This is a genomic window from Bradyrhizobium sp. 18BD, assembly GCF_054185225.1.
Map to the genome: position 1 here is coordinate 57,350 of NZ_JAVAYL010000007.1, position 111,342 is coordinate 168,691.

Below are 111,342 nucleotides of genomic sequence, written 5' to 3' on the forward strand. Positions count from 1 at the left end.
TCCGGCCTGATCTCCGGCATCACCGCGTCCTTGCGCGAGGCGAAGCGCGCCGGCACGCGGTAATAGGGATCGGTGAAATCGACCCGGGCGCGGAGCTGCGGGCTCACCGCCATCGAGGCGATGATGGCATCGCCCCGGTTCGAGGTGAGCGCGTCCACCAGCGTCTCGAAGCGGCGCATCTGCACCGTGCAGGTCACCTTGATCTCCTCGCACAAGCTGCGTGCGAGATCGACGTTGAAGCCGGCCGGGTTGCCGTCGGCGCCGGTGTAGTTGAACGGCGGATAGTCGGTCTCGGTCAGGAAACGGATCACGGTCAGGCGCGACAGGTCCGGCCGCTCCGGCCGGCGCCGCGGGTCCCAGAAGCCGGGCACGGCCTGCGGAGCCGCCACCTGGGGCACGGTTTGCGGCGTGGCTGTCGGCGTCCCGTTTTGCGTCTCTTGGGGAGCCGCCGGGGGCTGCTTGGCCGGGGCCTGGGCCTCGGCGGCGGGCAGAGCCGCGAGCAGGCAGACGCCGACGGCCAGCGCCGTCAGCAAGCCACGGGCTGATTTGGACGATTTCGCCTGTTGCGATGGAGCCATCGGCCGGAAATGAACGAATTTCATTGGGATCGGAGGGCCTTATAGACCATCCGGCCGGGAACGCGAGCGCCGATTGCAGCCAGGGTGAAGGTGCGCCCCCTCCCCCAAGCGGGAGAGGCGCCCCTAGAGATACCGCTTCAAATCCGCCGCGGCCTCTTCCGGGGTCCGCTTCAAATTGAACGGCGAGACGAAGCGGCCGTCGCGGTCCATCAGATAGATCAGCGCGGTGTGGTCCATGGTGTAGTCGCCATCCTTGGCCGGGACCTTCTTGGCGTAGACCCGGTAAGAGGTGATCACCTTGGTGGTCTCGGCGGGATCGCCGCTGAGGCCTTCGAGATGGGGGTCGAAGCTCGACAGATAGTCCTTCATCGTCGCCGGCGTGTCGCGCTCCGGATCGACCGAGATGAAGACGGCATTGACCTTGTCGGCGTCCCTGCCCATCGCGCGCAGCACTTCCGAGATCTCGAACAGCGAGGTCGGGCAGACGTCGGGACAGTGGGTGTAGCCGAAGAAGATCAGGGTCGGCTTGCCCTTCAGGTTCTTGTCAGTGACAGCCTTGCCGTTCTGGTCGGTGAGCTGGAACGGCCCGCCGATCGCGGCCGGCTGCGCCACCTTGCTGACGCCGCCCATGGCCCAGAACAGGATCAGCAGCCCGACAGCGAGGCTTGCGGCGAAGGCGGTCGCGATCACCAGCGGACGGGTGGTGGAGCTCATGAGCGGAAAACTTCCTGTCGCGGATCAGAAGCAGGCGGAAAAACCGGTCCTGATCATTTCGAAGAACACTTGGGTGCCGTAGTGGAACCACAGTGCGAACGCGGCCATCACGACGAGCCCGCCAGCACCCGCGCCTGCCAACACCAGCATGGACGAGATCCGGCCGGCAGTGGACGAATTGTCCGATACAGGACTTGCGGGGTGCAGCGGTTGAGCCATGACAACGATCGGGGCGAAGGCCCGGCTTCCTTGCTGGTTTCCTTGCTATTCAAATAGGCACTGGTCCGCGCCCGGGCAAGCGCCGCGGCGAGCCAAGGAACACCTTCCCGGGAACCGGGCGCGTCGATGATATCAGTGCAGCAGCTGCCCCCGGGCGGACTCCAGCTCTTCCGCTTGCGGGAGAGGCCGGCGCGGCGGTCGGCTGGCCGAGGCCTGCGCGTCCAGGTAGCAGGGCTTGTACATCGCCTGGAGCTGCTTGCCCTTCAGGAACAGCATGTGCGGCGTGAGGCCGCCGCGCTGGTTGATCCAGCGCTTCACCTGCGAGGGATACATCGCATAGAGCATCTGGGTCGCTTCGGGATTGGTGACGGCGCGGCCGTTCGAGCCGAAATCCCAGGCGGCGTGGAAACCCAGCGTCGCATGCGAGGTCACGCAGATGCGGTCGCGCGGGATGGCGCCGAGGACGATGGTGCAGGCCGAGGCGCAGAGCCCATCGATGATGACGGTATCACCGGACTGGCGCAGGTCCTGGTACCTGTCGACGTAGGTTCCGATCCGGCCGCCGCGGTCATCCGCGATCCGAACCACTGCGTGAGAAGCCCCCATACCCGCGAGCAAGAGCACCAACGCGAGCAACCCCGTCAGAACCTTCATGTCCCCCGCCCCAGTCGAATTCGAATCCGTTTGTCAGGTGATGCAAGTCGAATGCTAGCGTCCGTCGACTCTGTGGTTTTGTCTAGGCGCACCGACCCGCTCAAAACAAATTCAAAGTTAGTGTTGCCGGCGCGCTGCACCCGGTCCCGAAGTGGAACAAGTTAACGGACTCTTACGCATGCCCTTGATCTCATCTGCAACCGCCGGCTTCAATCCGGGCAACTACAGGGGGGAACTTTATGGCTGAGCAAGCGGACGTTATCGTCGTCGGTGCCGGGTTGTCAGGGTTGGTGGCTGCAACCGAGATTGCGGATGCCGGCAAGCGTGTGATCGTGGTCGACCAGGAGGGCGAGCAGTCGATCGGCGGCCAGGCGTTCTGGTCGTTCGGCGGATTGTTCCTGGTCGATTCGCCGGAGCAGCGCCGGCTCGGCATCAAGGATTCCTTCGACCTCGCCATGCAGGACTGGCTCGGCACCGCCGGCTTCGACCGCGATGAGGATTTCTGGCCGCGCCAATGGGCCGAGGCCTATGTGGCATTCGCCGCCGGCGAGAAGCGCGACTGGCTGCGTGCGATGGGCCATCGCATCTTCCCGGTGGTCGGCTGGGCCGAGCGCGGCGGCTATGATGCGATGGGTCACGGCAATTCGGTGCCGCGCTTCCACGTCACCTGGGGAACCGGGCCCGGCATCGTCGAGCCGTTCGAGCGCCGCGCGCGCGAGGCGATGAAGAGCGGGCGGCTGACCTTCAAGTTCCGCCACCGCGTCGATGCGCTCTCCATCACCAACGGCACGGTGGACGGCATCAGCGGCGCCGTGCTCGCGCCCGACAACGTCGAGCGCGGCAAGAGCTCGTCGCGCAACGTGGTCGGCGAGTTCGCGCTGAAGGCGCAGGCCGTGATCGTGGCGTCCGGCGGCATCGGCGGCAATCACGAACTGGTGCGGCAGAATTGGCCGCAGCGGCTCGGCACACCGCCGAAGTTCATGATTTCCGGCGTGCCCGAGCATGTCGACGGCCGCATGATCGGCATCACCGAGACATCAGGCGCGCGGCTGATCAACCGCGACCGCATGTGGCATTACGTCGAGGGCATCCAGAACTGGTCGCCGATCTGGCCGCGCCACGGCATCCGCATCCTGCCCGGCCCGTCCTCGATGTGGTTCGACGCAACAGGCACGCGGCTGCCGGCGCCGCTCTTCCCCGGCTCCGACACGCTCGGCCAGCTCAAATACATCATGTCGACCGGCTACGATTATTCCTGGTTCGTCCTGACGCAGAGCATCATCAAGAAGGAATTCGCGCTGTCGGGCTCGGAGCAGAACCCCGACCTCACCGGCAAGAGCTGGCGCATGACCTTGCGCCGGGCCACCAACAAGGGCGCGCCGGCGCCGGTGGAGGCGTTCAAAAGCCATGGTGTCGACTTCATCGTCCGGGACAAGCTCGAGGATCTCGTCGCCGCCATGAACAAGCTCGCCGGCAGCGACCTCCTCAAGCTCGAGCACATCAGGATGCAGATCGAGGCGCGCGATCGCGAGATCGCCAACCCCTACGTCAAGGATGCGCAGGTGATGAACATCCACAATGCGCGGCGTTACATCGGCGACAAGCTGATCCGCACCGCCTCGCCGCACCGCATCCTCGATCCAGCGCAGGGGCCGCTGATCGCGGTCAAGCTCAACATCCTCACGCGCAAGACGCTCGGCGGCTTCGAGACCGATCTCGACTCGCGCGTGTTCGGTCAGGAGGGCAGCGTCATCCCCGGCCTCTATGCGGTCGGCGAAGCCGCCGGCTTCGGCGGCGGCGGCGTGCACGGCTATCGTTCGCTGGAAGGCACCTTCCTCGGCGGCTGCCTGTTCTCGGGCCGCAATGCAGGCCGCGCCGCGGCGAAGGCGGTAGGCTAGATCATGCGGCGGTGGATGCAGATCGGCGCGTGTCTTGCCGCATTGTCCGTAGTCTCGGCCGCATCCGCCGACACGATCGACGTCAACGGTGTGAAACGATCCTACACCGCGCAACTCCCGGCGAAGAAGCCGGTGCCGCTCGTGGTCGTGCTGCACGGCAAGACCCAGCGCGGCGCCGACATGGTCGCGCGGACCGCGTGGCCGCAGGTCGCCAAGCGCGAGGGCTTTGCCGTGGTGTTTCCCGACGGTCTCAACCACGCCTGGGCCGATGCGCGCACCAAGGCGGGCCCCGCACTCCGCGGCCCGCTGGAAGGCACCGACGACATCGGCTTCATCGCCAAGCTCGTCGAGAAGCTGGTCGCGAACGGCACGGCTGACCCGCACCGCGTCTATGTCGCCGGCATCTCCAATGGCGGCGCGATGGCGATGACGCTCGTCTGCGCCCGCGCCGATCTGTTCGCGGCGAGCGCGAGCGTGATCATGAATCTCACGGACGAAGCCGCGGTGACGTGCCATCCATCGCGGCCGCTGCCGATCCTGCTGATGAACGGCACAGCCGACCCGCTTGTCCCTTACGAAGGCGGACGCGGATCGAGCTATTTTGCCGCAGACGGATTCTGGTCCACCGAGGAGACGCTGGCCTTCTGGCGCAAGCTCAACGGCTGCGACATTGACGATGGCAGCGTGACTGAACTGCCCGACAAGGCACCCGCAGACCAGTCCACGGTGACGCGGATTTCCTCGCGCTGCCCTAAAGGGCGCGACGTTCTGCTCTATCGCATCAATCATGGCGGCCACCGCATGCCCGGCTTCGCTCCGGATGCCCGCTTCCCCAGGGTCGCGACTGGCCTGCTGGGGCCGCAGAACGGCGACATCGACGGCGCCGAAACGATCTGGTCGTTCTTCAGTCAGTTTCCCTAGACGACGCATGCATCGGCGGCCACGCATGCGTGCCTGGGGTGGCACAGCGCAGAGCGCTGGGCTAGACAGGGCCGCCATTCCAGCAGGAGATCCCCCAATGAGCATTCAGCGTTTTGAAACCGGCCCGCGCATGAGCCAGGTCGTCGTGCACGGCAACACCGTCTATCTCGCCGGCGTCGTCGCCAGCAAGGCGGCCGGCGAAAGCGTCACCAAGCAGACCCAGGACATCCTGGCGACCATCGACGGCCACCTCGCCAAGGCCGGCACCGACAAGTCGAAGCTGCTCTCGGCCACGATCTACATCACCGATATGAAGACCTTCGGCGAGATGAACGCGGTGTGGGACGCCTGGGTCTCGCCCGGCAACACGCCCGCGCGTGCCACCGTCGAAGCCAAGCTCGCGGCGCCGCAATACACCGTCGAGATCATGGTCACGGCTGCGAAATAACTTTCGCACACGACCAATAGCGAGCATCTGAAGCGCGATGAGATCATCATCGCGCTTCATTTTTTTGCGGACGCATGACGTCCGAGGTAATCGATCAGCGTCCGCAATCCTTCGATAGTCGCCACAGCCGAACACGGCGCCATCGCAGGAGAGCCCCATGACCGACCATGTCACCATCGCCCGCCGCTACATCGATCTCTGGAACGAGCGCACCAGCAGCCGCCGGCGTGAGCTGCTGCGCGAGAACTGGACGGCGGATGCAAGCTATGTCGATCCGCTGATGAAGGGCGACGGCCCTGACGGCATCGACGCGCTGATATCAGGCGTGCAGCAGCGCTTTCCGGATTTCAAATTCACGCTGATCGGCGAGCCCAACGGCTACGGCGACCATCTCCGTTTCTCCTGGGGCCTCGGCCCCGACGGCGTCGACAGCCCGATCAGGGGGACCGATTTCGCCGTGCTGAAGGACGGGCGGATCAAGAGCATCGCGGGATTTCTGGATCAGGTGCCCGCGGGGGTGTGAGACAACGTGCGCTACTTTCTTCCCTTCTCCCCTTGTGGGAGAAGGTGGCGCGAAGCGCCGGATGAGGGGTTGCTTCAGCGAACTCACATGTGACTCGCGGAGAGAGACCCCTCACCCGTCTCGCCGCTTCGCGTCGAGTCACCCTCTCCCAAAAGGGGAGAGGGGAAGAGCGAACCGCGACCGCGATTAGGCCAGCCGATACGCGGCCTTCGCATTCCCCCCAAACGCCTTCTCGCGAACATTCGCACCTAACTTCGCCAGACACGCTTCCAGCGCGCTCTTGATCTCGCCATAGCTGCCCGCGAGCAGACACACCGGCCAGTCCGAGCCGAAGATCAAACGGTCCTCGCCAAAACAATTCGCGGCATGCGCGACGAACGGAAACAGCCGTTCCGCATCCCAGTCATTCCACACCGCTTCCGTCGCGAGGCCCGAGATCTTGCACCAGACGTTCCCGCACGTTGCGAGCGCCTTGATACGGTCGGACCATTCGGCGCTGCCGCCATCGGCGATCGGCGGCTTGGCGGCATGGTCGAGCACGAAACGCGCTTGCGGAAACGCCTGCGCGGTTGCGATCGCGGCGGGCAGTTCGCGGGTGCGGACGAGCAAATCATAAGCGAGCTCGTGTGCGAAGACTGCTGTGAGGCCGCGCTGGACGTCCTCGCGCAGCAGCCAGTCGGGATCGGCCTCGTCGTGGACCTGGTGGCGGATGCCGACGAGCTTGTTGCCGCCGGGCGAAGCGCGCAGCCCGTCAAGCGTGTCGCCGAGCGCCGCTTCGGTCAGATCGGCCCAGCCGACAACACCGATGACCGATGGCGTCGCGTGCGCGATGCGCAAAAATTCCTCGGTCTCCTCCAGCGCGGAGCGGCACTGCACCACGATGCTTGCGTCAATGCCGTTCGCTTTCAGCAGTGGCGCGAGATCCGCGGGGCCGAAGGCGCGGCGGATCGGCGCGAGCTCGGGCGCATCCATCCAGGGATAGTCGGCGCGTGCGGGATCCCAAAAGTGCTGATGACCGTCGATCACCATGGCTTACGCTCCGCCCGGCAGCGGCGCCCGCACGTCCACGAAGTTTCGCGCGCGCAGCTCCTGCCAAAAGGCTTGCGGCACCTTGCTCTCCGACATCGCGATGTTGTCGGCGACCTCGCCGGCGTTGCGTGCGCCCATCACCGCGACCGTCACAGCCGGATGGGCCATGCAGAACTGGAGCGCGGCGGCCTTCAGCTCGGTGCCGTGCTTGCGGCACAACGCATCAAGCTCCAGCCCGCGCGCGACCAGCGCCACATCGGCATCCTCATAGTTGAACTTCGCGCCGGCGCGCGGATTGGCCAGAATGCCGCTGTTGTAGATGCCACCGAGCAGGATGCCGATGCCCTTGGCCTGACAGAGCGGAAACAGCGCATCCAGCGCGCCCTGGTCGAGCAGCGTGTAGCGGCCGGCGAGCAGGAAGCAGTCGACCGGCACCGCCTCCGCAAAACGAACCGGCATCTCCGACTGGTTCATGCCGGCGCCGATCGCCTTGACCGTGCCTTCACTACGCAGGCGCTGGAGCGCGCGGAAGGCACCCGTGACGGCCTCGTCATAGTGATCGTCGGGATCGTGCACCAGCAGGACATCGACGCGATCGAGCCCGAGGCGGCCAAGGCTCTCCTCGACCGAGCGCATCACACCATCGTAGCTGAAATCGAACACCGGCCGCTCGCGCTGCCCGCTCTTGTAATAGTCGTCCTCAGCCGCCGCACCATCGGGCGCGCGCAGCAGGCGGCCGACCTTGGTCGAGATGACATAGGAGTCGCGCGGATGCTGCCGCAGGAATGCGCCCAGCCGCCGCTCGGCGAGACCAAAGCCGTAGAGCGGCGCTGTATCGTAGAAGCGGATGCCGGCCGACCACCCGCGTTCGAGCGTGGCGGACGCATCGGCATCGCTGACGGGGCTGAACAGGCCGCCGAGCGGGGCGGAACCAAGCCCGATTGAAGTGACGTCGAGAGATCCGAGCCGCGATCGTTTCATTCCAATTCCTTCCAACAGTCCAAATCATCTCTCCCGCTTGCGCAAGCGGGAGAGATACGCAGGAGCACGGGGCTGGCGGCGCTCCTACTTCAACATCTGCGCGACATTGTCCTTGGTGACGAGGTCGAGGCCGGTATAGACGATCTCCGGCACCTTCTCGCCCTTCTTGATGGCGAGCAGCGTGTCCATCGCCTTCTCGCCCATCTCGAACGGACGCTGGCCGACCAGCGCATTGGCATAGCCGTCGCGCAGCAGCTCGAGCTGCATCTTGAGCGTATCGGCAACGACCAGCGTGAACTTGCCGGAATCGATGTCCTTCTTGTTCCGGGAGGCGAAGGCCTTGAAACCTTCAGGCGCGAACATCGGCCAGCCGCCGATCGGAACGATCGCGGCAAGATCGGGCGTTGCGGTGCGCATGTCGGTCATCTGCTGGACCGCCAGCGCCGGATCGTCATTGCAGAAGGTCGGCGAGCCCGCGACCTCGGTCCATTTCGAGCCCTTCAGCGCCTCGCGCACGCCGTCGACGCGCTCGGCGAGGTTCTTTGCGCCGGGGCCGCCCGAGACCATGGCGTATTTGCCGCCATCGGGCCGCATCTTCAGGAGCTGCTTGCCGAGCGCAACGCCGAACTCCTTGTTGTTGGTGCCGATATAGGCGATGCGCTTGGAGCCGGGTGCATCGGCATCAAAAGTAATGACGGGGATGCCGGCCGCGGTCGCCGCCTCGATCGACTTGGTCATGGCCGCGACGTCCGCGACCGAGATGGCGAGACCGTCGACCTTCTGGGTGACGAAGTCCTGGATGATCTGCGCCTGCGTCGCCGGCTCATGCTCCACCGGGCCCTTGTAGATGCACTCGATGTTGCCGAGCTCCTTGGCCCGCTTCTGGCAGCCGTCGCGCGCGAAGTCGAAGAACGGATTGTTCATCGCCTTGGGCACGATCACGAAGCGGTAGTTCGCGGCGAACGCCGGCGTCGCCATCATCGCAACCGCGATGCCGGCAAGAAGAAGTTTCCTCATTGTCTCCTCCACCCTTCTCTGGCGCCCATCCGTTCGAAAGCGTCCGGGAAGCGGACAGGCGGCGTTTTCGTTGCCTTCCCGAAGCGACGTCAATTCAGGTCATCCCCGAGCGGACGCGGTCGACCAGCACGGCCAGGATGATGATCACGCCCACCAGCGTCTGCTGCCAGTAGGAGGAAACTTGCGCCAGCACGAGACCGTTGCGGATCACCTCGAGCAGCACGCAGCCGACGATGGCCCCGAGCGGACCGCCGATACCGCCGGCGAGGTTGGCGCCGCCGATCACGGCTGCCGCGATCACGTTGAGCTCGTAGGAGGTCGCCATGTTGGCGGGCGCCGATCCGAGCCAGCCGGAGATGATGATGCCCTGGAGGCCGGCCGCGAGCGCGCAGATCACGTAGACCTCGATCTTCACCCGCACCACCGGAATGCCGGTGAGCTCCGCCGCCTTCTCGTTGCCGCCGAGCGCGAAGACATGGCGGCCGAACGCGGTGTGGTGCAGGACGACGGCCATCGCCAGCGCCAGGATCACGAGGTAAATGAAGGGCACGGGCACGCCGAGCACGTCGCCCGAGGTCAGCGCGTAGAAATAGTCGGCGTCCGGCCCACCGGGGAAACTGCCGCGGCCGTTGGAGACGACGTAACCGAGCCCACGCACGATCGAGAGCATGCCGAGCGTGGTGACGAAGGGCGACAGGCCGAGCACGGCGATGCAGAAGCCGTTGACGAGGCCCGCGACCAGCGCGACGCCGAGGCCGGCGAGGATCGAAACCAGCAGGATCAGGCCGGGGACGTTGGCGAGCACGGTCTTGCCGTCGGCCGCCAGATGCACGAACGGCGAGCCGGGGGCCGACAGCTCGGTCATCACCATCGAGGTGATCATGGCCGAGAAGCACATCATCGAGCCGACCGAGAGGTCGATGCCGCCGGTGATGATCACGAACGTGACGCCGAGGGTGGCGATGGCGATGAACGAAAAATTCTTCGCCACGTTCTGCATGTTGCCTTCGGTGAAGAAGTACGGGCTGGCGAAATGCATGATGACCAGCAGCACCGCCAAGGCGAGCAGGACGTAACCGGTCTGCGAGGCGAAGATGCCGCGCTGCCACCATTTGATCTTGCCGACATTCGAGAAGGTGATCGGGGATTCCATGGGCATGGCCATCACGCCGCCTCCTTCGCGCCGGTGATGAGGGCGGTGACTTCCTCAGGCGAAGTCTCGTAGATCGGCTTGTCGGCCCGCTTCTCGCCGCGGCGCATGACGACGACGCGATCGCACACCGCGAACACGTCGGGCATGCGGTGCGAGATCAGCATCACGGCGACGCCCTGCTCCTTCAGCCGGTGGATCAGGCCGAGCACCTGCTCGACCTGGCGCACCGAAATCGCGGCGGTCGGTTCGTCCATCATGACGAGCCTGGCATTGGACAGCCGCGTCCGCGCGATCGCGACTGCCTGGCGCTGGCCGCCCGACATCTGCTTGACGAGATCATCCGGGCGCGTCTCCGAGCGCAGCTCGCCGAACAGCTCCAGCGCGCGCGCCGCCATCGCCTTGTGGTCGAGCAGCGCGAGCGGACCGAATTTGCGCTTCAGCTCGCGGCCGAGGAACACGTTGGCCGCCGCGGTGAGATTGTCGGCGAGCGCGAGATCCTGATAGACGACCTCGATCCCGACCGTCCGGGCATCGACGGGCCGGGTGAAATGGACCGCGCTGCCGGCGAAGCGGATCTCGCCATGGGTGGGGCGGAAATTGCCGGCGATGATCTTGACCAGCGTCGATTTGCCGGCGCCGTTGTCGCCCATCAGGCCGACCACCTCGCCCGGAAGCACCTGCATATCGACGTCATGCAGCGCGCGGATGGCGCCGAACTCCTTGCCGATGCCGGAGAGCTCGAGGACCGGTGTTGCGTCAGCACTTGCCATCAGCGACCTCGCTCAGACATAGCGGTTGACCAGGGATTCCAGATATTCCTGCCGGCCCGAACGCGGCTGCGGGTCGAAACCAGCGCCGAGCGCACGATCGGCGAGATCGGCGAGCGACCGCTGGCCGCCGAGAATGGCGCGGCCCTCGGGCCCGGCCCATCCCTCGTAACGCGACGCCAGCGGCGCCGTGAGGGCACCGGCATCGAGCATGTCGGCGGCGGCGAGGAACGCCCGCGCACAGGCATCCATCGAGCCGACATGGGCGTGGATGAGATCGTCGGGGTCGATCGACTGGCGGCGGATCTTGGCGTCGAAATTGAGCCCGCCCGAGGTGAAGCCGCCGTGGTTCAGGATCTCGTGGAACACCAGCGCCAGCTCGCCGACGTTCATCGCGAACTGGTCGGTGTCCCAGCCGAGCAGATCGTCACCGCGGTTGATGTCGAGCGAGCCGAACACGCCGAGCGCCTCGGCCAGCGCGACCTCGTGATGGAAGGAATGGCCGGCAAGGATAGCGTGGTTCTGTTCGATGTTGAGCTTGACGTCCTTGAGCAGGTCGTAGCGCTCGAGGAAGCCGTAGCAGGTGGCGACGTCAAAATCATATTGATGCTTGGTCGGCTCCTTCGGCTTCGGCTCGATCAGGATCGGGCCCTTGAAGCCGATCCTGTGCTTGTGCTCGACCACGAGCGAGACGAAGCGGCCGAGTTGGTCGAGCTCGCGCTTGAGATCGGTGTTGAGCAGCGTCTCATAGCCCTCGCGGCCGCCCCACAGCACATAGTTCTGGCCGCCGAGCCGGTGCGTGACCTCCAGCGCGGCGCGGACCTGGCCGGCGGCGTAGGTGAATATCTCGGGGTCCGGATTGGTCGCGGCGCCCGCCATGTAGCGGCGATGCGTGAACAGATTTGCAGTGCCCCAGAGCAGGCGCACCTTGCTCGATGCCATCTTCTCTTCGAACAGGTCGGCAATCGCGTTGAGATTGGCGACCGATTCCTTGAGCGAATTGCCTTCCGGCGCGGCATCGACGTCATGGAAGGTGAAGAAGGGCACGTCGAGCAGGCGGAACAGCTCGAAGGCAATGTCGGCCTTGGCCCGCGCCATTGCCATCGGTTCGGAGCCGTGATGCCAGGGCCTCAGGAACGTCTCGCCGCCGAAGGGGTCACCGCCCGGCCAGCACAGCGAATGCCAGTAGCAGACCGCAAAGCGCAGATGATCTTCCAGCCTGCGGCCGCGAACCATGCGGTCCTTGTCGTACCAGCGGAAGGCGAGCGTGTTTCCCGCATCCGGGCCGGCAAAGGCAACAGGCGTGCTTGCATCAAAGAATTTTGCTGACACGTTCACTTAAGTCGTCTCCTTCAATGCGGGATAAAGCGCGCGCCAGCGGCGATAGGCTTCGTCATAGGCGTTGGTCGCGGAAGCACGGGGCGTAAAGCTCGCGAGCCGCCGCGGGCGGGTGCAAACTTCAGTGGCATCTTCGCCGGTGGCCGCGAGTCGGCCGAGCCGCGCGGCGCCGAGCGCCGCGCCGACCTCGCCTTCCTCGACGCGGTGGACGGGAATGCCGAGCACGTCGGCGCAGATCTGCGCCCACAGCGGCGAGCGCGAGCCGCCGCCGACGAGATCGAGTTCTGCAACGGGCCCGCTCGCCGCGCTCAGCGCCGCCAGATTGTCGCGCGCGGCGAAGGCGACGCCTTCGAGTACGGCCTGCACGATCTGGTTGCTGCCGGTCGCACCGCGCAGGCCGACCAAGGCACCGCTGGCGGCAGCGTCGTTGTGCGGCGTGCGTTCACCGTCGAGATAGGGCAGGAATTTGATCGGGCTCGGTCCATCGACACGCTCGCCGAGCAGCGCGAGCAGCGCCGCGGCTGATGTCTCCATCACGCCGGCGAGCCAGGCCAGCGAGGCCGCCGCCGACAGCATCACGCCCATCTGGTGCCAGAGACCCGGCAGCGCGTGGCAGAACGCATGCACCGCCGTTTCAGGCGCCGGCGCGAAGCGATCGGTGACGCGGAACGCCACGCCGGAGGTGCCAAGCGACAGGAACGCATCGCCGGGCGCGACCGCGCCGAGCCCGATCGCGCTCGCGGCATTGTCGCCGGCACCGCCGGCCACCACGACATCCTTCGCCATGCCCCAGCGCCGCGCGAAGTCTGGCGCGAGCACCGCGCTCACCTCGCTGCCTTCGACGAGGCGCGGCATGTGATGCAGATCGAGTCCGGTGGCCTTGAGCAGCTCCGTCGACCAGGAGCGCCGGCCGACATCAAGCCACAGCGTGCCGGCGGCGTCCGACATGTCTTCGACCATCTCGCCGGCGAGGCGATAGCGGACATAGGCCTTCGGCAGCAGAACTTTTGCAACGCGGGCGAATATCTCGGGCTCGTGCCACGCCACCCAAAGCAGCTTTGGCGCCGTGAAGCCGGGCATCGCCAGATTGCCCGCGATGGTATGCAGCGAAGGACAGCGCCGTTCCAGCTCGCCGCATTCGACCTGCGAACGGCCATCGTTCCAGAGGATCGCAGGCCGCAGCGGCCGCCCATCCTCGCCAAGCAGCGTCGCACCATGCATCTGGCCGGACAGCCCGATGCCGCGTACCCGCGCGACCTCGCGTGGATGGTGGCGCGCGAGGTCGTCGACCGCGACGGTCGCCGCGCTGACCCAGGCATCGGGATCCTGCTCTGACCACAGCGGCGCCGGATGCGACAGCGCGAGCTCCCGCGCCGCCGTCGCGACGATCGCGCCGGCTTCGCTCACGAGCACCGCCTTCACACCGGACGTGCCGATGTCCAGTCCGAGATACACGCCATCCTCCCTTTCGTCCGATGCGTTGGGCGAGCTCGACGTCGCCTTCGCCGCAACGGGCCTTCTCGAATTGCTGCCGCTAGGGCAGATTGTCCCGCATCACGATGTCGATCCTGATCTTCTCCTGCTCGCGCAGGATCGGCTCGCCGCGCGCAAGCGCGAGCAGCACGCGCACGGCGGCGCGCGCCTCATGTCCCGGATTCTGCGAGATCGCGGCATCCATCACGCCTTGGAGCAGCAGCCGGCGCGTCAGCGCGGTGACGTCGTGCCCGACAAACACGACCTTGTCGCGGCCGGCCTCGCTCAACGCCTTGGCGACACCTTGTGTGCCCGCACCCACATTATAAAGACCGACAATGTCAGCATGCCTGCCGAACAGCCGCGTCAGCAGCTGCTCGGAACGGTCGTCCTCGTCGCGCCCTTCCAGCACCGGCAACAGGCTCAGCTCGGGAAATTCCGAGGCCATCACCTGGGTGAAGCCAAAAATGCGCTCGGCATGGTCGCGCAGACCTTGCGATCCCGCGACGATCGCGACCTTGCCGGATTTTTGGCCGGCCAGCCGCCCGACCAGCGCGCCGGCGGTGCGCCCGGCGGCGATGTTGTCGATGCCGACATAATGGTGGCGGCGCGAGGACGGCACGTCCGAGACCAGCGTCACGACCTTGGTGCCGGCATCTACGAGATCGTCGATCGCGGCGCGGACGCCGGGATGATCCAGCGCCACCACCGCGACGCCGTCATAATCGCCCGACAGCGCCTCCAGCGAGGCCGCGAGCACGGACGGATCGAATACGTCGGTCGCAATCATCTCGACCTTGAGGCGACGCGCCGAAAGCCAGGCCGACATCTCGCCGAGATAAGCCTCGATCTGCTGCATGAACGGGTTCGGCCCCGACGGCATCACGAAGGCCAAGCGGCGGGCCCGGCCGCGCGCGAGCTCCGCAGCCGCCACATGCGGCTGGAAGGCATTGCGCTCGATCGCCTCCCGGACGCGCCGGACCGTATCCGGCCGCACGCCAGGGCGGTTGTGCAGCACGCGGTCCACGGTCGCCAGGCTAACCCCGGCCTCGCGGGCGATGTCCTTCAGCGTCAGTGCGGCGAAAACGGACTCTTCAACCATGCCTGAAGGCTAGCAGAGGCGTTTTGAGGTACGCAACTCATTTTGAGGGACAAGACGATATTTTCGAGCCCCGGTTGCGCCGGGCCGCGACTTAGCCGCTGCTTAGATCAAGTGTCAGGAACAGGCTGTTGGGGTCCTCGGCATAGCCCTCGAACGGGGCGCAGAGCACGAAGCCGTGGGCCTGGTACAGCGCATGCGCGGGCTTGAAATAGTCCCACGAGCCGGTCTCGAGGCTCAGCCGCTTGATGTCGCGCCTGCGGGCCTCGGCAATGATGTGGCGGAGCATCAGGCCGCCAAAGCCGCGCCGCCGCGTAGTCTGCAGCGTGTGCATCGACTTCACCTCGCCATGGTCGGCCGAGAGCGCCTTCAGCGCGCCGGTGGCAACCAGCGTCTCGCCGTCCCAACCGGTCCAGAATGCGACGTCGCTGGCGCGCAGGCCGGCGAGATCGAGCGCATGCGCGCTGCCCGGAGCGGTCTGCGCCCGCGCCGCCGCGACGTGGTGGTCGAGCAATGCGACCACGCGTGGATCAAAGGTATCGCCGGTGCGGATCTGCATCGTCACGGCCTCACGTCACTTGCAAGCTGCTTCTGCATGAAGACGAGATCGAGCCAGCGGCCGAACTTGCAGCCGACCTCCGGCATGCGCGCGACCTCGGTGAAGCCGAGCGAGGCGTGCAGGCGGATCGAGCCGGCATTGAGGGCCTCGATCCCGGCGATCATGGCGTGCTTGTTGAGCTCCGTGGCGCGCTCGATCAGCGTGGCCATCAGGCTGCGGCCGATGCCTGCGCGATGATGCCGCTCGTCGACATAGACGGAATTCTCCACGGTGTGGCGGTAGCCGGGAAAGGGACGGAAATCGCCGAACGAGGCGAAGCCGACCACGTCCCTGCCCTTCATCGCGACCAGCACGGGATAGCCGGCCTCCTGCCGCGCGCGGATCCACTCGCGGCGCGAGGCGAGGTCGGCCGGGCCGTCGGTCCAGACCGCCGTGGTGTTGATGGCCGCGAAATTGTAGATGGCGAGGATATCCCCGGCATCCTCAAGCGTTGCATCCCGTACGATCAGCGACATCACATTTTCCCGTAAGAGGTGCCGCGCCGCGTGATGATGACGTAGCGGGCGTCCTGCTTGGTTTCGTTCTCGAAGGTCACCGCGCGCATCACGTCGAAATCGAGACAGTCGCCGTCACGCAGGCGCACCGTCTTGGCGTCGATATGCACGCAGACCGCCCCCTCCAGCATCAGGAGCTGCTGGGTGAAGGCGTTGCGGCCCCAGGGGCTGTAGGAAACGCGCGCGCCGCCCGGCAGGTCGACGACGATGATCTCGATGCCACTTGCCGCATCCGGCGGCGAGGCGTGACGCCGGCGGTAGCCGCTGTCGGGATCGCGCCAATGCGGCTGGTCGGCAAGCCGCATCAAGCGCTCCGGCGGCTTCTCCGACAGCGCAACGACGTCGCTGAGGGTGACGTCGAGCGCCGCGCAGAGCTTGTTGAGCAGCGCCGCCGTCGCACTGCTCTGCGCCCGCTCCACCCGCCCGATCATGGCCCGGCTGACGCCGGAGCGCGCTGCAAGTTCGTTCAACGTCATGCCGGCCTGCGTCCTCAAGGTCTTCAAGCGGCGACCGATCGCACGGTCGAGTTTTTGCTGGTCCATGGCCTCTATCCGAACATCGCCCGACACATGGACCGCATCCGCCGGGCGAGAGGAGCTTAGGCCGGAGGAGCGGCGCGTGCCGGGACCAAGGGGCTAATATATTGGAATCTTTGCGCGCCGGGCAGCAACGTCTAGGATGCGCCAAACGACAATGCACCGGGAGGCGATGATATGAGCGAGCCGACGCAGCGGACGATCAAGGCCAACGGCATCAGCCTCAACATCGCCGAGCAGGGCAACGGCCCGATGGTGCTGCTCTGCCACGGCTTTCCGGAAGGCTGGTACTCCTGGCGCCACCAGCTCGAGGCGCTGGCCGCGGCCGGTTATCACGCCGTCGCGCCCGACATGCGCGGCTACGGCAAGAGCGACAAGCCCGAGGCGATCGACCAGTACACGATCTTCCACATGGTCGGCGATCTCGTCGGCGTGCTCGATGCCTTCGAGGCGAAGGACGCGGTCATTGTCGGCCACGATTGGGGGGCGACAATCGCCTGGCACACGGCGCGCCTGCGGCCCGATCGCTTTCGCGCCGCCGCCATTCTCAGCGTCCCCTATCGCCCACGGAGCGAGGCGCGGCCGACCAGTGTCATGCCGCAGACGGCGGATGCGCAGTTCTATCAGTTGTATTTCCAGGAGCCGGGCGCAGCCGAAGCCGAGTTCGAACGCGATCCGCGTGCGACGTTGGCTGCCATGCTCTACGGCGGTTCCGGCGAAGGGGCCGCGGCGATCCGCGCCAATGCCGAGCGCGCCGGCAGGACCGTCGGCGTCGGCATGGTCTCGCGCAAGGACGGCATGCTGCCGAAGGTGCAGGTGCCGCTGCCGTCATGGCTCAACGCCGCCGATCTCGATTATTACGGCGCCGAATTTGCCCGCAGCGGCTTCCGCGGGCCGCTCAACTACTACCGCAACATCGATCGCAACTGGGAGCTGATGGGGGCCTTCGAGGGCGTGAAGGTGATCGTGCCCTCGCTCTACATCGCCGGCGACCACGACATGGTCATCGCCTTCCCCGGCGCCGCCGAGCAGATCGCCAACATGCAGCAATGGGTGCCGCAGCTCCGCGAGATCAAAATGCTGCCGGGCTGCGGACACTGGACGCAGCAGGAGCGACCGGCCGAGGTGAACGCGGCGATCGTGGAGTTTCTGCGAAGCCTGTCGAAATAGCGATTGGAGCGGGCGAAGGGAATCGAACCCTCGTATGCAGCTTGGGAAGCCAAGCTAAGCTGTTGATCTAACTCGACCGCGTTCCCCGCGCTATTGAGCGGAGAACGACGTGACTAAGCCCGGCGGCTGGAAGCACAGCCAGGAAACTTGCACCAAAATAGCCGCGACCAGGCGCGAGCAGCTCAGAGATCCTGCAGAGCGAGCCAGGATCGCCGAGGCGACCAAGTCGCGCATGGCAGATCCGGTCGTGCGGCAGCGCATCCGTGACGGAATGCTGAGGGCTAGCGGCTCGGCCGACGAGCTGCGGACGCTACGTGCTGTGTGGCGCGCTACTCGCCCGACTGTTCGCGCGCGCTTCTTGGCTGAATTGCTCGAGCCGATCTGTCGCTCGGGACGCGAGGACGATCCCTCATGAGCTGGCAGGCCACTGCATGGGCTGCAAAGCAGGTGACCGGCTCAGCTTCAAACAAGATAACCCTGTACGCCTTGGCGAACTACGCCGGCCCTGACGGCGTTTGCTGGCCCACCCAGGAGACCCTCGCCAGGGATACTGAGCAAAGCGTCGACACCGTCCAGCGGCGCCTTAAGTCGCTCGTTAAGCTCGGCCTGGTCCGAGTCGAGACTCGGCCCGGCGGCCGCGGCCAGTGGGACGGCAGGAAATACTACCTGGCGATGGGTGTTGCAGAAATGTCCGAGCCGCAATCTGCGGCACGGTCGGAGCCTACAAACGAGCCTGCGACGAAGCCTCGCCATGCCGCACCAGGCCCGGCGACCGTACCGCACCAGGCCCGGTCACCGTACCGCACAGCTGTGCGGCATAAACCTTCAATAGAACATCCAATAGAACCTCCAGCGCGGAAAACTGCGAGTTGCGCCGACGAGCGTCTGCGGGCTTTCCAGGGGAAGTGCGAGGCGACGGAGGTCATCCAGAACCGCATAGCTCAGCGGCTGGGATCTGAAGGTTGGCTAATCCTAGGCGAGCTGAGTGATGCGCAGCGCGCCAGGCTAACCACGCTACAGCGTCGCGGTGAGCTCGACGATGCCGCTCTTGCTAGCTTCGCCGCGTCAGTGCGCCTGGCAAGGCCGCCGCCTTGACCGCGCGGCAAGCCAGCGACGGAAACCGCTGACAAATCGTCAGCAGTTTCGAGCCTCGATCGCCCTAGGGGGAGGGTGGATCAAAAGTCGCCAGAGTCCTGGCGCTGAGACCGGCTGCTCACTCATTCGCAGGTTTTTTTCCTGCCTGGACTGATTTTTCCGACCTCCAACAGATCATCACCGTGACCTATCAAAAAAATCCTGAGTCAAATCAGAGCCTTGCAGGCGACGATCCGATGTCGACCGCGATCGAAGCCCTCGATCGAACGAATATTTTCCCGCAGCTCTCGCTGCCGCTTTCCCAGCTATCGCCGTGCGACGTCTGTGGGAAGCCGTTCGAAGTTGTCCGCCGGCGCGGACGGCCGCAGCGGTTTTGCAGTGACCCGTGCCGCGACGCACAGGCGAAAGCGCAAAGATCGGATTGGTCGCGACTGAATTGGGCATCGCGTAGCGCGGCAAAACGAAACCCCTTACCCCCCACCGGAGAAAATCCCGATGTCGAAGTCTGAAAACACGAATCGCACCGTTGCCAGCATGCTTGCAACCAATCCTACCACCGTTGAGCAGAACCTTGCTCGCGTCTGGCATCGCCATGTCGACGACCTGGTCGCTGTTGGCGTGCCGGCCGAAATGGCAGAGCAATCCATGCTCGCCGCCGCTCTGGTGCGTGCTGCTCGATCGGAGGGCGGCGCGGCCGTAGTTTATCGCCTACGCGATGCTGCCGACGCGTTCGAGCGCGAGCTGCTAACAGACGACGCGCAGCGCCGTCAAAATTTCAATTGACAGCGTTTAGAAAAATAATCGAGCTTGCTCGCGCCTCAGCCGTCGCACTTTCGAGTCGACGGCTAAAGCCCGACACGCGCGACGCTGTCGAAGCCCATGCCAGGCGCTGGGACCGGGTAAACCGGACGTTTCTCCAAACCAACATCACCTCGCCCGAGGTCGGCGCAAGCTTGTCTCAGCGCGAGATCATCAAACCGCTCGAAAGGAGCGCATCATGACTACCATTCGCGTGAACTCGCGGCGTGCGATGCCGCACGTTGCCATTGCCGCACTCGCGGTCAACCAGCCGCGGGCGATCGTCGGCTTTCCGAGGAACGAAGCCGATCCCGTTCAGCGCGTCCTCAACCAGGTCTCTGACGAGCTGAGCCGCATCACAGGCGAAATGCGCAACCAGGTCAGCGAGACTCAGAGGCGCGTCGCGGAGCTCGAGACCCGAAACCGCGATGTCGAACAGCTCCTGGCCGACGCCGGTCGCGGCGGTCGCTTCGGTGGCGGTGCGAGCGAGTCGCCGGGCGAGATTTTTGTTCGCTCCGAGGCCTTCAAGAATTTCGGCGGCTCGGCCGGCCGCGGGAATATCTCTGCGGTTGTGCAGGCTATCACCTCCGCCAGCACGTCAGCCGGCGGGATGATCGCGCCCGATCGGCGCAGCGAGATCGTCGGATTGCCAAAGCGCCGGCTGACGATTCGCGGACTGATCGCGCCAGGTACGACGAGCAGCAACAGCGTCAACTACGTGCGGCAGAGCACGCGCACGAACAATGCTGCTGTCGTGACCGAGGGCGCGCAGAAACCCGAATCGGTGCTTGCCTGGATCGAAGCTGACGCGCCGGTGCGCACGATCGCGCATTGGGTGCCCGTGTCTCGCCAGGCGATGGATGACGCGCCGATGTTGCAGTCGACGATCGACGGCGAGCTGCGCTACGGCCTCAGCGTCAAGGAGGAGGAAGAGCTGTTGCTCGGAAGCGGGGCCGGCCAGCACATCTTCGGCATTATCCCCCAGGCGACAGCTTACGAAACCAGTCGCAATGGCACGGGTGACACGGCGTTTGATACGCTTGCGCATGCGATCGCGCAGAGCGAGGTAGCGCTGCTGCCGGCCACCGGCATCGTGATGAACAACAACGACCTCGAGTCGCTGAAGATCATTAAGGACGGCGAGGATCGTTACATCGGCGGCGGGCCGTTCGGACCGCCGATCACGACGATTTGGGGCCGACCGGTTGTCGGAACGCCGGCGATGGCCGCGGGCGAATTCCTGGTCGGCGCCTTCCTCGACGGCGCGCAGATCTTCGATCGACTGGACGCCGAGGTGCTCGTCAGCTCGGAAGACCGCGACAACTTCATCAAGAACATGCTCACGGTTCGCGCCGAGGAGCGGCTCGCGATGGCGGTGAAGCGGCCGGCCGCGTTTGTCCACGGCGCATTTGCTGCCGGCGCCGGCCTTTAGCTTGTAATTCGGGGCTAGCATTGACGCTGCCGCAGCCCGGCGAACAACGAAAAGAATCCTGCCCGCCCCGATGAGGATGCAGGTTCAAGGATTCAAGGCTGGCCTAAGTGGGGCGACCTTTTCTCGGAACAAAGGTCGCCCCCTTATTCCCAGACATGCGCGGGTGGCTAGCATCGCCGATCAGCGACTATTCAGCTCCTCGCGAACAGAGAGTGCCTCCATCAGGCCCTCCTCGGATCCAAAAAGAGTATATGCATTCAGATTATAGTCCTGCAATTCGGCGAGAATTTTGTCGCGCTCGGTTCGAGGCAAGACAAACTTGTAGATGATATCCTGTTGAAACTTTTTGTTGGGATCAAAGGGTCGGCAGACGGCTGAGTGATCGTAAAAATACGCTTGGTTTCGCTCAGACTCCCATATGTTGCAGACGGTATATTGTGAGCGCTGCAGAAAGTGTCGTCGAGGTCCGGCGACATAGGGACCGAGGACGGTGATTGCAGGCTCATGGCCTCCGCCAATTTTCATCCCGCTGGCGTCACGCTCACGATACGCAAAGATGGCCGCATTCTCGGCGTCGGCGTCATTATCGCGAAACGCGAAGAATGCCGCGACGTACGGTGATGTGCTCCAATCCAACAACGGCGAAGGGAAGCCGTGATGACGAAGATAGGCCAGGTACGGGTAGTGAGGAAGATTCCCGAACGTCATGGCCCTGGAAAACGATTCATAATTAGAAAACAGCTGCGTGACCTCGCCGAGATCCGGAGCGCTATCCCATCTAAGCGCAGTGAAAGCCTCAACCTCCGATTTTACGCGCAACGCGAGGTTATAGTATCCCAGCAAACTGCTGCTATGCGAGCTTCTATCTAGCGTTGTCTGGAGGGACCAATTGCTCGATGCGTGGCCTCGGAACAGTATCTTCGCGCCGTCATCGCGAGCGTCTATCATCAGCAGACTGGCTTGTTTCTTGAATTCTTCCCACTTGATGGCTACTTCCAAATTCACCTCCTCAATATCTGCGCCATTGTCAGTTGCGCCGGCGCTTCGGTGGAATCACCCTCATTATGATCCCGCGATCTAACCGAATGGCAAAATTGCCGGCAATGTCTGGTGCCGGCGTCAAACTGCGCGCCTCGTCTGTTATCCGCCGCATAAACCGCGAGACGTCGTCGATAGTGAAAACGTGGTGACGCCTGGTGCGGCCGAGCCCTTTCAGCCGGCCGACTAGGTTGCCGGCAGCAATGTGCCGCGCGATCGTTTCTCGATGCATCGGTAGCAGGGCGGCCAGTTCTGGTACGCCGATCGTGACGCGGCCAGCAAAGGCGACCTCAAGGGCGGTGAGCTCGGCTGGCGAGGTCGCTAGGGCGGCGCGATTGGCAGGCGTTTTCATTGGTCAATAAGACTTGGTGCTCTCTGAGAGCCCCTTTTCATCAATGTATCTCAGGAATTCTTGGCCGAGGTCGGTGATCGCGATTTCGTCGCCCGTCGATGTGACTAGGCCAGCGCTGATCGGATACCGAATCCATTCATCAAACGTGTTCTTCTCGTAAAACTGAGGAAATTCGGATTTCACCTGATCGAAGTATTTGGCCGACTCAGCGCGGGACGTTTTACCTCCCTCACTGTGCAGCGCCCTAATAGCGCGTATCTGGCTGCCGAAAAGAGTGCGGTATATTTGCTCGAAAACCCAAGCGAGGCGAGCGACTGCAAGGTGCCGGATCAATATGTCGATGCGCTTATCCGGGTCCATCAATTCGAGTTCGGCGTGCAGGCTCGTCTCAACCTTTGCAATCGCGGGCGAGCGCTCGGGAAAGCCCGGCAGATCCTTCAACTCTTTCGATGGTGCTGCGAGCACCTGGCGAGCGGGATCAAATTCGAGGCCAGTCGGACCGGCTTTTTTTAGCCTTGGGAAGAGCTCGCGAACATCAGATCTGAACATAAACCCCAGCGCGAAGACAGCGATAGGCCAGGCCACTGCTTTTGCTAGGTCGACCAGGAGCTTCAGGTATTCCATGTGACAAGCTCTCAAAAAACGGTCTTGCTAATCTTCCGAACGCCCTGAACTAGCTCACTGACTTCATCCTTTGTCGGCTCTTTGCCTTTGTGATCGCACTTGTTGCGAATATCCCCCAAGTGCTGAATGAACCGCCAGGTAACGGTGTCAATCACGTCGGCCTTTTTGAGTGCGTCGTTCAAGGGGGATATAGTTGCGCTCTTTGCGGAAGTGATCTTGTGGGCATCGCAGACCGCGCTGAGATGTGCTTCGAGCACGACACCAGCAACCGCTCCCGCCCCGCGATGAAATCCTTTTTTGTTGAGCTCTTCCGCCGCGCTAAGCTCATCATCCAGTACATCAGCATGGACCAGAGTCTTTATGTCGAAGAGGGTTGACTCAAAGCGCTTTTCCAAGCCCTCGATTATGTTCAACTGCTGGTAGAACGCCGAGACCGCGGCGTGAACCGGAACTTTGTAAGTGTGATCGGGACGCAAAACAGTCCGGCCAAAGAGGTAGTCGTGCATAGTGTAGTTTCCGCTCTGAAGGCTTTTTCTTTCCCTCAAAGGCTTGTAGTAGCTCACGAAGTCCTCGACACGATCTGGCACAAGCTGTTTGACGCAGGCGAGCGCCTCGGAATACCAAGCCTGATAGGTCTGCCTCACATCAGGAAGCTGTTTTTTTTCCTCACCTTGAAGCTTCTCCGCATTGTGCTCGTTTTGCAACGCGCGAAGCATTAGGTTGCCATCGCGTTTCAGCTTCGAAAAATCCTCTTTATACTTTGCGGCTCTATCCAACTTATTTCCCCCAGCACTGCCTGCTGATTCGCCTGAGCCGGAATAGTGACACGCACAGCGCGAGCTGCGGGGAAGCTACGTGCTTATCCCGCCTATTCACAGGGGAGGAGACGCGCGAAAGCCGCCCCGGAGGGGCTTGGCAATCGGCTGCAAATCAGTGAGGCTGTCCGTTGGGCCTAGAAACCCGGACCGAGATATAGCCGCCCCATGCCTGGTCAGCATGCCGTCCGATTGGCGTCGGATGGATCGCGACTGAACGCAACGGCGCATTGGCGTGCGCCTCGACCTGGCCATTATGGCCGGGAGGGCCGCGCCATGTCCAGAGGGGCAACCCTTAAAAGCGCCGCCGCCAGTCTCTCGGCTGGTTTCTAGCTCCCGGCTGCCGGTCCGCCACCGGCAACGGCCCTAGAAAGCCGCTATTTCCGAGAGTGACCAATCATGACGCTTGAACGACCGATGTTTCCGCCTCCGACCGCTCAAAAGAATTGTGCTCAAAGCGCACAATTCTTTCCCGTACAGAGTGCTGGCGAAAACCGTTCCCTGTGCGAACAGTTTTCCGCCCACCCGGCAACGCTGGTGAAAACCTGTTCCCGGCGCGAACAGGTTTCTGCCTGTTCGGAGCCGGCACAGGTAGCGCCCCCTGCGTCGGCCGACGGGAAACAGCCCTTAGTCAATCGGAGAAGCGTTATGTCTGCGTTGAGTTCAACTGCTGCCCTGCCCCTCATTGCCACGCCGTCGATCGCGGCAACGTCCAGCAATGGCATCCCTTATGACCTGGCCGCGAGGTTCGCTGATTTCTACGGTCGCTGGCGCGAGCAGAGGCGTCTCGACGAGCTCGAGGCCGTCGATGATCCCGAGCTGGCCGGATGGGATGCGCTGAATACAGAGCTGTTCGATCTGCAGGCTCGGATCATGAGCTGCCAGCCGCGAACGATTGACGACATCGTCCTGCAGGCTAGGCTTTGCGCGCTGGCCAACACTGAACTGTGGACGGATGCCGCGGCGGTGGAGGCGGCCGATGCTGGCGCGCGCTCGCATCGCCGGTTGCTCGAGAATATTGCCGCATCCAGCGGCGTCGAGCTGCTGCCCGGTATCGAGACGATTTCACTGGTGTAGTAGAACACAAGGAGTGTTGCCGCCGCCGGGGACCGCTCCCCGGCGGTGCTTGTAATTTGGTTAGGATCGTCGTACCAAGTGCGAAGCGCTTCACTACTGATTCCATCGTCGACGTAGTGAAATCGAGAGGATCGGGGCGGCCAAGGTCGTCAGGGCTCTCGAACGCAAGCCGCACAAGGCTTCGGCGCATCCCTCTCGGAATAGACCGAGTCAAGGGTAGGCGCGAAGCGTTTCCAAATTCAAGCACTGGACGTTCAGCATGTTTGACGCACCGCTGGTGCCGACTTCGGTCGGCGCCGAGATCGCTAATGTGAACCTCTTCACTGCACAGTCCTGGGTAAAGAAGCGATGGCTTCTGCTCAACAGGAGGGACAAGGATCGGCCTGCGAGCGGACGAGGAGCGACGGCGCTGCTCTCTGCACGGCGCGTTCTGCAAATGGCGATCGCAGCGAGACTCGTTGAGTTGGGCATGAGTCCTAAAGCTGCTTGCAATGCAGCTTGGACTTTTTCGGATCGCTCGAATTCTCTCGAGGCACCAGGCTACGAACGCGGACCAGGTGAGCTCTACGGCGCCGGCGCCCTAACGGCGCTTTGTGTCTACGGTGACGGCACCGCTGCCGTCGTGCGTGTCGATCGAAAAACGCCTCTCGAGCAAGTGTTCTTTCCGAACGGATCGGCCAGCGTAGCCGGCTCAGCACGTAAGGAAGGCGCGATCGTTCTATTGCTCGACTTCATCGTCAAGGGAGTTGCCGAGCAGTTCGCCATGCTGGTTGAGCGCGGAGAGGTCTGAAATGGCCCGTGTCCGCGGTGGACTCTTCCCGTGCGAAGCCGAAATCGCACGGCGCCTCAGCCAGGATCCAAAAGCTTGGGCGGCGAAAGCCATCATTCTCGAGCGCGATGGCCTGCCGCGAATTGATCCGGTCATGGGCGGCCGATACTGGCCGGCCGTTCTAGCGTGGTGGAACAGGCGCTACGGGTTGTCTATCCTCGAGGTCTCTCAACCTGATGGAGGAGAAGATCTCGATGCCCTCAAGTAAACATGGCCTCAATGCGCCTGGTCTAAAGCCGCGAGGCAAGAAAGCCGAGCGGCTTTATTGGGTCGCTCGCGCCGACATTGCCAAAGCGGGTTACGCCCCTCGCCTGGTCCGTCTGCATTACGACCTTCACGACCCCGCTGATCATCGATCGATCGAAGCTGCGTGTCAGCGCCTAGACGCTGAAATGAAGGCGTGGGCTAGCGGGCACAAGCGCGCCTTTCCTCACTTCGATGGGACCATTCTCGCTCTCAGCCGTCGCTATCAGACGGATCCGGCCAGTCCCTTCCTCGAGCACAAATGGAATTGGCGTGATCGTGAGACCCGCATTCTGAAGACGATCGAGAGCGCGTTCGGAGCGCGCTCGCTCGCCTCGCTCGGTAATACCGATTTCAAGCGGTGGTACGAGGCCGCGAAGCAACCCAAAAAGCCTGGCGGAAAAGAGCGTATCGATCGCGCCGTAAAGATCATCAAGCTGCTGCGGCAGATGGTGACGTTCGGCGCCGCGGCCGAGTTACCGCATTGCGAGCGGCTGCATGGGATTTTGTCCAAGATGCGTTTCAAAGGCGGCGCTCGATCTCGATTGAAGCTCGAGCTGCATCACGTCGAGGCGTTCATTCCTGCAGCGATCGAGGCTGGCAGGATTTCGCTAGCGCTGGGCACAGCGCTGCAGTTCGAAACGATGATGCGCCAGAAGGATGTTATCGGCGAATGGGAGCCCATCACAGATGGGCCGCGTGACGCTGGAATCGTGCTCAATGGCAATCGGTGGGTGAACGGTCTGACGTGGACCGACATTCCTGCCTCAATGGTGATCAAGAAAGACACCACCAAGACCGGCGCAACGGTCGTAGCGGATCTGAAACTCTGCCCTCTCGTGCTGCAGGTGTTGCCGCTGTTTCCAGCCGACAGGCGGGTTGGTCCCCTGATCATCGACGAGAACAGCGGCCGGCCCTATGCGGAAGACGCCTATGCCAGGGAATGGCGCGTGATCGCACGATCCGCTGGAATTCCCGACGAGGTGAAGAACATGCATGCGCGAGCTGGCGCAATTTCGGAAGCGGATGACGCGTTGGCGCCGATCGAGGAAATCCAGTCGTCGGCCGGACACACTCAGCAGTCGACAACACGCCGCTACGTTCGCGGCACGACTGGAAAATCACGACACGTTGCAGAGCTTCGTCTGCTGCACCGTGACCGCAAACAGGACGAGAACGGAAACTAGGGAACGCGTTGGGGAACGTGGGAACGGAGAGATCAATAGTAGAGCGGCAATTCGATGAAATCGCTTGCGAATTTTGGAGCGGGCGAAGGGAATCGAACCCTCGTATGCAGCTTGGGAAGCTGCCGTTCTACCATTGAACTACGCCCGCGGATGCGCTGGTCGCGCCCGTTCTGATTAGCCGAGACGGCGCGTCCCGCCAAGCGGTTTGGCGCCCCCGGCCGAACGCTTCTTAACACTTCAGTAAGATTCCAGGTGCGCCGGATTGTGGCAGTGTTATGATCATTTGTCGGGGGAGAACGTGCACTGAGTGGGGCGTGTGCATGGTGGGGCGTGGCTATACGATATTCGACACGGCGATAGGGCGCTGCGGCATTATCTGGAGCAGTACCGGCGTCGTGGCTGTGCAATTGCCGGAGGCGCGGGAGATCGACACCCGCCGCCGGATTTTCCAGGCCCATCCCGAGGCGCGCGAGCAGCGCCCTATCGCGAACGCCGAACTGGCGATCGAGGGCATCGTCGGCCTGTTGCAGGGCAATGATCCCGATTTTTCCGAGGTCAGCCTGGATGCCGGCGGCGTGCTGGCCTTCAACCGGCGGGTCTACGAATACACCTGCTCGATCCCGCGCGGGGAGACGCGCACCTATCACGAGATCGCCCGGGCGCTGGGCGCTTCCGGCGCCACACATTCGGTGGCGCAGGCGATCGCGAAGAATCCCTACATGCTGATCGTGCCCTGCCACCGGGTGCTAGAGGCCGGCAATTACGCCGACCGGATCTCGCCCTATGGCGGAGTGATCTCCAAGCGGCGATTGTTGTCGCTGGAGGGCGCCCAGCCGGTTGCCAGCAAGACGTTGTTCGAGGTGCTGCTGCCCGTTGCCCCGCCAAGGCCCTCCACCTAGATAAGGTGGCATGGATGCAACCACGCTGCTGACGACCCGCTCGATGACCGTCTCCGAGTTTCGCTGCGATGCGGGACCGGACGACAAGCCGTTTGCGGAGTGCCGCAGCGGCCATTCCATCGCCTATGTCCGTTCCGGCAGTTTCGGCTGCCATTGCCGCGCCGGCTTCTTCGAACTGGTGGCGGGCTCGATGCTGGTTGGCGCGCCCGGCGACGAATACACCTGCACGCATGAGCATGTCTCGGGCGATGTCTGCCTCGGCTTCTTCTTCAGCGAGAACCTGGTCGACGCCCTCGGCGGACCGCGCGGGATCTGGCAGGTCGGCGCGACACCGCCGCTGCCCGAGCTGATGGTGCTGGGCGAGCTGGCCCAGACGGCAGCAGATGGCAACAGCGACTTGGGTCTCGACGAGATCGGCCAAATTCTTGCGGGCCGTTTTATCGACGTCGTCTCCGGCAAGGCGCGCAAGCCGGCCACGCCGACCGCGCGAGACCGCCGCCGCGCCGTCGAAGCCGCGCTGTGGATCGACGACAATTCGCATGCCGAGGTCGACCTCGAACAGGCCGCGAAGCAGGCGGGCCTCAGCCCGTTCCATTTCCTGCGGCTGTTCTCGAGTGTGCTCGGCGTCACCCCGCATCAATATCTGGTGCGCTCGCGGCTGCGCCACGCCGCGCGCCTCCTCACAGAGGACGACATCGCGGTCACCGACGTCGCCTACGACGTCGGCTTCGGCGACCTCTCCAACTTCGTCCGCACCTTCCACCGCGCCGCCGGCGTGTCGCCGACCAAATTCCGGCAGGCCTCGAAGGGCGAGCGCGGGATTTTCGGCGAACGGCTGGCCCTCAACTGACGCGGCAGCGATCCGCTAAGCAATCGTTGACCAGACGCGGCGGAACAGATCGAAGCCCCCCGCGCACTGCGCTAACGTCCAGTCAGAGCGCGTGGCTAGACGTAACGTGGAATGGGTCCTCCTCATCATCGGCTTCTGTGCCTTCGCCTACTTCCGCATGAGGCGTGCGCATGAGAAGGCTGCCGAATATGCCGCGGCCGGCCTCGCGCGATCACCGCTGTACTGGTCGACCGCGGCCCTCACCATGACACTGCTCGGCCTCTCCCTGTACATGGCTCACCTTGGGCACGAGGGGCCGATCCCATGGCCCTATTGGCCCATTGTGGTCGCCCTGTTCATCGTGATCCTGCTGCTCCGCCGTGCTCTGAAATGGCGTTATCCGATCTAGCCTGATCCGGGACTCAACCTTCACCGGGATGTCGGAGCGATGCGCAAGATTCTCCAAGAGCGGATTGCCCTCGACTGACTAGGGTCGTCTCCGGCGCGCGGCACTTGCGGCGCGCTTTGGAAATGGAGACGACCATGTATGACCACATCGGACTGCGCGTTGCCGATCTCGACGCCGCCACGCGCTTCTACACCGCCGTGCTGGCGCCGCTCGGCTATGTCCTGTGCTCCAGCGGCGACGGCTATGCCGGTTTCGGGCCGAAGGGCGAGCCGGCGCTGTGGCTGCATCTGAACAAGGGACGCAAGGCCGACGGCGCGCATATCGCGTTTCGCGCCAAGGACCACGACGCGGTCAAGGCATTCCACAGCGCAGGGCTGACGAGCGGCGGCCACGACAATGGCGGCGCCGGCCCGCGCAAGGATTACAGCCCGACCTACTACGCGGCGTTTTTGATCGATCCCGATGGCAACAATGTCGAGGCGGTTTGCGTGTGAGCCGTAACGGCTGACTTCGTCATTGCGAGGAGCCCGCGACAAAATTGCAGAGCAATTTTGCGCTGGCGACGAAGCAATCCAGACTGTCTCTGCGAAAACATTCGTGGATTGCTTCGCGGAGCCTGTCATCGGGGCCGCGCTTAGCGCGGACCCGTTGGCTCGCAATGACGGTGTTTGTGACATTGACCGAACACAATCAAGGACACCTTCATGGCTTCCATCCACAACGACATTCCTCTCCCCGTCCCGGCCCGCGACGTCTGGGACGCGGTGCGCGATTTCGGCGCGCTGCATCTGCGGCTGGTGCCGGGCTTCGTCACCGCCTGCACGCTCGACGGCGATGCGCGCATCGTCACCTTCGCCAACGGTTCGGTGGCGCGCGAGGTGTTGATCGATAGCGACGACGCGCGGCAACGCCTCGTCTATGCGATCAACAACGAGCGGCTGAAGCACTACAGCGCCTCGGTGCAGGTGATCGCCGAGGGCGAGGCAAGGTGCCGTCTGGTCTGGATCATCGACATGCTGCCGAACGACCTCGCCCCTTACGTCCAGGGGCAAACCGGGGACGCCGTGGCTGCCATACACAGGGCTTTTCCGCCTGCTGCGGCCTGATCGGTCTCTGTGATTTTTCTCACAGAGCCCTCGCCTCCCCCGCCGTAACCATGGCCGCGTGCGTCCGGTTGGCTCCGCTCCCCCGGCGAAGCCACGCACGCGAGGAGCATGCCATGAGAGGTGCGGACAAGGTGATCTGCCAGGCGGCCGCCGTGCTGCTGCTGTTTTCGGTCGCGAGCACGCCGGCTCGGGCGCAGTTCGCAGGCTTCGGCGGTGGTGGTGCCGGTGGCGAAGACATGATGACCCAGATGGCGCCGATGCTGGAGATGATGAAGGCGAAGATGGGCAAGCGCCGCTTCGCGATGCTGATGCAAACCATGGGCCCGATGATGAGCCGCATGATGGAGAATGGCGGCGGCGGATTTGGCGGCATGATGGGCGGCGGAGGCCTTGGTGGCCTCGGCGGCGGCAATTTTGGCGGGGGTTTCGGGGCGCCGAACTACGGCGGCTACACGCCGATGGGCGGAGGCACCATGCCGGCAGGATTCGGCGGCATGGGCGGCGGCGATATCATGGGCATGCTGGGTGGCGCCGGTGGCGGCGACATGATGGCGATGATCCCGCAACTGATGCGGCTCGCCAATGTCGGCGGCGGCCATCGCCGCCACAAGCATCGTTAGATCGCGCGCGCAAATTGCCAGGCACCTCCGGCAACGCAGCAACCACCCTTCGGGGGCGCGAAGGATAGTTGCACCGGGTCAGGGGTGTGATGCGGGGCTATCAGACCCGGTCGTTGAGAAGGACGCCGGACACCGAAGCGTTTGCAGTCGCAGCGTCGGTCGATCCCGCGTCGTAGGTGTGGTCGGCGAACGAGTCTTTCAGCGATTGGAGAAATTGTTGCAGCAGCTCCGTCGCCGACGTGGTGCTTTTCGAGCTATCCGTGCTGCTCCCGGTCGTCGTGTCGCTTGATCCCGTCGTGCCGGACGAGGTCGAATCGGTGGACGAGCTCGTCAGCGACTGCAGGAATTGCTGCAGCAGATCCACCACCGGATTGCCGCTCGATGAACTGTCCGTGCCACTGGCCGAAGCGCCATCAGACGGCGGCGGCCCGCCTGCGCCGCCCGGCCCACCCGGACCATGGGAGAACGCCGCCTTGAACACGCCCTGCAGCTCGGTGGCCTGCTGGTCGGTCAGCTTGCCGTTCGACACTTCCTGCTGGATGAGATCGTCGATCTTGGAGGAGAACTCGTCGGGCGACAGCCGGGTGCCGCTCGACTGATCGTTCGTCTTGCCGGATTGCAGGGCGGAATCGATGTCGCTGAGCGCGGACGACAACGCCGACTGATCGGTCGAGCTGATCGCGCCGGAGCTGACTTCCGCCTGCAGTTCGTCTTGCAGTCTTTGCAATGGTGACGTGTGGTGATGGGTGGAGAGCGCCGAAATCGAGGTCATGTAACCTTCCGTGCTTCTGGTGGACTCGCGGCGAGAATTGTCCCCAGGAGCTGGCGCGGAGCATTCGGTAGAGAGCAACCCGGTTACTCGGTGTTGCCAATCAGCGAACGGAAATATTCAGAAACAAAATAGTGCGCGCGCCTAGTCCGCTGCCGACAGAGCCGGTCTCATCGCGGCCTTGCTCTCGCGCGGCCCCCAGCGCGTCAGCACCACGCTGGAGCAGGAGAGCAGGCCGAGCACGACCATCGAGCTTGCGGCGAGCCAGAAGAAGCTCTGCGCCGTCGCCTCATGCGTCGACAGCCACCAGCCGATCGCCGCGATGTAGATCAGACGCGCGGTCTGCGCCAGTACCGGGCCGATCACCTTGGCCGCGCCTTGCGAGGAGAAATACATCGTCGAGGCGAGGCCGATGAAGGCGTAGAACGGCGCAACGGTCGACAGATATTGGTGGCTGGTCGCGCGTACCGTCGCGCTGTCGGTGAAGATGTTGACCCAGAGGTCGGGGAACATCGCGACAAGGCAGGCCGGCGCGCCGACCGCGATGAAGGCGCTCGCTCCTGCGGTCCAGGCAATGCGCCGCGCACGCGCGATGCGGCCGGCGCCGACCGCCATCCCGATCATCGGCACCGAGGCGATGCCGAACGAGAATGCGATCGATGTCAGCAGGAATTCCAGCCGCGCGCCGATGCCATAGCCGGCGAGGATCGCGGTGCCGAACTTCGCCAGCATGTGCGTGAAGATCGAGATCGTCAGCACCGATTGCAGCGGCGAGAAGCAGGCGATGGCACCGACCTTGAGGATGTCGAAGAACATCACCCATTGGATGCGCAGGCCGCGCAGCTTCGGCACCACACGGGCACGGCCGGAGAACAGGTACCAGCCCATCACGCAGATGTTCATGGAGTAAGCAATCAGCGCGCCGGCGGCGACGCCGCGCATGCCGAGCTGCGGCACCGGCCCGAGCCCGAGGCCGAGCGTGCCGCCGAGCAGGACCTGCCAGACCGCGGAGTTGAGGATCAGCAGCGACGGCAGCTTCATGTTGCCGGTGCCGCGCAGCACGCCCGCCATGGTGTTGAGCAGCCAGGGCAGCACGGCGCCGCCGAAGAACACCTGCGTGTAGGCGATCGCATGGGTCAGCACGTTGCCGCGGCCGCCGAGCATCTCGAGTACCTTGGGCCCGAAGATCAGCATGCCCAGCATGAAGACGAGGCCGAAGGTTATGCCGATCAGCAGCGCATGCGCGGCGAGCGTGCCGGCGCGCTCGCGATCGCCGGCGCCGAGCGCGCGTGCGATGGCGGAGGCCACCGCGCCGCCCATGGCGCCGCCCGACATCGTCATGGTCAGGATCACTGTCGGAAACACCAGCGCCATCGCGGCCAGCGCCTCGACACCGAGCCGGCCGATATAGGAAGTCTCCGCGATCACCACACAGGTGCCGGCGGACAGCGCGACCACGTTGGGCCAGGCGAGCCCGAGCAGCGTCCGCAGGATCGGCCCGTCCGTCAGCGCGCTCCGCACGGGGCGCGGAGGCGGTGGCAGCGGACGCTCTTGTTCATCGACCGGGATTTCGGCGATGTCGGACATTTCCTCTCCCGGGCACGGGCGCCATTCGCGGCGCGGCAATGATGAGGTGTGCCAATCAATTTGTTCGCGCGCAGGGCGCAGCAGGGGCTTGTTAGCACGGCGCGCGGCGATTCCTCCTGCAATGGCTGCAGGCGTGCCCTGCGGCAGCGCATTTCAGCCCGTGGAATTGCGGTTCTCTCGGCCGTCTATCCGATTGTCCAGACCAGCGGCGGGCGGCCGGCCGTCGTCGGGCGCAGATGTACGCCGATATGCCGGCCGCATCCGGCAGCGAGTCCTTCGAACAAGCCTTCCAACACCCTGACGCAGGCGCGGTGATAGTCGGAAACATCGTCCATCAGCTTCCAGCTCTGCTGGCGGATTTCAAAACTGCCTTCGGACTTCGTGGTCTCGGCCGCATCATCCTGCGCGGCGAACAGCGCGTTCAGGAACGATGCGAATTCATTCGCGCCGCCGCGGCTCATCGCGAGCGCTGCTGCGACCTCATCGAAATACTGCATGCCGATCAGCTTGCCGGTGAGGTGCAGGAGGTAGCCGGCATCTTCCGGACCGAACAGCTGCACCATCACAGGTGCGGCGGTGCGGACATATTCCATCGCGTAGTTGCGATAGGCTTTTTCGAGCCGCGGTTTTGGCCAGCTCGCGACGGGCAGCGCCGGCGCTGTCCTCGCATCGAACAGCGGCGCCTCCAGATGCCGCGCGAACACCAGCCGCTGATCCAGCTCGAGCGGATGGTCGTATTGATGATAATAGCCTTCGAGCCCGTCCTGGCCGTCGACGCTCTGCTTGGTGCAGATGAAGGCCAGGCGGAGATCGCCGAGCGCGACACCGTTGTTGGCGTGCCAGCCGCGCAGCATCGCGCGCGAGACCTCGCCCGGCACGCCGCAGATCGCGGTGCCCTTCCAGATCCAGCGCGGTGGCGGATAGCGGATCCAGGCCTTGGTGTCGCTCTCATACATGTATTCGACATGCACGCCGCCGATCCAGTTGGAGAGGTAGTGATATTGCGCAGCCGCCACCGCCGGCGGCAGATGATCGATCCCGAGCTTCCTCAGCCCGGGCAGGAAGCGCTCCTGCTGCTGCCTGCGAAACACGCGGAATACGAACTCGGCGGCATCCGCCGTGCCGCGCCGCGTGACGACGGTGAGGATGAGGCCGGTGAAATAGGCGTGGTAGAGGTCGGCAACCGCGCGCCAGCGCTTCCATTGCGCTTCCTGCGCGGGGTCTGATGCGGCGGTCATGTTCGCTCCCGATCGTTGTTTTGATCGAGTGTGTCACTGCTCCAGGGAGCAGGCAACATGACGCGCATGCAGGGAGCCCTGCACAGCGGCCCGCCAATTCCGCATCACGAATTTTGTGCAGCTTTCGCGGCGCGCTCGCGCTCGACGCGCTCAGTGACATCGCGCGCCATCGCAACCGATCCGAGCACGTTACCGCCAGCATCACGCACCAGCGCGAAGGTCATCTCGATGTAGAGCTTGCGCCCGCTCTTGTGCAGCGCGCGGGTCAGCGTCGGCCGTCCCGCGAGCTTCATCGTTCCGCTCGCAAGTGCGGCCTCAAAGCCTTTCCAGTGCGCGGCGCGCAGATGTTCGGGAATGATCAGGTCGAGATTCTGACCGAGCGCCTCGTCCGCGTCAAAGCCGAACAGGTTGGTCGATGCGCGATTCCAGCGCGTGATCGTGCCGGAGCAATCCGAATAGATCAGCGCGTCCGCGACGTGGTTGAGGATGTTTGCGTCGAGCTGGGATTGATCGGTCATGACACCACCTCGTAGCCCGGATGGAGCGCAGCGTAATCCGGGATCGTGCCACAAGTGAAAGTGTCCCGGATTTCGCTTCGCTCCATCCGGGCTACAAGACCGTGCTACACCCGAAAGTGCTTGCTCAGCTTCAGGCCCTGCGCCTGGTAGTTCGAGCCGATGCGCTGGCCGTACATCGCATCGGGGCGCGCCAGCATTTTTTCGTAGACGAGGCGGCCGACGATCTGGCCGTGCTCGAGAATGAACGGCACTTCGCGCGAGCGCACTTCGAGCACCGCGCGCGATCCTAGCCCGCCCGCGCCGGCATAGCCGAAGCCGGGGTCGAAGAAGCCGGCATAATGCACGCGGAATTCGCCGACCAGCGGATCGAACGGCACCATCTCCGCGGCGTAATCGGGCGGCACCTGCACGGCCTCTTTCGAGGCGAGGATGTAGAACTCGCCGGGATCGAGGATCAGGCTGCCGTCGGGACGGGCCGAGATCGGCTCCCAAAAATCTTCCACCGCATAGCCGGAGCGGCGATCGACGTCGACGACGCCGGTGTGGCGCTTGGCGCGATAGCCGACGAAGCCGTTGGCTTTCTCGCCCGACAGGTCGACCGACACGGCAACGCCGCCGGAGAGATCGGCATCGTCGACGTCGACGAGGCGCTCGGTGCCATGCAGCGTATCGAGTTCATCGGCAGTGAGGATGGCATCGCCGGTGCGGAAGCGCACCTGCGACAGGCGCGAGCCCTCGCGCACCAGCACCGGAAACGTCTTCGGGCTGATCTCGGCGTAGAGCGGACCGTGATAGCCAGCGCCGATCATGTCGAAGCGGCGGGTGCCGTCGGCGATCACGCGGGTGAAAACGTCGAGACGTCCGGTCGAGCTTTTCGGATTGGCGGCCGCGACGATCTCCGGCGGCAGCGCCAGGCTCTCGAGCAGCGGCACGATGTAGACGCAGTTGGTCTCCAGCACCGCACCGTCGGCAAGGCTGAACTCATGCAGCTTCAACTCGTCGATGCGCTCGGCAACGGTGGCGCCGGGCCCCGGCAGGAAGCTCGCGCGGACGCGATAGGCGATGTCGCCCAGGCGCAAATCGAGGCTGGCCGGCTGGATCTGGCTTTCGACGAAATCGTATGCGGGCAGGATGAGACCCGCCTCCGCCATCGCCGCGATCATGCGGTCGGGCAGGATACCATTGGCGTCGGGCGCGACCGTGAACGTCAACCGGGGGTCCTCATCAGGGCTCAAATACATCCGGACATGCGGGAAATACTAGCCTTTTACGGCTATCCGATGGACGCCTTGACGGAAAGGGCATTGCGGAATATGAGCATCACTTATCCCGTGGTGATTTGAGCCGGCCGGCTTGCAGCCACGTTAAATAAGTCGCTAAACAGGCCGGGGACCTCTGTGATCCCGGCCCGTGGATATATCCAGGCCGGTTTTTTTGTGACCGTTTTCGCTCGACGGTCATATCGGAGGGTCCTATGTCGAAGTCGCCTGCCACCTACCGTCCCGAAACCCGCCTGGTCCATTCCGGCACCCTGCGCTCGCAATATGGCGAGACGTCGGAGGCGCTGTTCCTGACCCAGGGCTACGTCTACAACAGCGCCGAGGAGTGCGAGGCGCGGTTCAAGGGCGAGGATCCCGGCTTCATCTATTCGCGCTACTCCAACCCGACCATCGCGATGTTCGAGCGCCGCATGATCGAGCTCGAAGGCGCCGAAGCGGCGCGTTCGGCCGCGACCGGCATGGCGGCGGTCACCACCGCGATCCTGGCGCCGCTGAAAGCCGGCGATCACGTCGTCGCCTCCCGCGCGCTGTTCGGCTCGTGTCTCTACGTCATCCAGGACCTGCTGCCGCGCTACGGCATCGAGACCACGCTGGTCGATGGTGCCAATCTCGATGAATGGCAGCGCGCGGTGAAGCCCAACACCAAGACGTTCTTCCTGGAGAGCCCGACCAATCCGACGCTCGACGTGCTCGACATTCCCGGCATCGCCGAGATCGCGCACAAAGGCGGCGCGCGGCTCGTCGTCGACAACGTGTTTGCGACGCCGATCTGGCAGAGCCCGCTCGCGTTAGGGGCCGACGTCGTCGTGTACTCCGCGACCAAGCACATCGACGGCCAGGGCCGCTGTCTCGGCGGCATCATCCTGTCGTCGGAAGCCTTCATCGCCGAGCACATTCATAACTTCATGCGCCAGACCGGCCCGTCGATCTCGCCGTTCAACGCCTGGGTCCTGCTCAAGGGCCTGGAGACGCTGGGCGTGCGCGTGCGCGCGCAGACCGAGAGCGCGGCGCGCATCGCCGACGTGCTGGCGAGCCATCCGAAGATTTCGCGGCTGGTCTATCCTGGCCGCGCCGATCATCCGCAGGCCGCGCTGGTGAAGAAGCAGATGCGCGGCGGCTCGACGCTGGTCGGCTTCGAGGTCAAGGGCGGCAAGGCGGCCGCGTTCCGCGTGCTCAACGAGCTCAAGCTGGCGAAGATCTCGAACAATCTCGGCGACGCCAAGAGCCTCGTGACGCATCCGGCCACCACGACGCATCAGCGCCTGAAGCCGGAGGATCGCGCCGCGCTCGGCATCAGCGAGGGCTTTATCCGCTTCTCCGCAGGGCTGGAGCACGCCGATGATCTGATCGAGGATCTGACGGCGGCGCTGGAGAGGGCGTGACGGGCGAATGGCGAATAGTGAGTAGCGAATAGATCAATCCCTATTCGCTACTCGCCATTCCCTATTCGCCTCTACATCGGCCGATACGCCCGCACGTCCGCGGGCACGTTCACGCCGAGCTGGATCTGGCCGACAGAGCGGATGATGTCGTCGCCGAGCAGCTGGGCGAAGCAGGCATAGCCCCAATCGTTCATGTGGAGGCCGTCGGCGATCACAAAGCTCTCGACCGGGATCGCCTGCTTCTCGTGCCAGTCGCGCATCACCTCGAAGCGCGGGAAGATGCCGACGTGACGGAGCTCGGCGACCTTGCCGAGCAGCTTCACCATCTTGCCGGCGCTCTCGGGCCGCTGGTTCACGGCCGGCGAATATTGCGGATCGACCAGCACGATGTCGGCGCCGCCGGCAGCCTGGATGTGGGAGATGCCGTCCTCGACCATCTTGGCGGTGTCGCCGGGATCGAGGTTGCGCAGCACCGCGTTGGTGCCGACCTGCCAGATCACGAGATCCGGATGCACGTCGATCACCTCCTTCTGGAGGCGCTTCATCATCTCGGGCGCGTCCTCGCCGCCGACGCCGGCATTGATGACGGTGATGTCGGCGGTCGGATATTTCCGCCGCAACTGCGCAGCGAGACGGTTCGGATAGTTGAACTCCGGCGAGGTCGCGCCATAGCCCGCAGTGGAGGACGAACCGAATGCGACGATCACGACGGGCTTGCCTGCAACGAGTTTTGCCGCGACATGCGGCAGCGAGCCCATGGTCTTCGAGTCGCCCTTCGGCGCGAGACACGGCACGCGGCTGAAGATGTCGCCGGCGGATTTGGCGACCTCCTTCACCTTGTCGATGGCGCGCGAGGTGACGCCGCGCTGTTGCGCGGTCGGCTGGGTCGCGGCGACCGTGGTCTGGGCGGGATTAGCGGGCTGTGCCGGCGAGGGCGTCGCCTGCGCGGCTTGCGCCTGCGCGCGCGACTGCGATACCGGCGACAGCAACAGCAGCAGGGCCGCTGCAGATGCAGCCGGCCATGCCGTCAGGCAAAAAGGGCGGAGAGAACTCATTAACGCTAGACCTCAATTTTGCTGCTGGGCCGGGCCCAGATGGGCTGCGTCGACCACGAACTGTGCCAACGCCCGGCCAAGGCAATCATGGACTCGTTTCGCCAACTCCGGTCCGTGCGCGGGATTGAACAGGTCGAACTGACCCTGGTCGCTCCACTGACGCATCATCGCGAAACGGTCGAACAACGGAATATCGTGCTCCTGCGCCACCACCTTCAGATTATCGAGGTAAGGCGGCACCGAGATCATGGTCTCCGTGCGCGGGCTGTACTGCAAATTCATCAAGACGACATCAGCCCCCGCTTGCTGCAACGCGACAACACCTTCGGTCACCGCGCCACGAAAATCATCGGGATCGATGGATCGCATAGCATCCACGGTCCCGGTCTGCCAGATGACCAAAGTAGGCCTTTTTGCTTCCATCAGCTTAACGAAGGTTCCGGCCGCCTCCTCGGCCGTCTTCTTGCTCTGTATTTCTACGGAGACGTGCACGGCCTCGGTCGGCGCCAGCTTCTCCTTCAAGATCGCCTGCATCCGCGCCGGATAGGACGCGTCCTCGGAGGCTGGAATCCGGGTCGAGCCGGTGCCGATGACCAGGATTTCAAGCGGTTTGCCGGATTTGACGGCCTCGGCGACCTTGGGAAGCTGGCTTTCGCTGGTGAGCAGATAGGACGGCAATTCGCAGGCCGGCGGCACGGCTGGATCTGCAGGCGCAGCATCGCCCGCGCGCGCCTGGGGCGCGGCGAGGCCACCGCATAGCAGGATCAGGCTCAGGAGAACCTTCGCCTTCATCAGCCCCCTCCCGCCAGATCGGCGTTGCCGACGGCGTTTTTGGTTTTCGCACCGCTCTTGTCAGCCACGCGCTTGTACCACGAAATCACCCATGCAACGCCCCACATGATCAGGATTCCGGAGAGACTAATCAGCGCATGCATGGCTGCGCCGCCGGAGACTTCGGCCAGGATGAAATGGCCGGCGAAGGCGAGGAAGACGCCGAGGCAGAAGATCTCGAGGGAATGGGAGCCGCACAGGATCAGCGGCCGCAGCCAGGGCGATTTGAGGCCCGGCCAATCGCGCGGCAGGAAGCGCACGGTGAGCGCGGCCAGCGCCAGGAAATGCGTGAAGCGCAACACGTCGAGGTCAGTCTTGTCGATCGGATACATCCATTGCTCGAGCCGCTTCGGCATCAGATGCGACAGTTGCGGCACATACCAGGTCAGCGTCACGTAGAACGCCGCCACGATATAGGCGATCGCGATCCACATCGTCACCGGCGAAGCCAGAATACGCGCCATGCGCCGCGCACCTCCGAGCGCACACCATGCACCGAAGACGAAAAGCAATTGCCAGGCCAGCGGATTGAACGCCCAGAAGCCGTTCGGATAGGCGGAGAAGTAGAGGTCGTATTCCCAGGTCACCGCGTAGAGCACGGCGGACAGCGCGAGCGTGAGGTCGGGCTTCCACTTCATCGACCACAGGATCAGCGGCAGCGCCAGCATCAGGACGATATACAGCGGCAGCACGTCCATGTTGACGGGACGGAAGCGCAGCAGCAGCGCCTGCACGATGGTGACATCGGGCTGCTTGAGGAAATCCATGATCCCCATCTCTTCGGTGTAGAGCGGGTTCTCGAAGCTGGTCGCCACATAGGAGATCTCGGCGAGGAAGATCGTGAACAGGAAGACGTGGGCGACGTAGATCTGCCAGACCCGTCGCAGGATGCGCGCGGTGGCGATGACGACGCCGCTCTCCAGCATCGCACGGCCGTAGACGAAGGCGGCGGTGTAACCGGAGATGAAGATGAAGATCTCGGTGGCGTCGCTGAAGCCGTAATTGCGGATCGTGAACCAGGTCAGGAGACTCGACGGCAGATGGTCGATGAAGATCAGCCACAGCGCGAGCCCGCGGAACAGATCGAGCCGGAGCTCGCGCTCGCCGATCGCAGGCAGCGAGATGGCCGGTGCGGCGGCGCGCGGTGTCGCGGTTGCCGCGACCGGCGCTCCCGTCACTTGGTCGGCAATGGTCATCGGGGTCCGAAACCCTTCCACAGATCGCGACGCGTTAAGGAGTGTACAGGTCCGGCGGTTGTCTCGCAAAGCGCACCGGATCACATTGGGCGTACTTCCGCGCCAAATCGGGCGGGAGGATGTCAGGAAAGCCGCCCTGCGGCGTTTGGTTCCCGGCCGGGTTTTCGTTATGATGGCGGCATGTACCGCGCCGTGACCCGCCAGATCGAAGTGACCGTCGAGCCGAACTTTGTTCCGGAGCAGTCGTCGGCTGACCGCTCGCGCTATTTCTGGTCCTACACCATCGTGATCACCAATTCGGGCGACGAGACCGTGCAGCTCAAGACGCGGTACTGGATCATCACCGACGCCACCGGCCGCCAGCAGGAGGTCAGGGGCGAAGGCGTGGTCGGCGAGCAGCCGACGCTCGCCCCCGGCGAGCGCTTCGAATATACCTCCGGCGTGCCGCTCTCCACCGCCTCCGGCTTCATGACCGGCCGCTATCAGATGGTCAGCGAAACCGGCGAACGCTTCGAGATCGACGTGCCGACGTTCTCGCTGGACAGCCCGGATAATAAGCGGGTGTTGAATTAGCGGCATGCCTCGGTGCCACGCACAGCAATGACGGCCCTGCTAGCTCCGTCATCCTCGCGCAACCGCGAAGCGGTTGTCGCTGGAGGTGCGAGGCATGGGACGCAACGCGTCCCATGGGGAGCCTCGAAGGATGAGCGGCCACGATGCAGCCGGGCTGTCGCCCTTCGAGGCTTGCTCAGCGGCGCGATGCGCCGCAGAGCGCGCGCCTCCAGCGACAATGGCCTCGCCATTGCGCGGGGGTGACGGTCATGGAATTGTGCGCGGTTCATCAAAGACACGCCTTCGCGTTCTCGCGGCTGATCTCACCCGAGCTTTGCTAATCATTCCACCCTCTCATCCAAGAGGGCGCAGGGAAGGCCGGGTGCCGGCTGGCACCCGCGGTCTGCTGCGCGAAAGGTAGCGCAAAGAGACCGCACAGCAGCATACAGGTGAAGCCCAACACACGGCCTTCCCTGCGCGATGGTTGGACGGCTTATGCCGTGCTCTCCCAGGAGCCGAGTTCCCTTTGGCCTCCCTCACCTTCGCGAAAGTCGCCGGCACCGCGCCGGTTGACGCTGATGCCGCATCCACGAAAGCTTGACCGTAGCAACGACGGCCAGGACCACACGGTTTTGCCGTACGCACGGCTCGTTCCTCGCCGCAGTTTTCCCGGCCCTGTCGACGGAGCCGGAAACTTACTGGCGAAACGAACCTGACAGCGCCGTTCGTCCGCACGGAGTTTTGGGCTCACGGAGAGCAATCCGCCCTGCCCTTAACTTCTCATGCCCGACGCTGCCGCGTCCATCGCAAGCCCGGCTCGCGTATCGTGACGACCACACGATCGCCCCTCAAGGATGAGCCGGGATGGGCGAGAGATACGCCATTTCCGAATTTCGGTAAAGTGGAATATTTTTGCGGGCGCAGATTGACAGCGTCGCGGGGTGTTTTGCCCGTCGGGCAAGATCTCGTAGCCCGGATGAGCGAAGCGACATCCGGGGCCTTGCCTCAAGCGACAGTGGCCCCGGGTATCGCTTCGCTCACCCGGGCTACGGGACGGCACCACCTATGCGTCTTCGACGCCCGCCTCGTCCGGCGTGAACTGATACACCGACGAGCAAAACTCACACGTCACGACGACCTTGTCGTCCTTGACCATGGCGGCGCGGTCGTCGGGCGAAAAGCTCTTCAGCATGGATGCGACCGCATTGCGCGAGCAGGAGCATTGCGCCTTCAGCGCGAGCGGATTGAACACGCGCACGCCGCGCTCGTGGAAGAGGCGGTAGAGCAGCCGTTCGCCGGACAGCTCCGGATCGATCAGCTCGACGTCCTCGACGGTCTCGATCAGCGAGCGCGCCTCGACCCAGGCGTCGTCTTCGGCAACGCTGTGCACCTCGGCACCTTCGGGCGCATCGCCGGGATGCAAGTCGGCCTGCCGCGCGCGCTCGGGCGCCTTGGGCAGGAATTGCATCAGCATGCCACCGGCGCGCCAGCGGTGCTTGCCGCCGTCGCTCGAGCGCCATTCCTCGCCGACCGCAAGGCGCACCTTGGTCGGGATCTGCTCGGAGCGCAGGAAATATTCGTGGGCGGCCTCTTCCAGTCCACCGCCATCGAGCGCGACCAGACCCTGGTAGCGGCTCATGTCGGGCCCCTGGTCGATGGTCATGGCGAGATGGCCGCGGCCGAGCAGCGTGCCGGAGTCCTTGGCGTCACCGAGACGCGCAGCATCGAAGCGCGCATAGGCGCGGAGGCGATCCGGCGCCTGATAGTCCACTACCAGGAACGACACCGGACCGTCGGTCTGGGCCTGGAGGATGAAGCGGCCCTCGAACTTCAGTGCCGAGCCGAGCAGCGTCGTCAGCACGATGGCCTCGCCGAGCAGCTTGCCCACCGGCGCGGGATAATCATGCTTGGTCAGGATCTCGTCGAGCGCAGGGCCGAGCCGCACCAGGCGACCGCGCACGTCGAGCGCGTCGACCTCGTAGGGCAGCACAGCGTCGTCAATCGGAACCGCTGATGGCGCGCGAACCGGGCCTTCAGGCCCGGTTTTCATGTCAGGGGATTGAAAAACCATGGCGCTTTATCTGGGGTCGGAGGGCGGAAATGGAAGGGGCGCGTGGGTGGTGTGTTCCGGATGCAGTTATGATCGCACATGATCCTGCAAATTCGATGTCATCCCGGGGCGCGCAACGCGCTGATACGGGACCCATAGCCACAGGATGACGTCGTAGCCCGCGTAGCCCGGATGGAGCCAACTGGTCGGCGCGGAGCGCCGCCCGATGACAGGCTCCGCGCAATCCGGGGAGGTCTTACCGCGACTTGAGTACCCGGATTTCGCTTGCGCTCCATCCGGGCTACAAGTGCTACTTCACCGCGTCGAAGCACCAGGCCAAAATGCCCTTCTGCGCGTGCAGGCGGTTCTCGGCTTCGTCGAACACGACCGATTGCGGGCCGTCGATCACCTCATCCGTGACTTCCTCGCCGCGATGAGCCGGCAGGCAGTGCATGAACAGCGCGTCGGGCTTGGCCAGCGACATCAGCTTGGAATTGACCTGGTAGGGCTTGAGCACGTTGTGGCGATGCTCGCCCTCCTTGTCGCCCATCGACACCCAGGTGTCGGTGACGACGCAGTCGGCGCCCTTCACGGCGGCCTCGGGATCGGTGCCGAGCACGATCGGCGCGCCGGTCGCCTTGATCCAGTCGCGCATCACCTTTTTCGGCGAGAGCTCCGGAGGGGTTGCGACATTGAGCTGGAATTTGAAGCGCTCGGCCGCATGGGCCCACGACGCCAGCACGTTGTTGTCGTCGCCGGTCCAGGCCACCGTCCGGCCCTCGATCGGGCCGCGATGCTCCTGATAGGTCAGGAGGTCCGCCATCACCTGGCAGGGATGCGAGCGCCGCGTCAGGCCGTTGATGACGGGCACGGTCGCGTTGGCCGCAAGCTCGAGCAGCGCATCGTGGTTGAGGATGCGGATCATGATGGCATCGACATAGCGCGACAGCACGCGCGCGGTGTCGGCAATGGTCTCGCCGCGGCCGAGCTGCATCTCGGCGCCGGTGAGCATGATGGGCTCGCCGCCGAGCTGGCGCATGGCGACGTCGAACGAGACGCGCGTCCGCGTCGAGGGACGCTCGAAGATCATCGCCAGCGTCTTGCCTTCGAGGGGCCTGACCGGCTGATGCGCCTTCTGCTTCGCCTTCATGGCGGAGGAGGCGTCGAGCATGCTCTTGAGCTCCGACAGCGGCAGCTCGTCGATGTCGAGGAAGTGCTTCGGTGTTTTATTGGGGGACTTGCTCATCAGCTTGCCGCCCTCTTGTTGCCGGCAAGCGCAGTGCAGGCGCGCTCCAGCCGCCCGACGCTGTCCTCGATCTCGGCCTCGCTGACGATCAAGGGCGGCAGGAAACGCACGACATTGTCGCCGGCGCCGACCGTGAGCAGCTTTTCGTTGCGCAGCGCCGCGACGAGATCGCCGGACGGCACGACAGCCTTGATGCCGATCAGCAACCCTTCGCCGCGCACTTCGCAGACGACATCAGGATGCCGGTCGATGACGGAGGCGAGCTTCTGCTTGAGCAGCAGCGACATCTTCTGCACGTGGTCGAAGAAGCCGGGCTTGAGCATGACGTCGAGCACGGCGTTCGCAGCCGAGATCGCCAGCGGATTGCCGCCGAAGGTCGAGCCGTGCGAACCGGGGCCCATGCCGGACGCCGCCTCCGCGGTCGCGAGCACCGCGCCGATCGGAAAGCCGCCGCCGAGCGCCTTCGCCAGCGACATCACGTCGGGCGTGACGCCGGTGCGCCGATGGGCGAACAGATCGCCGGCGCGGCCCATGCCGGTCTGCACCTCGTCGAAGGCGAGCAGCAGGCCCTTCTCGTCGCAGAGCTGGCGCAGCGCCTTGAGGAACGCAGGCGTTGCCGAACGCACGCCGCCCTCGCCCTGGATCGGCTCGATCAGGATGCCGGCGGTCTGCGGGCCGATCGCCTTCTTCACGGCCTCGATGTCACCGTGCGGGATCTGGTCGAAACCGTCCATCGGCGGACCAAAGCCTTCGAGATATTTTGCCGATCCCGTCGCGGCCAGCGTTGCCAGCGTGCGGCCATGGAAGGCGCCTTCGAAGGTGATGATGCGATAGCGCTCCGGATGTCCCTTGGAGAAGTGATGATGGCGGACCAGCTTGATCACGCCCTCCAGCGCTTCGGCGCCGGAATTGCAGAAGAACACGAAGTCCGCAAAGCTCTCGCTGCACAGGCGCGCGGCGAGCTTCTCGCCATCGGGGCTCTGGAACAGGTTCGACATATGCCAGAGCTTCGTCGCCTGCTCCTGCAAGGCCTTGACCAGCGCGGGATGGGCGTGGCCGAGCGCGTTCACCGCAACGCCGGAGGTAAAGTCGAGATAGCGGTCGCCGTTGGTCGCAATCAGCCAGCAGCCTTCGCCGCGCTCGAAACCGAGGTCGGCCCTGGCGAAAACGGGGAGCAAATGCGGCGCTGCGCTGTTAGTCATGACGATCACTTGATGTTGCGGACGGCGTGAGCGTGCATTGCGCAACGCACCATCAACCGGCCCGGAAAACGAAACGTGCCGCCTTTTAAGGGCGGCACGTGTCACTATCTTATGCCTGGTGATACCGGTGTCAATGCCGCCCGAAAGCCTCGCGAAACGCTGAATCCGTAGTCTTGCGGTGCCGAATTAGCGGGGTTTTTGCCACGGAACATGTGGAAGCGAGTCGGCGGACTCTTGCGCGTGAGTCACGCCATATTGTAGCGTTTGGCTTGTCAGATACGACATCTCGTGCAGTGTTTCTGATCCTCTAAGTCCTCATGTACCGGCGTAAACGTTCGGGCGTTCCAGCTGCGCCCGGCGAGCCTTAAGGGATTCTGACGGCACGGGTTTTTCGAGGCTTAGGCATTCGCCGCATGGCGCCAGGATGGCGGCCGTACGGCGAGGGAAAGGGTGCAATGACGGTTTTGACCTGGTCCGACGATCGCGTCGAGCAGCTTAAAAAGCTCTGGGAGGCCGGACTTTCGGCCAGCCAGATTGCGGCCGAGCTCGGCAACGTGACCCGTAATGCCGTGATCGGCAAGGTGCACAGGCTCGGCCTGTCCGGCCGCGCCAAGAGCCCCTCGTCGGCGGCTCCCCGGCCGCGCAAGGCGCGTCCCGCGCAGCATATGATGCGGGTGAGCCGGCCGATCGCGCGCGGCAACACCGCGCTGGCGCAGGCCTTCGAGGTCGAGGTCGAGGCCGAACCGGTCACCTACGACAACGTGGTGCCGATGAGCCAGCGGCTGTCGCTGCTGGAGCTGAACGAGGCGACCTGCCACTGGCCGGTCGGCGATCCCTCCAGCCCGGATTTCTTCTTCTGCGGCGGCAAGGCCCTTTCCGGCCTGCCCTATTGCGCCCAGCACTCGCGGGTGGCGTATCAGCCCGCGGCGGATCGCCGCCGCGCACCGGCCAAGCCCGGCACGCGCTGAGCACGGCTTCAGACGACATCGTCCCGGCACACGGCTGGGACGACGATCGAGACATAAAAAAGCGCGCCAGGTGGCGCGCTTTTTATTTGGCTTGCTTGCAGCCGTTTTTACGTTTGCTCAGCCCCCGTCTGCTCAGCCACTTTAAGGCTGCTCAGACTCTTTAAGTCTGCTCAGCCTTGGCGAAGCGATCGTCGAGCGCGTAGCCGGCGCCGCGGACGGTGCGGATCGGATCCTGCTCGCGGCCGAGATTGAGCAGCTTGCGCAGGCGGCCGATATGCACATCGACGGTGCGTTCGTCGATGTAGATGTCGCGGCCCCAGACGCTGTCGAGCAGCTGCTCGCGCGAGAACACGCGGCCGGGATGCTCCAGGAAGAACTCCAGCAGGCGATATTCGGTCGGGCCGAGATCGATCGGCCGGCCCGAACGTGCCACGCGGCGCTTGTCGCGATCGAGCTCGATGTCGCCATAGGCGAGCACCGTGGCGAGCCGCTCGGGGCTGGCACGCCGCAGCAGGCCCTTCACGCGGGCCAGCAGCTCCGGCACCGAGAACGGCTTGACGATGTAGTCGTCGGCACCGGTCGCAAGACCGCGCACCCGCTCGCTCTCCTCACCGCGCGCGGTGAGCATGATGATCGGGAGCTGCTTGGTCTCGGGCCGGGTGCGAAGCCGGCGGCACAGCTCGATGCCGGAGAGGCCCGGCAGCATCCAGTCGAGCACGATCAGATCGGGGATGTGCTCCTTGAGACGGGTGTCGGCATCGTCGCCGCGCATCACCGTCTCCACGTCATAGCCGTCGCCTTCGAGGTTGTAGCGAAGCAGCTCGGTGAGAGCTTCCTCGTCCTCAACCACCATAATGCGTGCGCCCATGGGGTCGTCGCTCCTTAGCTAATCAGGTATTCGGGACCGTCGTGGCGAAGGTCGTCATGTCGCCCTTCGGCCGCTTGTCGGTGATCGCCTGGCCCTCGATCATATAGAACACGGTCTCGGCGATGTTGGTGGCGTGGTCGCCGATGCGCTCGATGTTCTTGGCGCAGAACATCAGATGGATGCAGAACGAGATGTTGCGCGGATCCTCCATCATGTAGGTGAGGAGCTCGCGGAACAGCGAGGTGCAGATGGCGTCGACTTCCTCGTCGCCCTTCCACACCGCCATCGCCGCCGGCAGATCGTGCGCGGCATAGGCGTCCAGCACCGACTTGACCTGCTGCTGCACGAGGTCGGTCATGTGCTCCAGGCCGCGGAACAGCTTCAGCGGATGGAAGTCGGCATCGAGCGCGGCAACGCGCTTGCCCATGTTCTTGGCGAGGTCGCCGATCCGCTCGAGATCGGTCGCGACGCGCATGGCGCCGACGATCTCGCGAAGGTCGACGGCCATCGGCTGACGGCGCGCGATGGTGAGCACGGCGCGCTCCTCGATCTTTTTCTGCAGCGCGTCGATATCGGCGTCGGCGGTGACGACGCGCTGGCCGAGCGGGACGTCGCGGCGGATCAGCGCGTCGACGGAATCGACGATCAAGCGTTCGGCGATGCCGCCCATCTCGGCGACCAGGCGGGTGAGCTCCTGGAGGTCGGTGTCGAAGGCCTTTGCGGTATGTTCAGAACCCATGTTCCGTCTCCTCAGCCGAACCGGCCGGTGATGTAATCCTGCGTACGCCGGTCGGTCGGCGACGTGAAGATCTTGCTGGTGTCGTCGAACTCGATGAGCTCGCCGAGATACATGAAGGCGGTCTTGTCGGAGACACGCGCCGCCTGCTGCATGTTGTGGGTGACGATCGCGATCGTGTAGTTCTCGGACAGTTCCTGGATCAGCTCCTCGACCTTGGCGGTCGAGATCGGATCGAGCGCCGAGCAGGGCTCGTCGAACAGGATCACCTCGGGGCGCACCGCGACGGTGCGGGCGATGCAGAGGCGCTGCTGCTGGCCGCCGGAGAGCGACAGGCCGGAGGCGTTGAGCTTGTCCTTGACCTCGTTCCACAGCGCGCCGCCGCGCAGCGCCTTCTCGACGCGGTCGTCCATCTCCGACTTCGAGATCTTCTCATAGAGACGGATGCCGAAGGCGATGTTCTCGTAGATCGTCATCGGGAACGGCGTCGGCTTCTGGAACACCATGCCGACGCGGGCGCGCAGCAGATTGAGATCCAACTTGGGGTCGAGGATATTGGTCTGGTCGAGCATGAGCTGACCGGTGACGCGCTGGCCCGGATAGAGGTCGTACATCCGGTTGAAGATGCGCAGCAGGGTCGACTTCCCGCAGCCCGACGGGCCGATGAACGCCGTCACGCGGTTGGTGCCGAGCGACAGGTTGATGTTCTTCAGCGCATGGTGGTCGCCGTAATAGAAGTTGAGGTTGCGCACCGTCACCTTGGCGGGCGCTTCCGGCAACGGCTGCGAGCCGGGCTGAACGGGCGTACTCACGGAAACAGACATTTCGCTCATTTTGCAGTCCTCTCGGCGCTCAGGATGCGCGCGCCAATGTTCAGGGCAAGCACGGTCAACGTGATCAGCAGCGCGCCGCTCCAGGCGAGCTGCTTCCAATAGGCGTAGGGGCTCTGGACGAAGTTGTTGATGGTCACCGGCAGGTTGGCCATCGTCTTGTTCAGGCTGAGGCTGAAGAACTGGTTCGACAGCGCGGTGAACAGCAGCGGCGCGGTCTCGCCGGCGACGCGGGCGGTCGCTAGCATCACGCCGGTGATCAGACCCGAGCGGGCCGCACGATAGGCGATCCGCTTGATCACCAGCGAGCGCGGCAGGCCGAGCGCGGAGGCCGCCTCGCGCAATGCGTTCGGCACCAGCAGCAGCATGTCCTCGGTCGTGCGCAGCACCACCGGGATGACGATCACGGCGAGCGCGAGGCAGCCGGCGATCGCCGAGAAGCCGCGCATCGGCACCACCACCGCGCCGTAGATGAACAGGCCGATGATGATCGAGGGCGCCGACAGCAGGATGTCGTTGATGAAGCGGATCACCGAGGTCAGCTTGTCGTTGCGGCCGTACTCGGCGAGATAGGTGCCGGCGAACAGGCCGAGCGGCGCGCCGATGCCGACGCCGAGCACGGTCATGATCAGCGAGCCGACGATCGCGTTGAGCAGGCCGCCGTCGGTCGAGCCGGGCGGCGGGGTATTTTCGGTAAAGACCTGCAGGTTGAGCCCGGCGAGGCCGTTGTAGAACAGCGTCAGCAGGATCAGCGCGAGCCAGGTGACGCCGAAGGCGGCAGCGGCGAGGCACAGCGCACGGATGACGATGTCCATGCGGCGGCGGCGGGCGTAAATCGGGTTCATGTTACTTCCCCGCCTTCTTTTCGAGACGCAGCAGCATCAAGCGTGCGGCCGCGAGCACGAAGAACGTCAGCACGAACAGCAGCAGGCCGAGCAGGATCAGGCCGGACTGATGCAGGCCGTCGCTCTCGGCGAACTCGGAGGCGATCGCCGCCGAGATCGTGGTGCCGGGTGCGAAGATCGACGACGAGATGCGGAACGAGTTGCCGATGATGAAGGTCACCGCCATGGTCTCGCCGAGCGCGCGGCCGAGCGCCAGCATGACGCCGCCGATGACGCCGACGCGGGTGTAGGGGATCACCACGCTGCGGACCACTTCCCAGGTGGTGCAGCCGACGCCGTAGGCGGCTTCCTTCAGCACCGGCGGTACCGTCTTGAACACGTCGACCGAGATCGAGGTGATGAAGGGCAGCACCATGATGGCGAGGATCAGCGCGGCATTGAACAGGCTGAGATAGGACGGCGGACCGGCGAAGATCGCGCCCAGCACCGGAATGCCGTCGAAGATCTTGATCATGAAGGGCTGGAACGTGTTGGCCAGGAACGGACCCAACACGAAGAAGCCCCACATGCCGTAGATGATCGAGGGGATACCGGCGAGCAGCTCGATCGCCATGCCGATCGGGCGGCGCGCCCATTGCGGGCAGAGCTCGGTGAGGAAGATGGCGATGCCGAGACCGACCGGAATGGCGATCAGCATCGCGATGAACGAGGTCACCAGCGTGCCGTAGATCGGTCCGAGCGCGCCGAGCACGGGGGGATCTGCCGACGGCGCCCAGCGCTGCGTCCACAGGAAGGAGAACCCGTATTCCTTCATCGCCGGGAAGGCGCCGACGATCAGCGACACGATGATGCCGCCGAGGATCAGCAGCACCGAGATCGCGCTGAGGCGCGTGATCCAGTAAAATGTGAGGTCGCCGACTTTGAACGCGCTCAACGCCTTGGCGCGGTCATACGGTCCGGCGTCGTCGACGATATCGCTCTGAACGGCCATCTCTGCCACGCCGATCCCCTGTACCCGTTTATACACGCTTGTTTTTGGTCTGGTGCCCCGGATGCGGCACGATGCCGATCCGGGGTAGAAGTCGTGCGGTTCACGGCGCGGTCGTTTCGGACCGCACCGTGCTTGGCAAGAAAGAGCTTAGCTCTTGATCTCGGCAGCCCAGGTCTTCTCGATCAGGGTCACGACGCCCTCGGGCATCGGGATGTAGTCCAGCTCCTCAGCCGCCTTGCCGCCGTTCTTGAAGGCCCAGCGGAAGAACTTGATGGCTTCCTGCGAGGCCGCCTTGTCGGTGGCTTCCTTGTGCATGAGGATGAAGGTCGCCGCCGTGATCGGCCAGGACTTGTCGCCGGGCTGGTCGGTCAGGATGACGTAGTAGCCGGGAGCCTTGGCCCAGTCGGCGTTGGAAGCGGCCGCCTGGAAGGCTTCGACGGTCGGCTGCACCGGCTTGCCGGACTTGTTGACGAGACCAGTGTAGGTCAGCTTGTTCTGCTTGGCATAGGCGTACTCGACGTAACCGATCGAGTTCTTGGTCTGGCTGATGTTGCCCGACACGCCTTCGTTGCCCTTGGCGCCGACGCCGACCGGCCACTCGACCGCGGTGCCCTCACCGACCTTGCTCTTCCAGTCCGCGGAGGCCTTGGAGAGGTAGTTGGTGAAGTTGAAGGTGGTGCCCGAACCGTCCGAGCGGCGGACCACGGTGATCGCTTCCGAGGGCAGCTTGGCGTTGGGATTGAGCTTCTTGATCGCGGCGTCGTCCCACTTGGTGATCTTGCCGAGATAGATGCTGGCGAGGGTCTCGCCGTCGAACACGAGCTCGCCGGCCTTGACGCCCTCGATGTTGACGACCGGAACGATCGCGCCCATCACCATCGGCCACTGGACGAGGCCGTCCTTCTCGAGCTGCTCGGCCTTGAGCGGCGCGTCGCTGGCGCCGAAGGTCACGGTCTTGGCCTGGATCTGCTTGATGCCGCCGCCGGAGCCGATCGACTGGTAGTTCAGACCGTTGCCGGTCTCCTTCTTGTAGGCGTCAGCCCACTTCGAATAGATCGGGAACGGGAAGGTCGCACCGGCACCCGTGATATCGGCGGCAAAGGCCGCCGTCGTCGTGGCGGCGACCAAGCCGGCAGCGACGATCGTTTTGATGAAATTCATGCTGGTCTCCATACAGGGGAACGAAGCGCCATCCGCGCCCGATCGCGCTCCCCGCGTCGCCCCTTTAGGAGCGATCGGCTGTGCTTTTACGAAGGTTTCGTGACAGTCGGATGACATAACCAAGCGATTGAAATCGCTTGGTATTTATGCCGATACGGGAGTCTTCGCCTGGGGAAAACAGGCGGTGAAAGTGGCGCCCTGCCGGGGCACGCTTTCGATCAAAAGCCGGCCGCGATGACGGTTAAGAATATGTTTCACCAGCGATAATCCGAGCCCCGTGCCGCCCTGCGAGCGGCTGTCGCCGACATCGACCCGGTAGAACCGCTCGGTCAGCCGCGGCAGGTGCTCGGGCGCGATGCCGGGACCGAAGTCGCGGACCATGACCCGGATTTCCTGAGTTCCATCAGTGGCCGCCGGTGTGGTCAGCGATACGATGACACGCCCGCCCGAAGCGCCGTATTTGAGCGCGTTCTCGATCAAATTCTCGAACAGGCGGAGCAGCTCCTCGCGGTCGCCGGCGATCATCACCGGCGGCTCCGGCAGATGGATCTCGACCTCGACCTGGCGTTCCCGGGCGAGCGGCTCGAGCCCGTCGGCGACCTGGCGGATGATCGGCAGCAGGTCGACCAGCGTGTCCGGCCGCACATGGGCCGACAGCTCGACCCGCGACAGCGAGAGCAGATCGTCGATCAGGCGCGCCATGCGGGTGGCCTGATTGTGCATGATGCCGAGGAAGCGCTCGCGCGCCTTCGGATCGTCCTTGGCCTGGCCCTGCAGCGTGTCGATGAAGCCGGACAGCGCGGCCAGCGGCGTGCGCAGCTCGTGGCTGGCATTGGCGACGAAGTCGGCGCGCATCTCCTCGACCCGGCGCAGCGGCGTCTGGTCGTGGAAGGTCATCAGCATGCATTTGTCGGCGCCGCCGAACGAGGTCGGCACCGGCACCGGCGTGATGATCAGTTCCATCCAGCGATCGACCGGGACGTGGTCGAGATAGGTCGCGCGCCGCGGCTCGGTGGTCGCGATCGACTCGCGCAGCGCCGTGATGATCTCCGGCGAGCGCAGCGCGAACTGGGCGAGCTCGTTCCGGCGCAGCGCCGGCGCGAGCTGGGCGGCTGCGGCATTGAGATGGATGACACGGCCGGCGCGGTCGAGCAGCACCGCGGGATCCGGCATGCCGGCAACGACCGCGGCCACCGCCGCGCTCTCGACCGGATTGATGCGCCGGACATCGTCGCGCGAGGCGGCCGCATCGTGCAGGCGCCAGGGGATCAGCGCCGCGGCGGCGATGCAGAGGAACACGGCGATGGCGTGCAGCGCCGACAATTCGCCGAGCGACACCACGATCGACAGCGCCAGCGCCGCAGCGATCAGGATGATCGTCGAGTGCCGCAGCCGGTCAGACCAGGGCTGCGCGGTGGCCGAAGAAGGGGCGTCGATCGCCATCGGGGCGGGCTTCTCCTAGAGGGCTGCGCCGTCAGGCGCCGCTGTCGCTGCGCTCTCTCACATAGGCGGCTTCAGGCGCCGGGCCTGGGTCGAGCTTGAGCGCCGCCTGCTGCAAACGCTTCGATCGAGCGCCGATGATAACCTCGCGAAACGTCAGCAAGATTACAGAGATGACGAAGGGGGACAGATAATAGAGGACGCGGAACAGCAGCATGCCGCCGAGCAGTTCCTCCCGGTCCATCTGCCAGAGGCCGACCAGCATGGCGGCGTCGAACACGCCGAGACCGCCGGGCGAGTGGCTGGCAAAGCCCAGCAGCGTCGCCGAGACGAAGATCACCGCGACCACGACGAAGCCGAGATTGGGCTCGTCCGGAACCAGCACGTACATCGCCAGCGCACAGAAGCCGAGATCGACGATGCCGATCGCGATCTGGAGCAGCGTCAGCGGGCCGCCGGGCAGCACCACGGTCCAGGGACCGCGGCCGACCACGCGCGGCTGGGTCCAGACCCAGACCACATAGGCGACCAGCGCGACGATGATCATCATGGCCAGCGCCCGGTTCAGCCAGGGCGGCAACTGGTCGATCGAGGCGGCGGCTTCCGGATGATAGGAGATGCCGAGGCCAAGCACGGCGGCATTGCCGAGCCAGAAAGTCAGGCCGGCGAGGAAGCAGATCTTTGCGACGTCGATCGCGTTCAGGCCATAGGCCGAATAGATGCGGTAGCGCACCGCGCCGCCGGTGAAGACGCTGGCGCCGACATTGTGGCCGATCGAATAGCTGGTGAAGGCGGCGAGCGCATTGATGCGGTAGGGCACATGGGAGTGGCCGATCGCGCGCACGGCAAACAGATCGTAGAAGGTCAGTGTGAAATAGCCCGCGGCGACGAACAACGCCGCCATCGCAATCTGGCTCGGCTCGGTGCTCTTGATCGCTTCGAGGACTTCGTTGAAGTCGATGCCGCGCAGCATGTGGTAGAGCACATAGCAAGCGATGCCGATGACCGCGACGCTGATCACAACTCCCAGCTTATGCAGGATTTGCTTCTGGCGCAGAAACGTCATCGCCCTGCGTATGGCTTCCAGCATCTAAACCTCGAACAACGCTTCAGCGGCCGGGGTGGCCGGCGAACAGGCGAACGACGCACTGGCACTCAACGAACTCTCGCCGCCGGCTCCGGCATCGCGCATGCCCCCCGTCCATCCACTAGCGCGTTTCGGGGCCGAGTGGAATTCGCCAATTCGAACAAAAACTCGTGCCTTCAATGTTTTAGGCAGGTTGCGGGCTCCTGATGCACGGTTTGGCGCTTTCGGCGGCAAGACTTGACGCGAATCTCCATGGCAATCCTGCGCAAGCGCCATGAAGTTTTGATGATTTCGACCGGACAATGTTCCGCCGCGGCTTAAGTCGAAATCAATCTATGGGCCGCATCCGCCCGTTGAAAGAGGGGATAAGGGCAGCGTTGTTCACGGTTTTCCGATGGACCGAAAGGCCGCGGCGCGGGCAGCCGCCCTTTGGGGACGATCCGACGACGCCCCGGATGATTGCCGCACTGCGGCGACGATCTCGTCAGGACCGGAAAAGCGACCCTTGCTGCGGGTGGCGACAATGTTGTCGCCTTCCCCTGACCTGGAATATCCCCACCTTTGTCTGATGGGAGGACCGGCTCAAGCGCCAGTTGCTGGTACGTCACGCCGCAAGTTTTGGGCGCGCCGCCTCGATGCCGGCGATCCAGCCCGCGACGGAGCGGCCGATCGCCTCGGGATGGTCCTCCTGGAGAAAGTGCAGCCCGGGCCCGAGGCGGACCAATGCGCAATGCCTCAGCGAGGCTGCGAACCGCTCGGCGAATTCCGGCGCGACGAGTGCACCTGGCGTGCCCGAGAACAGCAGCTTTGGATAGGACGATGCAGCGAGCGCCGCATGCGCGGATTGCAGCGTCTCATAGACATCGGCAGGCTCGCCCGCGATCGGCAGCTCGCGGGGAAAGGCGAGAACGGGGCGGCGGCTCTCCGACGTCGGGAAGGGCGCTCGATAAGGCGCCATCTCGTCGTCGCCGAGCTTGCGCACGATGCCGCCCGGCAGCACGCGCTCGACGAAGGCGTTGGCCTCGAGGATCATCGCTTCGCCCTCGCCCGGCGTTCTGAATTTGCGGAAGACGACTCTCGCCGCCTCGGCGTGGTCCTGCTCCTCCGCAACCTCGGTGGCGTGAAAGTCCTGCCAGGTCGGCATCGGGCGGATGAACTCCATGAAGGCGAGGCCACGCACGAAATCCGGCCGGCGCGCAGCGAGATGAAATGCCAGCGCGGTACCCCAGTCCTGCGCGACGAGATAGGCCGAGGTGACGCCGAGCCCGTCGATCAGCGCATCGAGATAGCGGACGTGGTCGACGAAGCGGTATGCGATATCCGGCTTGCCGGATTGGCCGAAGCCGATCAGATCGGGCGCGATGCAATGCGCGACCGGTGAGACCAGCGGCAGGATGTTGCGCCAGATGTGCGATGAGGTCGGATTGCCGTGCAGGAAGAGCGCGACGGGCGCTTCCTGCGGGCCCGTTTCGCGATAGGCCATGCTGCTTCCGAGGACGGACGCTGTGCGGATCTCGATCTGCTTGGTCATGTCGGCTCCCTGAACACGGTTTTGAAGGCGATGGTCTTAAAGCGTTCGAGCGCGCTGGGATTGCGGTCGACTTTCATGCGCATGATCGCGCCCTGCCAGGACGCGAGCAGGAAGTCGGCAAGCTCCTCGGGCTCAAAATCGGATGCGATCTCACCGCGCGTCTGCGCGTCCGCGATGCAGGTCGCGAACGGCACGCGCCATTCAGCGAAGATCTCCGTGAGCCGCGCGCGCAGCAGCTCGCTGCTGCCTGATGCCTCCAGGCTGAGGTCGCCGATCAAGCAGCCGCGGCCATAGCCATCGGCCTCCAGACGGCCTGTGATGATGTCGAGATAGCGCCGCAGCCGCGCGCGCGGCGTCAGCGAGGTGTCCTCGAGCGCCTCCGCGACTAGTCCCCGCGTGACGTCGAAATAGCGGTTGAGCACCTCGGAGGCGAATGCCTCCTTGGAGCGGAAATGATTGGTGAACGACCCCTGCGGCGCACCCGCCGCAGCGGTGACGTCACGCACGCTGGTGCCGTGATAGCCGGTCCGGAACATGACCTTCAGGCCGGCGTCGAGAATGGCGTCTTTGAGAGAGGGCTTTGGCACGAGCGGAATAATACGTACGTACGTATTAATGTCAAGCGCACTTTGATGGCGCGGTAATTTGCTTGCTGATTAGCCGGTTATCGCACTGTCGGATCGATATCAGACGGGATGGGCCCAGCCTGGCGCCCCGTCGGCGGTGTGTTCCCTCCTCCCTTGCGGGGGAGGGAATGAGAGAGCGTCGCTGTTGGCCGAAGTCGATTGACTTCAAGCCATCACGCTCGGAACCCGACTTTGAGCTAAGGTTTCAAGCCGCAGGCTGGCTGCGCGAGACGACCCAATAGCGCAGCCAGGCACCGATGGTGCAGCCGACGAGGTAGCAGGCGAACATGATGAGCCCGAGGTCGAGCCAGTAGCCGAAGCGGCCGGGCACCACATGTGCGAACGAGGCCGCGACCAGTCCCGCGGCCAGCAATGCGAGCCAGCGCGCGGTGACCTTCGAGGTGCCGTCGCCGCGCTGGACCACGGAAATCCAGCCCATGCAAAAGCCCAGCAGCAGCGAGCCGATCAACCAACCCATGTGAAACGAGACGAGATAGGGCATCGTCACCTCACCAGAAATTCGATGCGGCGGTTCTGCGCCTTGCCGTCGTCGGTGTCGTTGCCGGCGACCGGCTGCGTGGCGCCGTAGCCGACTGCGGTGAAGCGGGTGGCCGGGAGACCTGCCTTGACCAGATAATCGATCACCGCCTGCGCGCGCTTCTCGGAGAGCGCCTGGTTGAAGGAATCCTCGCCGTCGGCATCGGTATGACCGGCGACCTCGATATTGGTGGTGGGACAGCGCAGCGCCGTCTCGATCAGGTGATCGAGAATGCCTGCGGAATCCGGATCAATGTCGGCGCGTTTGGCGGCGAAGCGGATCTTGCCCTTGTTCAGCAGTTCTGCGAACAATTGCTGGCAGACCGTGCCGTCGACCGGGCCTGGGGCGGGCTTCACCGTGATCTCGGGCTTGTACACCCAGTTCTTTGGAAAATCCCTGCCGAGGCCTGCGCGGATGTCGTTGGCGGCGCCCTCATAGAGCGCATCGCCCGACAGCTTCACCTCGCGGTCGGACACCACGAGCGTGCCGGTCGACAGCCGCGACAGCGCGCCGAGCGCTGCGACCACGGCGGTGTTGAAGGAGGCCGGTGCGCCGACGCTGGCCTTGAGATTGTCGACCACCTTCTCGGTGAAGAATTTTCGCGAGGCGCTGGTTGCGATCGCCGCATGCACATTGTTGTCGGGCACGTAGCCGGTCAGCGTCACCGTGGCGGCGACGGGATCCTTGTAGGCCTGGAAGATGTAGGGCGGCGCCTTGATGTCGTTGGCGGCGATGGTGAAACCCGCCGGCAAATTCTTTAGCGCCGCGGCAATCGCCTCGCGGCCGCCGAGGTCGCGCGCCATGCCCGACAGATTGATCTGGGTGTCGGAGATCGTGATCTTGCCGTCCTTGAGCTTGCCGATCTGGTCGAGCAGCAGCATCGCAGCCGCCTCGAAGCGCGGCGGCGCGCCGCGGGCCAGCCCCATCTGATCGGCCACCTCGACGCCGCCGACCTCCTTGCGGGCCGCCTCGGTCAGGCGGGCTTTCATCGACGGCAGCGGCGCGGAGCCTGACAGCGTCACCCGGACCACGTCGCGCTCGGCGTTCCAGACGAAGGGCTTTGCCTCGGGAACCAGGCGGGTGCGGTCGTCGACCAGGCGGACGCCGGGAACGAGCTCGACCGCCACGACGGCGTCGCGGCGGCCCTCCTCGGAAAAGGCCTCCGCGGCCAGGCTGACGTCGCGGCCGTCCACGGCGATCCGGGTCTTGTCCAGGACGGTGTCCTTGAGGGCGGCCGTGCTGCGGGCGGACAGGTCGGCCTCGACCGGCAAGGTGTTATTCCAGGCCGCAAATCCCCACATGACGGCCAGGGGAATCAACCCCGGCCACCATTTGCTGGCCCACCTGAAAAGCTTCTGCATTCGACGACCCGAACTCTGGAACCGGAGACAAAACAAACCCTTGGCGGGCTGTCAAACCGGAAATGACGCCCTTCCAAAGGCCCTGCATGGACAATTGGAATAACTTTTTCTTCAAGGGTAGGTCCGTAAATTGGGGGCGGAATGCCAGGGGTCGGCCTGCCGGTCATGAAACAACTCCGTAACAACGTCATCCGCGCCGGGCTGGGAGCACTCTATTTCAGCGGGGCGCACCACCTCTTGCGCCCGCTTCTGTCGGGCGTCGGCGCTATTTTCATGCTGCACCACGTGCGGCCGGCCCGTGAGGGCGCGTTCCAGCCGAACCGGCATCTCGAAGTCACCCCCGAATTCCTGCGCGCGACGCTGAGCCATCTGCGCTCGCGTGACATCGACATCGTCAGCATGGACGAGTTGCATGAGCGGCTGGTCCAGGGCCGCTTCGAGCGACGCCTTGCCGCCTTCACGCTCGACGACGGCTATCGCGACAACCTCGATTATGCGCTGCCGGTGCTGCGCGAATTTGACGCGCCGTTGGCTGTCTATGTCGCGAGCGATTTCGCCGAAGGCACCGGGCGGCTGTGGTGGGCGGCGCTGGAGGCGGTGATCGCCAAGGCCGAGCAGGTCGAGGTGCAGATCGGCAGTTCCGCGCTGCGGCTCGAGGCGACGACGCCGACGGCAAAGCAGGCGACATTCGACCGCCTGCACGACTGGCTTCGTTCGCTGCCGGGCGAGCACGATCTCGCGCGCGAGATCGCGGCGCTCTGCGCGCAGCACGGCATCGACATGGAAGCGCTGTGCCGCAGCCTCTGCCTGTCCTGGGACGGGGTGAAGCAGCTCGCCGCGGACCCGCTGGTGACGATCGGCGCGCACACCATCAGCCATTGCAATCTCGCCAAGCAGAGCGAGGATGTCGCCGCACAGGAGATGGCGGTGAGCCGGGCGCGGATCGAGACCGCGCTGGAGCGTCCGGTGATGCACCTCGCCTATCCCTATGGCGACCGCGAGGCCGCCGGCGATCGGGAATTTGCCATGGCTGCATCCGCCGGCTTCAAGACCGCGGTGACGACGAGGCCCGGCATGCTGTTCGCCGAGAACGCCGGCCACATGACCGCGCTGCCGCGCGTCTCGCTCAACGGCAACTACCAGGACACGCGGATCCTGCCGGTGCTGACCTCGGGTGCGGCGACCGCGATGTGGAACGGCTTTCGCCGGATTGCGGCGGCGTAGGCGTCAGCCTCCGCTGTCGCGCCACCGGCGCCTTCCTTGACTCCCCCTCCCGCCCCGCTCACAACGGGCGCCAACCAAGGGAGGCACCATGTTCAACGATCTGTTCTCGCTCAAAGGCCGCGTCGCGGTCGTGACCGGCGGCTCGCGCGGCATCGGCAAGATGATCGCGGCGGGCTTCCTCGCGCAAGGCGCGGCGAAGGTCTACATCACCGCGCGTAAAGCGGGCCCGTGCGAGGCGACGGCGCAAGAGCTCTCAAGCCAATATGACGGCGAATGCATTGCGCTGCCGATCGACATCTCGACCGTCGAAGGCTGCAACAAGCTGGCGTCCGAAATCATCAGGCTGGAGCCGAAGCTCGACATCCTCGTCAACAATGCGGGCGCGGCCTGGGGCGCGGAGTTCGATGAATTCCCCGAAAGCGGCTGGGACAAGGTGATGGACCTCAACGTCAAGTCGCTGTTCTTCCTGACCAAGGCGCTGGCCAAACCGCTGCGCGCGGCGGCGTCGGACGAGCGGCCCGCAAAAGTCATCAACATCGCCTCGGTCGACGGCATCTTCGTCAATCCGAGCGAGACCTATTCCTACGCCGCCAGCAAGGCCGCCGTGATCCATCTGACCCGCCGCATGGCGACCAAGCTGATCAAGGACAACATCAACGTCACCGCGATCGCGCCGGGCGCGTTCAAGTCCGACATGAACCGGGCAGCCCGCGACCACGCCGACGAGGTCGCCAAGCGCATTCCGGCGCGGCGCATCGGCACCGACGAGGACATGGCGGGCGTTGCGATCTACCTCGCCTCGCGGGCCGGCGATTACGTGGTCGGCAACACCATCGCCGTTGATGGCGGCGTGGTGTACGCGAACGCGGGGCTGGAGATCGCGGGGTAGGCGGCGCGCGAATGGTGAGTAGCGAATGGCGAGTAGTTGCTCTACTCGCTACTCGCCATTCACTATTCGCCAACCATCTTACGACTCGATCTTCACGTACTCGAAATCGCCGGGCTTATTGTCAATGCCGACCTTCGGCGGCGAGATCCACGAGGCGAACTTGCCGGTCTCGGTGACGGGCTGCATCAGCGAGGTGATGAAGTCGCCGTCCGCGGTGGAGGGCAGCCATTCGTCCTTGCGCTTCATCCAGGTGGCATCGTCGATCAGGATGCCGTCGGGCGTCGCATGCACGTCCTTGAACTCGCCGATGTGGCGATGGAAGGCGACGTTGGGCAGCGTCAGCTTGAAGTCGTAGCCGGCGGTCGAGATCACCTTGTTCCAGCGCAGCATGCCCTTGACGCAATCCTGGCTGTAGTCGTCGCGCAGGCGCATGTTGAGCGCGGTCAGCGCCGGCTCGTCGACCAGCTTGATCTCGCCGTTGATGAACTTGAGCACCGGATAGGTGGCGTTCTTGAGCTGGTGATCGTCGTCGATCTGGGTTTCGTGGTAACGGCCCTTGATGCCGGTGTTGAAGGCGTTGGCCGCGTTGGTCGAGACTTCCGAACCGAACAGATCAAGCGACAGCGTGTAGTGCAGGTTCAGCTTCTTCTGGATGGTCGGCAGATCGATCACGCCGAGCGCGCGGACCTTGGCGATATCGGTGGGGTCGGTGATGCCGGCTTCGCGCATCGCATCGCAGGTGCGCTGCACGACGCGGGTGATGCCGGTCTCGCCGACGAACATGTGGTGCGCTTCTTCCGTCAGCATGAACCGGCAGGTGCGCGACAGCGGATCGAAGCCCGACTGCGCGAGCGAGTGCAGCTGCATCTTGCCGTCGCGATCGGTGAAATAGGTGAACATGAAGAAGGACAGCCAGTCCGGCGTCGCCTCGTTGAACGCGCCGAGCATGCGCGGCGCATCGGCATCGCCGGAGCGGCGGCGGAGCAGATCGTCGGCTTCCTCGCGACCGTCGCGGCCGAAATATTTCTGCAGCAGATAGACCATCGCCCAGAGATGGCGGCCTTCCTCGACGTTGACCTGGAACAGGTTGCGCATGTCGTAGAGCGAGGGCGCGGTCTTGCCGAGATGGCGCTGCTGCTCGACCGAGGCCGGCTCGGTGTCGCCCTGGATCACGATCAGGCGGCGCAGCATGGCGCGATATTCACCGGGGACTTCCTGCCAGGCCGGCTCGCCATAATGCTCGCCGAAGGGAACGACGCGGTTCTCTTCCTGCGGCGCAAGCAGAATGCCCCAGCGATATTCGGGCATGCGGACATAGTCGAACTTGGCCCAACCCCGCGGATCGACGGAGTAAGCGGTGCGCAGATACACCAGCGACTCCTGGAAGCCTTCCGGCCCCATGTCGCTCCACCAGTCCATGTAGCCGGGATGCCAGCCTTCCAGCGCCTTCAGCACCTGGCGGTCCTCGGCGAGATTCACGTTGTTCGGAATCTTGGTCGAGTAGTCGACGTTCATGATGTTCATGTTCATGGTGGACCTCCCGTTGGGGACTAGCTCGTTTGAAGAGGCGAATGGCGAGTAGCGAGTGGCGAGTGAAAACTCCTATTCGCCATTCGCCACTCCCTATTCGCTAGACTCGCGTCATATCGAATTTCGGCTTCTGGCCACTGCCGTAGCGGCGCAGCGCGCCTTCCTCGCCGACCGCGTTGGGGCGCTGGAAGATCCAGTTCTGCCAGGCGGTGAGGCGCGCGAAGATCTTTGATTCCATCGTCTCAGGGCCGACGAAGCGCAGGCTCGCTTCCATGCCAGTAAGGCTGTCGGGCGAGAAGCTGGCGCGCTCCTCGAGGAAGACGCGGACCTCATCGTCCCAGTCGATGTCGTCGAGCGCGAAGGTGACGAGGCCGAGCTCCTCGGCCTGTTCGGCGTCGAGCGCAGTGCCGAGCGTGGCTTCGGCGCGCTCGACATCGGCCGGATCGGCCTGGAAGCGCGATTCCAGCCGCGTCAGGCCGTGGCTCATCGGATACGGGCCGAAATTCATCGCCGAGAGTTCGATCGACGGCGGCGGACGGTTGTCGCCCTGGCGCGTGCCGATCAGCATGTAGGAGCGGTCGGCAGCGAAGACGAGCTCGGCGAGCGTGCCGGCGAAGCAGGAGCCGGGCTCGACCAGCGTCACCAGCGTGCGCGAGGTGACGTCGATGCGCTTCAAGACGCGCTTCCAGTAGTGCCTGATTTCGTTGACCAGCCAATGCGCCTTGTTGGCTTCGAGGAAGGCGTCGGATGCGAGCACATGGGCGCGATCGCCATGGCTCTTGAACACCAGCATGGCGATCTCGAGCTCGTTGATGCGCAAGTGGAGGATGGCATCGTCGAGCTCGCGCGCGATCTGCAGCGGCCAGAACGACGCGCCTTGCGCCATCATGCCGTCGATATCGGCGGGTGCTGCTGTCTCCGGCGCCTTGATCGAGATGGTGGCGATGCGCGCGGTGCGGTCGATGTCGACGGTGACGAAGCCGTAGCGGATGCTGGTCTCGTCGATCGAGCGCTTGAGCGGCGAGAGCGCGATGCCCTTGCCGCTGCCGGCGCGCTTCGATTGACCGGCGAACTCCTTGGCGCGCTCGACGATCCTGGCCTCGAGCTTGGAGTTCGGCGCGATCTCGTCGACGAGGCGCCACTGCACGGCGCGCTTGCCCTTCACGCCTTCCTCGATGGTGCAGAAGAAGTCGGCGTGGTCGCGGCGGACCTTGCGCTTGTCGACGACGCGGGTGAGGCCGCCAGTGCCGGGCAGCACAGCGAGCAGCGGCACTTCGGGCAGCGCCACGGCGGACGAGCCGTCATCGGCGAGAATGATGTGGTCGGTCGCGAGCGCCAGCTCATAGCCGCCGCCGGCCGCCGAGCCGTTCACCACGGTGATGAAGCGCTGGCCGGAATTCTCCGACGAGTCCTCCATGCCATTACGGGTCTCGTTGGTGAACTTGCAGAAGTTGACCTTGTGGGCGTGCGTCGAGCCCGCGAGCATGCGGATGTTGGCACCGGCGCAGAACACGCGGTTCTTGGCCGAGCGCATCACGACGACCTTCACCTCGGGATGCTCGAAGCGCAGGCGCTGGATCGCGTCCGCGAGCTCGATGTCGACGCCGAGATCGTAGGAATTGAGCTTGAGCAGATAGCCCTCGAACAGGCCGCCGTTCTCATCGACGTCCATGGTCAGCGTCGCGACGTCGCCCTCGACCGCGAGCTTCCAGTGCCGGTAGCGGGACGGTTCAGTCTGGAAATCGATGAATGTCGCGCCGCCTGCGAGGCGCCGATCTTCCCCGGCCATGGGCCACCCTTGAGCTTGATTAGTGTTCTGGCGTTTACCGTTAGATGCACAATAGTGCATCTTTTGGAAGGCGTCTAGCCCTTAACGGCCTATGCATGCACTTTGTTTCATGCAAGCGGCTGGGACCGCACAATAGCGCTGAGCGCGATCCAGTCGGCCTTGGAGAGCTGGGGACGGCCGAGCTTGGCCTGGAGCAGCGCATTGAGCGCGGGGACCGGAAAGCTCTCGACAAAGCCGTCGCCGCCGGCCGCCGCCTTGCGCGCGCTCAGGGCTCGCAGCTCGGCCTGGGCGTCGCCGAACAGGCGCGCGGCCGAATGCGCCCGCTGCATCCGCAGTCGCAGATTCGCATTGGTGACGAGAATGCAGGCACGCAGCAGAATGCGCTCGCGGCCGCCTTGCCGCGCTGCGGCCCACACCGCCTCCAGCACCTCCTGCGATTCCCAGAAATAGCCGCGGTCGTTGAGCGCGAGCCCGTAACGCAGCGCCGGATGGCGCGCCGGCACGTAGCCGCGGAAGGCCGAGGGCACCAGCGCCTTGGCCATATCCAGCGTCTCGTAATCCGCATCGATCCCGCCGGCCTCGCCTGGCACATAAGCCCAGCGCGGCCACGGCAATGGGCTGCTCGCATGTGAAGGCACATTCATGGCTGTGCCTCCGCGTGATCATGCGGCGTGTCCCTGGAGTCCCTGATCGTCGCGCAGGGCCGCTCTTGCAAATTGCTCAATCGCGTCAAGCGTCGCCCCCGGCGCTTCACGATGCGGGGAATGGCCCGCGTCTGAAATAATTTCTAGATCTACCGGACAGTAGCACTCTTCCTGCGCAATTTCGACCTGTCGCAATGTCCCATATTGATCGCCCTCGCCCTGCACGACCAGGATGGGAACGCGGACATAGGCGAGATATTCCGAGATGTCCCAGTCGCGGAATTTGGGATCGAGCCAGGCGCGGTTCCAGCCGTAGAAGGCGTTGTCGACGTCCTTGTGCCAGCGCGCGAGCTTGGCCTTGAGGTCGGTGGTCTCGAAGATCGTCTTGATCGCGGCGATGGACTTCACCGAGATGTCCTCGACGATGAAGTGCGGCGCCATCAGCACCAGGCCCTGCAGCCGGTGATCCTGATGCGCGCCGGCATAGATCGTCGCGATCGATGCACCGTCGGAATGGCCGAGCAGCAGGCCACGCTTGAACGGAATTGCATCGAGAATTTTCGGCAGCACATCGAGCGCCTCGCGCTGCATGTAATCGAGCGGCCGCGGCAGTGTCGCCGGGCTCGATTGGCCGTAGCCCGCGCGCGAATAGACGAAGATGCCGGCGCCGGTGGCCTCGCGCAGCTTCTCCGGGAAATCGCCCCACAGTCCGACCGAGCCGAGGCCTTCATGCAGCATGACGATCGTCGGCGCGTCCGCGGACGCGGGCGCGAGCCATTTGTATTCGAGGCTGGCCGTGCCGATGTTGAGGAAGCCGGTAGGGGTGAGGTTAGTCATCTGCATTCTTCTTTCAGCGATCGGACAAGATGCTTCTGCGGGCTCAGTCGTCCCCTCCCCCCTTGCGGGGGAGGGCCAGGGAGAGGGGTGTCACACGGGGACTCCCGGTGTGACGAAGAAATTCTCGAGCACGGCAATAAAGACCGTTTGCTGGGCTACCCCTCTCCCCCGCCCTCCCCCGCAAGGGGGGAGGGAGCGCAGCGGAGATTGCTGCAGCAGCGCGAGTCACACGCCGCACGGTCGATCTCAATTCGCGCCTTCCCGCAACTTGAACCGCTGGATCTTTCCCGTCGCCGTCTTCGGCAAGGAGTCCACCACGTCGATCCAGCGCGGATATTTCCACGGGCCGATCTTCTGCTTGACGTGCTCCTTCAGCATTTCCTGGAGATCGCTGGTCGTCGCGCCGGGGCGCAGCACGACGAACGCCTTCGGCTTCAACAGGCCTTCCGGATCGGCCTCGGGCACGACGGCGGCTTCCAGTACGGCCGGATGCGTGATCAGCGCGCTCTCGACCTCGAAGGGCGAGACCCAGATGCCGGAGACCTTGAACATGTCGTCGGCGCGGCCGCAGAAGGTGTAGCGTCCCTCGGCGTCGCGGACATATTTGTCGCCGGTTCGGGTCCACGGTCCTTCAAACGTGCGGCGGCTCTTGTGGCGCTGGTTCCAGTAACCCTCGCCGGCCGAGGGCGCATCGACCAGCAGCTCACCGACCTCGCCGTCGGCGACATCTTGTCCGGCCTCGTTGACGAGCCGCACCGCATAGCCCGGCACCGGCTTGCCGGACGAGCCGTATTTGATGTCGCCGGGCGCGTTCGATAGGAAGATGTGCAGCAGCTCGGTCGAGCCGACGCCGTCGAGGATGTCGACGCCGAAGCGCGATTTCCAGCTGTTGCCGACCGATTCCGGCAGCGCTTCGCCCGCCGAGGTGCAGATGCGCAGAGCCTTGCCGCCGCGCTCGCTCTTCATGGTCTCGTCGTTGAGCATCGCTGCGAACAAGGTCGGCACGCCATAGAAGATCGACGGATTGAACTTGTTCATCAGATCGAACATTCGCGCCGGCGTCGGGCGCTCGCTGTTCAACACCACGGTGGCGCCGACCGACATCGGGAAGGTCAACGCATTGCCGAGGCCATAGGCGAAGAACAATTTTGCCGCGGAGAGGCAGACGTCGCTCTCGCGAATGCCGAGCACCTGCTTGGCATAGGTGTCGGCGGTCGCCTGCATGTTGGAATGGATGTGGCGCACGCCCTTGGGCATGCCGGTCGAACCCGACGAATAGAGCCAGAACGCCGGCTCGTCCGGATGCGTCGCGGCGGTGGCGAACTGGTCACTCTCGCCGGCAATCTCTTCGGCGAGCTGCTTGTGGCCGTTCTGCTTGGCGCCGGACACCACGACATGCTCGAGATCGGGCATGCGGCCGACAACGTCCTTGATAACAGGGTAGAGCGCCTCGGACACGAACAGCACGCGGGCGCGGCAGTCGGCGAGGATGTAGGCGTATTGGTCCGCGGTCAGCAGCGTGTTCAGCGGCACCGGCACGATGCCGGCGCGGATCGCGCCCAGGAACACGATCGGAAAGTCGATCGTATCCAGCATGATCATCGCCACCCGCTCTTCGCGGCGGACGCCGAGCCGGCGCAGCATGTTGGCGGCGCGCCGTGTCTCGCGCTGGAGTTCGCCATAGGTGAGCCGCGAGACGGTGTCGTCGAAGACGAGCTTGTTGCCGCGGCCTTCCTCGACGTTGCGGTCGAGCAGCCAGGTCACCGCGTTGTAGGATCCCTCGCTCACGGTCGTCTCCCCAGATTTTAGAATTATAATTCATAGAAAGACACTGTGACAGCTTGCTGTCAATGCCAGCAGGCACTATGTTTCATTAAAACGCGACGCAGGGCCTTCTTTCAAGAAGGCATCCGCTAAAGAAGGTCCATGACCGACAGTCCCGACGCCGAATCCCGATTTCTCGAACAGCTCGGCCAGCGCGTGCGCACCATGCGCGCGTTGCGCGGCATGTCGCGCAAAGTGCTCGCCAAGGTATCAGGGATTTCGGAGCGCTACATCGCGCAGCTTGAAAGCGGCAAGGGCAACGTCTCCATCGTGCTGCTGCGGCGCGTCTCCGACGCGATGGGCGCGCATCTTGAAGACCTGCTTCCCTCCGCCGATCCGACGCCGGACTGGCAGATGTTTCGCGATCTCCTGCGCAAGGCGACACCCGCGCAGATCGCGCAAGCCAAGGATCTGCTCGCCGGCGGCAGCGCATCCGCGCCGCGGCGCGCGCCGTTCTGCGGCATCGCCCTGATCGGCTTGCGCGGCGCCGGTAAATCGACGCTCGGGCGAATGCTGGCGAAGAAGATCGGCTGGAGCTTTGTCGAGCTCAACAAGGAGGTCGAGCAGCAGAACGGGCTCTCGGTCGCCGAGATCATCGCGCTCTACGGCCAGGAAGGCTTTCGCCGCATGGAGCAGGCGGCGCTGCAGCAACTGCTCGCGCGCAACGAATTGATGGTGCTGGCGACCGGCGGCGGCATCGTCTCCGAGCCCCTGACCTTCGACCAGATCCTGACCTCGTTCTACACGATCTGGCTGAAAGCCGAGCCCGAAGAGCACATGGCCCGCGTCCGCCGCCAGGGCGATCTGCGCCCCATGGCCGATGACCGCTCCGCCATGGCCGAGCTGCGCAACATCCTGCTCAGCCGCGAGCCGCTGTATTCGCGCGCGACGGCGGTGGTGGATACCGCTGGGCTGTCGGTGGATGCGGCAGCGGCAAGGCTGATCGATGCGGTGCGCCCGGTGCTGCAGAATGAGGCGCGCAGCTTCGGGCTACGGAGTGTGGCGCTGTAATCCTCGCTGCATCCAAGCTCTCCGCTGTCGTCCCGGACAAGCGAAGCGCAGATCCGGGACCCATAACCCCAGGGAAGAGTCGTTGCACGAGATGGCAACCACGGGTCTTCGCCAAACATCTCCCTGTGGTTATGGGTCCCGGATCGGCGCTCGCTAACGCTCGCTTGTCCGGGACGACAGCGGAGTTTGTGGGTCCGCCACAATGTCACTATATGCGAGCCCAAGAGCCACCTTGGGACTACTCATGACCTCCAGCGACGTCACCACCTCCATGTTCGGGCGGATCGGCGGCAGCGCCACGATCGGCCTTCTCGTCGATCGCTTCTACGACCGCATGGACACGCTGCCGGAGGCGCAGGTGATCCGCGCGATGCATGCGGATGATCTCGGCCTGATCAGGGACGTGCTGAAGCGCTATCTCACCGAATGGACCGGTGGCCCAAAGCTCTATTCGCCCGAGAAGGGCCATCCGCGGCTGCGGCAGCGGCATATCGGCTTTGCCATCGGCGATGCCGAGCGTGACGCGTGGCTGCTCTGCATGCGCGGCGCGATGGAGGAAACCGTCACCGATAGCGCCGCACGGCAGGACCTCGACAAGGCGATCTCGGGCCTTGCCGACTGGATGCGCAACCGGTCGTGACGGTGACCGTCGGTGCAGCGTCTGAACGCAAATGACGGCGCAGGATGAGCCGCGCAATGCTCGCCGCGTCATTTGAGTTCCGTGCAGGTCGCCTGCTAATCTCTCGCCATGACCGACATCCTCCCCGACACCATCCGCCGCCTCTACACCGATCCCGGCGAGTACATCGACAGTGATCATCCCGCCGTGCAGCAATTCGCGCAAGACGGGGTGCGCGCAGACGCCAGCGCCCGCGAGAAGGCGAGCATGCTCTACAAGGCGGTGCGCGACGGCATCCGCTACAACCCCTATGTCAGCATGCGCGTCGTCGAGACATTCCGCGCCTCGAGCGTGCTCGCCGCGGGGCAAGGCTATTGCGTCGGCAAGGCCTCGCTTTATGCCGCCGCCTGCCGCGTCCACGGCATTCCCGCCCGGGCCGGCTTTGCAGACGTGAAGAACCATCTCACCACCGAGAAGCTACGCGCGAGCATGGGCACCGACATCTTCACCTGGCACGGCTTTACCGAGGTGCATGTCGACGGCGCCTGGCGCAAGGCGACGCCGACCTTCAACGACACGCTCTGCGCCAAGGTCGGCGTGGCGCCGCTCGATTTCGACGGCCGCACCGATGCACTGCTGCATCCGTTCGACGGCGAGGGCCGCGCCTACATGCAATATGTCAACGACCGCGGCACCTATCACGACGTGCCGGCAAAGTTCTTGATGCGCGAGATGGCGCGCGACTACGCCAACATGCAGGGCGAGGATCTGTCGGGACGCGACATGGAGCGCGAGGCGGAAGGATCATAGGACGCGGGTGCCGTAGCCCGGGTGAGCGAAGCGACACCCGGAGCGCCGTCGAGAATACCCGGGTATCGCTTCGCTCACGCGGGCTACAAGGGCCTGCCTAGGAGAGGCCCACCGCTCGCCCCACCCGATCATTACACGCGTCGAACACCGAGCGATCCAGCGCCTCGGCCGCAAATCCCGCCACATAGATCAACGCCAGGATCGCCGCGGAGATCGCCATCGTCTCCGCATGCGCGAGGCCCCACCGCAGCAGCCGCTGCAGCAAAGTCGGCGGCGGAAAGCGGTAGGTGCGGCCCTGCGGCGTGATCAGCTCATACGACCGAACCAACCGCGAGCGCGCGGGGATCTTGCTGGGCAGCATTCGGGACTCTCCTCTCCAGCTCCTCGATCATGCCGCGCGCGATTTCCCGCTCGCCCATAATGACGACATCAGCCCCCAGCCCCTTCAGATGATCGACCTCGGCATCCGCATGCGCCCGCGCGATGATGCGGATATCCGGATTGGCCGCGCGCGCCTGCTGCACGATCTGTCCCGCCTCGAACGCCTCGGGGATCGCGATCACCAGGTGCCGCGCCCGCGACGGGTTGGTCGCGCCGAGAATCTCGGGCTGCGCGGCGTTGCCCATGACGGTCTCGATGCCGCCCTGCTTCAGCTTCTCAAGCGCGCTCTCACCGACCTCGGCGACGAGGAACGGCAATTGCCGCTGCTTCAGCGCATCGCCGACCAGCGCGCCCACCCGGCCGTAACCGATCACGATCGTATGGTCGGTGAGGTCGGTGGTGCGGATCGGCTCCGGCACGGCGGCCGCGGCCTGCGGCGTGTCGCGCCTGGGATCGAGCAGCGGCGCGAGCCAGGTGACCGTCGCGAACATCAGGGGGTTGAGCATGATGGAGAGGATCGCACCGGCCATGATCAGGTCGCGGCCGTCGCTCGGCAGGATCTGCGAGGCGACGCCGAGCTCGGCCAGGATGAAGGAGAACTCGCCGATCTGCGACAGGCTCGCCGAGATCGTCAGGGCGGTCGCGACCGGATGCCGGAACAGCACCACGATCAGGAACGCGGCGACCGATTTGCCGAGCATGATGATCGCGAGCGTCGCCAGCAGCGGCCAGGGCTCGCGGACCACGCTCATCGGGTCGAACATCATACCGACCGAGACGAAGAACAGCACCGCGAAGGCATCGCGCAGCGGCAGCGATTCCTGAGCGGCCCGCGCGCTGAGCGGCGATTCCCGCAGCATCATACCGGCAAAGAACGCGCCCAGCGCCAGCGAGACGTCGAACAGTTTCGTCGCGCCGAAGGCGATGCACAGCGCAATCGCAAGCACGGCAAGGCGGAACAGTTCACGCGAGCCGGTATGGGCGATGTAATGCAGGATCCACGGGATCACCCGGCGCCCGACCACCAGCATCAGGCCGATGAACACGACGATCTTGACGATCGTCAGCATCACCACGCCGGCAAGCCCGAGGCCGAGCTGCGCGGCCAGCGGCTCGAACGCCGGCTTGCCTTCGGCGCCGCCCTGAAGGCTTGCGATCGCCGGAAACAGCACCAGCACGAGCACCATCGCGAGGTCTTCGACGATCAGCCAGCCGACGGCAATGCGGCCGCGGTCGGTCTCCATCAGGCGCCGCTCCTGCAGCGCGCGCAGCAGCACCACGGTGCTTGCGACCGACAGAGCGAGGCCGAACACGAGGCCGGCGCTGGCGCTCCAGCCCATCAGCAGCGCAAGGCCGAGCCCCATCAAGGTCGCGACCGCGATCTGAACGACCGCGCCGGGCACGGCGATGTTGCGGACGCTGAGCAGATCCTGCAGCGAGAAATGCAGGCCGACGCCGAACATCAGCAGGATAATTCCGAGCTCCGACAGCTCGGTGGCGAGCGCCTGGTCGGCGACGAAGCCCGGCGTGAACGGGCCAACGGCAACACCGGCGAGCAGATATCCGACCAGCGGCGGAATGCGGAACCGCTGTGCGATTGTTCCAAGTACGAAGGCTAGTCCAAGTCCAACGACGATGGTGGCGATGAGAGGTGTGTCATGCGGCATTTTTGCCTTTTGACACAGCATGCGCGCTCATGCACCGCGACCTGTGCGCGCGGGCCAACGCGCGACGCTTGCCCCATCCTGCCGTCAGATCGACCAGTAATTCGGATGCTGATACGGCGGCGAGCGGTCGCCCCAGTCGAATTCATCGCCATCAAACTCGCAGGGACCGCTGCTCAATTGCTCCGGCGTCAGTTCAACCTGGAAGGCCTGACGTCCCGGATCATATTTCAGCGCGCTCCATTGCACGGGATAGTGATGATGCGTCCCGAGCAACCTGCCGGTCTTGATGATGGCGTAAGCAACCGTTCCGCTGACCTTGTCGAGCATCAATCGTTCGATCGTGCCGAGCTTCGAGCCGTCGCCCCCATAAACGGCGACGTGCTGGACGCGATCACTGGGAACCATGGTGTGTTGCATGGCGTGCTCCCTGATCTGGTGTGGAGCGGATTATAGCTGAGTAGGGTGGGTTAGCGAAGCGTAACCCACCTCTTTGGTCTCCGCGGAGACAGAAGTGGTGGATTACGCCAGCGGACAGCGCTTCGCGCAGCCGCGGGCTAATCCACCCTACAAATCTACAGCAATTGTGAACGCACCGACTCGGCGCCCTCACGCAGCAGCGGCAGGAAACGGTCGATCAATTCCTGCGCGGGCACGCGGTCGACATGGGCGCCCATGTTGATGGCGGCAACGATCACACCGTCATAGCGGCGCACGGGAACCGAGATCGAGCGGAAATGCGGCTCGGCCTCGCGGTCGACCAACGAATAGCCTTGGGCGCGGTCATTGGCGATGCGCCCGAGCAGTGCCTTGGGATCGGTCTCCGTCTGCGGCGTCAGCGCCTCGCGCTTCATCGCCTTGAGGCGCGCAGCGAGATCGGCATCGTCGAGCTGGCCGAGCATGGCGCGGCCGACCGAGGTGCAGAAGGCCGGCAGGCGGTAGCCGATCTCCAAGCCTCCGGAAAACATCCGCGCCGGGCTGCTGCGGGCGACGAACACGACGTCGTCACCGTCAAGCACGGCGAGCGAGGAGATCTCGTTGGCCGCCGTCGCGACGCGATCGAGCACGGGCTGGAGCACGGCGACGAGCTGGTTGGAGCGCAGGTATGATGCAGCCAGCGTCAGCACATGCGGGGTCAGCGAGAACAGTTTGCCGTCGCCGGAGACGTAGCCGCCGCGCTGGAGCGTGAACAGCATGCGCCGGGCGGTGGCGCGCGGCAGATCGGCGGCGCGGGCGAGATCGCTCAGCGTCATCGGGCCCGCAGTCGTGCCGAAGCATTGCAGCAGGCGCAGGCCGCGATCGAGCGCTTCGACGAAATCCGTCGCGCGCTCGTCACTCTCGCTCCGCTTCAGCTTGGGCATGATCCCTAGGACAATCCTGCAAAATAGTGCTTGCTGCCGATGCAAGGCATGTCATAATTCGCCCATTCGTTCAATAGGCGAACATAATTCGTTAGGCAGGCACGCTCGTGATCTCCCTCGCCCCGCTTGCGGGGAGAGGGTGGGGTAAGGGGGAGTCTCCACAAGGGCGGTGATAGCTGCCCTCGCGGAGAGCCCCCTCACCCGGATTGCATCTTTGATGCAATCCGGCCTCTCCCCGCATGCGGGGAGAGGCGAAGAGCGCACCGGCTCTCGACTTGCGTGTTCGAGCAAAGAAGGACGCGACCGCCATGATGAGCCAGGAGCAGAACGACCTGATCACCCGCACCGGGCCGAAGGATCCGTGCGGCAAGCTGATGCGGAGCTACTGGCAGCCGGCGGCGCTGGTCGATGAGCTCGCAGGCGAGCGGCCGATCCGTCCCGTAAAGTTGCTCGGCGAGAACCTGGTGCTGTTTCGCGACGAGACCGGACGCTACGGCCTGATCGACCGTCACTGTGCGCATCGCGGCGCCGACCTTGCCTTCGGGCGGCTCGAGCATGGCGGCCTGCGCTGCGCCTTCCACGGCTGGTTGTTCGACGCCACCGGCCAGTGCATCGAAACGCCGGCCGAGCCGAAGGATTCAAAGCTCTGCCAGAACATCCGCCAGCGCTCTTATCCCGTGGTCGAGAAGAGCGGCATCCTCTGGGCCTATCTCGGTGAAGGCGCGCCGCCGGCCTTCCCGGAGATCGATTGCTTCGTCGCGCCCGGCACGCATACCTTCGCCTTCAAGGGCCACATGGCCTGCAACTGGCTGCAGGCGCTCGAAGTCGGCATCGATCCCGCACACGCCTCCTATCTGCATCGCTTCTTCGAGGACGAGGACACCTCGACCGCCTACGGCAAGCAGTTCCGCGGCGCGTCTGCGGGAAGCGATCTGCCGATGACAAAGATCCTGCGCGAATACGACCGCCCGATCATCAATGTCGAGCACACCGAATACGGCCTGCGGCTGATCGCGCTGCGCGAGATCGACGACGAGCGCACCCACGTGCGCGTCACCAACCAGCTGTTCCCGCACGGCTTCGTCATTCCCATGAGCACGGAGATGACGATCACGCAGTGGCACGTGCCTGTTGATGACGAGAACTGCTACTGGTACGCGATCTTCACCAGCTATTCGAACCCGGTCGACAAGCAGAAGATGCGCGACCAGCGGCTCGAGCTCTACGAGCTGCCCGATTACAAGTCGCGCAAGAACCGCGGCAACGATTACGGTTTCGATCCGCACGAGCAGGCGACCGCGACCTACACCGGCATGGGCAACGACATCAACGTCCACGACCAGTGGGCGGTGGAATCGATGGGCGCGATCCAGGACCGCACCAAGGAGCATCTCGGTTCGAGCGACAAGGCGATCGTGCAATATCGCCGCCTGCTGCGGCAGGAGATCGAGAAGGTCGGCGGTGGCGAGAAGCCGATGCTGTTCCTGGACGAAGCCAACGCACGCAGCATCCAGGGCCCGGCGACGATGGACGGCATCGGGCCGACGCGCGGCTGGGAGACCTACTGGATGGAAGTCGACGTCAAGCGCCGCCGCGGCGCGCCGTGGACCGCGCCGGTGCCGAAGGACATCGCCGACAACGTGCACCGGCTGACGGCGGCGGAGTGAGGGTGACCATCTCTCCACCGTCATTGCGAGCGAAGCGAAGCAATCCAGACTGTCTCTCAGGTGAGACTCTGGATTGCTTCGTCGCTTCGCTCCTCGCAATGACGGAATCTGTGGCAGGCATCTTGCACCCGTCGAACACAGTGACTGAGGAGCAACCAAAGTGACTTTCGTCGCGCGCCATGCGCTGTGGTCGGATGAGCAGAAGGACGCCGCATCGCGCATGCGCCGTCTCGTCGAGGAGAAAAACCTCGAAGTCATCCGCCTCGCCTTCCCCGACCAGCACGGCATCCTGCGCGGCAAGACCATCATCGCCGCGGAAGCGATTGCCTCGCTGGAAAGCGGCTGCTCCATCACCACCACCATGCTCGCCAAGGACACCTCGCACCGCACGGTGTTTCCGGTGTTCACCGCGGGCGGCGGCTTCGGCATGAAGGAGATGGAGGGTGCGGCCGACGTGCTGATGGTCGCCGATCCCACCACGTTTCGCGTGCTGCCATGGGCGCCGGCGACGGGCTGGGTGCTATGTGATCTGTATTTCGGCAACGGCCGTCCGGTGCCGTTCGCGACGCGCGGGCTCTATCGCAAGGTGCTCGACGAGCTCGCGGGCCGCGGCCATGAGTTCGTCGCCGGCCTCGAGGTCGAATTCCACATCTTCAAGCTCGACGATCCGCATATGCGCGCGGAGGACGCCGGACAGCCGGGTACGCCGCCGTCGGTGAGCCTGCTCAGCCACGGCTATCAATATCTCACCGAGCAGCGCTTCGATCAGATGGAGCCGGTGCTGGAGATTTTGCGCCGTGACATCGTCGCGCTCGGGCTTCCCTTGCGCTCCGTCGAGGTCGAGTTCGGACCGAGCCAGTGCGAATTCACCTTTGCGCCGAAGAGGGGCCTCGAGCCCGCCGACAACATGGTGCTGTTCCGCTCCGCGGTGAAGCAGATCGCGCGTCGGCACGGCTACCACGCCACGTTCATGTGCCGGCCGAAACTGCCGAATGTGTTCGCGAGCGGCTGGCACCTGCACCAGTCGATCGTCTCGCGCGCGAGCGGCGAAAACCTGTTCATGGCGAAAGACGGCGGCGAGCCGCTCAGCGCATTCGGCAAGGCTTACCTCGCCGGCCTGCTCGACCACGCCCGCGCCTCCACGGTATTCACCACGCCGACCATCAACGGCTACAAGCGCTACCGTTCCTATTCGCTGGCGCCGGACCGCGCGATCTGGGGCCGCGACAATCGCGGCGTGATGATCCGCGTGCTCGGCGGTGCCAATGATGCGGCGACGCGCCTGGAGAACCGGATCGGCGAGCCCGCCGCCAATCCCTATCTCTACATGGCCTCGCAGATCCTCTCGGGGCTCGACGGCGTCGACCGCAAGCTCGTTCCCGGCCCGTCAGCCGACACGCCCTACGAGACCAAGGCCCCGCTGCTGCCGAAGAGCTTGCGCGATGCGGTCTCCGCGCTGAAGGACGATCCGTTCTTCCGCGAGAAGCTCGGGGCGGAGTTCGTGGACTACTACACCCACATCAAGAATGCCGAGATTGACCGCTTCCTGAGCGAGGTGACGGACTGGGAGCACCGCGAGTATTTCGAGGTGTTTTGAGGGAGACAGCCTCACGGCGGCGTGAGGCGACTTCATCCGTTGCGCCTGACGACATCTGGCCGCCCGCCGACGAAGTCATTTTCCTTAAGGCGCGAAAACCGCCGGAAAGACAAAGGGCCTATCCTTGGCCTCCATGATCAACAATGGAGTTCGGTCATGTTCGGTCAGTTGTTCAGCCTGATTTACCGCCTGTCCTGCCGGACCACCCTGATCGAGATCGGGACCCATCACCTCGCCCGGTGAGCGCGGGCATACAGGTAAGACGGATTGACCAAGTGAAGGAGGCTTCCATGCGCAAGCTGATCCTGATCGCGGTAGTCTCGCTGCTGGCCAGCCAGGCCTATGCCGGCGGTTCGCGCAGTCTGAGCCTTGCTGCCACGAATGCGAGCCAGACGACCGAGCAGCCGGCAACGACGGCTCCGCCGCAGGCTCCGGCTGCAACGCCACCCGCGAGTGTGCAGACTGCCACGACCACGCCGGCTTCACCTCCGCCGGCCACAACAACGCAAGCCGCAACAGCGCCGGCCGCGACATCCGCTCAGACGACCATCGAAACGGCCAAGCCGAAGCACCGCCAGCCGTCCACCGAGGCGCGCATAATCCGTGAGCTGCATCGGCACGGGATTTATTGGTGAGAGCCCACAGGTCTCTCGTCCGTTATTGCGAGGAGCGAAGCGACGAAGCAATCCAGAATCCCTCCGCGGAAGGATTCTGGATTGCTTCGCTTCGCTCGCAATGACGGCGGCGAGAGAGCGGAGGCTCAGATCCCCAGATATTTGTGCTGCAGATCCGGCTCGGCCATCAGCTGGCCCGACGTGCCGCTCCACACCGTCTTGCCGCGCTCGATAATGAAGTGACGGTCGCAGATGCGGGCGAGGTGGTCGACGTTCTTGTCGACGACAAGGATCGACTGCCCGCGGCTCTTGAGCAGCGACAGGCAGCTCCAGATTTCTTCGCGGATCAGCGGCGCGAGGCCTTCGGTCGCTTCGTCGAGGATCAGGAGCTTTGGGTTGGTCATCAGCGCGCGGCCGATCGCCAGCATCTGCTGCTCGCCGCCGGACAGCTGGTTGCCCATGTTGGCGGCGCGCTCGGCGAGCCGCGGGAACAGGGAGTAGATCGCGGCCAGCGTCCAGGGATTGTTGCTGCCGAAGCGATCGGCGGCGGCCGCGACGAGGTTTTCACGGACGGTGAGATTCGGGAAGATCTGCCGGCCCTCGGGGACCAAGCCGACGCCGAGTTTCGCAATCCGGTATGACGGAAGCTGACGTACCTCGGTGCCGGCAAAACAGATCGTGCCTGATCGCGCCGGCGTCAGGCCCATGATCGACCGAATGGTCGTGGTCTTGCCCATGCCGTTGCGGCCCATCAGCGAGACCATCTCGCCGGGCTTGATGGACAGCGACAGGCCGAACAGCACCTGCGAGAGGCCGTAGCAGGTCTCGATGCCGTCGACGTCGAGCAGCGTGTCAGCCATGGTGCGTCACCACATGCTGGTCGCCGAGATAGGCGCGCTTGACCTCGTCATTGGCGCGGATCGCGGCCGGATCGCCGGAGGCGATGACGCGGCCATAGACCAGCACCGAGATGCGGTCGGCCAGCGCGAACACCGCCGGCATATCGTGCTCGACCAGCACGATCGAGACTTCCTTCCGCAGCTCCTGGAGCAGTTGCACCATGCGCTGGGATTCGGTGACGCCGAGGCCTGCCATCGGCTCGTCGAGCAGCAAGAGCTTCGGCTTGCTCGCGAGCGCAACGGCAAGCTCGATCTGGCGACGCTCGCCGTGGCTGAGCTTTGACACCAGGACATCGGCGCGATGGCCGAGACCGACGCGGTCGAGCGCGGCGTGCGCTGCATCGCGCAGGCCCTTCTCCTTGCGCGCATTGGCGAAGAAGCGGAACGAGGTGCCGGCATGCGCCTGCGCCGCCAGCGCGACATTGTCGGCGGCGGTGAAGTCGAGCAGCAGCGAGGTGATCTGGAACGAACGGGCCAGCCCCAGCGCGCAGCGGCGATAGGCGGGCAAGTAAGTGATGTCGCGCCCCGCCAGCGAGACGCTGCCGGAATGCGGTTCGAGGTGCCCGGTGAGCTGGCTGATCAGCGTGGTCTTGCCGGCGCCGTTCGGGCCGATGATGGCGTGCAGCTCACCGCTGGCGACGTCAAGCGAGACGTTGTCCGTCGCGGTGATGCCGCCGAAGCGGCGCACCAGCTTTTCGACGCGGAGCAAGGGTTCAGCCACGGCCAACCCTCCCCAGCACGCCCATGATGCCGCCGCGTCCGAACAGCACGATCAGCAGCAGCAGCGGACCCATGATCAGCGCCCAATATTCAGTGATCTGCGACAGAAACTCTTCCAGCAGCAAAAAGACCACCGCGCCCATCACCGGGCCGAACAGCGTACCCATGCCGCCCAGAATCACCATCACCATGAGGTCACCGGAGCGGGTCCAGTACATCACCGCCGGGCTGACGAAATCGGTGTTGTTGGCGAGCAGCGTGCCGGCAAGGCCGCACATGGTGCCTGAGATGACGAAGCAGACGAGCTGGTAGCGCTTTGCCGGAAAGCCGATCGCCTGCATGCGCTGCTCGTTGGAGCGCAGGCCCTGCACGACCAGGCCGAAGCGCGAATTGACGATGCGCCAGATCAGGAACAGCACGGCGAACAGGCAGGCGAGGCAGAGGTAATAGAACTGCGTGCGATTCGACAGGTTGATCAGCCCGGAGAAGTCGCTGCGCTTGTAGACGGTGAGGCCGTCGTCGCCGCCGTAACGCGCAAGGCCCGAGGCGACGTAATAGGCCATCTGCGCAAAGGCGAGCGTGATCATGATGAAATAGACGCCGCGGGTGCGCAAGGAGAGCGCGCCGATCACCAGCGCATAGATCGCTGAGGCGGCGAGCGCGACGGGGAACTGGATGAAGCCGCTTCCGACACCTTCCTGCGCGAGCATGCCGACCGCGTAGCCGCCGATGCCGAGATAGGCGGCGTGGCCGAAGCTCATCATGCCGCCGAAGCCCATGATGAGGTTGAGGCTCGCCGCCGCCAGCGCCAGGATGACGATGCGGGTGAACAGCGTCAGGATGAAGATGTTGCCGGACAGCGACGAATAAAGCGGCAGCAGCACGAGACCCGCCAGCATCAGGGCCGTGACGGCCTTGCTCACAGTGAAAGCCTTCATCGACGGTTGGCCGGAAACAGCCCCTCCGGCCGCACCACCAGCACGATCGCCATCAGGAGGTAGATCAGCATGGACGACAGTGCGGGCGCGGCGGTGGAGGCGGCGGCGCCGCTCAGCACCTGCCGCAGCAGGTTCGGGAGGAAGGCGCGACCGAGCGTGTCGATCATGCCGACGAAGATCGCGGCGAGGAAGGCGCCGCGGATCGAGCCGATGCCACCGATCACGATGATGACGAAGGCGAGGATCAGGATGTTCTCGCCCATGCCGATCTGCACGGTGAGGATCGGCGCCTGCATCAGGCCGGCCAACCCTGCGAGCGCCGCGCCGAGGCCGAACACCAGCGTGTAGAGCAGCTTGATGTTGATGCCGAGCGCGCCGATCATCTCGCGGTTGGAGGCGCCTGCGCGGATCAGCATGCCGATGCGGGTGCGCATCACGCCGAGATAGAGCAGCAGCGCGACCAGCAGCGCCACCGCGATGATGGCGAGGCGATAGGCGGGATAATGAATGCCGGGCAGGATCGGCACCGGCACGGTGAGCCAGGCCGGCAGCGGCAGCGCAAGGCCGGCCGGGCCCCAGATCAGCCGCACGGCTTCATTGAAGAACAGGATCAGGCCGAAGGTTGCGAGCACGTGGTCGAGATGGTCGCGCCCGTAGAGAGGCCGCAGCGCCGACATTTCGAGCACGATGCCGAGCACCAGCGTGGCACCGAGCGCCAGCAGCGCACCTAACAGGAAGCTGCCGGTCCACGCCGCGAAGGTCGCGGCGAAATAGGCGCCCATCATGTAGAGCGAGCCGTGCGCGAGGTTGACGAGATCCATGATCCCGAACACCAGCGTCAGGCCGGCGGCGAGCAGAAACAGCAGCAGACCGAACTGCAATCCGTTCAAGAACTGTTCGACGACGAGCAGCATCAAGACTCTTTCAGGCGCATACGAACGCGCGCCGATGTTCGAACACAGTCGCCATCAGTGAAAGAGCTCCCCCTGCCTCTTCAAGGCGGAAAAATGGGTAATGGCAGTATCGTTCCGAGGCAAGAGCGATTCGACGCCAAACATGCACTTTGTTGCATGCGGGTGCATGCGGTCGAAAGCGACCTTGCAAGAAGGCTGCCGCGGCAGATGGGGCAACGTGCCGCACCCAAACGATCGCCCTCCCCCGGCGGGCCGAGGGAGGGCGCAAATGTCGTCGAAAACAGAACGCTGCGTCTAGTGCGACGTCATCTGCTGGGGAAGCTCGTCCGGTTCGGAGAGCATGCTGTTCGCCGTCGAGGCTTCCAGCGCCGCCATCCTGAACAGGTAGGCCAGCGTCGTCAGGCCGGAGTCTTCCGCCATCTGCGCGAGTTCGAGGGCCATGTCGGACATGTAGCCGAGATTCTCGTCCTTGGTTTGCGCCATGATCTGGCTGTCCCGCATCATGTTCGACATCTCAGGCGCTCTTTCGTTGCGCGGCAAGGCCGCAGAGGTTGGCACGGGCGACGGCGTCCAGACGCGGGCCGTCCTGTTGAACGATCGAAGCAATGCCGATGCGATCATGCAGGGCATCGACCGTCTGCTGGCGAATCTCGATCGTCGCCGCCATGGTCCAGGCGTTCTCCACCAGGGCCGGCAGGCCGAGCGGGGTCACCACGAAGCCGGCTTCATGAAAGCGGGGCAGCCACCAGGTTTCCATGATCGCGCTGACCTGCGCGATCCCCTGATCGAGGCAAAACTCCTGCACCGCCGCCATCAGTTGCAGGTTGAGGGCGCCGTCGCGGCGATCGCGAACGACGAAATAGCGCGACCATTCCCAGACCAGCGGATCGGCGGGGCAGCCGCGAACCGACGCCAGATGCGGGAACACGTCGCTCATCATCGAGGGCTTGGTGGTCGGGTAAAGACGGTGACCGCCGACGACGCGCCGCCCCTCCAGCGCGAGCAGGTAGACGGTATCCTCGTCGTCATAGGAATCGATCTCGCGGCCATCCGGCCTGCGGAGCGTCTCCCAGTGCCGCTCGTCGACGAAGATGTCGTGGCGTATCCGGAAGTGCTGCTCGAGTACGTCTTCGTAAAGGTGGCGATTGACCGAGGAAATTGCGTGAATCATGAAAACCCCCATTCAGCCTCAATGGGGGAAAGAATCTTCGAAAAAAGGCGGGTTCGATATTGGGAAATTTCCCAGTACGTCGCCTAGGGAGCGATGATCTTGTGGCGAATCGCGAGCGCAACCGCATGCGTACGGTTGACGGCGCCGAGCTTGCGCGCGGCGGTTGCAAGATGCTCTTCGGCAGTGCGCTGCGTGATGTGCAGGATCTCGCCGATCTCCCAGGCCGACTTGCCCTGTGAGGCCCAGGAGATCACCTCGCGCTCGCGCGGGGTGAGACGTGTCGACGGATAAGGCGTCGGCTCAAGCAGGCGGCGAATGTGGTCGAAGCCGTACATCGCCATCAGATGCAATGCCGGCTTGCTGCGGGAATTGAGGTCCAGATGAACGCCGCCGAGCGACACCGCGGCTTCATAGCCGGTGAGCCCGTGGATCGGCACGATGAAGCCGCGCGACATGCGAAAATCGGTGGCGCGGTTCATCACCTCGGCCGCGTCAGGCTCGAGCTCGGCATCATAAGGCGCTTCCGACCACTCGAACGGATTGACCGATTGCCGGCACAATCGCACCACCGGGTCGACGCGGTCGTAATTATTCTGGGTGTAGAGGCTGAACCATCCGGCCGGCCAGCGTTTGGCGAGCACCATCTGCGCGAACCGTTGATCGGGATTCGGCAAACCAGTCACGATGATGGTCTCGAAGCCAAAGCGACCGAAGGCCACCTCAAGCGCGTTCATGGCATCCGGTACCTTGCGATAGGTAGCCAAGCCTTCGATGAAGTCGAGCGCTTCCCGGCCATAGTCGACGGCGGACATCGGTGCGTTTCCTGACCTTGGCTGTCCGCTATAGCACGTATTTGGGGGCTGCCTCAATTCGCTGCTCCCGTAGATTTCCGGTGTCTGCCTGCTCCGAAGCCTTTATCTACTTGTGGAAGAAGTAACGTCAAGTTACACCTCAAGGCGTACAAAGCGGGAAAACCACGATGGACGACGAGAACATCGCCCTCAACAGCGTGCTCGGCCTGGAACTGAACCGCGTGTTTTTTGCCGTCCACGAAACGGCAAACAAGCAGAAGATCATCGAGTTCGCACGCGAAGTGCTGGAGAGCGAGCGCGCCGAGCTCGCGGAGAGCGCCTCGCCCGAAGGGCCGGCGAGCTAGCACGCGGTTGCAGCAAACGACGCCGACGATACAGATCGCGCGACGCCGCCACCCTTCCATTTGAACGCGCAGATTTTAGTCGAAATACTCTGACAGCGAAGGTTACCCTTCCTTCTCCCTTGTGGGAGAAGGAAGTAGCTCGCCCTCCCCCATCCACATCGCCGGGCACTTGCCGCTGGATGACATCGCACCTCTCATGAGATGATCGCCGCCACGATCTCTTTCGGATGCCAATCCTTCGGGTGCCAAGACCATGATGACGCTGCGCCAGGTTGAAGTGATCCGTGCCGTGATGGTGACGGGCACCATCGGCGGCGCAGCAAAACTGCTCAACGTGTCGGCGCCGGGGATCAGCCGGCTCGTCAAATACACCGAGCGCTCGCTCGGCATCCGCTTCTTCCAGCGCCAGAACGGCCGTTACTTTCCGACGCCGGAAGCCGAGAACATTTTTGAGCAGATCAACGGTGTCTACAAGAAGGTCGACGATCTCTCCGAGATCATCTCCAAGATCGGCCGCGGCGGATTGTCGGAGCTGCGCATCGGCTCGGTGCCGAGCATCTCGCAGGTGATGGTACCGCGCGCGATCGAGCGCGTCCGCCGCCGCTATCCCGATCTCGGCATCGACATCAACATTCTCAAGCTCGAGGAAGCCATCGACTATCTGATGCTCGGCCGCGGCGAGTGCGTGGCGATGAGCTACCGGCTGGAGCATTCCGGGCTCGACTTCATGCCGCTGGCCTCGGGCGAGCTCTATTGCATCGTGCCGCCGGGCCATGAGCTCGCCGGGCGCAAGCAGGTCTCCGCCGCCGAGATCACGCGCTACCCGCTGATCGGCATCGATCCCAACGACCCCTACGGACGGATCATGGCCGAGATTTTTGCGCGCAACCGGCTGGAGTACAACATCACCATCCGCGCGCGCTTCGGCACCACGGTCTGCGCGCTGGTGAAGGCGGGGCTCGGCATCGCCATCATCGACCAGTTCACGGTCGCCCATGGCGGCTATCCCGGCATCGAACTCTTGAAGATCACCGAGCCGACGAGGTTCGACACCTACATCGCGGTGAAGCGCGGCGCGCCGCTGTCGCTTCACGTCGAATATTTCATCGAGTCCCTGCGCGCCGAGATGCGCGCGGTGGAGCCGTCCCGCGGCAACGGCAAGGCCGCTTCTAGCCGCGGCCGGAAGAAATAACATTATGTTAGGTTTGTCCGATAAATGGGTAATTGTGTTAGGCAAGGGAAAGGCTATCGTCGGAGCAGAAAGCCCCCTTGGAATTGGGCGGATTTCTCCGCTAATGGCCGGGACCGAACGCTCCCAACGAGACGATAGCGAACCATGTCGAAGCGCGGATACGCCGCCAGCAAGAAACTCCTCACCGGCCTGATCGGCGCGCCGATCGCGCATTCCGCTTCCCCTGCCATGCATGAGCGCGCCGCCGAGGCGCTTGGCCTGCGCGGTCACTACCAGCTGATCGAGGTCGCCGGTGCGGACGCCACCGCTCTCAGCATGATGCTGGAAGGCGTGCGGCGGCTCGGCTTTGCCGGCGTCAACGTGACCTTTCCGTACAAGGAGGCCGTGGTGCCGCTGCTCGACGAGCTGGCGCCGGGCGCGGCCGCCATGGGCGCGGTCAATACCGTGGTCGTGAAGGACGGCCGTCTGATCGGCCACAATACCGACACCACGGGCTTTGCGCGCGCGGTGGCGCCGCTGCTCGCGCCATCAGGCAATGCGGTGGCCGTAATCGGCGCAGGCGGCGTCGGCAAGGCGATCGCTTTTGCGCTGGCGGACAAGAAGGTCTCCGACATCCGCATCTTCGACAGCGAAGCGGCGCGGGCCGAAAAGCTTGCCTCGCTCCTGAAAACGTCAGGCGCCAAAGTCGTGACCAGCGTCGAAGCCGCGCTCGATGGCGCGACCGGACTCATCAACGGCACGCCGGTCGGCATGCTGCCGAACCGCGACACGCCGGTGCCGCCGGCGCTGCTCCGGGCGAACCTGTGGGTCGCCGACGCCGTCTATTCGCCGTTGATCACGCCGCTCCTTGCCGCAGCGCAAGAGAAGGGCGCGCAGATCATGACCGGGCGCGAGCTTGCGATCTACCAGGCCGCCGACGCTTTCGAATTGTTCACCGGCCTTGCCCCGTCGACCGAAGTCATGGGAGAGGCTTTTGACGCCGTGATGGCCGCGCGCAGCGCCGCCTATCGGGCAGCTTGAGGCGAAGCGGCCGGACACAAGGCCGCTTGCAAAATTGAAACGGGAGGAGAGGACGATGAAGTCAACGCTACTGGTGGGCGCGCTGCTCACCGCAATCACGACCACGGGCGCCTTCGCACAGGCGATCAAGCTTGCCGACGTCGCCGAGCTCTCGGGCGGCGGCGCCACCGTCGGCACCAACTGGAAGAACGGCATCGACCTCGCCATCGAGGAGATCAACGCCAAGGGCGGCGTGCTCGGCCGCAAGCTCGAAGTCACCCACGCCGACTCGCAGTCCAATCCCGGCGTTGCCCGCGCCCAGGTGCAGAAGGCGCTCGACGCCGAACCTTACGTGCTGCTCGGGCCCGGCTATTCCGGTTCCGTGAAGGTCACCGCGCCGCTCGCGGCCGAAGCCGGCATCGCGCAGATCATGGGCGGCGAAGCCGCCGAGCTGACGCAGGCCGGCAACAAGTTCCTGTTCCGCACCTCGTTCGGCCAGCAGTCCTCGATGCCGAAGGTCGCAAAATACATCCACGACGACATGAAGGCGAAGACGGTCGCGGTGGTCTGGGTCAACAACGACTTCGGCCGCGGCGGCCGCGACGTCGTCGTCAAGGAACTCGACCGGCTCGGCTCCAAGGTCGTCGCCGACCTCTCGACCGAAGCGGGCCAGGCCGATTTCGCCGCCGACGTCGGCAAGATCAAGGCTGCCAATCCCGACGCCGTGTTCGTCTATCTGAATGAAGAAGAGAGCGCGCGCATCCTCAAAGAGCTGAAGCGCCAGGGCGTCACCGCACCGCTGATGGGCGAGACCACGCTGATCGGCCAGAAGGTGATCGAGCTCGCCGGCGATGCCGCCAACGGCGCGCGCGGCCATGTCGGCCTCACCACCGATGCGCCGGTCGATTTGATCAAGGCGTTCCGCGAGAAGTTCTCCAAGAAGTACAATTACGTCCCCGATCATAACGGCCTGAAGGGCTATCTCGCCGTCTACATGGTCAAGGCGACCACCGAGAAGATGGGCAAGGTCGATTCCAAGGCCTTCGCCGACACGCTGCACGGCCTGACCATCAAGGCAGCCGACGAGCCGGGCATCCTGATGGACGTCACCTTCAACGAGACCGGCGACATCGACCGCCAGAGTTTTCTGGTCGAGGTGGTCGAAGGCAAACAGGTGGTGAAGCAGGTTCTGCCGAAGGTGAAGTGATCTTCGCCTCTCCCCGCGCCTGTCGCGCCGAAGCTTTAGCGAAGGCGGACGCGAGGAGAGATCTCTCGCTCCCTCGCCCCGCTCTTTGCGGGGAGAGGGTGGGGTGAGGGTGCTGCCGCGAAGACGATGAGAGACGTGCCTGCTGAGACAGCCCCTCACCCCGCCCTCTCCCCGTAAGAACGGGGAGAGGGAGACGACAGAGCGGGTGAGAGACACGAGAGGGGAAAATGTCCAACCTATTCGATCTCCTGGTCTCGGGACTGGCCACCGGCGCGATCTATGCGCTGGTTGCGGTCGGCTTCACGCTGCTGTGGCAGACCTCGCAGACCATCAACTTCGCGCAAGGCGAGTTCGTGATGCTGCCAGCGTTCTTGATGCTGGCGGCGATGCATGCCGGGGCGCCGTTCTGGCTCGCGATCATCCTCGGCATCCTCTTGTCGATGATGCTGCTCGGTCTCGCCTTCAAGATGCTGCTGGTCGATCCGATGATGCGTCATGGCGTGCTGCCGCTCGCGATCGCGACTATGGCGCTCGCCATGGGCCTCAAGGAAGCGGTCAAACAGTTCTTCAGCGCGGAGGCCTCGCCGTTCCCCTCGATCGTGCCGACCGGTGACATCTCCATCCTCGGCCACGCGGTCTCGCTGCAAAGTATCGGCGTCCTCGTCGTCGCCATTCTTGCCGTCTTCGGTCTGACCACACTGCTCAACCGCACCTCGCTCGGCCACCAGATGCAGGCCGCGGCGCAGAACCCCACGGTCGCGCGCATCATCGGCGTGCCGGTCGAGCGCATGATCCTGCTGACCTTCCTGATCAACGCCTTCCTGGTCGCGCTGGCCTCGCTGCTGATCACGCCGATTTATCTCGCCAAGTTCTCATCGGGCGAAGTACTGGGCCAGGCCGCCTTCATCGCGGCCATCGTCGGCGGCTTCAACCAGGTGCGCGGTGCCATCGCCGGCGGCCTCCTGATCGGCGTGCTCGACAATCTCGCGGCATCCTATGTCTCCACGCAATATCGCGCCGCCGTGCCGCTGATCTTCCTGATCGTCGTCATCCTGTTCCGGCCGCAAGGGTTGCTCGGCCGCGCCGAGGAGCGCACGGTATGAGCGGTTTTGCCAAACCCCTGAAGATCACGCTCGCCCTCATCGTCATCGCCGGCCTGATCGTCGTTCCCATGAACTTCAACCGCTACGGCCTGTTCATCCTGAGCCAATGGGCGGTGATGACGATCGCCGCGATGGGCCTCAACCTCACGCTCGGCTATGCCGGCCAGGTCTCGCTGGCACAGGGCGCGTTCGTCGGCATCGGCGCCTATGCGGCTGCGATCATGACCACCCATGGCTGGCCGCTGCCGGCGGCGATCGTGGTCGCGATCGTCCTGAGCTTCGGCGTCGGCTGGGTGCTCGGCTATCCCGCGCTGCGCGTGCAGCACCATTACCTCGCCTTCGTCACGCTCGCCTTCTCGACGCTGGCCTTCCTGGTGTTCCGCAACGAGAGCTGGCTCACCGGCGGCATCTACGGCATCTCCAACATTCCGCGTCCCCATTTCTTCGGGATCGCAACCAACAAGCCGCTGCCCTTCTACTATGTCTGCTTGGGATCACTCGCGATCGTCTCGCTCGCGGTGTGGTGGCTGATCCGCTCGCCCTGGGGCCGCGCCTTCATGGCGCTGCGCGAGAATCCGCTGCGCGCGCAATCGCTCGGTATCGACACGCGCCGCTACACGCTGATGGCCTTTGCGATCGGCTCGGCGCTCGGCGGCATCGCCGGTGCGCTCTACGCGCCGCTGACGCAATATATCGACCCGGTTCCCTTCAACCTCTCGCTGTCGCTCGACCTCCTGATGATGGTGATCGTCGGCGGCGCCGGCTTCTATTTCGGCCCGTTCCTGGGAGCGATGATCGCGGTGCTGCTGCCGGAATGGCTGCGCTTCACCGAAGGCTATTACCTGATGCTCTATGCGGTCGCGGTGATGCTGCTGCTGATCTGGTCGCCGACCGGCATTCTGGGAATCCTCGATCGCACCATGGCGGCACGGCGAACCAAGGCGGCTTCTGCGCTGCGCGCTGTCGCAAAGTCCCGGCTGGAGACGGTGCAATGAGCGCGGTCCTCGAAGTCACTGACATCAAGAAGAGCTTTGGCGGCATCCACGCGGTCAACGGTGTCTCCTTCGACGTGCGCGAGGGTGAGATACTTGGTCTGATCGGCCCGAACGGTTGCGGCAAGTCCACGCTGTTCAACTGCATTCTCGGCCAGATCACGCCATCGGGCGGCGAGGTCAAGCTCGACGGCAAGGTGGTCACGGGCCTGCGGCCGGCCGAGCTCAACAAGCTCGGCGTCAGCCGCACCTTCCAGCTCCTGCAAGTCTTCCCGAAACTCTCGGTGCGCGAGAATCTGATCCTCGCGGGGCAGGAGCACCAGGGCACTATGGCCTCGCGCCTGGTCGGCCGCTCCGATGCCGGACTGACGGATACCGCCAACCAGATGATCGGCTTCTTCAAGCTCGACCACCTCGCCGCCGAGCCCGCCGGCGGCCTGTCCTACGGTCAGCAAAAGCTGCTCGACGCTGCCATGGCCTTCATGGGCGGGCCGCGCCTGGTGCTGCTCGACGAGCCCGCCGGCGGCGTCAATCCGACGATGCTGTCAGATCTGAAGGAACGTCTCGTCGCGATCAACCGCGACAAGAACGCCACCTTCGTCGTGATCGAGCACAACATGGAATTCGTGATGTCGCTGTGCTCGCGCGTGATGGTGATGGCGGAAGGCAAGGTGCTGGCGATGGGGCGGCCGGACGAGGTGCGCAAAAACCCCGCCGTGATCGAAGCCTATCTCGGACATTGAGGAGCAAGCGATGAGCGACCCGATCCTCTCGGTTCACAATCTCGTCGGCGGCTACGGCAAGATGACGATTTTGAACGGCACCACATTCTCGGTGCCGCCTGCGACGGTCACCACCATCATCGGCCCCAACGGTGCCGGCAAGTCCACCGTGTTCAAGGCGATCTTCGGCCTGCTCAAGCTGCGCGACGGCAAGATCAGCTTTGCCGGCCGCGACGTCACGAACTTGAGCCAGCGCGCGCTGCTCAACGCCGGCATCTGCTACGTACCGCAGGGCCGCAATATCTTTCCCGAGCTCTCAGTCCGCAGCAACATCGAGCTCGGCGGCGTTTCCGCCGGCAAGGGCATCGACCTGCCGACGCGGATCGAGGCGGCACTCGACCTGTTCCCGGCGCTGCGCCGCAAATCCACGCAGCAGGCTTCGACACTCTCCGGCGGCGAGCAGAAACAGCTCGAGATCGCGCGCTCGCTGCTGCTGGAGCCAAAACTGGTCCTGATCGACGAGCCCTCGATCGGCCTGTCGCCGCTGATGGTGCAGCAGACCTTCGATATCCTCAAATCCCTGCGCGACCGCGGCGTCACGATCCTGATGATCGAGCAGAACGCGCGCTCGGCGCTGGAGATCTCCGATTTCGGCATTGTGCTCGAGCTCGGCCAGACCCGCATCGTCGACAAAGCAGAACGCATTTTGAACGATCCGCGCATCGGACAATTGTTCCTTGGGGGCGCGATGGAGGATAACGCAGCATGAACAAGCGATCGATCGCGACAGTCTCTCTCTCGGGGGCGCTGGACGAAAAGCTCCGCGCCATCGCAGCCGCCGGCTTCGACGCCGTCGAGATATTCGAGAACGATCTGCTGTCGTTCGGTTCGGGCCCGCGCGAGGTGGCGCAGCTCTGTAAGGACCTCAAGCTCGAGATCTGCGCGTTCCAGCCGTTCCGCGATTTCGAGGGCATGCCGGAGCCGCAGCGCACGCGCAATTTTGCCCGCGCCGAACGCAAGTTCGATCTGATGCAGGAGCTCGGCACCGATCTGCTGCTGATCTGCTCCAACGTGTCGCCGGCCTCGCTCGGCGGAATCGACCGCGCCGCGGACGATTTTCGCGAGCTCGGCGAACGCGCCGCCAAACGGGGCTTGCGCGTCGGCTACGAGGCACTGGCCTGGGGCCGTCACGTCAACGACTATCGCGATGCCTGGGAGATCGTGCGGCGCGCCGATCATCCCGCCATCGGCGTCATCCTCGACAGCTTTCATGCGCTGGCGCCGGGCTTCCCGGTCCGCGCGATGGCCTCGATCCCCGGCGACAAGATCTTTCTGGTGCAGCTCGCCGACGCGCCGAAGCTCGAGCTCGATATTTTGTCGTGGAGCCGGCACTTCCGCTCCTTCCCCGGCCAGGGCGACCTGCCGGTCGGCGAGTTCATGAAGGCGATCGCCGCGACCGGCTATACCGGGCCGCTGTCGCTGGAAATCTTCAACGACCAGTTCCGCGCCGGCTCGGCCGCGCAGACCGCGGTCGACGGCCTGCGCTCGCTGATTCTGCTGGAGGACCAGCTTGCGCCCGATTGGCCGAAATTTGCCGGCGAGCCGCTGGCGCCGAAGGCCAAAAGCGGCGGCACCGGCTTCATCGAATTTGCCGTGAACGAGACCAAGGCGGGCGAACTCGCCCGCCTGTTCTCGCAACTCGGTTTCCGCAAGACCGGCACGCACCGCAGCAAGGCGGTGGAGCGCTGGTCGCAGGGCAAGATCGAGCTCGTGATCAATTGCGAGACCGACGGCTTTGCGCATTCGCACTACGTCACCCACGGCCCCGGCGTCTGCGCCATCGCGCTCGATGTCGACAATGCCGGCCTTGCCATGCAGCGGGCGGAGACGCTGAAGGCGCGGACCTTCTACCAGCCGGTCGGACCGGGCGAGCTGGAGATCCCCGCGATCCACGGCGTCGGCGGGAGTCTGCTGTATTTCCTCGACCAGGCCGGCAAGAACTGGGACACGGATTTCGAGCCTGTCACTGGTAATGCCGACAAGGACGCGCTGCTCGCCGTCGATCACATCGCGCAGTCGATGCCCTATGACGAGATGCTGTCCTGGCTGTTGTTCTACACCGGCATCCTCGACCTGAAGCGGCTGCCGCAGATGGAGATCGCCGACCCCCGCGGGCTCGTGCAGAGCCAGGCCATCATCAACGCCGACCAGAGTCTGCGCTTCGTCCTCAACGGCTCCTCTGCCAACCGCACTTTGCCGGCGCGCTTCATCTCGGAGTTTTTCGGCTCAGGCGTTCAGCACGTTGCGTTTTCCTGCACCGACATCTTTGCGACGGTCGCCGAGATGCGCAAGCGTGGCGCTGATTTCCTGGATATCCCCAATAATTACTACGACGACATCGAAGCCAAATACGACCTCGCCCCCGAGCTGATGGCGCAACTTCGCGCCAACCACATCCTCTACGACCGCGAGGGCGACGGCGAGTTCTTCCAGGTCTACACGCACATTTTTGATGAGCGGTTCTTCTTCGAGATCGTGGAGCGAAGGAATTATCAGGGCTTCGGCGCGGCCAATGCCGGCATCAGACTCGCCGCGCAAGCCCGCGAAGTGCGCCCCGCCAGCATGCCGCGGGTGTAGGCGCTCTATCCGCGTCGTCATTGCGAGCGCAGCGAAGCAATCCAGAGTCCCTCCGCGGAAAGATTCTGGATTGCTTCGCTGCGCTCGCAATGACGGAGGAGACAGCTGGGAGCCCCTCTCCCCGCTTGCGAGGAGAGGGAGAGGCAAAGCCTCACTTCATCGCGCACTTCTCGTGGAAACGATCCTGGTCGTTCTCGACGATGGTCGCGACGGTCTTCAGCGAGAGCTGGCCTTCGGCGTCCTTCACGACGTCCTGCAGATAGAAGCTCTGCACCGGGATGTGGTTCTTGCCGTATTTGAACGCGCCGCGCAGCGACTTGAAGTTGGCCTTTTCCATCTCGGCCTTCATCGCGTCCTTCTTGCTGGTGTCGCCCTTCACCGCGACGACCGCGCTGTTGATGAGCTGAGCCGCGTCATAGGCCTGTGCGCCGTAATAGGTCGGGCGCAGGCCCGTGTACTTCTTGCGGTAGTCGGCGACGAAGCGCTTGTTCTGCTCGTTGGGGAGGTCGTTCACCCATTCCTGCGCGCCGGGCACGCCGAGCGCGTTCTCCTTCTGCAGCGGCAGCGACAGCTCGTCGACGGTGAACGCCGTGTAGAGCGGCATCGTGCTGTTCAGGCCGGCCTGCGCATATTGATTGAGGAACTGCACGCCGGCGGCACCCGGATAGAACACGAAGATCGACTCCGCGCCCGAAGCGCGCGCCTTGGAGAGCTCGGCGGAGAAGTCGAGCTGGCTCGGCCAGACCGTGTATTCCTCGCCCTTGATCTCACCCTTGAACGTGCTCTTCACGCCCGCGAGCATGTCCTTGCCGGCCGCGTAGTTCGGCCCGATCAGGAACACGCTCTTGACGCCCTTCTGGTTCATGTAGAGGCCCATCGCCGCGGGCGTCTGGTCGTTCTGCCAGGAGGTCGAGAACACGTAAGGCGAGCACAGTTCGCCGGCGAGCTGCGACGGGCCGGCATTGGCCGAGATCAGGAAGGTCTGCGAATCCACCGCGGTCTTGAGCGAGGCGAGCAGCACGTTCGACCAGATGTAGCCGACGATGAAATCGACCTTGTCGGACTGCACCAGCTTCTCGGTCTTCTGCTTGCCGACATCAGGCTTCTGGCCGTCGTCCTCGTAGATCACCTCGACCGGCTTGCCGTCCATCTTGCGGCCCATGTGGTCGAGCGCGAGCTCGAAGGAATTGCGCATGTCGTTGCCGATCACGGCGGTCGGGCCGCTGAAGGTCGAGACGAAACCGATCTTGATGGTGTCGCCGGCGAATGCCGGGCTCGCCAGCACCAGCGCCGCTGCGCCCGCCAGCCAGAATGCCGTCCTCATAACCACTCCCCTCCTTATTATTGATCCCGGAAACGGGGTGATCGCCGTCCCGGGTCTGTCTCTATTGAACGCAAAATCTGTCGCCCCGCCAATGGCTCAGCGCCCGCCCCTGCACCATATTTCGCCCCAATCGAGTATGGCAAGAAATATAATTCTACTCACTTCGGCCAAGGCCGGTCCAAGGCTACGGCGCTTTTTCGCGCCCGATCGATACATCCGGCCTATGCGACGATTGATGACGGCTATTGGACCGCGGCGCCCAATCAGCACTTAAATAAGGGAAGTGAGCAGCGAGATTCGAGGGCGCATCATGGCCGCAAATCCCCACCGCGTCGTCATCGTCGGAGCCGGCTTCGGCGGGCTGGAGACGACCTATCGGCTTGCAGGCACGCCGGTCGAGATCACGCTGATCGACCGCCGCAACCATCATCTGTTTCAGCCGCTGCTCTACCAGGTCGCGACCGCCTCGCTCGCGACCAGCGAGATCGCCTGGCCGATCCGGCATCTGATGCGCGACCGGCGCGAGGTGACGACGCTGTTTGCGACCGTCAGCGGCGTCGATGCCGACAGGCGCTGCGTGCTGATCGACGACGGCAGCGAGGTGCCCTACGACACGCTGGTGCTCGCGACCGGCGCGCGCCACGCCTATTTCGGCCACGATGAATGGGAGGCCTGGGCGCCGGGCCTGAAGACGCTGGAGGATGCCACCACGCTGCGCCGGCACATTCTGGTGGCGTTCGAGCGTGCCGAGCGCGAGACCGATCCGGTCAAGCGCGCGGCGCGGCTGACCTTTGTCATCGTCGGTGCCGGCCCCACCGGTGTGGAGCTCGCCGGCACCATCGCCGAGATGGCGCACCACACGCTGCCCGCCGATTTCCGCAACATCGACACCCACAAGGCGCGCGTGGTGCTGATCGAGGCCGGTCCGCGCGTGCTGGCGGGCTTTCCCGACGATCTCTCCGCTTATGCGCAGGCCTCGCTCGAGAAGATCGGCGTCGAGGTCGTGCTGGGGCAGGCCGTCACCGAGATCAACCGTGAAGGCGTCGTGTTCGGCGGCAAGCTGCTCGAGGCCAAGACGCGGATCTGGGCCGCCGGCGTGCGCGCTTCGCCGGCCGCCGAGTGGCTCGACGCACCGGCCGATCGGGCCGGCCGCGCGCAGGTCGAGAACGACCTCACCATCCCCGGCCATCCCGAGATTTTTGCGATCGGCGATACCGTCAACATCAACGCCTGGGAGGGCAAGCCGGTGCCCGGCATCGCGCCGGCCGCGAAGCAGCAGGGCCGCCACGTCGCCGAGACCATCAAGGCGCGCCTGCGCGGCGAGAACAAGGGAGCGTTCCGCTACAAGCACTCCGGCAGCCTCGCGCAGATCGGCAAGCGGCTCGCCGTGATCGACTTCGGCAAGGTCAAGCTGCGCGGCACCATCGCGTGGTGGATCTGGGGCATCGCCCACATCTACTTCCTGATCGGCCTGCGCCACCGCCTCAGCGTCGCCCTGAGCTGGCTCTGGATCTACGCGCGGGATCAGCGGGCGGCGCGGCTGATCACGCAGGGCAGCAGCAAGGTGGCGTAACGATGCTCTCGTGTCCCGGACGCGGCGCGGCATGTAATGACGCGACGCAGAGCCGGGACCCAGAAGTTGTGGGCCCCGGCCCTGTAGCGCAGCGCTACGCGCCGCACTGCGTCCGGGGCACGACACCCTACTTCACCAACTCGCACCCGCCCTCCGCCATCGGCCTGAACGCCTGCTCCGCCGGAATCGTCGAGACCAGCTTGTAATAGTCGTATGGATATTTCGACTCCTCCGGCTTCTTCACCTCGAACAGGTACATCGGATGCACGACGCGGCCGTCCTGGCGGATCGCGGTGTCGCCGAACAGCTTGTCCTTGCCTTTGAACTTCTTCATCTCCGGCACGGCATCCTTGGCATTGTCGCTGCCGGTCGCCGCGACAGCGTTGAGATAGGCGAGCGTGGAGGCATAGACGCCGGCCTGGTTGCCGCTCGGCATCTTGCCGTTCATGCCGGGCCGCGCGGCGAAACGTTTGGCGAAGGCGCGGGTGTCGTCGTTCATATCCCAGTAAAACGCCTCCATCAGTTGGAGGCCCTGCGCGACCTTGATGCCCATGCCGTGGATGTCGTTGATGAAGAGCAGGAACGCCACGAGCTTCTGCCCGCCCTGCTGGATGCCGAACTCGGCGGCCTGCTTCACCGCGTTGATGGTGTCGCCGCCAGCATTGGCAAGGCCGATCACCTGCGCCTTCGAGCTTTGCGCCTGCAACAGGAACGAGGCGAAGTCGGACGTGCCGAGCGGATGTTTCGAGGAGCCCAGCACCTTGCCGCCGTGACCCTCGATATATTTCTGCGCTTCAGCCTCGATGCCTTTGCCCAGCGCGTAGTCGACCGTCAGAAAGTACCAATCCTTGCCGCCGCGCGACATCATTGCAGCTGCGGTGGTGTTGCCGGTCGCCCAGGCGTCGTTGACCCACTGGATCGTATTCGGCGAGCAGGCCTTGCCGGTGAGATCCGAGCTTGCCGTTGACGACGCCAGTAAGGTCATGCGGCTGTCGCGCAGCAGCGCGTTGATGGAAAGGCCGACAGCCGAGTTCGGCACGTCGACGATCGCGTCCACGCCTTCGACATCGAGCCATTTGCGCGCGATGGCGTTGCCGACGTCGGCCTTGTTCTGGTGATCGGCATAGACGATCTCGACCTTGATGCCCTTGCCGCCGCCGTTGAAATCCTCGGCCGCCATGCGCGCGGCCTCGACCGAGCCCATGCCGTTGGTATCCTGGAAAATGCCGGAGATGTCGTTGAGCACGCCGACGCGCACGACATTGTCGGAAATCTCGGCGCTCGCCACGCCGCTCACGAGGCTTGCGGCGAGCGCAAGCGTCCACTTCAGATGTTTCATTGGCCCCTCCCCTTTGTATGGTGCGCCGGTCGTTGCCGGAACACCCCAAAAAATCAGATCTGCCGCTCCGGCAGTCTCAGCACGAGCCCGTCGAGCGCGGGCGTGATCGTGAGCTGGCAGGACAGCCGGCTGTTCGGCGTCCGCTCGGCCGCGGTGCCGTCGAGCAGCGCGTCCTCGTCGTCGGCGATCGCAGGCAACCGCGCGAGCCAGGCTTCGTCGATATAGACGTGACAGGTCGCACACATCGCGTTGCCGCCGCATTCGGCCAAGATGCCGTTGAGGCCGTGACGGGTCGCGGCCTGCATGGCGCTTTCGCCGTCGCCGGTCTCGACGCGGTCGGACTTGCCGTCCGGATGAATGAAGGTGATGGCGGGCATGAAACTCCTCGTCAGGCCGGGGTGATGGTGACAGGCAGGCTGTCGAGCCCGCGCAGCGTGTTGTTGAAGCGGCGCTTCGGATCGCCCGTGATCTCGATCTTCGCGATGCGGCGCGCCAGGGCAGTCAGCATCACCTCGCCCTCGAGGCGGGCGACGAGCTGGCCGACGCACATGTGGATGCCGGAGCCGAAGCCGACGTGACCGGAGGTACGGCGGGTGATGTCGTAGCTGTCCGGCCTGTCCCAGCGCCGCGGGTCGCGGTTGGCGGCGGCGAGGAACATCAGCACCTTCTCGCCCTCGCCGATCCGCGCGCCCGACAGCTCGACCTCGCGCCTGGTGGTGCGGAAGAAGGTCTGCACCGGGCTCTCGAAGCGCACCGCTTCCTCGAACGCGTTGCGCGCGAGCGAAAGATCATCGCGCAGGCGCTGCCATTGGTCAGGGAAGCGCGCGAGACAATAGACGGCCGCGCCGATGCCGTTGACAGTTGTATCGAGACCGGCGGAGAGCAGCGAGCGCACCAGCAGCGGCGCCTCGGTCGCCGTGATGGCGCCGTCGTCGACCTGCGCATGAATGCAGGCGCCGAAGCCGCCGGGCGCGAGATTGTCGCGCTGGCACTGCTCGGCGACATAGGCCTGGTGCGGCGTCGAGCGCGCGATCGCCTGCTGGCGCAGCTCGTTGGGCGGTCCGAAGGCGTTGAACACGACGCTCGCATAAGGAATGAGATGCTCGCGCCCCTCCGGCTTCAACCCGAGCGCATCGGGAAAAATCGACAACGGATAGGCTTCCGCGAGATCCGTGATCGCATCGAAGCTGCGCTTGTCGAGCAGCGCGTCGACCCGCTCCTCGGCTGCTGCGGCAAAGCGGTCGCGCACCTGCTTCATCACGGTCGGCGACAGCACCTTCGACAGCACGGCCCGGGTGCGGGTGTGCGCGGGCGGATCAGCCTCCAGAATCAGGCTCGGCGGCCGCCACGGCGTCTCCTTCTTGAAGTCGGACAGGCCGACGCCGCGGCTGGAGCAGAAGGTCGCGGGATCGTTCAGGACGGCATGGACCTCGGCATAGCGCGCTACGCCGTAGACGTTCCACTTGTCGAGATAGACCACCGGTCCCGTCTCGCGCAGCAGCTCGTGCGTGGGATAGGGGTCGGCGAAAAATTTCATGTCGAAGGGATCGACGTCGAGATGCGGAATGGCTGACAAACCATGCGTCGCTGGGGAGCCGATTGTGCTCATTGAAGTCCTCCCTCACTTTGATCTTGTGAAACGCGGCCGCATGCCCTTAGGTCTGCAGGCACCTTGCGAGTCAAAAATCCCGACATGCCGACGCCTTCGCCCCGATCCCGCCAGAGACCTGCGTCCGTCGAAGCCGGGCCGACGCTCGATCTCGATCGCTACGTCCCGGCGCTCATCACCTTCATCGCCAACAAGCTCTCGAACAGCGCGACTGCGTTCTATCAGCGGCAGTTCGGCGTCAACGTCACGGAATGGCGGATCATGTCGCTGCTGGCGATCGAGCCCGGCATTCCGGCCTCGCGCATCTGCCACGTGATCGGATTTGACAAGGGGCCGGTGAGCCGGACGCTGGCTGGCCTCGAGAAGCGCGGGCTGGTGTCGATCCGCACCGATCCCAACGACGGCCGCACTCATTCGATCTCGCTGACGGCAAAAGGTCGCGCCACCCATGACAAGGTGATCGTTGCAGCGCTCGACCGCGAACGGCGCCTGCTGTCGTGCCTCAACAAGGACGAGCGCGAGGTGCTGATCGACCTGGTCCGCCGGCTGCACGAGAATCTCGGCGCGGTGACCGGCAGCACCGAGACCTGACAGGCCGCGCGCCGGGCGCCGCCCCCCATCACCTCCGGGCATGCGCCGGCATCTGCCGACGGCAGCACTCCTGCCGAGCATCGTTTCCTCCAAGATCGGACGCAGCGGTTGCCCCGCCGTCGTCCTTGTTTGGAACGGTTCGCACAAATTAGTTGCTTAGGCAACAAAAGAATCATGCAGGATATTGCGGCAGAATGGCTGGCGTATTGGGCGTGGTGCTTCACTCCCTCTCCCCGTTCTTACGGGGTGAGGGGCCTCTCTCCACACGCGAGATCGGCGAAAGACCTGTACCCCCTCACCCGGATCGCAAGAGCGATCCGACCTCTCCCCGCAAGCGGGGAGAGGTAAAGAGGGCGCGAGCTCGGCCTGGATCAACGATGAGCTACAGCCCCACCCACTCGCCCGACGCATCGTCATTCAACCGCGTCACCGCATCCGCACGCCGCGTCAGCACGGCACGCTGGTTGATGTAGCCCTTGTCGGTGATCTCGCCGCCATCGACCGACGGCGGCTCGGCGAGCAGCAACGCGCGGGTGGCGTGGCCGGAGGAGTTAGCACCCTGCTGCTTCAGTTTTGCCAGTCCCTGCGCAATCGCGGCCCTGACCTTGTCATGCGCCAGCACGTCGTTCACGCTGGCGGCTTCGGGCAGACCGGCATGCGCGCGACAGGCGGCAATGTTCGGGAACACCAGGAAGCGCACGTCATCGCCGCCATGGCCGGCGACAACAATGTCCTGCGCGAGCGGCGCCAGCGCGGCGATGCCGGCAACGCGCAGCGTGCCGACGCTGACCCAGGTGCCGGAATTAAGCTTGAAGTCCTCGGCAACGCGGCCGTCGAAGAACAGGCCGCGCTCGGGCCGCTCCGCATCGGCGAGCTTCACGGCATCGCCAATCAGATAAAAGCCCTCCTCGTCAAAGGCCTGCTTCGTCAGTTCGGGCGCCTTCCAATAGCCCGGCGTGACGTTGGGTCCGCGCACGCGCACTTCCAGCTTGTCGCCGGAGGCGACGAGCTTCAACTCGGTGCCGGGAATGGGCACGCCGATATTGCCGGATCGTTCCGCGAGGAAATGGCAGTCTGCGGCGAGCGGCGACGTCTCCGTCGAGCCCCAGGCCGAAACCATCGGCAAGGCACGGCCGACGGTCTCGATGGAAAGCTGCTCCAGCGCATCCCAGAGATTCTGCGGTAAGGCGGCGCCGGCATAGAAGGCGAACTTCACCTCGCTGAAGAAGCGGCGGCGCAATTTCTCGTCGCTACGCAGCGCCGCGATCAGCATGTCAAAGCCGCGCGGCACGTTGAAATAAACCGTCGGCATCACGCTCTTCAGATTGGCCAGCGACGTCGCAAACAGGCCGGGCGCCGGCTTGCCGCCGTCGATATAGAGCGAGCCGCCGTTGCGCAGCACGAGATTGAAATTGTGGTTGGCGCCGAAGGTGTGGCTCCACGGCAGCCAGTCGAGAATAACGAGTTCGCTGCCGGCCTGCTTGAGGAAAGTCCAGGTCTGCGCCTTGGCCTGCTGGCTGGAGGTCAGCATCCGCTGGGTGTTGATCACAGCCTTGGGCGTGCCGGTCGAGCCTGACGTGAACAGGAACTTTGCGATCGTGTCAGGCGTCACCGCGGCGAAGGCTTTTGCGACGTCAGGCGTTTCAGGCGTTGCCGCAATGGTGCGGAAGGCGAGCGCATCGGCGTCGCCGGCGTTGCCACTGATGATCTGCGCCGTGTGTAGCGGCTTGATTGCAGCGAGCGCCGCCGCAAACGGCTTGGTGCTAGACACATAGATCGCGCCGGGCTCAAGCAGCGCGATCATGCTTTTCAGCTTGTCGAAATCCTTCGACATCAGCGAATAGGCCGGCGAGATCGCCGCCGAGGGCACACCGACATGCTGGGCGGCCAGCGCAAGCAGCGCGTGATCGATGCTGTTGTCGGAGAGAATGACGACGGGACGCTCAGCGCTAAGCTCCTGCGCCAGGATCCACGACGCGGCCGCACGGACCCGCCGCAGGGCACCCGCGTAGGTCATGGTGGCCCACGGCGTATCGGCGCTATCGCGCTCAGCGAGGAAGATCGCGTCAGGCGTTTGCCGCGCAAAATGCTCCAGCCAGTCGCCGATGCAGCGCGCGCTGTCGCGCAGGGGCTCGGGCGAGCGCAGCACGATGCTGCCGTCGGCGCGATGCTCGGCCACCGTCCTTGGCGTTGCGAACAGGCTCGAAGCCTCACCGCGTGCGGCTGACATCATGGTTTCCTCCTCGCCCGAAACAGGGTCGGCCCGCAGCCTCGTTCCGGGCTGCTTTGGTCATAATGTTGGGCAGGGCAATTGTTGTCGTCAACAACAATCTTCCGCTCGGCGCGCCGAGGCGCTAAAGTTGCAGGTGAGGAGACACGATGTGACAGCCAGCGCAGCCAGAGCCGATATCCGCCCCTCCCCCCGCAAACGCGCCGGCAACGGCACCGCGCGGCGGATCGACGCGGACGAGATCGGCCTCGACGCCCTGGTCGGCCACGCCGGCTATGCCGTGCGGCGCTTCCAGATCTGGATCTTCCAGGACTTCATCAAGACGCTCGGTGACGTCGACATCCGGCCGACGCAATATTCCGTGCTGACCGTGATCGGCGCCAATCCCGGCCTGTCGCAGATGGCGGTGGCCAAACGCCTCGGCATCGAGCGGGCGCGGCTGGTGCACCTGCTCGACAGCCTCGAGCAACGCAAGCTGGTGAAGCGGATCAAGTCCAAGGCCGACCGCCGCTCCCACGCGCTGCATCTCACCGCGCCCGGCGAGACCGCATTGGCCAAATTCAAGCGCCTCGCCGCCGAGCACGAGCGGCATGTCGAGGAGAAGATCGGCAAGGAGAACCGGGAGCGGCTGCTCCGGATCCTGGCTGACTTCACCTGATCCAGAACACCTGATCCAGAACTGCACACGATTTGGGCAGATGCCCGGAACAGGGCGCCGTCGCAGCTTGCTCCCTAGCCACAAAATCTCTCAAGTCCATGATCTCGCGATAATATCCGGGGCGACCGCGCTGCCCGGATAATGTACACAATGGCACATCGCTTGCTTCAATCCGGGTAAGACCTGTTGCCGGAGTTTTGTCACCATGGGGGCTGAGCAGCCTGAAACGATCGCCGCGATTGTGGCCGCGCATCGCGCGGGCACGATGACGCCGGCGCAGACGATCGCGCGGACCTATCAGCGCATTCGGGACCACAACGATCCCGCCACCTTCATCAGCCTGCGCGACGAGAAGGACGCGATCGCGGAGGCCGAGAAGCTGGCCGCGAAGGATGCCGCGAGCCTGCCGCTCTATGGCGTGCCGGTTGCGGTGAAGGACAATATCGACGCGCTGGGTTTTCCGACCACGGCAGCCTGCCCGGCTTTCTCGTTTACGCCGACCCATGACTCGACCGCGGTGGAGCGGCTGCGCGCCGCTGGCGCGATCATCATCGGCAAGACCAATCTCGACCAGTTCGCGACCGGCCTTGTCGGCGTGCGCTCGCCCTATGGCATTCCCAAGAATTCGATCCGCGATGATCTGATTCCCGGCGGATCGAGCTCGGGCTCCGCCGTGGCGGTCGGCGCGGGCCTCGTGCCGCTGACGCTCGGCACGGATACCGCCGGCAGCGGCCGCGTGCCGGCGATGCTCAACAACATCGTCGGGCTGAAGCCGAGCCTCGGCATGATCTCGACCGCGGGCCTCGTGCCGGCCTGTCGCACGCTCGACTGCATCTCCGTGTTCGCGCTGACGGTGGACGACGCCGCGCTCGCGCTCTCGGTGATGGCCGGCCCCGACCAGGCCGATCCGTTCTCGCGCGACCGGCCGCTCGGCGCGATCACGCCGTTCCCGGCAAACTTGCGCCTGGGCGTGCCGCGCAACGGGCAGTTGATCTTCTTCGGCGACAAGGAGGCTGAGGCCGCCTATGCCGATGCGCTGAAGCGCTGGACCGCGCTCGGCGCAACTTTGGTCGAGTTCGACCTCGAGCCGTTCTACGAGACGGCGCGGCTGCTCTATGAAGGTCCCTGGGTCGCCGAGCGCTATCTCGTGATCAAGAACCTGCTGGCGTCCGCCCCCGATTCAATTCACCCGGTGACGCGTGAAATCACCGCGGCCGGCGCGCGGCTGACGGCAGCCGACACCTTCTCCGCGCTCTACCGCCTGCAGGGTCTGCGCAAGATCGCCGAACGCACTTTTGCGAACATCGACGCACTGGTGCTGCCGACGGCGCCGACTGCGTATACGACCGCGCAGGTGCTGGCCAATCCGATCGAGCTCAACAGCCGGCTCGGCACTTACACCAATTTCGTCAATCTGCTCGACCTCTGCGGCCTCGCCATCCCGGCTTCGATGCGGGCCGACGGGATTCCGTTCGGCATCACGCTACTGGCGCCGGCAGGACGCGACGCGATGCTTGCAAGCATCGGCCGTGTGTTCCATGCGGATACGAAGCTGAGCGTTGGCGCGAAGGGCGTGGCGCAGACACCGCTCGCGCCGCTGCCGGCGAACGACGGCGACGAGATCCCGATCGCCGTTGTCGGCGCGCATCTCTCCGGCATGGCGCTAAATGGCGAATTGACGGCGCTGAACGCAAAGCTTGTCGAGGCGACCAGGACCGCGCCGGACTACAAGCTCTACGCGCTCAAGACCACGCCGCAGAAGCCAGGCCTGCTGCGCGTCGCGGCCGGCACGGGCGCGTCGATCGAGCTGGAGATCTGGTCGCTGTCCTCATCCGCCTTCGGCAAGTTCGTCAACGCGATCCCTGCGCCGATGGCGATCGGCACGGTGCGGCTTGGAGATGGACGGAGCGTGAAGGGATTTCTCGTCGAGCCGGAGGTGCTGGGCGAGGCGCGCGATATCACCGCGTATGGCGGCTGGCGCGCGTATATGAAGGAAGCCGCGACGACGTAGGTCTCGTGTCCCGGGCGCGGCGCATCACGCAGTGGTGCGCTGCTGAACCGGGACTCATGGCGACGACTGCGCATAATGGATAGATGGGTCCCGGCTCTGCGGAGCAGCGCTACGCGCTGCACCGCGTCCGGGACACGGTCTCGCTACACCGACACCGCGTAGATCTCATACTCCCCGCGCACCAGCTCGATATGCGCGCGCATCGCGGCGGCGGCGCCCTGCTTGTCGCCGCGCATGATGGCGACGACGACGCGGTCGTGCTCAGCCTGCGATTTTGCCAGGCGGCCGAGATTGCGGAACTGGGCGCGGCGGAACGGCTGCACGCGCACGCGGGTCGCCAGCGTGATCTCGGCGATATAGCCGTTCTGCGAGCCCGCATAGATCGCGTTGTGGAAGCGCTCGTTGACCTCGTGGAAACGATCGGGATTGCCGGCGTAGCTGAGCACCCGCAGCTCTTCGTGGACGGCCTCCAGGCCATGACGCTCGGCGGCCGACATGCGCTCGGCGGCAAGGCCGGCGCACAGCGCCTCGAGCTCTGCCATCGCCTCGAACATGCTCTTGAGGCGCTCGATCGACGGCCGCGCCACCACCGCACCGCGATGGGGCCGCGCCTCGACCAGACCGCTCGCTACCAGTTGCCGCAACGCTTCGCGCACCGGGGTCCGCGACACGCTGAAACGGCGCGCGATGTCGGTCTCGTCCAACGGTGCGCCGGGGGCGAGAGTTCCGCGCACGATCTCGTCGGCAAGCTGAAGCCGCAGCTCCTCGGCGCGCGTGACCTTGTGCACGCTGGGCTGCGCCCGGTCGACCCGTGGCACCACCGGCTCGGCCGGCAGCGTCCCGGGCGGAAGATCGTCAAGCGTCATACGGTCACGTCTCTTTCGACTCGTCGATGATGCTGACATGGGCGGCGACGACGCGCCAGCCCTCCGGGAAGCGAATCCAGGTCTGCATCTGCCGGCCGACCTTGCCGGGAGCCGTGTCGCGATAGAACAAGGTGGAGGCCACCGCCGTGTCGCGGCCATAGCTGGAGATCACCGTCTTGACGGTGCGGCGGTTGAGGCCGACCGGCGAGCGGCCGGCACGGAACCCGGAGATCGCCTCATAGCCGTAGAGGTTCTCGCCGATGCCGTAGCGCAGCGTGCGGGGATCGTTGCGGAACAATTCGCCGAGCACGGCGACGTCGTTGGTGACGAGGGCCTGCTCATAGCGCTCGAACGCGGCTTTGACTTCCGCGATCACATCGGGGAGATCGATCTCCATCTCAAATTCCTCTCAAAGTCCCCTTGGCGACGGCGCGGCGACCACGCCCATCTTCTCCAATGCGTACGCGACGCGCAACGCGATGTCCTCGCGCCAGGGCGCGCAAATGATCTGCACGCTGATCGGCAGCGGCTCGAGCGGCACCGGCACGGCGACCACCGGCAAACCGATGAACGAGATCGGCTGGGTGTGGATGCCGATGTTGGCGCGCACCGGAAGCTCGACGCCGTCGAGATTGAAATTGACCTGGCCGAGTTTCGGCGCGGTGCAGGGCGTCGCCGGCGCGAGCAGCACGTCGACCGACTTGAAGATCTCGGCAAACTGGGCGCGATACCAGCGGCGGAATTTTTGTGCGCGGTCGACCAGCGGCGCCGGCACCATCGCGCCCGCGATCAGACGGTCGCGGACCGCCGGATCGAAATCGTTCGGCCGCTTGCGCAGGCGGTCGAGATGCAGCGAAGCGCCTTCGGTGGTGGTGATGACGTAAGCCGCCGCGCGGGCGCGCGAGGCTTCGGGCACGTCCACGACGTCAGTCGCGCCAAGCGCCTTGGCGACGCGGCTGACGGCTTCGACCGCTTCCGGGAACACGTTCTTCTGGAAGTGACCACCGGCGATCGCGATGCGCAAATCCGAGACTGGATTGGCGAGCAGCGGCAGCGTCGGCTCCAACCCACGCGTCGTGCAGGCGCCGTCGTCGGCATCCGGGCCCTGCATCGCGTCATAGGCGAGCGCGAGATCGGTCACCGAGCGGGCGAACGGGCCGAGATGATCGAGGCTCGCAACGAACGGGAACGAGCGCGCCCGCGACAGCCGGCCATAGGTCGGCTTCAAACCGAAGATGCCGCAGAAGGACGACGGCACACGGATCGAACCGTTGGTGTCCGAGCCGAGCGCGATCGGCACCAGGGCGCCGCCGACGGCACTACCCGAACCGCCCGACGAGCCGCCAGTCATCCGCGTGGAGTCATGCGGATTGCGCGAGGGACCGTCATGGACGTTCTCGCCCGTAAAATCGTAGGCGTATTCGCCCATGTTAAGCGCGCCGACGAGGACGGCGCCCGCGGCTTCCATGCGCTCGATCAACGTGGCGTCGCGCCTGGATGGTGCGAGGTCGCGATTGATCTTCGAGCCGGCGCGGGTCGGAAGCCCAGCGACGTCGAACAGGTTCTTCACCGCGAAGGGCACGCCGGCGAGCGGGCCGACGTCTTTGCCGGCGGCGATGTCGGCATCGATAGCGCGCGCTTTCGCGCGGGCGCGCTCGGCGGTGACGTCGGTGAAGGAATTGAGGATGGTGTCGTGCTGCTTGATGCGCGCGAGCGCGGCTTCAGTGGCATCGAGCGCGGACATCTTGCGGCCCGCGACCGCACTCGCGATCTCGGCGGCCGTCATCTCTGGCTTGGCGGTCATGGCAGCATCAGGCCGTGAAGATCGGCGCCGGCTCGGTCTCGTCCGGCAGCGCGAATTCGTCGACGAGGCGGGCGAGCCGCAGCGAGACTTCGAGATTGGCGCGCACCGCGGGCCGCCAGGCCTCCTCGACCGGCAGCCCCAGCGCTTTCGATACGGCGTCGATATAGTCGTCCAGCGGCTCGGCCATCACTCTCTCAAGCTAATCTCAATGCATCGGCAGCGGCGGATGCGGGATCGCCGTCAGCAGCTCCTTGGTGTAGTCGTCCTGCGGATCGCTCAAAACCTTCTCGGAAGAGCCTTCCTCGACGATCCGCCCCGTCCGCATCACAATGACACGATCGCACAACAAGCGCACTACATTCAAATCATGCGAGACGAACAGATAACTCATACCTAGCCTCGCCTTGAGATCTTGAAGCAGGTTCAGCACGACGGCCTGCACCGAGACGTCCAGCGCCGCGGTCGGCTCGTCCAGGATGACCAGCTTCGGATGCAGCGCGATGGCGCGGGCGATGCCGACGCGGGCCTTCTGGCCGCCGGAGAGCTGGTGCGGGAAGCGATCCAGCAGATTGTGCGGCAGGCCGACCATGGTCGCCAGCTCCTCGCAGCGGGCGCGAAGCGCATCGCGGCCCTTGATGTCGCCGAGCTGCATGATGGGGTCGGCGATGGCGCGCGCGGCGGTGAAGCGTGGGTTGAGGCTGTCGGTCGGGTCCTGGAACACCATCTGGATGCGACTGCGCTGCGGCAGCCGGGCAAAGGCTGATGGAGCGATGCCGCCGATGTCCTCGCCGTCGAACTGGATCAGGCCCGAGGTCTGGTCGAGCAGCCGCATCACCATCATCGACGTGGTCGATTTGCCGCAGCCGGACTCGCCGACGAGGCCGACGCTCTCGCCATGGCCGATCGAGAAGCTGATGCCGTCGACCGCGCGGAACACATCGGGCTCGACCGGCGGCTTGCGGCCGAACAGTTTTCCGAGCGTGGCGGTGGCGCCCTGGCGGGGATATTCCTTGACGAGCTTTTCGATGAGGAGAAGGGGCGCCTTCTCCCTCTCCCCGCTTGCGCTGGCCTGCCCCTTCTCCCCGCTTGCGGGGAGAAGGTTGGGATGAGGGGGATTCTCCGCGCGCACGGTGCTAGGAGAGTCCCCCTCACCCGCCGCGCTTTGCGCGTCGGCCTCGCCCCGCGTGCGGGGAGAGGCGAAGGAAGCGGCGTCATCCTCCGGCAGCAAGTCTCTCAACGACACACCAAGCCGCGGCGTCGCGCGCATCAGCTTCTTGGTGTAGGGGTGCTGCGGGTTGGCGAAGATGTCGGCGGCCTTGGCGGTCTCGACGACCCGCCCCTTCTCCATCACGACGACGCGGTCGCAATAGGCGGCCGCGAGACCGAGATCGTGGGTGATTAGGATGGTCGACATCGCGCGTCGTTTTGTGAGCTCGACGATCAGGTCCATCACCGCCTTCTGCGTGGTGACGTCGAGACCCGTGGTCGGCTCGTCCGCGATCAGGAGCTGCGGATTGCAGGCGAGCGCGAGCGCGATGACGACGCGCTGGCACATGCCGCCTGACAGTTCGAACGGATAGGCATGGTAGCGCTCGCGCGGGCGGGCGATCTTGACCTGCTCCAGCGCCTCGATCGCCTTCTCGCCGTGATCGGCGACCTGCGCCTGCTGCACATGGGTGCGCAGCACGTCCTCGATCTGGTCGCCGACTTTCCGAATCGGGTTGAGCGCGGCGCGCGGGTTCTGGAAGATCATCGAGACTTCGCGGCCGCGGAGGTCGCGCATCTGGTCTTCGGTCGCGGCCTTCACGTCGATGCCGGAAAACATCACCGAGCCCTCGGCGATCTTGCCGGCGCGGTCGAGGATGCGCATCACCGCGTAGGACGTCACCGATTTGCCGGAGCCGGACTCGCCGACGATGGCGAGCGTCTCGCCCTTGGCGACGGAGATGTTGACGTGCTGCACGGCTTTCACGATGCCGCGGCGGGTCGAGAATTCGACCGTGAGGTCCTGGACGTCGAGCAGCGGCTGGGCGGTCATGGATGTGCTCCGTCACTCAAAGAGTTCGAAAACAACCCCATGTACAGTAGAATGACATTGGAATCATTGAGGAATTTTTGACGGAAATTTGCCATCACGTCCTCCGCTGGGGGTCGACGATGTCGCGGAGGCCGTCGCCGAGGAGGTTGAAGCAGAACACGGCGATCATCAGCGCGAGGCCGGGGAACAGCGCGATCCACCATTCGCCGGAGACCATGAAGCCGGCGCCTTCGGCGACCATGATGCCCCATTCTGCCGTCGGCGGGCGGACGCCGAGGCCGATGAAGGAAAGGCCCGCGGCATTGAGGATGGCGTAGCCCATGGTCAGAGACATCTGCACGATCATGATCGGCATGATGTTCGGCAGGATGTGCACCAGGAGGATACGGAATTCGCCGTTGCCGGACAGGCGCGCCGCCTGCACGAAGCCGGCGTTGCGACGCACGTTCGCCTCGGCGCGCGCGACGCGGGCGTAGAGCGGGAAGTTGACGATGGCGGTGGCCAGAATGATGTTCTGTACGGTGTTGCCGAGCGCTGCGACGATGCCCATCGCCAGCACGAACAGCGGGAACGCCATGATGGTGTCGGCGATGCGGCCGACGATGCGGTCGGTCCAGCCGCCGAAGTAACCGGCCGCGATGCCCGCGAGCCCACCCATCAGAAACACCAGCACGACGGAAGCGACGGCGATGAAGGTGTCGAGCCGCGTTGCCACAATGACGCGGCTGAAGATATCGCGGCCGAGCTGGTCGGTACCGAACCAGTGAGCGGCCGACGGCGGCTTGAGCGCTGCTGCGGTATCGGAGGCGAGCGGATCGTAGGGCACCACATAGGGGCCGAAGATCGCGGCGATCAGGATCACGATCAGCAATGCGAAGGCAAAGCCCGTGACCTTGTTTTCGCTCAGCACATAACGGGTCTGTTCGAGGACGGCAGCGAGGCCCGATGTCCGCGCGGGACCGACGGGTTCAACAGCAGGCGCAACAGAACTCATGAATGCCTCCTACCCTTCCAGCCGCACGCGCGGATCGATCACGCCATACAAAATGTCGATCACGAGATTGAGCAGCACGTACATCACCGCCATGGTCAGCACGAAGCCTTGCACCGGCGCGAAGTCCGACGAGATCAGCGCTTCCACCGCGTAGGAGCCGATGCCGGGCCAGGCGAAGACTTTTTCGACCAGCACGTTGGCCCCTAACAGGAACGAGAACACCATGCTGAGCGTGGTGATGACGGGCAGCATCGCGTTGCGGAAGGCGTAGGTGACGATCACGGTCGACGGCGACAGGCCGCTGGCGCGCGCGGTGCGGACGAATTCGGATGCGAGCACCGCCAGCATCGAGGCACGTGTCATGCGCGCGATCGGCGCCAGCGAGAAGATCGCGAGCGTCGTTGCCGGCAGGATCAGCTGACTCAGCGCCGAGCGGAACGCCTCGACATCGCGCGCGATCAGGGTGTCGATCAGATAGAAGCCGGTCACCGTCGGCGGCGCGCTGTAGAACACGTCGAGACGGCCGAGCGGCGCCGGCGACCAGCCGAGCTGGAAGTAGAAAAAATACACCAGCACCAGGCCGGTGAAGAACACCGGCAACGAGACGCCCGCTGTCGTCGTCACCCGACATAGATGGTCCACCCATGACCCTGGTCGTGTCGCCGCCAGCACGCCGAGCGGGATGGCAATGACGATCGAGACGATCAGGCCGAGCAGCGTCAGCTCGGCGGACGCCGGCAGGCGGTTGCGGATCTCGGCTGCGACCGGCTGGCCCGTCGTCAGCGAGTTGCCGAAATCGCCATGAGCGAGATCATTGGTGTAGCGGAAGAACTGCTCGATCAGCGGCCTGTCGAGGCCGAGTTTTTTCCGGATCTGCTCGACTGCTTCCTTGGTCGCGGCGGGGCCGGCGAAGTACGCGGCGGGATCGCCCGGCAGCGCGCGGGTGAGCAGGAAGGTGACGATGACGACGCCGATCAGCGAGGGAATCGCAAACATCAGGCGCTTGCCGATCATGGTCAGCATGGTGCTCGCTCCGCTCGCGCGAATGGCGAATAGCGAATGGCGAGTAGATAGTGGTTATCATCTATATCCATTGCTCATCCCTATTCGCTATTCGCCACTCCCTATTCGCCTATCATCACCCCTTCGCCATCGCGCGATAATCCAGCCTGCGGTGGAACCAGTACTGGTAGCCGCTGATGTTCTTCTGCATCGCGACGTTGACGAAGGGCTGGTACAGCGGGATGCGCGGGATGTCGGTGAAGGCGAGGTCGACAAAGCCCTTCACGTCCTTGTCGTAGGTCGCGGTGTCGCCGGTGGCAGCCGCGGTGCGCGCGCCGTCGATCAGCTTGTCCATCTCGGCCGACTTGTAGCTCATGGTGTTGAAGACGGAATTGTTGCCGTGATAGCACCAGTAGAAGAAGTACTCGGGGTAATCGAGCCAGCCCGAGAATACGTTCGTGAAGAGCGGCATCTCTTTCTTGTTCAGCTCGGTGCGCCAGTTGGCGCCGGGCACCTTGTTGATGGTGGTCTTGATGCCGATCTGCGCGAGACTCTCCTGCACCAGCACGCAGAGCGGCTCGTTGACGCCGGCGAAATTCAGGTCGAACGAGATCGTCGTCTCGAAACCGTTGGCGAGACCTGCTTCCGCCATCAGCGCCTTCGCCTTCTCGATGTCGGTGTTGTATTTGTGCGGCTGCGGCCAGGCGACCTCGGTCGGCTTGTCCGCAGGTGCGCCGAACATCGGGTTGGCGAGGCCGAACATCACCGCGTCCATGATCTTCTGGTAGGGCAGCGCATAGGCGACCGCCTGACGGACCTTCGGATTGTCGAAGGGCGGCTTGGTGACGTTCATGCCGATATACTGAATGCCGTTGGAGAACGGCAGCGACACGACGTTGAGCTTGCCATTGGCCTTCATCTCCTGGAAGTCTTTGTTCGGCAGCTCGTAGGAGATGTCGGCGTCGCCGCGCTCCAGCAACGCACGGCGGTTGCCGGCCTGCGGCACCATGCGCCAGATCACGCGCTTGATCTTCGGCAGCGGACCGCAAGCCCAATCCTCGTTGCGCTCCATGATCACTTCGGTGCCGGCGGTCCACTTCGTCACCTTGTAGGCGCCGGAGCCCGCGGTCTGCTGCTTGGTGAATTCCAGGCCCCACGGATCCTTCTCGCTGGAATTCTTCTTCACCAGCTCGGAATTGACGATGCAGGGCACGATCACCGCGAGATCAGGGACCGTCAGCCTGTCCTTCTTCAGGAAGTCGACGCGCACGGTGTGGTCGTCGATCACGACGAACTGCTCGGGTTTTGTGAGAGAGCCCG

At 64.6% G+C, this 111,342-nt stretch carries 113 protein-coding genes, 1 tRNA gene and 1 riboswitch (2 of these 115 only partly in view); of the genes, 42 read left to right on the top strand and 72 right to left on the bottom strand.

Annotation, left to right across the window (positions count from 1 at the left end; all coding sequences use genetic code 11):
- The 4 genes from RAD16_RS14645 to RAD16_RS14660 all read right to left on the bottom strand — a co-directional run.
- Positions 1-578 carry the 5' portion of a transporter substrate-binding domain-containing protein gene (locus tag RAD16_RS14645; RefSeq protein ID WP_458158829.1) on the bottom strand. The gene continues 385 nt to the left of window position 1, outside the view, so only the first 578 of its 963 coding nucleotides appear in the window; it begins with the start codon at positions 576-578; the stop codon falls past the left edge of the window.
- A gap of 123 nt (positions 579-701) precedes the next feature.
- Entirely contained in the window at positions 702-1,292 is a 591-nt protein-coding gene (locus RAD16_RS14650) for an SCO family protein (protein ID WP_458158594.1), read from the bottom strand.
- A gap of 24 nt (positions 1,293-1,316) precedes the next feature.
- Positions 1,317-1,442, bottom strand: coding sequence for a hypothetical protein (locus tag RAD16_RS14655; protein WP_458158595.1), 126 nt, complete (start codon positions 1,440-1,442; stop codon positions 1,317-1,319).
- Positions 1,443-1,643: 201 nt separating this feature from the next.
- Positions 1,644-2,165, bottom strand: coding sequence for a hypothetical protein (locus RAD16_RS14660; protein WP_458158596.1), 522 nt, complete (start codon positions 2,163-2,165; stop codon positions 1,644-1,646).
- A gap of 239 nt (positions 2,166-2,404) precedes the next feature.
- Between RAD16_RS14660 and RAD16_RS14665 the strand changes: the two genes are divergently transcribed.
- The 4 genes from RAD16_RS14665 to RAD16_RS14680 all read left to right on the top strand — a co-directional run bounded on the left by RAD16_RS14665 (position 2,405) and on the right by RAD16_RS14680 (position 5,955).
- Entirely contained in the window at positions 2,405-4,063 is a 1,659-nt protein-coding gene (locus RAD16_RS14665) for an FAD-binding dehydrogenase (RefSeq protein ID WP_458158597.1), read from the top strand.
- A gap of 3 nt (positions 4,064-4,066) precedes the next feature.
- Complete coding sequence (locus RAD16_RS14670; RefSeq protein WP_458158598.1) at positions 4,067-4,984, top strand: alpha/beta hydrolase family esterase; 918 nt, start codon at positions 4,067-4,069, stop codon at positions 4,982-4,984.
- A gap of 97 nt (positions 4,985-5,081) precedes the next feature.
- The gene (locus RAD16_RS14675) at positions 5,082-5,432 is read left to right on the top strand and encodes a RidA family protein (RefSeq protein WP_011083946.1); all 351 of its coding nucleotides are present in this window, start codon (positions 5,082-5,084) and stop codon (positions 5,430-5,432) included.
- Positions 5,433-5,589: 157 nt separating this feature from the next.
- A complete protein-coding gene (locus RAD16_RS14680; protein ID WP_458158599.1) occupies positions 5,590-5,955 on the top strand; it encodes a nuclear transport factor 2 family protein in 366 nt (121 codons plus the stop codon).
- A gap of 186 nt (positions 5,956-6,141) precedes the next feature.
- On the opposite strand, the gene RAD16_RS14685 is transcribed toward RAD16_RS14680, so the two are convergent.
- The 11 genes from RAD16_RS14685 to RAD16_RS14735 form a co-directional block, all read right to left on the bottom strand.
- Positions 6,142-6,984, bottom strand: a complete 843-nt coding sequence (locus RAD16_RS14685) for an amidohydrolase family protein (protein WP_458158600.1) — start codon at positions 6,982-6,984, stop codon at positions 6,142-6,144.
- Positions 6,985-6,987: 3 nt separating this feature from the next.
- On the bottom strand, positions 6,988-7,965 hold the full coding sequence (locus tag RAD16_RS14690) for an aldo/keto reductase (RefSeq protein WP_458158601.1): 978 nt from the start codon (positions 7,963-7,965) through the stop codon (positions 6,988-6,990).
- Between the two features lie 84 nt (positions 7,966-8,049).
- A complete protein-coding gene (locus tag RAD16_RS14695) occupies positions 8,050-8,982 on the bottom strand; it encodes a sugar-binding protein (RefSeq protein ID WP_326896319.1) in 933 nt (310 codons plus the stop codon).
- Between the two features lie 94 nt (positions 8,983-9,076).
- A complete protein-coding gene (locus tag RAD16_RS14700; RefSeq protein WP_458158602.1) occupies positions 9,077-10,147 on the bottom strand; it encodes an ABC transporter permease in 1,071 nt (356 codons plus the stop codon).
- Positions 10,147-10,905, bottom strand: a complete 759-nt coding sequence (locus tag RAD16_RS14705) for an ATP-binding cassette domain-containing protein (protein WP_458158603.1) — start codon at positions 10,903-10,905, stop codon at positions 10,147-10,149. The genes RAD16_RS14700 and RAD16_RS14705 overlap by 1 nt, the downstream gene beginning before the upstream one ends.
- A gap of 12 nt (positions 10,906-10,917) precedes the next feature.
- Positions 10,918-12,240: a xylose isomerase gene (gene xylA / locus RAD16_RS14710; protein WP_458158604.1), complete on the bottom strand. Its 1,323-nt coding sequence runs from the start codon at positions 12,238-12,240 to the stop codon at positions 10,918-10,920.
- The gene (xylB, locus tag RAD16_RS14715; protein ID WP_458158605.1) at positions 12,241-13,695 is read right to left on the bottom strand and encodes a xylulokinase; all 1,455 of its coding nucleotides are present in this window, start codon (positions 13,693-13,695) and stop codon (positions 12,241-12,243) included.
- A gap of 79 nt (positions 13,696-13,774) precedes the next feature.
- Positions 13,775-14,815: a LacI family DNA-binding transcriptional regulator gene (locus tag RAD16_RS14720; protein WP_458158606.1), complete on the bottom strand. Its 1,041-nt coding sequence runs from the start codon at positions 14,813-14,815 to the stop codon at positions 13,775-13,777.
- Between the two features lie 91 nt (positions 14,816-14,906).
- A complete protein-coding gene (locus RAD16_RS14725) occupies positions 14,907-15,371 on the bottom strand; it encodes a GNAT family N-acetyltransferase (protein ID WP_458158830.1) in 465 nt (154 codons plus the stop codon).
- 2 nt (positions 15,372-15,373) lie between these two features.
- Positions 15,374-15,886: a GNAT family N-acetyltransferase gene (locus RAD16_RS14730; protein ID WP_326896326.1), complete on the bottom strand. Its 513-nt coding sequence runs from the start codon at positions 15,884-15,886 to the stop codon at positions 15,374-15,376.
- Positions 15,886-16,467, bottom strand: a complete 582-nt coding sequence (locus RAD16_RS14735) for a helix-turn-helix domain-containing protein (protein WP_458158607.1) — start codon at positions 16,465-16,467, stop codon at positions 15,886-15,888. Before RAD16_RS14735 ends, RAD16_RS14730 begins: the two co-directional genes overlap by 1 nt.
- 171 nt (positions 16,468-16,638) lie before the next feature.
- On the opposite strand from RAD16_RS14735, the gene RAD16_RS14740 reads away from it, so the two are divergent.
- From RAD16_RS14740 to RAD16_RS14755, 4 genes are all read left to right on the top strand, one after another.
- A complete protein-coding gene (locus tag RAD16_RS14740) occupies positions 16,639-17,631 on the top strand; it encodes an alpha/beta fold hydrolase (RefSeq protein ID WP_458158608.1) in 993 nt (330 codons plus the stop codon).
- Between the two features lie 411 nt (positions 17,632-18,042).
- The gene (locus RAD16_RS14745; RefSeq protein WP_458158609.1) at positions 18,043-18,726 is read left to right on the top strand and encodes a helix-turn-helix domain-containing protein; all 684 of its coding nucleotides are present in this window, start codon (positions 18,043-18,045) and stop codon (positions 18,724-18,726) included.
- A 495-nt stretch (positions 18,727-19,221) separates the two neighbouring features.
- A complete protein-coding gene (locus tag RAD16_RS14750) occupies positions 19,222-19,509 on the top strand; it encodes a hypothetical protein (RefSeq protein WP_458158610.1) in 288 nt (95 codons plus the stop codon).
- Between the two features lie 382 nt (positions 19,510-19,891).
- Entirely contained in the window at positions 19,892-20,956 is a 1,065-nt protein-coding gene (locus RAD16_RS14755) for a phage major capsid protein (RefSeq protein WP_458158611.1), read from the top strand.
- A 180-nt stretch (positions 20,957-21,136) separates the two neighbouring features.
- On the opposite strand, the gene RAD16_RS14760 is transcribed toward RAD16_RS14755, so the two are convergent.
- From RAD16_RS14760 to RAD16_RS14775, 4 genes are read right to left on the bottom strand one after another with little or no spacing between them, the layout of a single operon-like run.
- Entirely contained in the window at positions 21,137-21,955 is an 819-nt protein-coding gene (locus RAD16_RS14760) for an FRG domain-containing protein (RefSeq protein ID WP_458158612.1), read from the bottom strand.
- A 28-nt stretch (positions 21,956-21,983) separates the two neighbouring features.
- A complete protein-coding gene (locus tag RAD16_RS14765) occupies positions 21,984-22,346 on the bottom strand; it encodes a hypothetical protein (protein WP_458158613.1) in 363 nt (120 codons plus the stop codon).
- 3 nt (positions 22,347-22,349) lie between these two features.
- The gene (locus tag RAD16_RS14770) at positions 22,350-22,970 is read right to left on the bottom strand and encodes a hypothetical protein (protein WP_458158614.1); all 621 of its coding nucleotides are present in this window, start codon (positions 22,968-22,970) and stop codon (positions 22,350-22,352) included.
- 11 nt (positions 22,971-22,981) lie between these two features.
- A complete protein-coding gene (locus RAD16_RS14775; RefSeq protein WP_458158615.1) occupies positions 22,982-23,746 on the bottom strand; it encodes a hypothetical protein in 765 nt (254 codons plus the stop codon).
- Between the two features lie 687 nt (positions 23,747-24,433).
- On the opposite strand from RAD16_RS14775, the gene RAD16_RS14780 reads away from it, so the two are divergent.
- The 4 genes from RAD16_RS14780 to RAD16_RS14795 all read left to right on the top strand — a co-directional run bounded on the left by RAD16_RS14780 (position 24,434) and on the right by RAD16_RS14795 (position 27,121).
- Positions 24,434-24,862, top strand: a complete 429-nt coding sequence (locus tag RAD16_RS14780) for a hypothetical protein (RefSeq protein WP_458158616.1) — start codon at positions 24,434-24,436, stop codon at positions 24,860-24,862.
- Between the two features lie 259 nt (positions 24,863-25,121).
- The gene (locus RAD16_RS14785) at positions 25,122-25,652 is read left to right on the top strand and encodes a hypothetical protein (RefSeq protein WP_458158617.1); all 531 of its coding nucleotides are present in this window, start codon (positions 25,122-25,124) and stop codon (positions 25,650-25,652) included.
- 1 nt (position 25,653) lies between these two features.
- On the top strand, positions 25,654-25,899 hold the full coding sequence (locus RAD16_RS14790) for a hypothetical protein (protein ID WP_458158618.1): 246 nt from the start codon (positions 25,654-25,656) through the stop codon (positions 25,897-25,899).
- Positions 25,868-27,121: an integrase gene (locus RAD16_RS14795; RefSeq protein ID WP_458158619.1), complete on the top strand. Its 1,254-nt coding sequence runs from the start codon at positions 25,868-25,870 to the stop codon at positions 27,119-27,121. The genes RAD16_RS14790 and RAD16_RS14795 overlap by 32 nt, the downstream gene beginning before the upstream one ends.
- A 74-nt stretch (positions 27,122-27,195) precedes the next feature.
- Here RAD16_RS14795 and RAD16_RS14800 read toward each other — a convergent pair.
- Positions 27,196-27,269: transfer RNA gene (locus RAD16_RS14800), tRNA-Gly, on the bottom strand.
- A 172-nt stretch (positions 27,270-27,441) separates the two neighbouring features.
- On the opposite strand from RAD16_RS14800, the gene RAD16_RS14805 reads away from it, so the two are divergent.
- From RAD16_RS14805 to RAD16_RS14830, 6 genes are all read left to right on the top strand, one after another.
- On the top strand, positions 27,442-28,020 hold the full coding sequence (locus RAD16_RS14805; protein WP_458158620.1) for a methylated-DNA--[protein]-cysteine S-methyltransferase: 579 nt from the start codon (positions 27,442-27,444) through the stop codon (positions 28,018-28,020).
- Positions 28,021-28,030: 10 nt separating this feature from the next.
- Entirely contained in the window at positions 28,031-28,870 is an 840-nt protein-coding gene (locus RAD16_RS14810) for a helix-turn-helix transcriptional regulator (protein WP_458158621.1), read from the top strand.
- A 106-nt stretch (positions 28,871-28,976) separates the two neighbouring features.
- Positions 28,977-29,258, top strand: a complete 282-nt coding sequence (locus RAD16_RS14815; protein ID WP_458158622.1) for a hypothetical protein — start codon at positions 28,977-28,979, stop codon at positions 29,256-29,258.
- A 134-nt stretch (positions 29,259-29,392) separates the two neighbouring features.
- The gene (locus tag RAD16_RS14820; protein ID WP_458158623.1) at positions 29,393-29,752 is read left to right on the top strand and encodes a VOC family protein; all 360 of its coding nucleotides are present in this window, start codon (positions 29,393-29,395) and stop codon (positions 29,750-29,752) included.
- 210 nt (positions 29,753-29,962) lie between these two features.
- Positions 29,963-30,364: an SRPBCC family protein gene (locus tag RAD16_RS14825; RefSeq protein ID WP_458158624.1), complete on the top strand. Its 402-nt coding sequence runs from the start codon at positions 29,963-29,965 to the stop codon at positions 30,362-30,364.
- 113 nt (positions 30,365-30,477) lie between these two features.
- A complete protein-coding gene (locus RAD16_RS14830) occupies positions 30,478-30,984 on the top strand; it encodes a hypothetical protein (RefSeq protein ID WP_458158625.1) in 507 nt (168 codons plus the stop codon).
- Between the two features lie 100 nt (positions 30,985-31,084).
- On the opposite strand, the gene RAD16_RS14835 is transcribed toward RAD16_RS14830, so the two are convergent.
- From RAD16_RS14835 to RAD16_RS14855, 5 genes are all read right to left on the bottom strand, one after another.
- Entirely contained in the window at positions 31,085-31,756 is a 672-nt protein-coding gene (locus RAD16_RS14835) for a hypothetical protein (RefSeq protein ID WP_458158626.1), read from the bottom strand.
- Positions 31,757-31,897: 141 nt separating this feature from the next.
- Positions 31,898-33,340, bottom strand: coding sequence for an MATE family efflux transporter (locus RAD16_RS14840; protein WP_458158627.1), 1,443 nt, complete (start codon positions 33,338-33,340; stop codon positions 31,898-31,900).
- A 185-nt stretch (positions 33,341-33,525) separates the two neighbouring features.
- Positions 33,526-34,578, bottom strand: a complete 1,053-nt coding sequence (locus RAD16_RS14845; RefSeq protein ID WP_458158628.1) for a hypothetical protein — start codon at positions 34,576-34,578, stop codon at positions 33,526-33,528.
- A gap of 104 nt (positions 34,579-34,682) precedes the next feature.
- Complete coding sequence (locus tag RAD16_RS14850) at positions 34,683-35,096, bottom strand: PAS domain-containing protein (RefSeq protein ID WP_458158629.1); 414 nt, start codon at positions 35,094-35,096, stop codon at positions 34,683-34,685.
- Positions 35,097-35,200: 104 nt separating this feature from the next.
- The gene (locus RAD16_RS14855; RefSeq protein WP_458158630.1) at positions 35,201-36,337 is read right to left on the bottom strand and encodes a 2'-deoxycytidine 5'-triphosphate deaminase; all 1,137 of its coding nucleotides are present in this window, start codon (positions 36,335-36,337) and stop codon (positions 35,201-35,203) included.
- A gap of 80 nt (positions 36,338-36,417) precedes the next feature.
- Positions 36,418-36,497: riboswitch (SAM riboswitch) on the top strand.
- A gap of 73 nt (positions 36,498-36,570) precedes the next feature.
- Here RAD16_RS14855 and RAD16_RS14860 point away from each other — a divergent pair.
- Positions 36,571-37,758: an O-succinylhomoserine sulfhydrylase gene (locus RAD16_RS14860; protein ID WP_458158631.1), complete on the top strand. Its 1,188-nt coding sequence runs from the start codon at positions 36,571-36,573 to the stop codon at positions 37,756-37,758.
- 71 nt (positions 37,759-37,829) lie between these two features.
- On the opposite strand, the gene RAD16_RS14865 is transcribed toward RAD16_RS14860, so the two are convergent.
- The 3 genes from RAD16_RS14865 to RAD16_RS14875 are packed head-to-tail and all read right to left on the bottom strand — an operon-like array spanning position 37,830 to position 40,840.
- The gene (locus RAD16_RS14865; protein ID WP_458158632.1) at positions 37,830-38,813 is read right to left on the bottom strand and encodes an SGNH/GDSL hydrolase family protein; all 984 of its coding nucleotides are present in this window, start codon (positions 38,811-38,813) and stop codon (positions 37,830-37,832) included.
- 12 nt (positions 38,814-38,825) lie between these two features.
- A complete protein-coding gene (locus RAD16_RS14870) occupies positions 38,826-39,605 on the bottom strand; it encodes an SGNH/GDSL hydrolase family protein (protein ID WP_458158633.1) in 780 nt (259 codons plus the stop codon).
- The gene (locus RAD16_RS14875) at positions 39,605-40,840 is read right to left on the bottom strand and encodes an OpgC domain-containing protein (RefSeq protein WP_458158634.1); all 1,236 of its coding nucleotides are present in this window, start codon (positions 40,838-40,840) and stop codon (positions 39,605-39,607) included. Before RAD16_RS14875 ends, RAD16_RS14870 begins: the two co-directional genes overlap by 1 nt.
- Before the next feature lie 180 nt (positions 40,841-41,020).
- Between RAD16_RS14875 and apaG the strand changes: the two genes are divergently transcribed.
- Positions 41,021-41,413 carry a Co2+/Mg2+ efflux protein ApaG gene (gene apaG, locus RAD16_RS14880; RefSeq protein WP_326896850.1) on the top strand — a complete coding sequence of 131 codons (393 nt, stop codon included), beginning with the start codon at positions 41,021-41,023 and terminating at the stop codon, positions 41,411-41,413.
- Between the two features lie 1,042 nt (positions 41,414-42,455).
- On the opposite strand, the gene RAD16_RS14885 is transcribed toward apaG, so the two are convergent.
- The 3 genes from RAD16_RS14885 to RAD16_RS14895 all read right to left on the bottom strand — a co-directional run bounded on the left by RAD16_RS14885 (position 42,456) and on the right by RAD16_RS14895 (position 45,890).
- Positions 42,456-43,463 (bottom strand): Hsp33 family molecular chaperone, encoded by a 1,008-nt coding sequence (locus tag RAD16_RS14885; protein ID WP_458158635.1) that lies wholly within the window; start codon positions 43,461-43,463, stop codon positions 42,456-42,458.
- A 289-nt stretch (positions 43,464-43,752) separates the two neighbouring features.
- On the bottom strand, positions 43,753-44,688 hold the full coding sequence (gene argF / locus RAD16_RS14890; protein ID WP_458158636.1) for an ornithine carbamoyltransferase: 936 nt from the start codon (positions 44,686-44,688) through the stop codon (positions 43,753-43,755).
- Positions 44,688-45,890 (bottom strand): acetylornithine transaminase, encoded by a 1,203-nt coding sequence (locus tag RAD16_RS14895; RefSeq protein WP_458158637.1) that lies wholly within the window; start codon positions 45,888-45,890, stop codon positions 44,688-44,690. Before RAD16_RS14895 ends, argF begins: the two co-directional genes overlap by 1 nt.
- A gap of 455 nt (positions 45,891-46,345) precedes the next feature.
- On the opposite strand from RAD16_RS14895, the gene RAD16_RS14900 reads away from it, so the two are divergent.
- Positions 46,346-46,858 carry a GcrA family cell cycle regulator gene (locus tag RAD16_RS14900; RefSeq protein WP_018644522.1) on the top strand — a complete coding sequence of 171 codons (513 nt, stop codon included), beginning with the start codon at positions 46,346-46,348 and terminating at the stop codon, positions 46,856-46,858.
- A gap of 160 nt (positions 46,859-47,018) precedes the next feature.
- On the opposite strand, the gene phoB is transcribed toward RAD16_RS14900, so the two are convergent.
- The 12 genes from phoB to RAD16_RS14960 form a co-directional block, all read right to left on the bottom strand.
- A complete protein-coding gene (phoB, locus tag RAD16_RS14905; protein WP_008143479.1) occupies positions 47,019-47,726 on the bottom strand; it encodes a phosphate regulon transcriptional regulator PhoB in 708 nt (235 codons plus the stop codon).
- Between the two features lie 22 nt (positions 47,727-47,748).
- Positions 47,749-48,465, bottom strand: a complete 717-nt coding sequence (gene phoU, locus RAD16_RS14910) for a phosphate signaling complex protein PhoU (RefSeq protein WP_326896254.1) — start codon at positions 48,463-48,465, stop codon at positions 47,749-47,751.
- Positions 48,466-48,476: 11 nt separating this feature from the next.
- Positions 48,477-49,295, bottom strand: a complete 819-nt coding sequence (pstB, locus tag RAD16_RS14915) for a phosphate ABC transporter ATP-binding protein PstB (protein WP_458158638.1) — start codon at positions 49,293-49,295, stop codon at positions 48,477-48,479.
- The gene (pstA, locus tag RAD16_RS14920) at positions 49,292-50,137 is read right to left on the bottom strand and encodes a phosphate ABC transporter permease PstA (RefSeq protein WP_458158639.1); all 846 of its coding nucleotides are present in this window, start codon (positions 50,135-50,137) and stop codon (positions 49,292-49,294) included. The genes pstB and pstA overlap by 4 nt, the downstream gene beginning before the upstream one ends.
- 1 nt (position 50,138) lies before the next feature.
- Complete coding sequence (gene pstC, locus RAD16_RS14925; RefSeq protein WP_458158831.1) at positions 50,139-51,128, bottom strand: phosphate ABC transporter permease subunit PstC; 990 nt, start codon at positions 51,126-51,128, stop codon at positions 50,139-50,141.
- A gap of 147 nt (positions 51,129-51,275) precedes the next feature.
- Positions 51,276-52,289 (bottom strand): phosphate ABC transporter substrate-binding protein PstS, encoded by a 1,014-nt coding sequence (gene pstS / locus RAD16_RS14930; RefSeq protein WP_458158640.1) that lies wholly within the window; start codon positions 52,287-52,289, stop codon positions 51,276-51,278.
- Positions 52,290-52,433: 144 nt separating this feature from the next.
- A complete protein-coding gene (locus RAD16_RS14935) occupies positions 52,434-53,732 on the bottom strand; it encodes an ATP-binding protein (protein ID WP_458158641.1) in 1,299 nt (432 codons plus the stop codon).
- Between the two features lie 31 nt (positions 53,733-53,763).
- Entirely contained in the window at positions 53,764-54,819 is a 1,056-nt protein-coding gene (locus tag RAD16_RS14940) for a lysylphosphatidylglycerol synthase domain-containing protein (RefSeq protein WP_458158642.1), read from the bottom strand.
- A gap of 601 nt (positions 54,820-55,420) precedes the next feature.
- Positions 55,421-56,347 carry a haloalkane dehalogenase gene (locus tag RAD16_RS14945; protein WP_458158643.1) on the bottom strand — a complete coding sequence of 309 codons (927 nt, stop codon included), beginning with the start codon at positions 56,345-56,347 and terminating at the stop codon, positions 55,421-55,423.
- Positions 56,344-56,934: a TetR family transcriptional regulator C-terminal domain-containing protein gene (locus RAD16_RS14950; RefSeq protein WP_458158644.1), complete on the bottom strand. Its 591-nt coding sequence runs from the start codon at positions 56,932-56,934 to the stop codon at positions 56,344-56,346. Before RAD16_RS14950 ends, RAD16_RS14945 begins: the two co-directional genes overlap by 4 nt.
- 244 nt (positions 56,935-57,178) lie before the next feature.
- A complete protein-coding gene (locus RAD16_RS14955) occupies positions 57,179-57,475 on the bottom strand; it encodes a hypothetical protein (protein ID WP_458158645.1) in 297 nt (98 codons plus the stop codon).
- Positions 57,476-57,477: 2 nt separating this feature from the next.
- Entirely contained in the window at positions 57,478-58,872 is a 1,395-nt protein-coding gene (locus RAD16_RS14960; protein WP_458158646.1) for an OmpA family protein, read from the bottom strand.
- Positions 58,873-59,037: 165 nt separating this feature from the next.
- Here RAD16_RS14960 and RAD16_RS14965 point away from each other — a divergent pair, with 165 nt between their 5' ends.
- Positions 59,038-60,096, top strand: coding sequence for a polysaccharide deacetylase family protein (locus RAD16_RS14965; protein WP_458158647.1), 1,059 nt, complete (start codon positions 59,038-59,040; stop codon positions 60,094-60,096).
- A gap of 88 nt (positions 60,097-60,184) precedes the next feature.
- Positions 60,185-60,985, top strand: coding sequence for an SDR family oxidoreductase (locus RAD16_RS14970; protein WP_458158648.1), 801 nt, complete (start codon positions 60,185-60,187; stop codon positions 60,983-60,985).
- Between the two features lie 78 nt (positions 60,986-61,063).
- On the opposite strand, the gene boxB is transcribed toward RAD16_RS14970, so the two are convergent.
- From boxB to RAD16_RS14995, 5 genes are all read right to left on the bottom strand, one after another.
- Positions 61,064-62,515, bottom strand: a complete 1,452-nt coding sequence (gene boxB / locus RAD16_RS14975; RefSeq protein WP_458158649.1) for a benzoyl-CoA 2,3-epoxidase subunit BoxB — start codon at positions 62,513-62,515, stop codon at positions 61,064-61,066.
- Between the two features lie 100 nt (positions 62,516-62,615).
- Positions 62,616-64,304, bottom strand: a complete 1,689-nt coding sequence (gene boxC, locus RAD16_RS14980; RefSeq protein WP_458158650.1) for a 2,3-epoxybenzoyl-CoA dihydrolase — start codon at positions 64,302-64,304, stop codon at positions 62,616-62,618.
- 107 nt (positions 64,305-64,411) lie between these two features.
- A complete protein-coding gene (locus tag RAD16_RS14985; RefSeq protein WP_458158651.1) occupies positions 64,412-64,948 on the bottom strand; it encodes a DUF309 domain-containing protein in 537 nt (178 codons plus the stop codon).
- 18 nt (positions 64,949-64,966) lie between these two features.
- Entirely contained in the window at positions 64,967-65,785 is an 819-nt protein-coding gene (locus RAD16_RS14990) for an alpha/beta fold hydrolase (protein ID WP_458158652.1), read from the bottom strand.
- 246 nt (positions 65,786-66,031) lie between these two features.
- Entirely contained in the window at positions 66,032-67,573 is a 1,542-nt protein-coding gene (locus tag RAD16_RS14995) for a benzoate-CoA ligase family protein (RefSeq protein ID WP_458158653.1), read from the bottom strand.
- Between the two features lie 138 nt (positions 67,574-67,711).
- Between RAD16_RS14995 and RAD16_RS15000 the strand changes: the two genes are divergently transcribed.
- From RAD16_RS15000 to RAD16_RS15010, 3 genes are all read left to right on the top strand, one after another.
- Positions 67,712-68,620, top strand: a complete 909-nt coding sequence (locus RAD16_RS15000) for a helix-turn-helix transcriptional regulator (protein ID WP_458158654.1) — start codon at positions 67,712-67,714, stop codon at positions 68,618-68,620.
- Between the two features lie 244 nt (positions 68,621-68,864).
- A complete protein-coding gene (locus RAD16_RS15005; protein ID WP_458158655.1) occupies positions 68,865-69,260 on the top strand; it encodes a group II truncated hemoglobin in 396 nt (131 codons plus the stop codon).
- Positions 69,261-69,368: 108 nt separating this feature from the next.
- Positions 69,369-70,049 (top strand): transglutaminase-like domain-containing protein, encoded by a 681-nt coding sequence (locus RAD16_RS15010; RefSeq protein WP_458158656.1) that lies wholly within the window; start codon positions 69,369-69,371, stop codon positions 70,047-70,049.
- Between the two features lie 97 nt (positions 70,050-70,146).
- Here the strand turns inward: RAD16_RS15010 and RAD16_RS15015 are convergent, their stop codons facing one another.
- The 4 genes from RAD16_RS15015 to RAD16_RS15030 form a co-directional block, all read right to left on the bottom strand.
- Positions 70,147-70,410, bottom strand: coding sequence for a hypothetical protein (locus tag RAD16_RS15015; protein ID WP_458158657.1), 264 nt, complete (start codon positions 70,408-70,410; stop codon positions 70,147-70,149).
- Complete coding sequence (ybaL, locus tag RAD16_RS15020; protein WP_458158658.1) at positions 70,361-72,097, bottom strand: YbaL family putative K(+) efflux transporter; 1,737 nt, start codon at positions 72,095-72,097, stop codon at positions 70,361-70,363. The genes RAD16_RS15015 and ybaL overlap by 50 nt, the downstream gene beginning before the upstream one ends.
- 84 nt (positions 72,098-72,181) lie before the next feature.
- Positions 72,182-72,514, bottom strand: a complete 333-nt coding sequence (locus RAD16_RS15025) for a PRC-barrel domain-containing protein (protein WP_458158659.1) — start codon at positions 72,512-72,514, stop codon at positions 72,182-72,184.
- A 155-nt stretch (positions 72,515-72,669) separates the two neighbouring features.
- Positions 72,670-73,455: an IclR family transcriptional regulator domain-containing protein gene (locus tag RAD16_RS15030; RefSeq protein WP_458158660.1), complete on the bottom strand. Its 786-nt coding sequence runs from the start codon at positions 73,453-73,455 to the stop codon at positions 72,670-72,672.
- A 308-nt stretch (positions 73,456-73,763) separates the two neighbouring features.
- Between RAD16_RS15030 and RAD16_RS15035 the strand changes: the two genes are divergently transcribed.
- From RAD16_RS15035 to RAD16_RS15045, 3 genes are all read left to right on the top strand, one after another.
- Complete coding sequence (locus RAD16_RS15035) at positions 73,764-75,122, top strand: aromatic ring-hydroxylating dioxygenase subunit alpha (protein ID WP_458158832.1); 1,359 nt, start codon at positions 73,764-73,766, stop codon at positions 75,120-75,122.
- Between the two features lie 160 nt (positions 75,123-75,282).
- The gene (locus RAD16_RS15040) at positions 75,283-76,719 is read left to right on the top strand and encodes a glutamine synthetase family protein (protein WP_458158661.1); all 1,437 of its coding nucleotides are present in this window, start codon (positions 75,283-75,285) and stop codon (positions 76,717-76,719) included.
- 290 nt (positions 76,720-77,009) lie between these two features.
- A complete protein-coding gene (locus RAD16_RS15045) occupies positions 77,010-77,354 on the top strand; it encodes a hypothetical protein (RefSeq protein WP_458158662.1) in 345 nt (114 codons plus the stop codon).
- A 125-nt stretch (positions 77,355-77,479) separates the two neighbouring features.
- On the opposite strand, the gene RAD16_RS15050 is transcribed toward RAD16_RS15045, so the two are convergent.
- The 7 genes from RAD16_RS15050 to RAD16_RS15080 all read right to left on the bottom strand — a co-directional run bounded on the left by RAD16_RS15050 (position 77,480) and on the right by RAD16_RS15080 (position 82,787).
- Complete coding sequence (locus RAD16_RS15050) at positions 77,480-78,193, bottom strand: ABC transporter ATP-binding protein (RefSeq protein WP_458158663.1); 714 nt, start codon at positions 78,191-78,193, stop codon at positions 77,480-77,482.
- Positions 78,186-78,953, bottom strand: a complete 768-nt coding sequence (locus RAD16_RS15055; RefSeq protein ID WP_458158664.1) for an ABC transporter ATP-binding protein — start codon at positions 78,951-78,953, stop codon at positions 78,186-78,188. Before RAD16_RS15055 ends, RAD16_RS15050 begins: the two co-directional genes overlap by 8 nt.
- On the bottom strand, positions 78,946-79,890 hold the full coding sequence (locus RAD16_RS15060; RefSeq protein WP_458158665.1) for a branched-chain amino acid ABC transporter permease: 945 nt from the start codon (positions 79,888-79,890) through the stop codon (positions 78,946-78,948). Before RAD16_RS15060 ends, RAD16_RS15055 begins: the two co-directional genes overlap by 8 nt.
- Positions 79,887-80,804 carry a branched-chain amino acid ABC transporter permease gene (locus RAD16_RS15065; RefSeq protein ID WP_458158666.1) on the bottom strand — a complete coding sequence of 306 codons (918 nt, stop codon included), beginning with the start codon at positions 80,802-80,804 and terminating at the stop codon, positions 79,887-79,889. Before RAD16_RS15065 ends, RAD16_RS15060 begins: the two co-directional genes overlap by 4 nt.
- A 294-nt stretch (positions 80,805-81,098) precedes the next feature.
- The gene (locus RAD16_RS15070) at positions 81,099-81,317 is read right to left on the bottom strand and encodes a hypothetical protein (RefSeq protein ID WP_458158667.1); all 219 of its coding nucleotides are present in this window, start codon (positions 81,315-81,317) and stop codon (positions 81,099-81,101) included.
- 1 nt (position 81,318) lies between these two features.
- Complete coding sequence (locus tag RAD16_RS15075; RefSeq protein ID WP_458158668.1) at positions 81,319-81,975, bottom strand: acyl-homoserine-lactone synthase; 657 nt, start codon at positions 81,973-81,975, stop codon at positions 81,319-81,321.
- A gap of 83 nt (positions 81,976-82,058) precedes the next feature.
- Complete coding sequence (locus tag RAD16_RS15080) at positions 82,059-82,787, bottom strand: helix-turn-helix transcriptional regulator (protein WP_458158669.1); 729 nt, start codon at positions 82,785-82,787, stop codon at positions 82,059-82,061.
- 167 nt (positions 82,788-82,954) lie between these two features.
- Here RAD16_RS15080 and RAD16_RS15085 point away from each other — a divergent pair, with 167 nt between their 5' ends.
- From RAD16_RS15085 to RAD16_RS15125, 9 genes are all read left to right on the top strand, one after another.
- Complete coding sequence (locus RAD16_RS15085; protein ID WP_458158670.1) at positions 82,955-83,131, top strand: hypothetical protein; 177 nt, start codon at positions 82,955-82,957, stop codon at positions 83,129-83,131.
- A gap of 253 nt (positions 83,132-83,384) precedes the next feature.
- On the top strand, positions 83,385-84,323 hold the full coding sequence (locus RAD16_RS15090; RefSeq protein WP_458158671.1) for a LysR family transcriptional regulator: 939 nt from the start codon (positions 83,385-83,387) through the stop codon (positions 84,321-84,323).
- Between the two features lie 144 nt (positions 84,324-84,467).
- On the top strand, positions 84,468-85,343 hold the full coding sequence (locus RAD16_RS15095) for a shikimate dehydrogenase (RefSeq protein WP_458158672.1): 876 nt from the start codon (positions 84,468-84,470) through the stop codon (positions 85,341-85,343).
- Between the two features lie 55 nt (positions 85,344-85,398).
- Positions 85,399-86,529 carry an ABC transporter substrate-binding protein gene (locus RAD16_RS15100; protein ID WP_458158673.1) on the top strand — a complete coding sequence of 377 codons (1,131 nt, stop codon included), beginning with the start codon at positions 85,399-85,401 and terminating at the stop codon, positions 86,527-86,529.
- Between the two features lie 227 nt (positions 86,530-86,756).
- Positions 86,757-87,632, top strand: a complete 876-nt coding sequence (locus tag RAD16_RS15105; protein WP_458158674.1) for a branched-chain amino acid ABC transporter permease — start codon at positions 86,757-86,759, stop codon at positions 87,630-87,632.
- A complete protein-coding gene (locus RAD16_RS15110; RefSeq protein WP_458158675.1) occupies positions 87,629-88,627 on the top strand; it encodes a branched-chain amino acid ABC transporter permease in 999 nt (332 codons plus the stop codon). The genes RAD16_RS15105 and RAD16_RS15110 overlap by 4 nt, the downstream gene beginning before the upstream one ends.
- Positions 88,624-89,367 (top strand): ABC transporter ATP-binding protein, encoded by a 744-nt coding sequence (locus RAD16_RS15115; protein WP_458158676.1) that lies wholly within the window; start codon positions 88,624-88,626, stop codon positions 89,365-89,367. The genes RAD16_RS15110 and RAD16_RS15115 overlap by 4 nt, the downstream gene beginning before the upstream one ends.
- Before the next feature lie 10 nt (positions 89,368-89,377).
- A complete protein-coding gene (locus RAD16_RS15120; RefSeq protein ID WP_458158677.1) occupies positions 89,378-90,115 on the top strand; it encodes an ABC transporter ATP-binding protein in 738 nt (245 codons plus the stop codon).
- On the top strand, positions 90,112-91,983 hold the full coding sequence (locus RAD16_RS15125) for a bifunctional sugar phosphate isomerase/epimerase/4-hydroxyphenylpyruvate dioxygenase family protein (RefSeq protein ID WP_458158678.1): 1,872 nt from the start codon (positions 90,112-90,114) through the stop codon (positions 91,981-91,983). Before RAD16_RS15120 ends, RAD16_RS15125 begins: the two co-directional genes overlap by 4 nt.
- A gap of 151 nt (positions 91,984-92,134) precedes the next feature.
- Here the strand turns inward: RAD16_RS15125 and RAD16_RS15130 are convergent, their stop codons facing one another.
- The gene (locus RAD16_RS15130; RefSeq protein WP_458158679.1) at positions 92,135-93,307 is read right to left on the bottom strand and encodes an ABC transporter substrate-binding protein; all 1,173 of its coding nucleotides are present in this window, start codon (positions 93,305-93,307) and stop codon (positions 92,135-92,137) included.
- 310 nt (positions 93,308-93,617) lie between these two features.
- On the opposite strand from RAD16_RS15130, the gene RAD16_RS15135 reads away from it, so the two are divergent.
- A complete protein-coding gene (locus tag RAD16_RS15135) occupies positions 93,618-94,880 on the top strand; it encodes an NAD(P)/FAD-dependent oxidoreductase (protein WP_458158680.1) in 1,263 nt (420 codons plus the stop codon).
- A 127-nt stretch (positions 94,881-95,007) separates the two neighbouring features.
- Here RAD16_RS15135 and RAD16_RS15140 read toward each other — a convergent pair whose 3' ends face one another.
- From RAD16_RS15140 to RAD16_RS15150, 3 genes are read right to left on the bottom strand one after another with little or no spacing between them, the layout of a single operon-like run.
- Positions 95,008-96,219 (bottom strand): ABC transporter substrate-binding protein, encoded by a 1,212-nt coding sequence (locus tag RAD16_RS15140; RefSeq protein WP_458158681.1) that lies wholly within the window; start codon positions 96,217-96,219, stop codon positions 95,008-95,010.
- A gap of 53 nt (positions 96,220-96,272) precedes the next feature.
- On the bottom strand, positions 96,273-96,596 hold the full coding sequence (locus RAD16_RS15145) for a 2Fe-2S iron-sulfur cluster-binding protein (RefSeq protein ID WP_458158682.1): 324 nt from the start codon (positions 96,594-96,596) through the stop codon (positions 96,273-96,275).
- An 11-nt stretch (positions 96,597-96,607) separates the two neighbouring features.
- The gene (locus tag RAD16_RS15150) at positions 96,608-97,828 is read right to left on the bottom strand and encodes a cytochrome P450 (protein ID WP_458158683.1); all 1,221 of its coding nucleotides are present in this window, start codon (positions 97,826-97,828) and stop codon (positions 96,608-96,610) included.
- Between the two features lie 84 nt (positions 97,829-97,912).
- Between RAD16_RS15150 and RAD16_RS15155 the strand changes: the two genes are divergently transcribed.
- Positions 97,913-98,419, top strand: a complete 507-nt coding sequence (locus RAD16_RS15155; protein WP_458158684.1) for a MarR family winged helix-turn-helix transcriptional regulator — start codon at positions 97,913-97,915, stop codon at positions 98,417-98,419.
- Between the two features lie 382 nt (positions 98,420-98,801).
- On the opposite strand, the gene RAD16_RS15160 is transcribed toward RAD16_RS15155, so the two are convergent.
- A complete protein-coding gene (locus RAD16_RS15160) occupies positions 98,802-100,652 on the bottom strand; it encodes a feruloyl-CoA synthase (protein ID WP_458158685.1) in 1,851 nt (616 codons plus the stop codon).
- A gap of 148 nt (positions 100,653-100,800) precedes the next feature.
- Between RAD16_RS15160 and RAD16_RS15165 the strand changes: the two genes are divergently transcribed.
- Positions 100,801-101,307 (top strand): MarR family winged helix-turn-helix transcriptional regulator, encoded by a 507-nt coding sequence (locus tag RAD16_RS15165; RefSeq protein WP_458158686.1) that lies wholly within the window; start codon positions 100,801-100,803, stop codon positions 101,305-101,307.
- Positions 101,308-101,512: 205 nt separating this feature from the next.
- The gene (gene atzF / locus RAD16_RS15170; protein WP_458158687.1) at positions 101,513-103,318 is read left to right on the top strand and encodes an allophanate hydrolase; all 1,806 of its coding nucleotides are present in this window, start codon (positions 101,513-101,515) and stop codon (positions 103,316-103,318) included.
- Positions 103,319-103,461: 143 nt separating this feature from the next.
- On the opposite strand, the gene RAD16_RS15175 is transcribed toward atzF, so the two are convergent.
- From RAD16_RS15175 to RAD16_RS15210, 8 genes are all read right to left on the bottom strand, one after another.
- Complete coding sequence (locus RAD16_RS15175; protein ID WP_458158688.1) at positions 103,462-104,184, bottom strand: GntR family transcriptional regulator; 723 nt, start codon at positions 104,182-104,184, stop codon at positions 103,462-103,464.
- A gap of 4 nt (positions 104,185-104,188) precedes the next feature.
- Complete coding sequence (gene hpxZ, locus RAD16_RS15180) at positions 104,189-104,581, bottom strand: oxalurate catabolism protein HpxZ (protein ID WP_458158689.1); 393 nt, start codon at positions 104,579-104,581, stop codon at positions 104,189-104,191.
- Positions 104,582-104,593: 12 nt separating this feature from the next.
- Positions 104,594-105,988: an AtzE family amidohydrolase gene (locus tag RAD16_RS15185; RefSeq protein WP_458158690.1), complete on the bottom strand. Its 1,395-nt coding sequence runs from the start codon at positions 105,986-105,988 to the stop codon at positions 104,594-104,596.
- Positions 105,989-105,995: 7 nt separating this feature from the next.
- Positions 105,996-106,175 (bottom strand): DUF4089 domain-containing protein, encoded by a 180-nt coding sequence (locus RAD16_RS15190; RefSeq protein WP_458158691.1) that lies wholly within the window; start codon positions 106,173-106,175, stop codon positions 105,996-105,998.
- Between the two features lie 18 nt (positions 106,176-106,193).
- Positions 106,194-108,026, bottom strand: coding sequence for a dipeptide ABC transporter ATP-binding protein (locus RAD16_RS15195; protein WP_458158692.1), 1,833 nt, complete (start codon positions 108,024-108,026; stop codon positions 106,194-106,196).
- Between the two features lie 94 nt (positions 108,027-108,120).
- Positions 108,121-109,020 carry an ABC transporter permease gene (locus tag RAD16_RS15200; protein ID WP_458158693.1) on the bottom strand — a complete coding sequence of 300 codons (900 nt, stop codon included), beginning with the start codon at positions 109,018-109,020 and terminating at the stop codon, positions 108,121-108,123.
- Between the two features lie 9 nt (positions 109,021-109,029).
- Positions 109,030-110,043, bottom strand: coding sequence for an ABC transporter permease (locus RAD16_RS15205; RefSeq protein ID WP_458158694.1), 1,014 nt, complete (start codon positions 110,041-110,043; stop codon positions 109,030-109,032).
- Positions 110,044-110,158: 115 nt separating this feature from the next.
- Positions 110,159-111,342, bottom strand: partial view of an ABC transporter substrate-binding protein gene (locus RAD16_RS15210; protein ID WP_458158695.1) — the 3' portion only. 439 nt of this gene lie beyond the right edge of the window; the window shows 1,184 of its 1,623 coding nt (coding positions 440-1,623); its start codon lies beyond the right edge, outside the window — the gene reads right to left on this strand; its stop codon occupies positions 110,159-110,161.

Excerpts from the sequence above, each read along its gene's own strand:
- RAD16_RS15035 (WP_458158832.1), top strand. The coding sequence starts at position 73,764 with ATGATGAGCCAGGAGCAGAACGACCTGATCACCCGCACCGGGCCGAAG.
- RAD16_RS14825 (WP_458158624.1), top strand. The coding sequence starts at position 29,963 with ATGGCTTCCATCCACAACGACATTCCTCTCCCCGTCCCGGCCCGCGAC.
- RAD16_RS15200 (WP_458158693.1), bottom strand. The coding sequence starts at position 109,020 with ATGAGTTCTGTTGCGCCTGCTGTTGAACCCGTCGGTCCCGCGCGGACA.
- RAD16_RS14885 (WP_458158635.1), bottom strand. The coding sequence starts at position 43,463 with ATGGTTTTTCAATCCCCTGACATGAAAACCGGGCCTGAAGGCCCGGTT.
- apaG (WP_326896850.1), top strand. The coding sequence starts at position 41,021 with ATGTACCGCGCCGTGACCCGCCAGATCGAAGTGACCGTCGAGCCGAAC.
- RAD16_RS14780 (WP_458158616.1), top strand. The coding sequence starts at position 24,434 with ATGTCTGCGTTGAGTTCAACTGCTGCCCTGCCCCTCATTGCCACGCCG.
- RAD16_RS15155 (WP_458158684.1), top strand. The coding sequence starts at position 97,913 with ATGCCGACGCCTTCGCCCCGATCCCGCCAGAGACCTGCGTCCGTCGAA.
- RAD16_RS14750 (WP_458158610.1), top strand. The coding sequence starts at position 19,222 with ATGTCGAAGTCTGAAAACACGAATCGCACCGTTGCCAGCATGCTTGCA.
- RAD16_RS15125 (WP_458158678.1), top strand. The coding sequence starts at position 90,112 with ATGAACAAGCGATCGATCGCGACAGTCTCTCTCTCGGGGGCGCTGGAC.
- RAD16_RS14705 (WP_458158603.1), bottom strand. The coding sequence starts at position 10,905 with ATGGCAAGTGCTGACGCAACACCGGTCCTCGAGCTCTCCGGCATCGGC.
- RAD16_RS14730 (WP_326896326.1), bottom strand. The coding sequence starts at position 15,886 with ATGTCGCTGATCGTACGGGATGCAACGCTTGAGGATGCCGGGGATATC.
- RAD16_RS14970 (WP_458158648.1), top strand. The coding sequence starts at position 60,185 with ATGTTCAACGATCTGTTCTCGCTCAAAGGCCGCGTCGCGGTCGTGACC.
- pstS (WP_458158640.1), bottom strand. The coding sequence starts at position 52,289 with ATGAATTTCATCAAAACGATCGTCGCTGCCGGCTTGGTCGCCGCCACG.
- RAD16_RS14960 (WP_458158646.1), bottom strand. The coding sequence starts at position 58,872 with ATGCAGAAGCTTTTCAGGTGGGCCAGCAAATGGTGGCCGGGGTTGATT.
- pstB (WP_458158638.1), bottom strand. The coding sequence starts at position 49,295 with ATGAGCGAAATGTCTGTTTCCGTGAGTACGCCCGTTCAGCCCGGCTCG.
- RAD16_RS14870 (WP_458158633.1), bottom strand. The coding sequence starts at position 39,605 with ATGAAGGCGAAGGTTCTCCTGAGCCTGATCCTGCTATGCGGTGGCCTC.
- RAD16_RS15140 (WP_458158681.1), bottom strand. The coding sequence starts at position 96,219 with ATGAAACATCTGAAGTGGACGCTTGCGCTCGCCGCAAGCCTCGTGAGC.
- RAD16_RS14650 (WP_458158594.1), bottom strand. The coding sequence starts at position 1,292 with ATGAGCTCCACCACCCGTCCGCTGGTGATCGCGACCGCCTTCGCCGCA.
- RAD16_RS15005 (WP_458158655.1), top strand. The coding sequence starts at position 68,865 with ATGACCTCCAGCGACGTCACCACCTCCATGTTCGGGCGGATCGGCGGC.
- RAD16_RS14865 (WP_458158632.1), bottom strand. The coding sequence starts at position 38,813 with ATGAGTTCTCTCCGCCCTTTTTGCCTGACGGCATGGCCGGCTGCATCT.
- RAD16_RS15175 (WP_458158688.1), bottom strand. The coding sequence starts at position 104,184 with ATGACGCTTGACGATCTTCCGCCCGGGACGCTGCCGGCCGAGCCGGTG.
- boxC (WP_458158650.1), bottom strand. The coding sequence starts at position 64,304 with ATGGCCGGGGAAGATCGGCGCCTCGCAGGCGGCGCGACATTCATCGAT.
- RAD16_RS14665 (WP_458158597.1), top strand. The coding sequence starts at position 2,405 with ATGGCTGAGCAAGCGGACGTTATCGTCGTCGGTGCCGGGTTGTCAGGG.
- RAD16_RS15110 (WP_458158675.1), top strand. The coding sequence starts at position 87,629 with ATGAGCGGTTTTGCCAAACCCCTGAAGATCACGCTCGCCCTCATCGTC.
- pstA (WP_458158639.1), bottom strand. The coding sequence starts at position 50,137 with ATGAACCCGATTTACGCCCGCCGCCGCCGCATGGACATCGTCATCCGT.
- boxB (WP_458158649.1), bottom strand. The coding sequence starts at position 62,515 with ATGAACATGAACATCATGAACGTCGACTACTCGACCAAGATTCCGAAC.
- RAD16_RS14785 (WP_458158617.1), top strand. The coding sequence starts at position 25,122 with ATGTTTGACGCACCGCTGGTGCCGACTTCGGTCGGCGCCGAGATCGCT.
- RAD16_RS14810 (WP_458158621.1), top strand. The coding sequence starts at position 28,031 with ATGGATGCAACCACGCTGCTGACGACCCGCTCGATGACCGTCTCCGAG.
- RAD16_RS15080 (WP_458158669.1), bottom strand. The coding sequence starts at position 82,787 with ATGTCCGCCGTCGACTATGGCCGGGAAGCGCTCGACTTCATCGAAGGC.
- RAD16_RS15190 (WP_458158691.1), bottom strand. The coding sequence starts at position 106,175 with ATGGCCGAGCCGCTGGACGACTATATCGACGCCGTATCGAAAGCGCTG.
- RAD16_RS14685 (WP_458158600.1), bottom strand. The coding sequence starts at position 6,984 with ATGGTGATCGACGGTCATCAGCACTTTTGGGATCCCGCACGCGCCGAC.
- phoB (WP_008143479.1), bottom strand. The coding sequence starts at position 47,726 with ATGGGCGCACGCATTATGGTGGTTGAGGACGAGGAAGCTCTCACCGAG.
- RAD16_RS15010 (WP_458158656.1), top strand. The coding sequence starts at position 69,369 with ATGACCGACATCCTCCCCGACACCATCCGCCGCCTCTACACCGATCCC.
- RAD16_RS15045 (WP_458158662.1), top strand. The coding sequence starts at position 77,010 with ATGCGCAAGCTGATCCTGATCGCGGTAGTCTCGCTGCTGGCCAGCCAG.
- RAD16_RS14695 (WP_326896319.1), bottom strand. The coding sequence starts at position 8,982 with ATGAGGAAACTTCTTCTTGCCGGCATCGCGGTTGCGATGATGGCGACG.
- RAD16_RS15150 (WP_458158683.1), bottom strand. The coding sequence starts at position 97,828 with ATGAGCACAATCGGCTCCCCAGCGACGCATGGTTTGTCAGCCATTCCG.
- RAD16_RS14770 (WP_458158614.1), bottom strand. The coding sequence starts at position 22,970 with ATGGAATACCTGAAGCTCCTGGTCGACCTAGCAAAAGCAGTGGCCTGG.
- RAD16_RS14660 (WP_458158596.1), bottom strand. The coding sequence starts at position 2,165 with ATGAAGGTTCTGACGGGGTTGCTCGCGTTGGTGCTCTTGCTCGCGGGT.
- RAD16_RS15205 (WP_458158694.1), bottom strand. The coding sequence starts at position 110,043 with ATGCTGACCATGATCGGCAAGCGCCTGATGTTTGCGATTCCCTCGCTG.
- RAD16_RS15000 (WP_458158654.1), top strand. The coding sequence starts at position 67,712 with ATGACCGACAGTCCCGACGCCGAATCCCGATTTCTCGAACAGCTCGGC.
- RAD16_RS15120 (WP_458158677.1), top strand. The coding sequence starts at position 89,378 with ATGAGCGACCCGATCCTCTCGGTTCACAATCTCGTCGGCGGCTACGGC.
- RAD16_RS14735 (WP_458158607.1), bottom strand. The coding sequence starts at position 16,467 with ATGGACCAGCAAAAACTCGACCGTGCGATCGGTCGCCGCTTGAAGACC.
- RAD16_RS14955 (WP_458158645.1), bottom strand. The coding sequence starts at position 57,475 with ATGCCCTATCTCGTCTCGTTTCACATGGGTTGGTTGATCGGCTCGCTG.
- RAD16_RS14725 (WP_458158830.1), bottom strand. The coding sequence starts at position 15,371 with ATGCAGATCCGCACCGGCGATACCTTTGATCCACGCGTGGTCGCATTG.
- RAD16_RS14895 (WP_458158637.1), bottom strand. The coding sequence starts at position 45,890 with ATGACTAACAGCGCAGCGCCGCATTTGCTCCCCGTTTTCGCCAGGGCC.
- RAD16_RS14940 (WP_458158642.1), bottom strand. The coding sequence starts at position 54,819 with ATGCTGGAAGCCATACGCAGGGCGATGACGTTTCTGCGCCAGAAGCAA.
- RAD16_RS14875 (WP_458158634.1), bottom strand. The coding sequence starts at position 40,840 with ATGACCATTGCCGACCAAGTGACGGGAGCGCCGGTCGCGGCAACCGCG.
- RAD16_RS14675 (WP_011083946.1), top strand. The coding sequence starts at position 5,082 with ATGAGCATTCAGCGTTTTGAAACCGGCCCGCGCATGAGCCAGGTCGTC.
- RAD16_RS14945 (WP_458158643.1), bottom strand. The coding sequence starts at position 56,347 with ATGACCAAGCAGATCGAGATCCGCACAGCGTCCGTCCTCGGAAGCAGC.
- RAD16_RS14755 (WP_458158611.1), top strand. The coding sequence starts at position 19,892 with ATGCGCAACCAGGTCAGCGAGACTCAGAGGCGCGTCGCGGAGCTCGAG.
- RAD16_RS14985 (WP_458158651.1), bottom strand. The coding sequence starts at position 64,948 with ATGAATGTGCCTTCACATGCGAGCAGCCCATTGCCGTGGCCGCGCTGG.
- atzF (WP_458158687.1), top strand. The coding sequence starts at position 101,513 with ATGGGGGCTGAGCAGCCTGAAACGATCGCCGCGATTGTGGCCGCGCAT.
- RAD16_RS15105 (WP_458158674.1), top strand. The coding sequence starts at position 86,757 with ATGTCCAACCTATTCGATCTCCTGGTCTCGGGACTGGCCACCGGCGCG.
- RAD16_RS14850 (WP_458158629.1), bottom strand. The coding sequence starts at position 35,096 with ATGACCGATCAATCCCAGCTCGACGCAAACATCCTCAACCACGTCGCG.
- RAD16_RS14765 (WP_458158613.1), bottom strand. The coding sequence starts at position 22,346 with ATGAAAACGCCTGCCAATCGCGCCGCCCTAGCGACCTCGCCAGCCGAG.
- RAD16_RS15015 (WP_458158657.1), bottom strand. The coding sequence starts at position 70,410 with ATGCTGCCCAGCAAGATCCCCGCGCGCTCGCGGTTGGTTCGGTCGTAT.
- RAD16_RS14745 (WP_458158609.1), top strand. The coding sequence starts at position 18,043 with ATGAGCTGGCAGGCCACTGCATGGGCTGCAAAGCAGGTGACCGGCTCA.
- RAD16_RS15065 (WP_458158666.1), bottom strand. The coding sequence starts at position 80,804 with ATGCTGCTCGTCGTCGAACAGTTCTTGAACGGATTGCAGTTCGGTCTG.
- pstC (WP_458158831.1), bottom strand. The coding sequence starts at position 51,128 with ATGGCCGTTCAGAGCGATATCGTCGACGACGCCGGACCGTATGACCGC.
- RAD16_RS15195 (WP_458158692.1), bottom strand. The coding sequence starts at position 108,026 with ATGACCGCCCAGCCGCTGCTCGACGTCCAGGACCTCACGGTCGAATTC.
- RAD16_RS15030 (WP_458158660.1), bottom strand. The coding sequence starts at position 73,455 with ATGCCCAAGCTGAAGCGGAGCGAGAGTGACGAGCGCGCGACGGATTTC.
- RAD16_RS15070 (WP_458158667.1), bottom strand. The coding sequence starts at position 81,317 with ATGTCGAACATGATGCGGGACAGCCAGATCATGGCGCAAACCAAGGAC.
- RAD16_RS14830 (WP_458158625.1), top strand. The coding sequence starts at position 30,478 with ATGAGAGGTGCGGACAAGGTGATCTGCCAGGCGGCCGCCGTGCTGCTG.
- RAD16_RS14845 (WP_458158628.1), bottom strand. The coding sequence starts at position 34,578 with ATGACCGCCGCATCAGACCCCGCGCAGGAAGCGCAATGGAAGCGCTGG.
- phoU (WP_326896254.1), bottom strand. The coding sequence starts at position 48,465 with ATGGGTTCTGAACATACCGCAAAGGCCTTCGACACCGACCTCCAGGAG.
- RAD16_RS14680 (WP_458158599.1), top strand. The coding sequence starts at position 5,590 with ATGACCGACCATGTCACCATCGCCCGCCGCTACATCGATCTCTGGAAC.
- RAD16_RS14855 (WP_458158630.1), bottom strand. The coding sequence starts at position 36,337 with ATGTATTTGAGCCCTGATGAGGACCCCCGGTTGACGTTCACGGTCGCG.
- argF (WP_458158636.1), bottom strand. The coding sequence starts at position 44,688 with ATGAGCAAGTCCCCCAATAAAACACCGAAGCACTTCCTCGACATCGAC.
- RAD16_RS14655 (WP_458158595.1), bottom strand. The coding sequence starts at position 1,442 with ATGCTGGTGTTGGCAGGCGCGGGTGCTGGCGGGCTCGTCGTGATGGCC.
- RAD16_RS14790 (WP_458158618.1), top strand. The coding sequence starts at position 25,654 with ATGGCCCGTGTCCGCGGTGGACTCTTCCCGTGCGAAGCCGAAATCGCA.
- ybaL (WP_458158658.1), bottom strand. The coding sequence starts at position 72,097 with ATGCCGCATGACACACCTCTCATCGCCACCATCGTCGTTGGACTTGGA.
- RAD16_RS14670 (WP_458158598.1), top strand. The coding sequence starts at position 4,067 with ATGCGGCGGTGGATGCAGATCGGCGCGTGTCTTGCCGCATTGTCCGTA.
- RAD16_RS14840 (WP_458158627.1), bottom strand. The coding sequence starts at position 33,340 with ATGTCCGACATCGCCGAAATCCCGGTCGATGAACAAGAGCGTCCGCTG.
- RAD16_RS15100 (WP_458158673.1), top strand. The coding sequence starts at position 85,399 with ATGAAGTCAACGCTACTGGTGGGCGCGCTGCTCACCGCAATCACGACC.
- RAD16_RS15135 (WP_458158680.1), top strand. The coding sequence starts at position 93,618 with ATGGCCGCAAATCCCCACCGCGTCGTCATCGTCGGAGCCGGCTTCGGC.
- RAD16_RS14990 (WP_458158652.1), bottom strand. The coding sequence starts at position 65,785 with ATGACTAACCTCACCCCTACCGGCTTCCTCAACATCGGCACGGCCAGC.
- RAD16_RS14795 (WP_458158619.1), top strand. The coding sequence starts at position 25,868 with ATGGAGGAGAAGATCTCGATGCCCTCAAGTAAACATGGCCTCAATGCG.
- RAD16_RS15130 (WP_458158679.1), bottom strand. The coding sequence starts at position 93,307 with ATGAGGACGGCATTCTGGCTGGCGGGCGCAGCGGCGCTGGTGCTGGCG.
- RAD16_RS14720 (WP_458158606.1), bottom strand. The coding sequence starts at position 14,815 with ATGGTTGAAGAGTCCGTTTTCGCCGCACTGACGCTGAAGGACATCGCC.
- RAD16_RS15090 (WP_458158671.1), top strand. The coding sequence starts at position 83,385 with ATGATGACGCTGCGCCAGGTTGAAGTGATCCGTGCCGTGATGGTGACG.
- RAD16_RS15145 (WP_458158682.1), bottom strand. The coding sequence starts at position 96,596 with ATGCCCGCCATCACCTTCATTCATCCGGACGGCAAGTCCGACCGCGTC.
- hpxZ (WP_458158689.1), bottom strand. The coding sequence starts at position 104,581 with ATGGAGATCGATCTCCCCGATGTGATCGCGGAAGTCAAAGCCGCGTTC.
- RAD16_RS14805 (WP_458158620.1), top strand. The coding sequence starts at position 27,442 with ATGGTGGGGCGTGGCTATACGATATTCGACACGGCGATAGGGCGCTGC.
- RAD16_RS15095 (WP_458158672.1), top strand. The coding sequence starts at position 84,468 with ATGTCGAAGCGCGGATACGCCGCCAGCAAGAAACTCCTCACCGGCCTG.
- RAD16_RS14835 (WP_458158626.1), bottom strand. The coding sequence starts at position 31,756 with ATGACCTCGATTTCGGCGCTCTCCACCCATCACCACACGTCACCATTG.
- RAD16_RS14740 (WP_458158608.1), top strand. The coding sequence starts at position 16,639 with ATGAGCGAGCCGACGCAGCGGACGATCAAGGCCAACGGCATCAGCCTC.
- RAD16_RS14965 (WP_458158647.1), top strand. The coding sequence starts at position 59,038 with ATGAAACAACTCCGTAACAACGTCATCCGCGCCGGGCTGGGAGCACTC.
- RAD16_RS15115 (WP_458158676.1), top strand. The coding sequence starts at position 88,624 with ATGAGCGCGGTCCTCGAAGTCACTGACATCAAGAAGAGCTTTGGCGGC.
- RAD16_RS15085 (WP_458158670.1), top strand. The coding sequence starts at position 82,955 with ATGGACGACGAGAACATCGCCCTCAACAGCGTGCTCGGCCTGGAACTG.
- RAD16_RS14900 (WP_018644522.1), top strand. The coding sequence starts at position 46,346 with ATGACGGTTTTGACCTGGTCCGACGATCGCGTCGAGCAGCTTAAAAAG.
- RAD16_RS15060 (WP_458158665.1), bottom strand. The coding sequence starts at position 79,890 with ATGAAGGCTTTCACTGTGAGCAAGGCCGTCACGGCCCTGATGCTGGCG.
- RAD16_RS14820 (WP_458158623.1), top strand. The coding sequence starts at position 29,393 with ATGTATGACCACATCGGACTGCGCGTTGCCGATCTCGACGCCGCCACG.
- RAD16_RS15160 (WP_458158685.1), bottom strand. The coding sequence starts at position 100,652 with ATGATGTCAGCCGCACGCGGTGAGGCTTCGAGCCTGTTCGCAACGCCA.
- RAD16_RS15185 (WP_458158690.1), bottom strand. The coding sequence starts at position 105,988 with ATGACCGCCAAGCCAGAGATGACGGCCGCCGAGATCGCGAGTGCGGTC.
- RAD16_RS15025 (WP_458158659.1), bottom strand. The coding sequence starts at position 72,514 with ATGCAACACACCATGGTTCCCAGTGATCGCGTCCAGCACGTCGCCGTT.
- RAD16_RS15050 (WP_458158663.1), bottom strand. The coding sequence starts at position 78,193 with ATGGCTGACACGCTGCTCGACGTCGACGGCATCGAGACCTGCTACGGC.
- RAD16_RS14935 (WP_458158641.1), bottom strand. The coding sequence starts at position 53,732 with ATGGCGATCGACGCCCCTTCTTCGGCCACCGCGCAGCCCTGGTCTGAC.
- RAD16_RS14700 (WP_458158602.1), bottom strand. The coding sequence starts at position 10,147 with ATGGCCATGCCCATGGAATCCCCGATCACCTTCTCGAATGTCGGCAAG.
- RAD16_RS15075 (WP_458158668.1), bottom strand. The coding sequence starts at position 81,975 with ATGATTCACGCAATTTCCTCGGTCAATCGCCACCTTTACGAAGACGTA.
- RAD16_RS14860 (WP_458158631.1), top strand. The coding sequence starts at position 36,571 with ATGTCGAAGTCGCCTGCCACCTACCGTCCCGAAACCCGCCTGGTCCAT.
- RAD16_RS14690 (WP_458158601.1), bottom strand. The coding sequence starts at position 7,965 with ATGAAACGATCGCGGCTCGGATCTCTCGACGTCACTTCAATCGGGCTT.